Source organism: Cetobacterium sp. (genome assembly GCF_051653945.1).
Lineage (GTDB): Bacteria > Fusobacteriota > Fusobacteriia > Fusobacteriales > Fusobacteriaceae > Cetobacterium_A.
Genome location: NZ_JBOFXD010000032.1, coordinates 1 through 96,882 on the forward strand (window position 1 = coordinate 1; position 96,882 = coordinate 96,882).

The 96,882-nt window shown below is 29.7% G+C and carries 94 protein-coding genes, 1 other RNA gene and 1 riboswitch; of the genes, 27 read left to right on the top strand and 68 right to left on the bottom strand.

Going from position 1 to position 96,882, the window contains the following annotated elements; genetic code table 11:
* The first annotated feature begins 96 nt into the window (after positions 1 to 96).
* From trmB to ACRC8M_RS03090, 4 genes are read left to right on the top strand one after another with little or no spacing between them, the layout of a single operon-like run.
* Entirely contained in the window at positions 97 to 798 is a 702-nt protein-coding gene (gene trmB, locus ACRC8M_RS03075; protein WP_438527804.1) for a tRNA (guanosine(46)-N7)-methyltransferase TrmB, read from the top strand.
* A 25-nt stretch (positions 799 to 823) separates the two neighbouring features.
* Complete coding sequence (locus ACRC8M_RS03080) at positions 824 to 2,104, top strand: adenylosuccinate synthase (RefSeq protein WP_438527805.1); 1,281 nt, start codon at positions 824 to 826, stop codon at positions 2,102 to 2,104.
* Positions 2,105 to 2,152: 48 nt separating this feature from the next.
* Positions 2,153 to 3,184, top strand: a complete 1,032-nt coding sequence (locus ACRC8M_RS03085) for an asparaginase (protein WP_438527806.1) — start codon at positions 2,153 to 2,155, stop codon at positions 3,182 to 3,184.
* Positions 3,185 to 3,193: 9 nt separating this feature from the next.
* Entirely contained in the window at positions 3,194 to 3,406 is a 213-nt protein-coding gene (locus ACRC8M_RS03090) for a hypothetical protein (protein WP_438527807.1), read from the top strand.
* A 43-nt stretch (positions 3,407 to 3,449) separates the two neighbouring features.
* Here ACRC8M_RS03090 and tgt read toward each other — a convergent pair whose 3' ends face one another.
* From tgt to ACRC8M_RS03275, 37 genes are all read right to left on the bottom strand, one after another.
* Complete coding sequence (gene tgt / locus ACRC8M_RS03095) at positions 3,450 to 4,616, bottom strand: tRNA guanosine(34) transglycosylase Tgt (RefSeq protein WP_438527808.1); 1,167 nt, start codon at positions 4,614 to 4,616, stop codon at positions 3,450 to 3,452.
* Between the two features lie 9 nt (positions 4,617 to 4,625).
* Positions 4,626 to 6,806 carry a RelA/SpoT family protein gene (locus ACRC8M_RS03100; RefSeq protein WP_438527809.1) on the bottom strand — a complete coding sequence of 727 codons (2,181 nt, stop codon included), beginning with the start codon at positions 6,804 to 6,806 and terminating at the stop codon, positions 4,626 to 4,628.
* Between the two features lie 67 nt (positions 6,807 to 6,873).
* A complete protein-coding gene (locus ACRC8M_RS03105) occupies positions 6,874 to 7,386 on the bottom strand; it encodes an adenine phosphoribosyltransferase (RefSeq protein WP_023051872.1) in 513 nt (170 codons plus the stop codon).
* Between the two features lie 50 nt (positions 7,387 to 7,436).
* A complete protein-coding gene (locus ACRC8M_RS03110; protein ID WP_438527810.1) occupies positions 7,437 to 8,225 on the bottom strand; it encodes a tetratricopeptide repeat protein in 789 nt (262 codons plus the stop codon).
* Complete coding sequence (locus ACRC8M_RS03115) at positions 8,226 to 8,885, bottom strand: DUF502 domain-containing protein (protein ID WP_438527811.1); 660 nt, start codon at positions 8,883 to 8,885, stop codon at positions 8,226 to 8,228.
* A gap of 3 nt (positions 8,886 to 8,888) precedes the next feature.
* The gene (locus tag ACRC8M_RS03120) at positions 8,889 to 10,148 is read right to left on the bottom strand and encodes a hemolysin family protein (protein WP_438527812.1); all 1,260 of its coding nucleotides are present in this window, start codon (positions 10,146 to 10,148) and stop codon (positions 8,889 to 8,891) included.
* A gap of 135 nt (positions 10,149 to 10,283) precedes the next feature.
* Complete coding sequence (gene accB, locus ACRC8M_RS03125) at positions 10,284 to 10,742, bottom strand: acetyl-CoA carboxylase biotin carboxyl carrier protein (protein ID WP_438527813.1); 459 nt, start codon at positions 10,740 to 10,742, stop codon at positions 10,284 to 10,286.
* 9 nt (positions 10,743 to 10,751) lie between these two features.
* Positions 10,752 to 11,192 (bottom strand): ACT domain-containing protein, encoded by a 441-nt coding sequence (locus ACRC8M_RS03130; RefSeq protein ID WP_040406188.1) that lies wholly within the window; start codon positions 11,190 to 11,192, stop codon positions 10,752 to 10,754.
* 13 nt (positions 11,193 to 11,205) lie between these two features.
* A complete protein-coding gene (folD, locus tag ACRC8M_RS03135) occupies positions 11,206 to 12,060 on the bottom strand; it encodes a bifunctional methylenetetrahydrofolate dehydrogenase/methenyltetrahydrofolate cyclohydrolase FolD (protein ID WP_438527814.1) in 855 nt (284 codons plus the stop codon).
* 2 nt (positions 12,061 to 12,062) lie between these two features.
* A complete protein-coding gene (locus ACRC8M_RS03140) occupies positions 12,063 to 12,713 on the bottom strand; it encodes a redox-sensing transcriptional repressor Rex (RefSeq protein WP_438527815.1) in 651 nt (216 codons plus the stop codon).
* Between the two features lie 25 nt (positions 12,714 to 12,738).
* Positions 12,739 to 13,671: a methionyl-tRNA formyltransferase gene (fmt, locus tag ACRC8M_RS03145; protein WP_438527816.1), complete on the bottom strand. Its 933-nt coding sequence runs from the start codon at positions 13,669 to 13,671 to the stop codon at positions 12,739 to 12,741.
* A gap of 8 nt (positions 13,672 to 13,679) precedes the next feature.
* On the bottom strand, positions 13,680 to 14,111 hold the full coding sequence (gene aroQ / locus ACRC8M_RS03150; RefSeq protein ID WP_438527817.1) for a type II 3-dehydroquinate dehydratase: 432 nt from the start codon (positions 14,109 to 14,111) through the stop codon (positions 13,680 to 13,682).
* Entirely contained in the window at positions 14,108 to 14,569 is a 462-nt protein-coding gene (gene nrdR / locus ACRC8M_RS03155; RefSeq protein WP_023051862.1) for a transcriptional regulator NrdR, read from the bottom strand. Before nrdR ends, aroQ begins: the two co-directional genes overlap by 4 nt.
* Positions 14,570 to 14,578: 9 nt before the next feature.
* Positions 14,579 to 15,049, bottom strand: a complete 471-nt coding sequence (locus ACRC8M_RS03160) for a PTS sugar transporter subunit IIA (RefSeq protein WP_023051861.1) — start codon at positions 15,047 to 15,049, stop codon at positions 14,579 to 14,581.
* Entirely contained in the window at positions 15,043 to 15,744 is a 702-nt protein-coding gene (gene recO / locus ACRC8M_RS03165; RefSeq protein ID WP_438527818.1) for a DNA repair protein RecO, read from the bottom strand. Before recO ends, ACRC8M_RS03160 begins: the two co-directional genes overlap by 7 nt.
* A complete protein-coding gene (locus ACRC8M_RS03170) occupies positions 15,741 to 16,295 on the bottom strand; it encodes a LolA family protein (protein WP_438527819.1) in 555 nt (184 codons plus the stop codon). Before ACRC8M_RS03170 ends, recO begins: the two co-directional genes overlap by 4 nt.
* Positions 16,292 to 17,098 carry a rod shape-determining protein MreC gene (gene mreC / locus ACRC8M_RS03175; RefSeq protein ID WP_438527820.1) on the bottom strand — a complete coding sequence of 269 codons (807 nt, stop codon included), beginning with the start codon at positions 17,096 to 17,098 and terminating at the stop codon, positions 16,292 to 16,294. The genes ACRC8M_RS03170 and mreC overlap by 4 nt, the downstream gene beginning before the upstream one ends.
* A 2-nt stretch (positions 17,099 to 17,100) precedes the next feature.
* The gene (locus ACRC8M_RS03180; RefSeq protein WP_438527821.1) at positions 17,101 to 18,204 is read right to left on the bottom strand and encodes a M20/M25/M40 family metallo-hydrolase; all 1,104 of its coding nucleotides are present in this window, start codon (positions 18,202 to 18,204) and stop codon (positions 17,101 to 17,103) included.
* Positions 18,205 to 18,348: 144 nt separating this feature from the next.
* A complete protein-coding gene (locus tag ACRC8M_RS03185) occupies positions 18,349 to 20,103 on the bottom strand; it encodes an NADH-dependent [FeFe] hydrogenase, group A6 (protein ID WP_438527822.1) in 1,755 nt (584 codons plus the stop codon).
* A 12-nt stretch (positions 20,104 to 20,115) separates the two neighbouring features.
* A complete protein-coding gene (locus ACRC8M_RS03190; protein WP_438527823.1) occupies positions 20,116 to 21,903 on the bottom strand; it encodes an NADH-ubiquinone oxidoreductase-F iron-sulfur binding region domain-containing protein in 1,788 nt (595 codons plus the stop codon).
* Positions 21,904 to 21,943: 40 nt separating this feature from the next.
* On the bottom strand, positions 21,944 to 22,438 hold the full coding sequence (locus ACRC8M_RS03195) for an NADH-quinone oxidoreductase subunit NuoE family protein (RefSeq protein ID WP_023051854.1): 495 nt from the start codon (positions 22,436 to 22,438) through the stop codon (positions 21,944 to 21,946).
* Between the two features lie 146 nt (positions 22,439 to 22,584).
* On the bottom strand, positions 22,585 to 23,562 hold the full coding sequence (fba, locus tag ACRC8M_RS03200; RefSeq protein WP_438527824.1) for a class II fructose-1,6-bisphosphate aldolase: 978 nt from the start codon (positions 23,560 to 23,562) through the stop codon (positions 22,585 to 22,587).
* Between the two features lie 72 nt (positions 23,563 to 23,634).
* Positions 23,635 to 24,105, bottom strand: coding sequence for a hypothetical protein (locus ACRC8M_RS03205; RefSeq protein ID WP_438527825.1), 471 nt, complete (start codon positions 24,103 to 24,105; stop codon positions 23,635 to 23,637).
* Positions 24,092 to 25,363: a serine--tRNA ligase gene (serS, locus tag ACRC8M_RS03210; protein WP_438527826.1), complete on the bottom strand. Its 1,272-nt coding sequence runs from the start codon at positions 25,361 to 25,363 to the stop codon at positions 24,092 to 24,094. The genes ACRC8M_RS03205 and serS overlap by 14 nt, the downstream gene beginning before the upstream one ends.
* A gap of 31 nt (positions 25,364 to 25,394) precedes the next feature.
* Positions 25,395 to 25,982: a TIGR03936 family radical SAM-associated protein gene (locus ACRC8M_RS03215; protein WP_438527827.1), complete on the bottom strand. Its 588-nt coding sequence runs from the start codon at positions 25,980 to 25,982 to the stop codon at positions 25,395 to 25,397.
* Positions 25,983 to 26,113: 131 nt separating this feature from the next.
* A complete protein-coding gene (gene lpxD, locus ACRC8M_RS03220; protein WP_438527828.1) occupies positions 26,114 to 27,112 on the bottom strand; it encodes a UDP-3-O-(3-hydroxymyristoyl)glucosamine N-acyltransferase in 999 nt (332 codons plus the stop codon).
* 21 nt (positions 27,113 to 27,133) lie between these two features.
* Complete coding sequence (locus ACRC8M_RS03225; RefSeq protein WP_438527829.1) at positions 27,134 to 27,619, bottom strand: OmpH family outer membrane protein; 486 nt, start codon at positions 27,617 to 27,619, stop codon at positions 27,134 to 27,136.
* 25 nt (positions 27,620 to 27,644) lie between these two features.
* Complete coding sequence (locus ACRC8M_RS03230; RefSeq protein ID WP_438527830.1) at positions 27,645 to 29,714, bottom strand: BamA/OMP85 family outer membrane protein; 2,070 nt, start codon at positions 29,712 to 29,714, stop codon at positions 27,645 to 27,647.
* Positions 29,715 to 29,731: 17 nt separating this feature from the next.
* Positions 29,732 to 34,069 carry a hypothetical protein gene (locus ACRC8M_RS03235; RefSeq protein ID WP_438527831.1) on the bottom strand — a complete coding sequence of 1,446 codons (4,338 nt, stop codon included), beginning with the start codon at positions 34,067 to 34,069 and terminating at the stop codon, positions 29,732 to 29,734.
* A gap of 26 nt (positions 34,070 to 34,095) precedes the next feature.
* Positions 34,096 to 34,800 carry a 16S rRNA (guanine(527)-N(7))-methyltransferase RsmG gene (gene rsmG, locus ACRC8M_RS03240; protein WP_438527832.1) on the bottom strand — a complete coding sequence of 235 codons (705 nt, stop codon included), beginning with the start codon at positions 34,798 to 34,800 and terminating at the stop codon, positions 34,096 to 34,098.
* Positions 34,801 to 36,690, bottom strand: coding sequence for a tRNA uridine-5-carboxymethylaminomethyl(34) synthesis enzyme MnmG (gene mnmG, locus ACRC8M_RS03245; RefSeq protein ID WP_438527833.1), 1,890 nt, complete (start codon positions 36,688 to 36,690; stop codon positions 34,801 to 34,803).
* A gap of 15 nt (positions 36,691 to 36,705) precedes the next feature.
* Entirely contained in the window at positions 36,706 to 37,362 is a 657-nt protein-coding gene (locus ACRC8M_RS03250; RefSeq protein ID WP_438527834.1) for a potassium channel family protein, read from the bottom strand.
* A 16-nt stretch (positions 37,363 to 37,378) separates the two neighbouring features.
* The gene (locus tag ACRC8M_RS03255; RefSeq protein WP_438527835.1) at positions 37,379 to 38,725 is read right to left on the bottom strand and encodes a TrkH family potassium uptake protein; all 1,347 of its coding nucleotides are present in this window, start codon (positions 38,723 to 38,725) and stop codon (positions 37,379 to 37,381) included.
* 126 nt (positions 38,726 to 38,851) lie between these two features.
* Positions 38,852 to 39,652: an ankyrin repeat domain-containing protein gene (locus ACRC8M_RS03260; protein ID WP_438527836.1), complete on the bottom strand. Its 801-nt coding sequence runs from the start codon at positions 39,650 to 39,652 to the stop codon at positions 38,852 to 38,854.
* Between the two features lie 19 nt (positions 39,653 to 39,671).
* Positions 39,672 to 41,477: a translational GTPase TypA gene (typA, locus tag ACRC8M_RS03265; protein WP_438527837.1), complete on the bottom strand. Its 1,806-nt coding sequence runs from the start codon at positions 41,475 to 41,477 to the stop codon at positions 39,672 to 39,674.
* Positions 41,478 to 41,495: 18 nt separating this feature from the next.
* Entirely contained in the window at positions 41,496 to 42,353 is an 858-nt protein-coding gene (gene truB / locus ACRC8M_RS03270) for a tRNA pseudouridine(55) synthase TruB (protein ID WP_438527838.1), read from the bottom strand.
* 68 nt (positions 42,354 to 42,421) lie between these two features.
* On the bottom strand, positions 42,422 to 44,038 hold the full coding sequence (locus tag ACRC8M_RS03275; RefSeq protein ID WP_438527839.1) for a putative glycoside hydrolase: 1,617 nt from the start codon (positions 44,036 to 44,038) through the stop codon (positions 42,422 to 42,424).
* Between the two features lie 135 nt (positions 44,039 to 44,173).
* On the opposite strand from ACRC8M_RS03275, the gene ACRC8M_RS03280 reads away from it, so the two are divergent.
* From ACRC8M_RS03280 to ACRC8M_RS03295, 4 genes are read left to right on the top strand one after another with little or no spacing between them, the layout of a single operon-like run.
* Positions 44,174 to 46,951: a M16 family metallopeptidase gene (locus ACRC8M_RS03280; protein ID WP_438527840.1), complete on the top strand. Its 2,778-nt coding sequence runs from the start codon at positions 44,174 to 44,176 to the stop codon at positions 46,949 to 46,951.
* Between the two features lies 1 nt (position 46,952).
* Positions 46,953 to 47,282: a DUF1904 domain-containing protein gene (locus ACRC8M_RS03285; protein WP_438527841.1), complete on the top strand. Its 330-nt coding sequence runs from the start codon at positions 46,953 to 46,955 to the stop codon at positions 47,280 to 47,282.
* 5 nt (positions 47,283 to 47,287) lie between these two features.
* Entirely contained in the window at positions 47,288 to 47,806 is a 519-nt protein-coding gene (locus ACRC8M_RS03290; protein ID WP_438527842.1) for a shikimate kinase, read from the top strand.
* A gap of 12 nt (positions 47,807 to 47,818) precedes the next feature.
* Entirely contained in the window at positions 47,819 to 48,592 is a 774-nt protein-coding gene (locus tag ACRC8M_RS03295; protein ID WP_438527843.1) for an SDR family NAD(P)-dependent oxidoreductase, read from the top strand.
* A gap of 41 nt (positions 48,593 to 48,633) precedes the next feature.
* On the opposite strand, the gene ACRC8M_RS03300 is transcribed toward ACRC8M_RS03295, so the two are convergent.
* The 4 genes from ACRC8M_RS03300 to ACRC8M_RS03315 all read right to left on the bottom strand — a co-directional run bounded on the left by ACRC8M_RS03300 (position 48,634) and on the right by ACRC8M_RS03315 (position 53,128).
* Positions 48,634 to 49,395, bottom strand: coding sequence for a formate/nitrite transporter family protein (locus ACRC8M_RS03300; RefSeq protein WP_438527844.1), 762 nt, complete (start codon positions 49,393 to 49,395; stop codon positions 48,634 to 48,636).
* A 138-nt stretch (positions 49,396 to 49,533) separates the two neighbouring features.
* Positions 49,534 to 50,766, bottom strand: coding sequence for a branched-chain amino acid transport system II carrier protein (brnQ, locus tag ACRC8M_RS03305; protein ID WP_438527845.1), 1,233 nt, complete (start codon positions 50,764 to 50,766; stop codon positions 49,534 to 49,536).
* 128 nt (positions 50,767 to 50,894) lie between these two features.
* Complete coding sequence (locus ACRC8M_RS03310; RefSeq protein WP_438527846.1) at positions 50,895 to 51,749, bottom strand: WYL domain-containing protein; 855 nt, start codon at positions 51,747 to 51,749, stop codon at positions 50,895 to 50,897.
* 29 nt (positions 51,750 to 51,778) lie between these two features.
* Positions 51,779 to 53,128, bottom strand: a complete 1,350-nt coding sequence (locus tag ACRC8M_RS03315; protein ID WP_438527847.1) for an alanine/glycine:cation symporter family protein — start codon at positions 53,126 to 53,128, stop codon at positions 51,779 to 51,781.
* A 307-nt stretch (positions 53,129 to 53,435) separates the two neighbouring features.
* Here ACRC8M_RS03315 and brnQ (ACRC8M_RS03320) point away from each other — a divergent pair, with 307 nt between their 5' ends.
* Positions 53,436 to 54,695, top strand: coding sequence for a branched-chain amino acid transport system II carrier protein (gene brnQ / locus ACRC8M_RS03320; RefSeq protein WP_438527848.1), 1,260 nt, complete (start codon positions 53,436 to 53,438; stop codon positions 54,693 to 54,695).
* Between the two features lie 23 nt (positions 54,696 to 54,718).
* On the opposite strand, the gene ACRC8M_RS03325 is transcribed toward brnQ (ACRC8M_RS03320), so the two are convergent.
* The gene (locus ACRC8M_RS03325; RefSeq protein WP_438527849.1) at positions 54,719 to 56,005 is read right to left on the bottom strand and encodes an NCS2 family permease; all 1,287 of its coding nucleotides are present in this window, start codon (positions 56,003 to 56,005) and stop codon (positions 54,719 to 54,721) included.
* Between the two features lie 89 nt (positions 56,006 to 56,094).
* Positions 56,095 to 56,192: riboswitch (purine riboswitch) on the bottom strand.
* A 114-nt stretch (positions 56,193 to 56,306) separates the two neighbouring features.
* Between ACRC8M_RS03325 and ACRC8M_RS03330 the strand changes: the two genes are divergently transcribed.
* The 5 genes from ACRC8M_RS03330 to ACRC8M_RS03350 all read left to right on the top strand — a co-directional run bounded on the left by ACRC8M_RS03330 (position 56,307) and on the right by ACRC8M_RS03350 (position 60,647).
* Complete coding sequence (locus tag ACRC8M_RS03330) at positions 56,307 to 57,329, top strand: threonine aldolase family protein (protein WP_438527850.1); 1,023 nt, start codon at positions 56,307 to 56,309, stop codon at positions 57,327 to 57,329.
* Between the two features lie 148 nt (positions 57,330 to 57,477).
* A complete protein-coding gene (locus tag ACRC8M_RS03335) occupies positions 57,478 to 57,975 on the top strand; it encodes a PTS sugar transporter subunit IIA (protein WP_438527851.1) in 498 nt (165 codons plus the stop codon).
* A gap of 90 nt (positions 57,976 to 58,065) precedes the next feature.
* Positions 58,066 to 58,908, top strand: a complete 843-nt coding sequence (locus ACRC8M_RS03340) for a fumarate hydratase (RefSeq protein WP_023051823.1) — start codon at positions 58,066 to 58,068, stop codon at positions 58,906 to 58,908.
* Positions 58,905 to 59,447, top strand: a complete 543-nt coding sequence (locus ACRC8M_RS03345) for a Fe-S-containing hydro-lyase (RefSeq protein ID WP_438527852.1) — start codon at positions 58,905 to 58,907, stop codon at positions 59,445 to 59,447. Before ACRC8M_RS03340 ends, ACRC8M_RS03345 begins: the two co-directional genes overlap by 4 nt.
* 24 nt (positions 59,448 to 59,471) lie before the next feature.
* Positions 59,472 to 60,647 (top strand): NAD(P)-dependent malic enzyme, encoded by a 1,176-nt coding sequence (locus ACRC8M_RS03350; RefSeq protein WP_438527853.1) that lies wholly within the window; start codon positions 59,472 to 59,474, stop codon positions 60,645 to 60,647.
* Positions 60,648 to 60,678: 31 nt separating this feature from the next.
* Here ACRC8M_RS03350 and ACRC8M_RS03355 read toward each other — a convergent pair whose 3' ends face one another.
* The gene (locus ACRC8M_RS03355; RefSeq protein ID WP_438527854.1) at positions 60,679 to 61,989 is read right to left on the bottom strand and encodes a hemolysin family protein; all 1,311 of its coding nucleotides are present in this window, start codon (positions 61,987 to 61,989) and stop codon (positions 60,679 to 60,681) included.
* Complete coding sequence (gene dapF, locus ACRC8M_RS03360; RefSeq protein WP_438527855.1) at positions 61,980 to 62,813, bottom strand: diaminopimelate epimerase; 834 nt, start codon at positions 62,811 to 62,813, stop codon at positions 61,980 to 61,982. The genes ACRC8M_RS03355 and dapF overlap by 10 nt, the downstream gene beginning before the upstream one ends.
* A gap of 158 nt (positions 62,814 to 62,971) precedes the next feature.
* On the opposite strand from dapF, the gene ACRC8M_RS03365 reads away from it, so the two are divergent.
* From ACRC8M_RS03365 to ffs, 4 genes are all read left to right on the top strand, one after another.
* Positions 62,972 to 64,561: a chloride channel protein gene (locus ACRC8M_RS03365; RefSeq protein ID WP_438527856.1), complete on the top strand. Its 1,590-nt coding sequence runs from the start codon at positions 62,972 to 62,974 to the stop codon at positions 64,559 to 64,561.
* A 78-nt stretch (positions 64,562 to 64,639) separates the two neighbouring features.
* Entirely contained in the window at positions 64,640 to 65,365 is a 726-nt protein-coding gene (gene fabG, locus ACRC8M_RS03370; RefSeq protein ID WP_438527857.1) for a 3-oxoacyl-[acyl-carrier-protein] reductase, read from the top strand.
* A gap of 63 nt (positions 65,366 to 65,428) precedes the next feature.
* Entirely contained in the window at positions 65,429 to 66,694 is a 1,266-nt protein-coding gene (locus tag ACRC8M_RS03375; protein ID WP_438527858.1) for a hypothetical protein, read from the top strand.
* 58 nt (positions 66,695 to 66,752) lie between these two features.
* Positions 66,753 to 66,852: signal recognition particle sRNA small type (gene ffs / locus ACRC8M_RS03380), an RNA gene on the top strand.
* Positions 66,853 to 66,929: 77 nt separating this feature from the next.
* On the opposite strand, the gene efp is transcribed toward ffs, so the two are convergent.
* The 3 genes from efp to ACRC8M_RS03395 are packed head-to-tail and all read right to left on the bottom strand — an operon-like array spanning position 66,930 to position 69,624.
* On the bottom strand, positions 66,930 to 67,493 hold the full coding sequence (gene efp / locus ACRC8M_RS03385) for an elongation factor P (protein WP_256690964.1): 564 nt from the start codon (positions 67,491 to 67,493) through the stop codon (positions 66,930 to 66,932).
* Positions 67,494 to 67,504: 11 nt separating this feature from the next.
* Positions 67,505 to 68,668: an elongation factor P maturation arginine rhamnosyltransferase EarP gene (earP, locus tag ACRC8M_RS03390; RefSeq protein ID WP_438527859.1), complete on the bottom strand. Its 1,164-nt coding sequence runs from the start codon at positions 68,666 to 68,668 to the stop codon at positions 67,505 to 67,507.
* On the bottom strand, positions 68,668 to 69,624 hold the full coding sequence (locus ACRC8M_RS03395; RefSeq protein ID WP_438527860.1) for an NADH:flavin oxidoreductase: 957 nt from the start codon (positions 69,622 to 69,624) through the stop codon (positions 68,668 to 68,670). The genes earP and ACRC8M_RS03395 overlap by 1 nt, the downstream gene beginning before the upstream one ends.
* A 165-nt stretch (positions 69,625 to 69,789) precedes the next feature.
* On the opposite strand from ACRC8M_RS03395, the gene ACRC8M_RS03400 reads away from it, so the two are divergent.
* Genes ACRC8M_RS03400 through ACRC8M_RS03415 form a run of 4 tightly spaced genes read left to right on the top strand, consistent with a single transcriptional unit; the run spans position 69,790 to position 73,334 of the window.
* The gene (locus ACRC8M_RS03400) at positions 69,790 to 71,412 is read left to right on the top strand and encodes an ABC-F family ATP-binding cassette domain-containing protein (RefSeq protein WP_438527861.1); all 1,623 of its coding nucleotides are present in this window, start codon (positions 69,790 to 69,792) and stop codon (positions 71,410 to 71,412) included.
* Between the two features lie 59 nt (positions 71,413 to 71,471).
* Complete coding sequence (locus ACRC8M_RS03405) at positions 71,472 to 72,002, top strand: chromate transporter (RefSeq protein ID WP_438527862.1); 531 nt, start codon at positions 71,472 to 71,474, stop codon at positions 72,000 to 72,002.
* Positions 71,999 to 72,535, top strand: coding sequence for a chromate transporter (locus ACRC8M_RS03410; protein WP_438527863.1), 537 nt, complete (start codon positions 71,999 to 72,001; stop codon positions 72,533 to 72,535). Before ACRC8M_RS03405 ends, ACRC8M_RS03410 begins: the two co-directional genes overlap by 4 nt.
* A 31-nt stretch (positions 72,536 to 72,566) precedes the next feature.
* A complete protein-coding gene (locus ACRC8M_RS03415; protein ID WP_438527864.1) occupies positions 72,567 to 73,334 on the top strand; it encodes a TSUP family transporter in 768 nt (255 codons plus the stop codon).
* 45 nt (positions 73,335 to 73,379) lie between these two features.
* Here the strand turns inward: ACRC8M_RS03415 and ACRC8M_RS03420 are convergent, their stop codons facing one another.
* The 8 genes from ACRC8M_RS03420 to ACRC8M_RS03455 all read right to left on the bottom strand — a co-directional run bounded on the left by ACRC8M_RS03420 (position 73,380) and on the right by ACRC8M_RS03455 (position 80,456).
* Positions 73,380 to 74,687 (bottom strand): ATP-dependent nuclease, encoded by a 1,308-nt coding sequence (locus ACRC8M_RS03420; protein ID WP_438527865.1) that lies wholly within the window; start codon positions 74,685 to 74,687, stop codon positions 73,380 to 73,382.
* A gap of 14 nt (positions 74,688 to 74,701) precedes the next feature.
* On the bottom strand, positions 74,702 to 75,157 hold the full coding sequence (locus tag ACRC8M_RS03425; RefSeq protein ID WP_438527866.1) for a DUF2147 domain-containing protein: 456 nt from the start codon (positions 75,155 to 75,157) through the stop codon (positions 74,702 to 74,704).
* Between the two features lie 9 nt (positions 75,158 to 75,166).
* Positions 75,167 to 76,075 (bottom strand): hypothetical protein, encoded by a 909-nt coding sequence (locus ACRC8M_RS03430; protein WP_438527867.1) that lies wholly within the window; start codon positions 76,073 to 76,075, stop codon positions 75,167 to 75,169.
* A gap of 114 nt (positions 76,076 to 76,189) precedes the next feature.
* Positions 76,190 to 77,698, bottom strand: a complete 1,509-nt coding sequence (gene gltX / locus ACRC8M_RS03435; RefSeq protein ID WP_438527868.1) for a glutamate--tRNA ligase — start codon at positions 77,696 to 77,698, stop codon at positions 76,190 to 76,192.
* Between the two features lie 73 nt (positions 77,699 to 77,771).
* Positions 77,772 to 78,876, bottom strand: a protein-coding gene (prfB, locus tag ACRC8M_RS03440) for a peptide chain release factor 2 (protein ID WP_438527869.1) whose coding sequence is annotated in 2 segments (ribosomal slippage) — positions 77,772 to 78,803 and positions 78,805 to 78,876 — 1,104 coding nt in all. Because the reading frame shifts where the segments join, the coding sequence is not laid out codon by codon here.
* Between the two features lie 19 nt (positions 78,877 to 78,895).
* Positions 78,896 to 79,315, bottom strand: coding sequence for an NAD(P)H-dependent oxidoreductase subunit E (locus ACRC8M_RS03445; RefSeq protein ID WP_438527870.1), 420 nt, complete (start codon positions 79,313 to 79,315; stop codon positions 78,896 to 78,898).
* Between the two features lies 1 nt (position 79,316).
* On the bottom strand, positions 79,317 to 79,688 hold the full coding sequence (acpS, locus tag ACRC8M_RS03450) for a holo-ACP synthase (protein ID WP_438527889.1): 372 nt from the start codon (positions 79,686 to 79,688) through the stop codon (positions 79,317 to 79,319).
* A 9-nt stretch (positions 79,689 to 79,697) separates the two neighbouring features.
* A complete protein-coding gene (locus ACRC8M_RS03455; RefSeq protein WP_438527871.1) occupies positions 79,698 to 80,456 on the bottom strand; it encodes a TatD family hydrolase in 759 nt (252 codons plus the stop codon).
* Between the two features lie 193 nt (positions 80,457 to 80,649).
* Here ACRC8M_RS03455 and ACRC8M_RS03460 point away from each other — a divergent pair, with 193 nt between their 5' ends.
* The 5 genes from ACRC8M_RS03460 to ACRC8M_RS03480 are packed head-to-tail and all read left to right on the top strand — an operon-like array spanning position 80,650 to position 87,293.
* Positions 80,650 to 82,257 carry a putative manganese-dependent inorganic diphosphatase gene (locus ACRC8M_RS03460; RefSeq protein WP_438527872.1) on the top strand — a complete coding sequence of 536 codons (1,608 nt, stop codon included), beginning with the start codon at positions 80,650 to 80,652 and terminating at the stop codon, positions 82,255 to 82,257.
* A gap of 6 nt (positions 82,258 to 82,263) precedes the next feature.
* Positions 82,264 to 83,970, top strand: a complete 1,707-nt coding sequence (locus tag ACRC8M_RS03465; RefSeq protein ID WP_438527873.1) for a YgiQ family radical SAM protein — start codon at positions 82,264 to 82,266, stop codon at positions 83,968 to 83,970.
* A gap of 2 nt (positions 83,971 to 83,972) precedes the next feature.
* Positions 83,973 to 85,292 carry a ribosome biogenesis GTPase Der gene (gene der / locus ACRC8M_RS03470; protein ID WP_438527874.1) on the top strand — a complete coding sequence of 440 codons (1,320 nt, stop codon included), beginning with the start codon at positions 83,973 to 83,975 and terminating at the stop codon, positions 85,290 to 85,292.
* An 11-nt stretch (positions 85,293 to 85,303) separates the two neighbouring features.
* A complete protein-coding gene (locus ACRC8M_RS03475; protein ID WP_438527875.1) occupies positions 85,304 to 85,960 on the top strand; it encodes a response regulator transcription factor in 657 nt (218 codons plus the stop codon).
* A complete protein-coding gene (locus tag ACRC8M_RS03480; protein ID WP_438527876.1) occupies positions 85,941 to 87,293 on the top strand; it encodes a HAMP domain-containing sensor histidine kinase in 1,353 nt (450 codons plus the stop codon). The genes ACRC8M_RS03475 and ACRC8M_RS03480 overlap by 20 nt, the downstream gene beginning before the upstream one ends.
* Positions 87,294 to 87,317: 24 nt before the next feature.
* On the opposite strand, the gene ACRC8M_RS03485 is transcribed toward ACRC8M_RS03480, so the two are convergent.
* From ACRC8M_RS03485 to ACRC8M_RS03545, 13 genes are all read right to left on the bottom strand, one after another.
* Positions 87,318 to 87,725, bottom strand: coding sequence for a F0F1 ATP synthase subunit epsilon (locus ACRC8M_RS03485; RefSeq protein ID WP_438527877.1), 408 nt, complete (start codon positions 87,723 to 87,725; stop codon positions 87,318 to 87,320).
* A gap of 2 nt (positions 87,726 to 87,727) precedes the next feature.
* Positions 87,728 to 89,131 carry a F0F1 ATP synthase subunit beta gene (gene atpD / locus ACRC8M_RS03490; RefSeq protein WP_438527878.1) on the bottom strand — a complete coding sequence of 468 codons (1,404 nt, stop codon included), beginning with the start codon at positions 89,129 to 89,131 and terminating at the stop codon, positions 87,728 to 87,730.
* A 19-nt stretch (positions 89,132 to 89,150) separates the two neighbouring features.
* Positions 89,151 to 90,002, bottom strand: a complete 852-nt coding sequence (gene atpG, locus ACRC8M_RS03495; protein ID WP_438527879.1) for an ATP synthase F1 subunit gamma — start codon at positions 90,000 to 90,002, stop codon at positions 89,151 to 89,153.
* Positions 90,003 to 90,016: 14 nt separating this feature from the next.
* Complete coding sequence (gene atpA / locus ACRC8M_RS03500; protein WP_438527880.1) at positions 90,017 to 91,519, bottom strand: F0F1 ATP synthase subunit alpha; 1,503 nt, start codon at positions 91,517 to 91,519, stop codon at positions 90,017 to 90,019.
* 33 nt (positions 91,520 to 91,552) lie between these two features.
* Positions 91,553 to 92,074 carry an ATP synthase F1 subunit delta gene (atpH, locus tag ACRC8M_RS03505; RefSeq protein ID WP_438527881.1) on the bottom strand — a complete coding sequence of 174 codons (522 nt, stop codon included), beginning with the start codon at positions 92,072 to 92,074 and terminating at the stop codon, positions 91,553 to 91,555.
* Entirely contained in the window at positions 92,071 to 92,577 is a 507-nt protein-coding gene (atpF, locus tag ACRC8M_RS03510; RefSeq protein ID WP_051364176.1) for a F0F1 ATP synthase subunit B, read from the bottom strand. Before atpF ends, atpH begins: the two co-directional genes overlap by 4 nt.
* Positions 92,578 to 92,622: 45 nt before the next feature.
* Positions 92,623 to 92,892, bottom strand: coding sequence for an ATP synthase F0 subunit C (gene atpE / locus ACRC8M_RS03515; RefSeq protein WP_438527882.1), 270 nt, complete (start codon positions 92,890 to 92,892; stop codon positions 92,623 to 92,625).
* Between the two features lie 45 nt (positions 92,893 to 92,937).
* On the bottom strand, positions 92,938 to 93,750 hold the full coding sequence (gene atpB, locus ACRC8M_RS03520) for a F0F1 ATP synthase subunit A (RefSeq protein ID WP_438527883.1): 813 nt from the start codon (positions 93,748 to 93,750) through the stop codon (positions 92,938 to 92,940).
* 23 nt (positions 93,751 to 93,773) lie between these two features.
* Positions 93,774 to 94,148 carry an ATP synthase subunit I gene (locus tag ACRC8M_RS03525; protein ID WP_438527884.1) on the bottom strand — a complete coding sequence of 125 codons (375 nt, stop codon included), beginning with the start codon at positions 94,146 to 94,148 and terminating at the stop codon, positions 93,774 to 93,776.
* Between the two features lie 13 nt (positions 94,149 to 94,161).
* A complete protein-coding gene (locus tag ACRC8M_RS03530) occupies positions 94,162 to 94,371 on the bottom strand; it encodes an AtpZ/AtpI family protein (RefSeq protein WP_438527885.1) in 210 nt (69 codons plus the stop codon).
* Between the two features lie 24 nt (positions 94,372 to 94,395).
* A complete protein-coding gene (locus tag ACRC8M_RS03535) occupies positions 94,396 to 95,106 on the bottom strand; it encodes a class I SAM-dependent DNA methyltransferase (protein WP_438527886.1) in 711 nt (236 codons plus the stop codon).
* An 8-nt stretch (positions 95,107 to 95,114) separates the two neighbouring features.
* Positions 95,115 to 96,473 carry a phosphoglucosamine mutase gene (gene glmM / locus ACRC8M_RS03540; protein ID WP_438527887.1) on the bottom strand — a complete coding sequence of 453 codons (1,359 nt, stop codon included), beginning with the start codon at positions 96,471 to 96,473 and terminating at the stop codon, positions 95,115 to 95,117.
* Positions 96,470 to 96,882 (bottom strand): Gx transporter family protein (locus ACRC8M_RS03545; protein ID WP_438527888.1); only part of this gene is annotated, 413 nt, incomplete at its 5' end. The genes glmM and ACRC8M_RS03545, both read right to left, overlap by 4 nt.

The window sequence follows — 96,882 nt, forward strand, 5'->3', positions numbered from 1 at the left end:
CTTAGAAGCAAACCCTGTTTCTGAGGATAAAATAAAAGCATTTTTCAAAAGCAATCAAAATGCTGCTGAAAAAACAATTAAATTTATGGAGGAAGAATGAAAGAAAGATTAGAAGACACTCTATGGAAACACTTCTTCACAAATCCTAGAACTAATTATAATCCATACATGGTTAAATTAGTAGAATACCCTGATCACATTATCTATGATAGTGAAATTATGAATTCTTATAGAGGAAATTGGAACCAAAAAGCTTTTGGAAACAATAATCCTGTGTATCTTGAAATAGGATCTGGAAGTGGAAACTTTGCAGTTGGAATGGCTGCTAAATATCCTGAGAGAAATCACTTAGCTCTTGAAATAAGATTTAAAAGATTGGTTTTATCTGCAACTAAAGCTGTTAAAAGAAATCTTAATAATGTTGTTTTTTTAAGAAGACGTGGTGAAGATATTACAACGTTTATAGGAAATGAAGAGATTGAAGGACTTTATATTAATTTCCCTGATCCTTGGGAAGGAAATGAAAAAAATAGAATACTTCAACCTAAACTTTTTGAACTTCTTGATGTTATAATGAAAGTTGATGGAACATTATTCTTTAAAACAGATCATGACCAATACTATTCAGATGTTCTTGAATTTGCTAAAGACTTAAAAAATTATGAAGTAATTTATCACACACCTGATTTACATAACAGTCCTAAGGCTGCTGATAATATTAGAACAGAGTTTGAAGATTTATTTATATGTAAACATAACAAAAATATCAACTATATTGAAATAAAAAAAATCAAATAACGAAATAATACATGGAGGTATTTAAATGGCAGGATATGTTGTAGTTGGAACTCAATGGGGAGACGAAGGAAAAGGAAAGATAATTGACGTTCTTGGAGATAGAGCTGATTACGTTGTTAGATTCCAAGGTGGAAATAATGCTGGACACACAGTTGTTGTTAATGGAGAGAAGTTTATACTTCACCTATTACCATCTGGTATGTTACATGGACAAGGTAAATGTATCATCGGACCTGGAGTTGTTGTTGATCCTAAAGTTCTTTTAAAAGAGCTTGATACATTAGAAGCTAAAGGAGCTAAAGTTGATCACCTATTCATAAGTGATAGAGCTCATCTTATTATGCCTTACCACATTCAATTAGATATCTTAAAAGAGGAAAGAAGTGGAGATAACAAAATTGGAACTACAAAAAGAGGAATTGGACCTTGTTACTCTGATAAGTTCTCAAGAGTTGGAATTAGAGCTGTTGAATTATTAGATATGGAGCTATTTGCTAAAAAATTACAAATGAATTTAGAAGAAAAAAATGAACTTTTCACTAAAATTTATGATGCTCCAACTATGAAGTTTGAAGATATTTTTGAAGAGTACAAAGGATATGCTGAAAGATTAAAGCATAGAATTATTGATGCTACTCCTGAAATTAACAAAGCTTTAGATGATGATAAATTTGTTTTATTTGAAGGAGCTCAAGCTATGATGTTAGATATTAACTATGGAACATACCCATATGTTACTTCTTCATCTCCTACAAGTGGTGGAGTTACTACTGGTGTAGGAATTTCTCCTAGAAAAATTGATAAAATAATTGGAGTTATGAAAGCGTATACAACTAGAGTTGGAGAAGGACCTTTCGTTACTGAATTAAATAACGATTTAGGAGAAAAAATTAGACAGATTGGTGGAGAGTTTGGAGCTACAACTGGAAGACCAAGAAGATGTGGATGGCTAGACCTTGTTGTTGGTAAGTATGCTGTTGATATTAACGGATTAACTGACGTTGTAATAACAAAAATCGACGTTTTAAGTGGATTAGATTCTTTAAAAATCTGTACAGGATATGAAATAGATGGAAAAGTTTACACAACTGTACCTGCTGCTACAGAAAAATTAGCTTATGCTAAACCAATTTATGAAGAGTTACCTGGATGGACAGAGGATATCTCTAATATGAAAGATTACAACGAGTTACCTGAGAACTGTAAAAAATACCTTGCTAGAGTTGAAGAGTATTTAGGATGTCAAATAACTGTTGTTTCTGTTGGTCCTGACAGAAGTCAAAACATATTCTTAAAAGATATATAAGAAATTGATCCCCTAGTTTACTAGGGGATTAATTTTAGGAGGAGCTAAATGTTAGAAAAAATTCTTATCATAAATACTGGGGGCACTATTGGTATGGTCAACAGCGAGGAAAATAATCCTAATAGTCCTTTAAGACCTGCTAAAAATTGGTTTGAAGTAGCTAAAAATCATCCTATTTTAGAGAGATTTCCTGCTGATTACTGTCAAATTTCAACTTTAATTGATTCTTCAGATATGAATCCTGAAATTTGGATTGATATTGTTAGAATTATAGAAAAAAATTACTATGATTACAGAGGATTTGTAATTTTACATGGAACTGATACTATGGCTTTTACAGCTTCAGCTCTATCTTTTATGCTTAAAAATCTTGATAAACCTGTGGTTGTAACTGGATCTCAAGTTCCTTTAGTTACACCCAGAAGTGATGCACTTCAAAATTTAATTACATCCATTCAAATTGCAGGCAATAGGATTTACGGTGTTAAAAGTATACCTGAAGTTACAATTTGTTTTAGAGATGAGCTATTGAGAGGAAACCGAGCTAGAAAAATTGATGCTACAAATTATTTTGGGTTTGCTTCTCCAAATTATAGAGCTTTAGGAGAGATTGGATGTGAAATTAAAATTCATGACAAAAATATTTTAGATATGCCTAAAAATGAGTTTTATACAGATTCTTCTATCAACAGTAATATACTTATTGTTGAAATTTTTCCTGGAATGAATCCTCAATATATAAAAACACTTGTAGAATCTCATTCTGAAATAAAGGGAGTTATTTTAAAAACTTATGGAAATGGTAATGCTCCAACTACTGATAATTTTATTTCAACTTTAAAGTCTATTATTGATTCAGGAGTTGTTGTTGTTAATATTACCCAGTGTGCAACTGGTGCTGTTAAAATGGGATTATATGAAGCTAGTAGTGCATTAAAAAGCATTGGAGTAATTAGCGGTGGAGATATGACTCCAGAAGCAGCAATTACTAAGTTGATGTACTTATTAGGAAAAAATCTCTCTATTGAAGAGATTAAAATTTTTATGGAATCAGATTTATGTGGTGAAATAACTGTTTGAAGGAGTGCTATGAACAAAGAGCTTTGGAAAAATAATAAAAATGGTAAACTTTATGAAGTTTTGAATTACAATATATTAAATTGTACTAATGAACAAGATGGACAAAATATGTATCTATATAGAGTTTTTTCTGAACAAGTCTTAGATTCAGAAGGAAATGAGAGACTTTTTGTTAGATCTGAAGATGAATTTAAAATTAAATTTACAAAATACAGTTTATAATTAAAATAGAGAAGAGGCTGACCTTTTTAGTCAGCCTCCTTTTTTATTTATCAAATTTTATTGGTTTTATCCAATCACTGTTTTTTCCCATAGCATAATTATTTTCAAATTCGGCTTTAAACTCGTTAAATCTCTTCTCTTTTATAGCTGTTCTTGAATCTTTCATCAATTTTAATAGGAAATATAAATTATGATATGTTGCCAATCTTCCACCTAATATCTCTTGAGCTTTAAATAAGTGTCTTATATAACCTCTTGTGTAATTTCTACATACATAGCAATCACATCCCTCATCTAAAGGTCTAGTATCCTCAGAATATGACGCATTTTTTACAACAAGTCTTCCATATTTTGTAAATATCGTTCCATGTCTTCCAATTCTTGATGGCTGTACGCAATCCATCATATCTATCCCAGAAGCTACAGCCTCTAACATATCTAAAGGTTCTCCAACTCCCATCAAATATCTTGGCTTATCTTCAGGTAACTTCTCTACAATATAATCTAAAATTCTATACATATCCTGTCTAGGCTCTCCTACTGCTAAACCACCAACAGCATATCCAGAGAAATATTCATCCATTTCACTTAATTCAGATAAACTTTTATCTCTTAAATCCTCATAGATTCCACCTTGAACTATTGCAAATAGTCCTTGCTCATCAGGTCTTTTATGTGCTTCTACACATCTCTTTGCCCATCTTGTTGTTCTTTCAATAGATGGAATCAGATACTCTTTTGATGACATTCCTGGTGGACACTCGTCAAATAGCATAACAATATCTGAACCTAAATTATTTTGAATATTTATTGATTTCTCTGGAGAGATAAAGTGTTTAGACCCATCTAAGTGCGATCTAAAGTAAACTCCCTCTTCTTTTATATTTCTTAAATCTCCTAAACTAAATACTTGGAATCCACCACTATCTGTTAAAATAGGTTTTTTCCAGTTCATGAATTTATGTAGTCCTCCAAATTTAGCAACTAATTCATCTCCTGGTCTTAAATATAGGTGATATGTATTCCCTAAAATTATTTCTGATCCCATCTCTTCTAATTCTTCTGGAGTCATACCTTTTACTGTTGCTTGCGTTCCAACAGGCATAAACACTGGTGTTTCAATCTCTCCGTGAGGAGTTGTTATCTTTCCTATTCTAGCCTTTCCATCTTTATCATACAATTCATATGTTACTGGTAACTTTTTACTCATTTCTTTCTCCTATCTTTCTACTGACATTACATCTTTTATTTTTAATAGATGACTAACTAATTGTTTATATTCATCTTTGTTATTTAACTCAACTGTAACCTTTATAATGGCAATTGTATCCAATCCCTTTTTTATATTATGAGAGTTTAAAGATAAAACATTTATTTTATGATTTGAAATCATTGTAACAACATCCATAAGTATATTTTGTCTATCTATAGCTTTTATCGTAAATGCAAATGTATATTTACTTTTCTTTGAGGATGTCTCTAAAAGCCTCTCATCCCAATGAACATCTATAACCCTTGCAGGATCATGATTAACCATTGAAATATAGTTTGGACAATCTTTTCTATGAATAGCTATCCCTGTTAATTTTGTTACATACCCACCTATATCATCTCCAGGAAGAGGTGTACAACATCTTGCAAACCTTATAAGTGTATTTTCTGTTCCATCAATTACAATTCCTTGGTCATCTTTTTTAGCTGATTTTTTCTTTACAGGTTCTTTAATAAACTCCTCTAAATTGCTCTCTGTATAAGCTTTACTTTTTTCTTGTTCCAATCTTAATTTAGCTACAACTACATCAACTTTACTTTTTGTTTCTCCCATATGGAAATAGAAATCACTCATTGTTGGTATATTATGTTTCTCTAAATGTTTTTTTAAAGTTGGACTTTCTTCAAACTCTTTTAAAGTCATACCTAATTTGCCAACTTCTCTTTCAATCAGTTCTTTTCCAATTTTAATATTTTCATCAAACTTTTGATCTTTTAACCATTTCTTTATTTTACTTTTTGCACTTTGAGTAGCTACTATATCTAACCAATCATTTCCTGGTCCTCTGCCCGTTTTAGATGTTATAACTTCTACTCTATCCCCGTTATTTAATTTATAATCTAAAGGAACTATTTTTCCATTAACTTTCGCTCCTACACATTTTATTCCAATCTCTGTGTGAATATTAAAAGCAAAATCTATTGGTGTAGCACCTTGAGCCAATTCAACAACATCCCCTTTTGGAGAAAATACAAATACTGTTTCTTTTACAATATCCCCTGTTACTTCTCTAATAAACTCTTCAGTGTTTTCTGCTCCTTGATTTAACTCTACAATGTTTCTAAGCCATCCGTAAACTTGATCTTTTTTACTGATTTTTTTATTTTCTTTATAACTCCAATGAGCTGCAACTCCCTCTTCAGCTACTCTATCCATATCCTCTGTTCTAATTTGAATTTCAACAAATTTTCCTAAAGGTCCTACAATTGTTGTATGAATTGATTGATAGTTATTTGATTTAGGAACTGCAATATAATCTTTAAATCTTCCTGGAACGGGTCTATAATTACTATGAATAACTCCTAAAGCATTGTAACATTCTGCTTCAGTATCTAAAATTATTCTAATACCTATTAAATCATAAATACCGTCAAAATCTTTTCCTTTTTCAAACATTTTTTTATAGATACTATAAAAATGTTTAAATCTACCTTTTACCTTTGCATATATCTGTACTTCATTTAATAGACGAGTTATATTATTTACCATATCTTCTAAATATTTTTTTCTCTCGTCTTTTCTTTCATCAATTAATGTCTTAATCTCTTTATATTTTTCTGGCTCTAAGTAATGAAGAGACATATCTTCTAATTCCCATTTTATTTTAGCTATACCTAATCTATGAGCTAATGGAGCATAAATTGAAAGAGTTTCTTGAGCTATTCTTTTTTGTTTCTCTGGTGGCATAAATTTCAATGTTCTCATATTATGAAGCCTATCGGCTAATTTTATAATAATAACTCTTACATCTTTTGCCATAGCTATTATCATTTTTCTTATATTTTCATCCTGTTTTTTAGTACCATTAGGTAAATGATCTAATTTTGTAACACCGTCTACAAGATGGGCAACTTCATCACCAAAATTATATTTTATATCAGCAATAGTTATCAGTGTATCTTCAACTATATCATGAAGTATTCCTGCTATTATCCCCTCTGTATCCATTTTCATATCTATTAATATTTTTGTCACTTCTACAGGATGTATTATATAGCTGTCTCCTGATTTTCTGTATTGTCCTATATGGCATTCTTCTGCAAAAAAGAAAGCCATTCTAATCTTTTCTTTGTCCACTTTTAAACTGTGCTTATCTATTTCACTTTCTATTTCTTGCCAATATTTCATAATACACCTCTTTTTTAATAATCCTATACAAATAAGGCGACACAAGGTTGTGTCGCCTTAAAAGTTATTAATACTTCATTAAAGTTAATACTGGATAACCTTCTAATTTCTCTTTACCTTTTAAGTCTTCTAGTTCAATTAAAAATGCTAATCCTGCTACTACTCCACCTAACTCTTCTATCAATTTTACAGTAGCCTCTATAGTCCCTCCAGTTGCTAATAAATCATCAACTATTAACACTCTTTGTCCAGGTTTTACAGAATCTTTGTGCATACATAAAACATTTGAACCATACTCTAAATCATATGCATACTCAATTACTTCTCTTGGTAATTTTCCTGGTTTTCTAACTGGGGCAAATCCAACTCCTAATGCGTAAGACACTGGACATCCAAATATAAATCCTCTTGCCTCTGGACCTACAACTAAATCTATGTTGTGCTCTTTTGCAAACTCTACTACTTTATCTGTTGCATACTTATATGCTTCACCATTTCCCATTAGTGGAGTTATATCTCTAAATTTTATTCCTGGTTTTGGATAATCCTCTACTAATGCTACATATTTTTTTAAATCCATTTAATTCCTCCTAATATTACTCTTTAAAAATTTATCATAAATTATCTATACTAATTCAAAATTAAATTTAAAGCTTTTTTTTCTTTTACTTTATCTCCATTTTTATAGTATATGTTTATTAATTCCTCTACTATATCTTTATCAATTTCATTGTAAGCCAAATAATTTTTTAAAACTCTTTCTGAATAGTCATCCTTTTCTAATGATGAGCTATAGAAATTTGATAATTTTATTGTATTAATTTTATTATATCTAATTTTATCTTCAATTTTTAAATACGAATCTTTTTTCAAATTTTCTATTCTTTTTAAATTGTTTAAATAAGAATCAAAAAATAAACTGTTATTAAATATTTCATCATTTTCTACATACTCATAGTACTTTAAAGAGTTTAAATAATTCCCATTTAAAAATTCTATATATCCTAAAATAAAATAATCTTGGTCATTCATGAAATCTTTAGACACACTTTTTAAATACTTTGAACTTTTATTGTAATTTCTTTTTTCAAAATTTAAATAACCTAAATTTTTTAAAGTTAAATTATCTTTTGGATTAAGTGCTAAAGCACTATTTAAATCCTTTTCAGCTTGAATAGTATCTCCAAGTTGTCCTTCTATTATCGCTTTTTCTCTTAATGCCACACTATTTTTACTATTGATTTGTAATATCTCTTTATATGTTTCTAACGCTTCACTTTTTTTACCTAAAGAATATAAATTAGCTCCTTTAAGTAACAAATATTTCTCATTTTTTGTTTCAAGATTTTTTGTTGTCTTTACTACCTTATTATTGCTACAACCACTTAGCATAAAAACTAAAAAAAGATATTTCCACATTTAGTTCTCCTTTTTATTATTTGGTGGTAATATTACTCCTCCTGAAATTATAAGTTTTATTGCGTCGTCTACTTTTAAATCTAAAACTCTTACTTCTGATTTTTTTAAAACTATAAACATTCCTGAAGTAGGATTTGGTGATGTCGGTAAAAATACATTACACATCGCTTCCCCAGTTATTTCTTCAACAAGATGATTACTATCTGAAGTCATAAATCCTATACTATATATTCCACGTCTAGGATATTCAAACATTACAACTTTTTGATATGATTTTTGTCTATCTGCCGCAAATAAAGAGGTTATTTGAGTTATTGTGCTATAGATTTGGCTAAATAATGGGATTTTAACTAAAAGATTATTTACAAAAGATCCTATTTTTTTAAATAAAAATACTCTCATAGCTGTCCCTATAGCTATCAATAATAATATTAATGTAACAAAAGATAAAACGTTTATAAGTATCTGAGTGTACAGATGAAGGTTTTGCTCTTTTCCTAACCCAGTTTGCAAAACAAGTGTTCTTATTGCTACTGTTAAAAATGAATCTTGTAACAAATTTAAGAAAATTTGAAATATCCAGTTAAAAATATACACTGTAATAACTATAGGTAATATAGCAATTAATCCACTATAAAAACTGGCCTTTACTCTTTTCATTTTTTATTCTCCTCTTTGTATCTCTACCTTAGACACTCTCATCTTTTCAACTTCAACTACCACTAGCTTAACATCTTCAAAATCTACAACATCTCCTATTGCAGGAATTTTTCCAAGTTCGGACATAATTAATCCACCTAAGCTTTCATAATCCTCTGATATTGGTAAATCGATACTTAAATTTTTATTTATTGTCTCTATATCAAGCATTGCATCAACTTCATATCTATTATCATCAATCTCTTTTATACTTTCTTCCTCTTCATTATCAAACTCATCACGAATCTCTCCGACAATCTCTTCTAATAAATCTTCTATTGTTAAAACTCCTCCAATACCACCATATTCATCTAATACAATTGCAATGTGAACTTTTTTACTTTTAAATTCTTGTAAAATTTCTATAATAGATTTTGTCTCAGGAACATAGTAAGCTTCTCTTACTAACTCCTTAACTTGAGTATCTGTACTATGTGCTTTTAAATAATTTAAAACATCTTTAGTATATAAAACCCCTATAATATTATCAATAGTTTCTTCATAAACAGGTATTCTTGAGAATCCAGCTTCTATCATCTCTTCCCAAATATCATCTAAGGTTTTATTTCCTTCAACTGCAAACATCGAAGTTCTCGGCGTCATAATCTCTTTTGCATTAGTTTCACCTAATCCTACAATTGAGTGGATCATCTCTTTTTCTTCTTCCTCTATAATCCCTTCAGCTTCACCGACATTTACAAAAGATATTAAATCTTCCTCTGTAAACATTATATTTTCAGTTTTTACTTCAACACCTAAAATTCTACCAATTAATATCGATGTCCACATCAAGATTTTTACAATTGGTTTCATTAATATACCAAAATAATACATCGGACCAATTACTAGTTTTGAAAACCCTTTTGAATTATTTTTTGCCATTATTTTCGGTGTTATCTCTCCAAATATAAGAATTAAAACTGTCATAATACCTGTTACGATAGCTAAACTTCTAGGAGAATTTCCCATTATATTAATTGCTAAAACAGTTGCAATAGATGACCCTAAAATATTTACTATGTTATTTCCCAAAAGCATACCAGTTAAAATCTCATTTGGACTTTTTAACCACTTCTTCAATAAATGTGCTGTTTTCTTATTCGACTTCTCAATATCTTCTAAATCTGTTGTTTTAAAAGATGTTAATGCTGTTTCTGAGGCTGAAAAAAAACCAGATAGTAAAATCAATACAACTAATATAATAATATCACGATACGTGTCCAACTTTATAATACACCTTCCTTATTTTTTAAATTGAATGCTTATATATTCTACCATAATTCTCCATAAAAAACAACATACTGTGCTTTTTAAAACGCTACTTTAATAAAGAATAAAAAGGAAAGCTGTTAGCTTTCCTTATTTTACTAAAAATAATATATCTCCTTTTTTTACTACTTTTCCATTTTCTGCTCTCAAAGCAACAACAGTTCCTGCTACAGAAGATTTAACCTCGTTCATCATCTTCATAGCCTCCACTATACATACCGTATCTCCTACCTCTACTCTATCTCCAATTTTAACAAAGTCTTCTGAGTCAGGGGAAGGTGCTGAGTAGTATGTTCCAACCATTGGAGAAATTATCTCTTTTCCTTCTATAACTACTTCTTCCGAAGATTCTACCTCTTCAATTTCTATCTCTTTATTAGCTAAAGTAGGTTGTTCCACATACTTAATATTTGATGTCACTACCTCTTGTCTTAGTTCTTCTTTTTTCATAGTAAGCTTTGTTCCATTAATTTCTACACTAATTTCAGAAAGATTATGTTCCTCTATACTTTTAGCTAATTTCTTTACACTTTCTAAATCTAATTTCATTGTTCCTCCTTAATTACTCCCTATTACTCTTAATTCCTTTACAGAGTCTAAAGAACTTATTTTCTCTAACATCTCTTCAATTTTTCTAAGTAAATTTTCTGTTGTTTGTATCGATATTGTTACTCTACTCACACCATCTATTGCTATATTTTGAACAATTGTTAAAATATTCATCTGTTCCCCTGCAATAATATCTAAAACTCTTGCTAGAATTCCAGGTCTATCCATTAAAGATAAATGTATACTAAATACTTTTTCTTTTCCACCTTCGAAAAATGGTTTTATATAGTCTTTATATTTATAATATGTACTTCTACTTATTCCAACCCTCTTTATAGCTTCGTACTTTGAAATTCTTTCAGCTTGAACAATCTCATTTACCTTTATAACACTCTGAATTGAATTTGGTAGTATTCTCTTATCTACAATATAAAATTCTTTTTTATCCATTCTAAACTCTCCCCTATATTTTTTTTCCAATTTTAAATGCCTTTAACGTATTATTAAGTAACATGGCTATAGTCATGGGGCCTACTCCCCCTGGAACAGGTGTTATATATGATACTTTCTCTTTTACAGATTCAAAGTCCACATCCCCACAAATCTTATTATTTTCATCTCTGTTTATTCCAACATCTATTATAATAGCACCTGTCTTAATCATATCAGCTTTTAAGAAATTAGCTTTTCCTATAGCTACTATTACAACATCTGCATTTTTTGTTTTTTCTGCAAGATTTTTTGTTTTACTGTTGCAAACTGTTACTGTCGCTCCTTCATTTATTAAAAGTGCTGTCATTGGTTTTCCAACAATATTACTTCTTCCTATAACAACGATATCTTTTCCCTCTAAAGCTATCTCATACTCTTCAAATAATCTTAGTATACCTGCAGGAGTACATGAAATTAAGGCAGTTTCATCTCCTAAAACAACTTTTCCTAAATTTTCTGGCTTAAATCCATCTACATCTTTATTTATATCTATTGCTTCTATTACTTTTGGTGTATCTATATGATTAGGTAATGGTAATTGAACTAATATTCCATCAACTGTTTCATCACTATTTAATTCCTCTATTTTTTTTAAAAGCTCTTTTTCAGTTACATCTGCTGGCATAATAAAATTTTTTGATTCTATTCCAACTTCTGCACACTGTTTTATCTTAGAATTAACATAAATTTTAGATGCTAAGTTATCTCCTGCCTGTATTACTGCCAATCCTGGAACTATTCCTTTAACTTCTTTTATCTCAATTATCTCTCTTTTTATTAAATCTCTAACCTTTTGAGATACATATTTACCATCTAAAATTTTCATTACTATTCCGCCTTTTCCTTCCAGTAATTTAATTCTTGAAGCTTTCTATTCAAATCTATGTGCTCTATTACAACATCTTTTGGTACTTTTATTTCTAAGGAAGTCATATTTAATATAGCTTTTATTCCTGATTGGACAACTATATCTGTTACTTGCTGAGCTATAGATTTATTCTCTGTTATAATTGCCAAATCTATTTTTTTCTCAGATGCAATTTTTGGTATATCGCTCACACTACTTATTTTTATTCCCTTATACTCTTTCCCAATTCTACTTTTTGTAATATCAAAAATTCCCACAATATTAAATCTTGGTTTCTCTATGTCACCTTCTAGTAAAATAGCATTCCCTAACTTTCCAGCTCCAACAATAATTACATTATTTTGTTTATTTATTCCCAATATATCTTCAATCATTTCATAAAGACACTTTACATTATACCCTTTACCCCTTATACCTATACAAGAATCTAAATCCATTATAAAGTTTGAAAAATCTTTTCTAATTTGAGCAGCTGTTACTCCAAGTAAAACACCCATCTCTTCTGATGATATGTAATCATCTGGCGAAAATTTCTCCAAACATTTTAAATACATTGTTAACCTTTGTATAGTTTTTCTTGAAATTTTTTCTCTCTTTTCTGAAGTTTTCATTATTTAACATCTTCCCCCATTATTTTTATTTTAAAACCTCACCTATTTTAAATAGATTTCCATTTATACTATCTTTTCCCGATATATTCTTTTTATTTTCAGGCTTAATCTCAGTTAAAACTATGCTTCCTTCACTCACTTTTACAACAAATCCTTTTCCTTTAATCGAATCTACTATCTCACCATTTTCCCCTTCTTCATAAATTTTATCAAGTTTTTCAACTGCATAAACTTTTAAAATTTTATCATTGTGGTGTGTATACGCTGTTGGAAATGGATTCATTCCTCTTACAAAATTAAAAATTTCTTCCTCAGTTTTATTCCAATTAATTAAACAATCAGTTTTCTTATATGGCTTTACAAATGTTGCTAACTCATGATTTTGCTTTTCTCTATTTGCTATACCTTTTTCTATTAGGTCTACTGCTTCATTTAATTTTTCCGCTCCAATATCTTTTAATCTGTCATGAAGTGTTAAAAAAGTATCCTCTTCATAAATTGGAGTAGTTCCTTTTAAAATAATATCCCCTGCATCTAATTCTTCAGCAATATCCATAATAGTAACACCTGTCTCTTTTTCACCAGCTATTATTGCTGCATTAATTGGTGCTGCACCTCTAAATTTTGGAAGTAACGATGAATGTACATTTATTATTCCCAGTTTTGGAAAATCAATTATATTATTTGGTATTATTTTCCCATATGCTACTACAACAATTAAATCTGGATTTAACTCTTTTACCAACTCAAATGTCTCTTCTGTTCTCAATGAATTAGGTTGATAAACTGGTATATTATTTTCAATTCCATACTCTTTAACTGGTGTATACTTTATTTTCTTTCCTCTAGTGTTAGGTTTATCCACCTTTGTAAATATCCCAACTATATCATGCTTTTTTCTTAATATATCTAATGATGGAACTGCAAACTCTGGCGTTCCCATAAATAAAATTCTCATTTTGCCTCCTATTTCTTTAAATTACTTAAGTATTGAAGAGCCATTTTATACCCTTCAGAACCGAATCCAGTAATTTTTCCTATGCATATATCCGATATTACAGATTTATGTCTAAACTCCTCTCTAGAGTATACATTTGATAAATGAACCTCTATTGTTTTTAGATTAGTTGACAAAATTGCATCTCTTATTCCTATCCCATAATGTGTTAATGCCCCTGGATTTATTATTAAATAATCAACATTCTCGTAGCTTTCTTGTATCTTATCAATTATACATCCCTCATGGTTGGATTGGAAAAATTCTACCTCCACCCCATGATCCATAGCAAACTCTTTAATCTTGTTATTTATTAATTCTAAGGTTTCATTTCCATATATTTTAGGTTCTCTCTTTCCTAAAAAATTTAAATTCGGCCCATTTATTATTAAAACATTCATATCTTTTTATCCTTTTTTATATCTTCTACAACATCTATAAAAGATTTTATATCATCGAACTCTTTATATACAGATGCAAATCTAACATATGCTACTTCATCTAATACCTTTAATTTTTCTAGCACAAGCTCCCCTAGTTCCTGCGTTGTTATCTCATTTTTTAAAGTGTTTTGTATTACTTTTTCCACATCAGCAATAAATTTTTCTAAATCATCTCTACTTATGTTTCTTTTATTAGTTGCTCTTTCTAATCCTCTTAAAAGCTTATCTTTGTTGAATTTTTCTCTACTTTTATTTTTCTTTACAACATAAATCGGATTCTCTTCTATTCGTTCATAGGTAGTAAATCTCTTTTCACAACTATTACATACTCTTCTTCTTTTTATAGAGTTATTTTCAGAAAATGCTCTACTATCTATTACTTTTGTGTCTTCACTATTACAAAATGGACATCTCATACTCTCTCCCTATAAAGCTTCCTCTTTGTCTATACACTCCAATACTTCTTTCGCATTTTCACAATTTAAAAGCTTTTCTCTAAAATTTTCATCTCTTATTAATCTTGAAATTCTCGCCAGTACTTTTAAATAAATTTGACTATCTTTAAATGGTGATGCAAATACAAAAAATATTTTTACTTTTTCTTGATCTAAAGATTTAAAATCTACTCCCTCTTTACTTATTCCAAAAGCTATTGTTAAACTTTCCGCTGCATCAGTTTTAGCATGTGGTATTGCTACGCCTTTTCCTATTCCTGTACTTCCTAAATTCTCTCTTTCTAAAAGAGCTTTGTATATAACATCTTTTTTTTCTATTTTTTCTGATTTTCCTATTAAAGCAGACAGTTCTTTTAAAGCTTCATCTTTATTTTTAGCTTTTAGATTAAGTAATATTAGTTCTTCTGACATATAATCAGTTATTTTAACTATGTTTAACATGAGTAACCTCCAAATAAATGTTTCTTTAGACTTAATTTTGTATCTAAATGATAATTTATATATTTTTCATAAAGAATAATAGCATCAATTAGAGTATTTAATTCCACTCTTTTCTCATCCGATACTTTTTTCTCCACATTTGCTAACACTTCAAATAAATCTTTTTTTAAAGGTATAACTTTATCATCTCCAAAATCCGTTATAACTGACTCAGAAATACTAAAATATTTTTCACCCGATATATTTATTCTGTAACCTTCATTTTTTATAATCCAATTCATCATTTTCAAAACCATAATAAAATTATTATAGTTATCACTTTTTATAATAAAGTATAAAGCTTTTTCTATTCTTTGAAAAAACTCCTTTTTTCTCTCTCCTGGCAAGACTATCTCATTAATAATAGAGAGAATATAAGATACTATCTCCAATTTTTCTATTTCTTTTTTTAAATCATAAAAAAAATCTATTGAATCAATTGTATTTAGTATAAAATTATCACCTTTTTTATAAAATGTAAAACTTGATAGAGTTAATAAATCTACCGAACTTTGGTCTCTTTTTTTACTTTTTCTAATTCCTTTAACTAAAAGATCAATTTTCCCAAAATTTTCAGAAAAAACAGTTATAATTCTGTCTCCCTCTCCAAAATCTACTTTTTTTATTATTAATCCCTTAGTTTTTATAAATTTCATTTTTTTAGTTCCTTTCTTTTAAGGTCACTATTAACTTTTGTGTCTTTCAAGTCTAAATCAGCGACTTTACTTTCACTTTCAAATATCTCCATCTTAATTGGAAGCAAATACCCATCTACTTTTTTATACTCTTTTATTTTTATTCTATAGATATCTTTATATTTCAACTCTTTTACTTTTTCTAAATAATAGTTATCTTTAAAATTTTTATCATTTTGATCTTTATTTTTCAAATCTTTTATAATTGATAAAAAATTACTCACATCTTCACTATTATTTTCAGATACTTCATCAAATAACGGAATATAAACTAGAGATTTTTCATTTTCATATTGAAATATCTCTCCCTTATTTACATTTGGCGAGATTACTTCTTTTCTCAAATAATCTGGTGAAATATATTCAATTTTATATTCTTTTACCTTTTTCTCACCATTTAAATATACTGTTTCTTTTACTGTAGAATATATATCTTTTATATTAGAAATTCTATTCGGTGATGCAAAAATCGATGTTCCTATTAATAAAAACATAGCTACTTTTTTTATCATCTATCCACCTCTGTAAGAACTATTATTTCATTCATATCTATTATATTAAATGGTAACTTTACTAGATATTCTACATTGTTCTCATATTTTTTTCTTATTTCACATACTTCTCCGATATATAAACCTTTTGGATATATATCACTAATTCCAGAAGTATAAACTTTATCTCCTACAGATAATTGTGCCTCATGAAATGATACAGGTTCAAAAATAAGTTCATCACTTCTATTTCCCTTTACTATTCCAACTGTATCTCCTGTTGCGTTTGCACTAACTACAGAATCTTGAAAAGTTATCATTTGAACAACAGAGTAGTTTTTAAATACTTTTTCCACTTTTCCAATCAGAGATTCATTATATAAAACTGGCATATTTTTTTCTATCCCATCTGTTTCGCCAATATTTATAGCAAAACTTTCATACATCTCTCTAGTTTGTTGAAAACTTATCTTCCCAACTTTAAATTTAAATTTAAAGTGACCTTTCATATCTAAAAGTTCTCTTAACCTATCATTTTCCTCTAGTAATCTTTGATTTTTTTCTTCAATTAAAGATTTCTCTGCTAGTGTATGTTTTAATTTATTATTTTCATTTAATAACTCTTTATAATTTATAACACTCTCTGTGCTCTCTTTAGCCTTTTTCCCTAAAAAATATACACGAGATTGAAGAGGTAAAAAAAGTTCTTCAATCTCTGTCATTGTATACATAAATACGTCTTTAGCAAAGAAAACTACAACCATTAAAATTATAAATATATATATAATATTTAATACCTTATTTTTTTTCTTTCCTATTTTCATCTCTATCCTTTTATAATTTCAACTAATATTTTTGATAAATCTACTAAATCTTTTATCTCAATATACTCCTCTAAAGTGTGAACTTTTGTCATTCCTACAGCTAAGTTTACACTCGGAACACCTTTACTGTTATAAATATTTGTATCACTACCTCCACCTGAAGATGCAGTTTCACTTTTTATACCAACTTTTTCACAAGCAACTTTTACAATCTCCACAACCTCTTCACAATCCTCAAGTGCAAATCCAGGATACTCAACTTTAACATCATTTTCTAATTTTGCTCCAAAATCATCACAAACCTGTTGGAATATATTAAATGTTTCATCCAATAAAGATTGTAATTTTTCATTTGATAAGCTTCTAGCTTCATAATCTAACTCAACTGATGACATAACTATATTTGTAGCTTGTCCTCCTCTTACAACTCCTATATTTGAAGTTGTTTCAGCGTCAACTCTACCTAATTTTATTTTAGTTATTGCATGTGCTGCTGCTGTCAATGCATTTATTCCATTTTCTGGAGAAATACCCGCATGTGCTGGCTTTCCTACAACTCTTATTTTTCCTCTAGCTGCTGATGGAGCCTTTGTAATTATTTTCCCTGGTTTTCCACTTGAATCTAATATAAATCCAAAATCTACACCATAACTATCAATGTCAAAAGATTTTGATCCTAATAAACCTATCTCTTCTCCCATAGAAAAAACTACAATTATTTCTGGATGATCTAAATTATTTTCTTTTATTACTCTTAGCATCTCTATAATAGCTGCAATTCCACCTTTGTCATCTCCACCTAATATAGATGTTCCATCTGATTTTATTATACCATTCTCTATTACTGGAACAACTTTTTCACAAGGTACAACTGTATCCATATGAGAACTAAATAAAAACTTCTTCTTTCCTGCAGCTTTTAAAACTCCAACTATATTTCCACAGTTTCCACCATTTAATTCCCCTGCATTATCCTCTTTTACTTCTAGTCCTAACTCTTTTAAAACTTTTAATAAATAATCTCCCATAGCTCTTTCATTTTTTGACGGAGATGAAATTTTTACCATATCTAAAAAATTCTCTACTAATCTAGCTTCTTTTATCATTTGCCCTCCCACAGGTTATCTGTTTTTTGATATTCTTCTCTAGATTATATTACATTGTCATTCCTTTGTAAAGAGTTAAAGGTAACAAAAAATAACAGTAGTTAGGTACTACTGTTATTTTTTTCTAATATATTTATATTATTTTTAGTCTTTTTTTGAGTAATACTTTGTGTGTAATATTCTATGAGCCTCTGAACTTAGTGGATGCTCTAAATATTTTTCATATAGTGATTGTATATATGGATTTTCATGTGATTTTCTAAATGTTTTTCCATTATCTATACTTTGTAATCCTTCTGCTCTTTTTACAATTTTTTCAAAATTTCCATGGTGGTAAGGTTGTCCTCCCCCTCCAACACATCCTCCTTTACATGCCATTATCTCTATTGCATGGAAAAACTCTTCTCCTGCTTTAACTCTATCTAAAATATCCCTTGCTGCAGATAATCCATTTGCTATTCCAATTTTTACAACAGTATCTCCAACCTTAACTTCACTTATTTTAATACCTTCCATTCCTCTCATGGCTTTAAAATCCACATCTTCTAAAGTTTCATTTGTTACCCATTCGTATAATGTTCTTGTTGCTGCTTCTATAACTCCACCTGTTCTACCAAAAATAACTGCTGCTCCTGTTGAATAGCCTAGAGGATTATCAAAGTCTGATTCTTCTAGTTTACTTAAATCTATATTTGATTGTTTTAAAAGATGAGCTAACTCTCTTGTAGATATTGAATAATCTACATCTGGAACTCCATCAGTTGCAAACTCTGGCCTTGATGATTCATATTTCTTTGCTAAACAAGGCATTATTGAAACATTTATTATTTCATCTCTTTTAATTCCTCTTGCTGGCCCCCATATATTTTTTAATACAGCTCCAAACATCTGTTGTGGAGATTTTGCTGAAGATGGTATATCCAACATATCTGGATAATGGTGTTCTATAAAATTAACCCAAGCTGGACAACACGAAGTTAGAATTGGAAGTTTTACACTCTTATCCCCACTTAAATATTTTTCCAATCTTTGCTTAAATTCTGCTGCTTCCTCCATTATAGTTAAATCTGCTGCATAATCTGTATCAAACACATCATCAAAACCTAATTTTTTTAATGCTGTTACCAATTTTCCAGTTACATCAGTTCCTGGTTCATATCCAAACTCCTCGCCTATTGCAACTCTTACTGCAGGGGCTACCTGAACTGTAACTCTTTTTCTTGGATTTGCAATATCCTTTATAAGTCCCCATGTATAATCTTTTTCATACAGTGCTCCTACTGGACATACAGCTACACACTGCCCACAGAATGTACAATTAGTTTTATCTAAATCTGATTCAAAAGCTGTTGAAACAACTGATTTAAACCCTCTATTAACAGCTGACAAAACCTGACATTTTTGAATGTTATTACACATATTCTCACATCTTCTACACATAATACACTTATCTAAATCTCTAACTATAGATGGAGAAATCTCTCTTCTATATTCAAATATTTTCCCCTTAAATCTTATATCTCTTATTCCAAATTCCATTGCTAAAGTCTGTAGATCACATTTACCATTTTTAGCACATATTAAACAATCTGTTGGATGATTTGATAACATCAGTTCTAATACATTTCTTCTTTTTTCTAAAACTTCCATGGTATTAGTATTTATTATCATCCCTGGCGATACTGGTGTTGCACAAGCTGGAACTAAATTTTTTCTTCCCACAACTTCAACAACACATATTCTGCAAGAGGCACAATCATTTTTAAATCCAATCTCTGGAATATTCATATAACATAAGCTTGGTATTTTTATTCCAGCTGTTTTAGCTGCCTCTAATATTGTTGTTCCTGCTAAAGCTTCTATTTCTTTACCATCTATTATAACAATAACATTTTTCATAAACTACCTCCACTAAGCTATATCTATTGCACTAAACTTACAAGCGTTATAACAAGCACCGCACTTTATACATCTACTTTGATCTATAACATGTCTTTCTTTCACTTTTCCATCAATACATGCAACAGGACAAACCCTTGCACATGCTGTACATCCAACACATTTATCGTTTATTAAATATCTTCTTAAAGCTTGGCACTGTCCAGCTCTACATTTTTTATCATGTATATGCTCTAAATACTCGTCTAAAAATTGATTTATTGTAGATAAAACAGGATTTGGCGAAGTTTGACCCAGTCCACAAAGAGAAGTTGTTTTTATTGTTTGAGATAACTCTTTTAATAGTCCTATATCTTCCTCTTTTCCCTCTCCTTTAGTTATTCTATCTAATATTTCCCACAATCTAGTATTTCCTATTCTACAAGGTGCACATTTTCCACAAGATTCATCAACAGTAAACTCTAAATAGAATTTAGATACTGCAACCATACAGTCATCCTCATCCATTACTATCATTCCACCTGATCCCATCATAGACCCCTTAGCTAAAAGAGTATCAAAATCTATTGGTGTATCCAAATCCTTTTCAGTTAAACACCCACCTGATGGACCTCCTGTCTGAACAGCTTTAAATTTTTTATTATTTTTTATTCCACCACCAATTTCAAAAATAACCTCTCTTAAAGTTGTTCCCATAGGAACCTCAACTAATCCAACATTATTTATCTTTCCAGCTAAAGCAAACACCTTTGTTCCAGGTGAATTCTTCGTTCCAATACTTCTAAACCACTCTACCCCTTTTAAAATTATTTGAGCAATATTAGCTAATGTTTCCACATTATTTACTATTGTTGGTTTCCCCCAATATCCCGATTCAGCTGGATATGGTGGTTTCATTGTTGGTTCTCCTCTACCACCCTCCATAGAGTGAATCAATGCAGTTTCCTCTCCACATACAAATGCCCCTGCACCATATTTTATTTCAATATCAAATTGAAAATCTGTTCCAAATATTTTCTCTCCTAATATTCCATTTTTTCTAGCTATTTCAATTGCTTTTCTCAATCTTTGTATTGCTAGTGGATATTCAGCCCTTATGTAAACTAATCCTTTTGTAGCGCCTATCGCATACCCAGCAATAATCATCCCTTCTATAACACTATGTGGATCTCCCTCTAAAATAGATCTGTCCATAAAAGCCCCTGGATCTCCTTCGTCAGCATTACACACTACATATTTTTGATCTGATATATTTTTAGAGGCAAATTCCCATTTTAAACCTGTTGAGTATCCTCCGCCCCCTCTTCCTCTTAAACCTGAATCTTTAATTACTTTGACAACACTCTCTGGGGTCATTGTTGTTAATATTTTTTTTAAAGCGGCATAACCTTCAGCTGCCATATATTGTTCAATTGACTCTGGATCTATACTTCCACAATTTTTAAGAGCTATTCTTATCTGTTTCTTATAAAACTCCATATTTTCCCCTTCAAAAACTCTCTCACCATTTTTAGGGTCTATATACAATAACTCCACTATTCTTTTCTCACTAATTATGTCTTCTACTACTATTCTTTCTGCATCTTCTGGTTTTACTTCAATATAAAATGTATTTTCTGGCATTATTTTTACTATTGGTCCTTTTTCACAAAATCCAAAGCACCCTGTTTGTATAACTTCAACTTCATCTTTTAATCCATGCTCTTTAATTGAATTTCTTAAATTCTCTACAATTTGTTCCCCTTTTGCAGATAAACAACCAGTACCACCACAAATAAGTATTTTCTTTTTTTCCTTCATAATTAGCCTCCTAAAATACTTTTAATGTAATATCAATCCTCTATTTTGATGCTTCTTTCCTATATTTTTCTAATATCTTTTTCATATCTTTAACTTCTTCCTTTCCATAAACATCTTTTCCAATCAAAACTACTGGTGCTAGTCCACATGCCCCAACGCATCTTAAAGCATCTATAGAAAATAATCCATCCTCTGTTGTTTCTCCCACGTCAATTCCTAAATAGTTTTTAACACTATTTAAAACTTTTTCAGCCCCTCTAACATAACAAGCTGTTCCCATACAAACTGATATTGGATGTTTTCCTTTTGGTTTCATTGAAAAGAAATGATAGAAACTCACAACTCCATATACCTTTGCAATTGGAATATTCATCTCTTTTGCTATAAACTCCTGCACTTCTTGTGGTAAATATCCAAAAATTTCTTGCCCTTTATGAAGCACAGAGATCAATGCTCCATTTTTTTCTTCAATCTCACTTATATACTTCTTCAGTTCTTCAAACATCTCTTTTTTTAATTTATTATCACAAGCCATTTTTACCTCCTATTTTTTTATTTTCTCAAAGAATTTATTCTATTTTATTACTATATTTTTATTAAAAAATCAATAGTTAGAATAAGTTAAATTTTTAAATAATAAAAAAAACCTGTAGATTGTAACTACAGGTTTTAGTTGATTAATTATTTTGCTGCTTTATAAGCGTTCTCTGATCCGAAAACTTCTTTAATCTTTTCTTTATAGTATGATTTCATCTCTTCTTTTGCAACACCTAAATATTTTCTTGGGTCAAACTCTTCTGGTTGCTCAGCAAATACTCTTCTTACTCCTGCTGTAAATGCAAGTCTTCCATCTGTATCTACGTTTATTTTTGCAACACCTGATTTTGCTGCACCCATTAACTCAGTGCTAGGAATTCCGATAGCGTCTTTTAATACTCCACCATATTTTTTGATCTCTTCAACATATTTTTGAGGTACTGCTGATGATCCGTGTAATACGATTGGGAATCCAGGGATTCTTCTTTCGATTTCAGCTAATATTTCTAACTCTAACTTTGGATTTGTTCCAGGTTTGAATTTATGAGCTCCGTGTGAAGTTCCAATAGCAATAGCTAATGAATCTACTCCAGTTCTTGATACAAACTCTTCAACCTCATCTGGATTTGTAAATATGCTGTGCTCAGCAACAACGTCATCTTCTACTCCAGCAAGAACTCCTAACTCAGCCTCTACTGTAACATCAAATTTCTTTGCATATTCAACAACTTCTTTTGTGATTGTTATATTTTCTTCAAATGAATAGTGAGAACCATCGATCATTACTGATGAGAATCCTACATCTATACATGATTTTACTGCGTCTAAGCTTGGTCCGTGATCTAAGTGAAGTGCTACTGGAATATCTGATCCCATAGCTCTTGCTCTGTCTACAGCTGCTTTAGCTAAAAGTGGAGTAACCTCTTTTGTCATATACTTTAATGCTCCTGTTGAACATTGTAATATAACTGGTGATCCCATCTCAGCACAAGCTTCAACGATTGCAAGCATTTGCTCCATATTATTAAAGTTAAATGCTGGAACAGCATAGTGCTCTTTGTTAGCTTTTGCGAACATTTCTCTAGTATTAGATAATCCTAAATCTTTGTAATTATATGACATAATTTTCCTCCTAATATTTTATTCATCTATTAATATAACAAATTTTTACACTAAAATCAATTTTTGAAACTATTAGTTTTTTATCTTTATTTGACTTAAAATATATCTAAAAAACCACTTTATCTTTCTTTTACTTTTAAATATCTTAAAAACCTCAGGTATTAACTCTATTACATCCTCTATTACCCTCTGATATGAAGATAGACCTTTTGGCAATATATTTTGAGTATTTACTAACCAAGATAAAATAATTAAATTTATAATTCTTAAAAAACTTGAAGCAAAATTTAAAATTCCACCTTTTGTAACATATATACTGTATATTTTAAATAGAACTTCTCCCTCTTGGTGATAATATATCTGAGCCAAAAAAGTAGTTAAATATATAAATATAAGAAATTTTAATTTCTTTAAATGTTTTAAAAGTTCTTTATTAAATATAATATTCAATACAACTCCAATGAAAAGAAGAACTCCCAGTATTGTCATATTTTTAACAAATAAGTTTAAAATAAATAAAATTAAAAGACTACTTTTTAACAACAGTCATACCACCCATATATGGTACTAAAACTTCTGGTATTAAAAATGATCCATCCTCTTGTTGATAATTTTCCATAATTGCTACTAGAGTTCTACCTACTGCTAATCCTGATCCATTTAATGTATGACAGAATTCACTTTTAGAGTTTCCTTCTGGTCTATACTTTAGTCCCATTCTTCTAGCTTGGAAATCTCCACAGTTAGAACAAGACGAAATCTCTCTGAATTTATTTTGACCTGGTAACCATACTTCTAAATCATAAGTTTTTGTTGCTCCAAATCCCATATCTCCAGAGCATAATTGAATAACTCTATATGGTAATCCTAATCTTTGTAGTATTGTTTCTGCATTAGCAACCATTTTCTCTAGCTCATCATAAGATGTTTCAGGCGTTGCTAACTTTACCATTTCAACTTTATTAAATTGGTGTAATCTTATTAACCCTTTCATATCTCTTCCATAAGAACCAGCTTCTCTTCTAAAACAAGGAGAATACGCTGTATAATACTTAGGTAAGTCACTTTCATTTAATATCTCTTGTCTATGTATATTTGTTAATGTTATTTCCGATGTTGAAATTAGGAACATATCATCAGTTGTCTTATACATATCCTCTTCAAATTTTGGCAATTGTCCTGTTCCTTCACAGATATCTCTTTTTACAATAAACGGTGTTAAGTGCTCTGTATATCCATGCTCTGTTGTATGAGTATCAAGCATAAAACTGATTAAAGCTCTCTCTAATCTTGCTGCTGCTCCTCTATATACTACAAATCTTGAACCTCCTAATTTAGCCCCTCTTTCAAAATCTAAAATTTCAAGATTCTCTCCTATTTCCCAGTGCTCTTTTGGTTGGAAAGTAAACTCTTTAGGTGTTCCCCATCTTCTTATTTCAACATTGTCCTCTTCATCTTTTCCAATAGGAGTACTTGAGTGATACATATTTGGAAATGTCATTTGGAAGTATGTTACTTTCTCTTCTACACCTGCAAGTTGTGCATCTAACTCCTTTATTTCAGCAGATACTTTTCCCATTTCTGCTATAATTTCAGAAGCATCTTCTCCAGCTTTTTTTCTTCTAGCTACCTCTGCAGACTCTGTGTTTCTTTTATTTTTTAGCATTTCAACTTTGGATAAAATCTCTCTTCTCTCTGTATCTAATTTTACAAACTCTTGAAGATCAATATTACTTCCTCTGTTTACCAGCATCTCTTGTAACATATCAATGTTTTCACGAATAAATCTTAAATCTAGCATAGCTTTTCTCCTTCATAATTAATTATATATTTTAGATTTTATAACCTTTTTTTATTATCTGTACATCCTTTATATCTACTCCTGCTAAAATTAAAAAAGAGTTTGGTGAAGTATTAACCAATTCTAAGTTTATTGTATCTCCTACTCTTGAAAAATCTTTAACTCTTTCTCCTAAGTTTCTTTCAGATATTTTTCCTTTTTTCTCTTTTCTCTCAATTATCTCTTCTTGATTAAATAGATTTTCTAAAGTATCTATATCATCTTTAGAACCTGTTATTTCAAACATAGCATTTGTATATATATCTACAATACTTCTTTTATCTTCAATTGTTTCTACTTTAGTTACTTTAAATCCTGGAACTGCTGCAGAATTCATTCTCTCCATTACTTCTTCATTTGTCATCATCTCTGATAGCTCTATATCCATTAACTCATTAAAAGCTTCTGTTCCTAAAGACACTGGATTTCCTAAAGATATCTTTGGTCTAGGATGGAATCCTTGAGTATATTTCATAGGTATATGGGCTTTTTTTAATAATCTATCTGCAAATCTAAGCATATCTAAATGGGAGATAAATCTCATTTCATTATACTTGTCAAAAGTTATTCTTTTTTTCATTAAGCTACCTCATTTTTTTTATTTTAATATATTGTATCATGTTACACCTTTAAATTAAATACCTTTCTTCAAAAAAATAAAAAATCTAAAGCTGATTTAACCTCTTTAGATTTTTCTTTATTTTATTATTTTTAAAGTTTCTTTTCTAGCTCTTTTACTCTTTTTAATAGCTCTGGTAATTTCTTTTGGGCAGCTTTTACTTTTAAATCATCTTTCAAATTCATTAATGGATGTCCAGCTAAAACCTGATTATCATCAACATTTCCTATAATACCAGATTTTGCTCCTACCATTACATTGCTACCTATCTTGATGTGCCCTGCAACTCCAACTTGTCCACCTAAAGTTGTATTATCCCCAATTTCAGTACTTCCAGCTATTCCTACTTGAGATATAATTAAGCAATTTTGACCAATTATATCATTATGTGCAATTTGAACCAGATTATCTATTTTTGTATATTTTTTAATTACCGTATTTCCAATTGTTCCTCTATCTATTGTTGTATTAGCACCTATCTCCACAAAATCTTCAAGAATTACAGATCCTATCTGATCTATTTTTGTGTTATTTCCATTTATCTTTACAAACCCGAATCCATCTGATCCAATTACTGCTCCTGGTTGGATAACACACTCTTTTCCAAGTTTACAAAACTCTCTTATTGTTACGTTTGGATAAATTATTGTATTATCTCCTACTTCTACCCCTTCGCATATTGTTACATTTGGATAGATTATTACATTTTTTCCAAGTTTTACATCATGTCCTATATAAGCATTTATTCCTACAGTTGTTCCTTCACCTATTACAGCTGACTCTTCAACTAATTTTTCCATTTTTTTCAATTTTCTTTTAAAAAACGCTAACAACTTAGGCATTAAAATTCTTGGATTATCCTTTACTAGTAAATATGTTTTCCCATTTTCTGGTAATACCATTCCTGCTGGAACAATTACAACACTTGCTTTAGTTTCATTTAATTTTTTTAAAAATTTTTCATCTGATGCAAAAGTTACTTCTCCTTCTTCAGCTTGAAAAAAGGGAGATAACCCTGTAATGTTTACCTTGGCATCTCCCTTTACCTCACATTCAAGAAGGGCTATTAACTCATCTATTTTATAAGTCATTTTATCCCTCTCTATATTTTATTAATTTACTTTTTTACTTTTTTCCATAACATTTAACACTTTTGGAGTTATATTTTCTCCTCCAAATTTAATTGCACCCTGCTCAAGAACATAATCGTACTTATCTGATCTTGCCACATTTTGGATTGAGATATTTATTAATCTATCTATTTCTTGCATTTTTTTTGCTTCTTCATTTGAAAGTTTAGCTTGAGATTCTCTTACTAATTTTTGAAATGCTGCAACTTTTTCTTCAAAAGATTTTTTTTCAGCTTCAGTTACATCTTTCCCTTTTCCTTGTAACTCAACTTGAAGTTTTTGTAATTCAATCTCTTTCTTTTGTAACGTAGTTTCTAAAGTTTGCTTTTCTTTAGTTAAATTATCTCTAATAACTTTTGTTTGTGAGTACTTTGCAAATAACTCTTGACTATTTACATATCCTACTTTTAATGCGAAAGCAGATGTAGATACTGCTGCTAACATTGCCATTATTGCTATTTTCTTCATTGTGAATCCTCCATATATATATTTATTAGAATGATTGTCCCATATTGAAGTAGAATTTCATTCCACTCTCTTCTGAATTTCCTACTGGCCATCCAAAATCAAATCTTAAAGGTCCTACTGGTGTATTAACTCTTAATCCAACTCCCACTGTTGTTCCTATATCATCTAAGAATTTTGCATCTCTATTTTCTTTTAAGTATCCTGGGTCTTCCCCTTGGTAATCCCATGCTCTTCCTATATCAGAGAATAGAACAAAACCTAATACATCATTTAATTGAGTTCTGTTTTCTATTGTTGCAGTTATCTTTTGCGTTCCTTGATAGAATCCACCATCATATCCTCTAAGAGTACTTCCCCCTCCTACCCAGAATCTTTGAGATTCTGGAGTAGTTGTAGTCATAACTCCTCCAACTGCTCTATATGCAAATGTATTATTTTTAAATAATCCTCTATGGTATTTTCTTAACTCTAAAGTTGTATTGGCAAAAGTTCCAGAATCTATAGTGTCAGCATATCCTACTTCTACTTGATATTTTCCATACCAACCAGATGTTGGATTCCAGTAACTATTTCTTGTATCGTATGTTATCGATGGATAAATACTGAATAATCCGTAGCTTCTCTTATCTTCCCATTTACTTATTAATTCTGGATAGTTTGCTAATTCAGAATCATCTGCCTTTTCTGTTATATACTCAGCTTTAGTTCCCAATCCTAATCTTAAGTTTTTAGTTAATCCTTTTCCTATATTTAACTTAGCACCATACGTATCTGTTTCGTTGAAAAGTACACTGTCGCTATTTTCATATTCGTTTTTATATAAACTCCATCCCCAAGATATTCTATCAGTACCTTTTATCCAAGGATCTGAAAAGTTAATCGAGAAACTTGTATAATTTTCGTCTGATTTTTCAAAAGTTACTCCCAACTCTTGTCCTTTACCTTGCCAGTTCATATCCTTTACCGATAACATACCAAGTAATCCTATCTCTGATCCATAAGATACTGCTCCTTGTAAAGTCGCTGTTCTTTCCTCTTCCAATAGAAGAACTAAATCAACACCTTGATTTTCTCCTGGAGCTGGTTTTGTTTCATATTTTACATTTTTAAAATATCCAGTTCTCATTAAATTTGATACAGTTTCATTGTAATCATTTATGTTGAATACTTCGCCAGACTTTATTTCAATCTCTCTTTCAACTACATAATCTCTAGTTTTTAATAATGTATCAGTAGCTTTTCTTCTTTGACCTTTTTGCTTAGTTACCATTTTTGTAAAATTAACTTTATCCACTGCACCTTCATTAATTACTATTTCTAAGTCATTCCCACCAGTTAAATCTATGTCTTCTATTTCAGCTAAAACATAACCATCTTCATTATATTTTTTTAATATTTTGTCTCTAGCATCTCTTAGATTATTAAGATTTAAAACTTTTCCTGGTTCTATATTAATTAAGCTTTTTAACTCTTCTGTAGTGTATTTAGTATTTCCTTTAATTTGAACTCCATTTATAATTGGATTTTCAATAACAGAATATACAACAACTAATCCTTCTGGATATTGATATACATCAGGTATAACCTCTCTATACATACCTGTTTCTAAAAGTTCTCTTTGCCCTTTAATTATTTTATTTTTTGAAAAATATCCTCCAACTTTAATTGGTATTTTCTTTGCAACCTCATTAACTGGAACATTTACACTACCTATTATCTCTAAACTAGAAACAACTAATGTTGTATCCACTCTTTCTCTTTCTGAAGCTGGCAAAATACCTTGCTTTTCTAAAAGTTCCCTAGTATCTTTTTTCTCTTTTACATCTACTACTAATTTTATTCCTCCATCATAAACTTGAGGATAAATAGCTAATTCGTCTATATAATCACTTTTCTTTATGTTGTTATAGTCTTTTAATAATCCCTCTGTTGAGAATACTTGACCTTTCTTTAAACTCATCTTTTGTATTAAAACATCTTGAGGTATTTCGTTTAAGTTTTTAAACTCTACCCCTTTTACTAAATATTCTCCTTCTGCTCCAAATGAAACTATAGAAGCTACTAGTGATATTATTCCGATTAGGTGCTTTTTCATCCCAAATTGCCCTCCAATTATTTTTTATTAGAAAAAATATCTTTTATACTATTATATTTTCTTTCAAACTTAAAATCAACATAATAATTTAATTTTCCTTTTTTCTTTTCATCAATCATATTTGCATCGTTTAATTTTGCTACTCCTACTCCATAAGACCATCCTGATCTATATCTTCTCTCCACCTTAAAATCTAACTGATTTACAGAGTTAGAAAATTCATTACTTTGACTTTCACTATCAGCCCCACCTATATCATACTTCGTTCCATCTATTATTCCTAGCTTTAAAATCCAAAAATATTTATCTTTATATATTGGATTCTCTGCTTCCAAATATGCTCCAAATCCAAATACATTTGGATCTTGTGCTTTAGGATCCTCTGAATTAGCTAAAACCTCTTGATTAAAAACATCTGATACTATTCTAAATTTAGATATATGAAAAACATTTTTAATAGTTCTTGATATCGGCCTTAATAAAGTACTTGAAATTTGACTATCTATAATAGTCTTAAATAACAATGCCACTACGTTTTTGTCATTACCCTCTCCACTTCCGTCGAAAAGATTTTTCAAACTACTACTCTCACTTCCTTGATTAGTTACTATATTTAATCTTAAACTATTTAGCTCTCCTTGTAAAGATATTTCTACATTCCCATTAGCTGTTAGTGAGGATACATCAAATATTAAATTTGGATTAAAGTCTGAAATCAATCCATTTTTTTTATCTGCTAAAAGTAATGCTCTAGTGACCGTAAAGTCTTCACTTCCCAGTACAAAGCTTCCTTTTTGTACTTCCAGCTCACCAACTACACCAATCTTTTCATTTTTTCCAACAATATTAAATCTTCCTAGTAAAACACCTTGAACATCTTGAGCAAAAGTTGATATATCTGGTATGTTTATATTTATACCATCTCTTATCATAACTCCTATATTAAACTCGGGAGTTTCATTTAATCCACTCTTTATTTCAAAATCTTTTCCTAATCTTTTACTTTCGCCAATTATAGCTCTAGTCTTATCTATTATAAAATTTAAAATCGTTAAAATCAAGCCCTTATCTTCTTTTAGTATTCCTGTTATTTCACCATTATTTATAATAACATTTCCAGACACTTTATTTTCAGAATATACCAAATTTGTTGAAAGATCTATTTTAAAATAATCTTTTAATTGATATACCATATTTTTTAAAGTTATATTAAAAGCATAGTCTAAATTTTTATAGAACTCATCATCTGCTTTTATCTCTTCTAGAGATGGAAGTTTTAGATACCCTTTTCCTTTTATCTCTCCATCATTTAATTTTCCTTCTAAAGAGTTTACTGTTAGTCTTTCATTATCAATCTTTAAAATCATATTTAAGTTATTTAAATTTAATAGAGCTTTTGGTAGATTTGCGTTAAAATCAATTAAATCTATATATCCACTATTTTCTTTTAAGTTACTCGATAAATATACATCTATGTTAGCTGTTCCTTTAATCTCCCTTATATTATCCTTTGATAAAATTGCATTTAAAAAACTTAAATCTATATTTTTTGAAAAAATATTAAAATTATACTCTTGATTTGAAATTACATACTCCCCTTTTCCTTTTATCATATTATTTTCATAATAAGCTAAAATTTCATTAACTTTTAAAATATCTTTATCTCCTGTTAATTCCAAAGAGATATCATCAAAACTAAATCCTTTAATTTCGTATTCTCCATCATATAATTTTAAACTGTACTGTGGACTATCTAAATAACCCTCAATTTTACTTTCTATACCTATACTTCCACTCATATCTTTTACATCAATAACTCTCTGAAAATCTTTTAAATGTAATGTTTGTTTTGGAATATTATATTCTATTGTTTTTTCAATTAAATTGATACTCCCTTTTGAAAATAAAACTCTTTTGCCTTCTAAGCTAAATATATCTAAATTATCTATATATATAGTATTTTCTTTATCATTTTTTAAATATTTTAAAGTTGAGGTCAAACTTGGTAGTGCATCTCCATTTAAATACACTCTATCAATATTAACTCCTGCACTTGCTTCAATAACCCCGTCGTATATTTGTCCTTCAACTCTAGATAATACACGATATTTTAGTGCTTTAAAGTCATAGTATTTTGATAGATTATCTTCTAATATATTCAGTATAAATTTTCCAGATCTTTCTTTTAGATTATATTCTCCACTAGCTAAACTTTGATTTAATTTAAATTTCTCTGTTGATATCATATTATCCTTGTAAAAGATATCTCCACTCATTGATACCAAAGCTTTATTTGGCATTTCTAAATATGCTTCTTTTATTTGTGCATCAGCTTTAAACTCTTCAAAACTCCCTGAAATATTCCCATATACATTTTCTAAAAGTAAAACTATACTACTTTTTTCAAATTCACTACTTTTTAATCCTGTTATATGATAGTTCAAATCCAACTTTCTATCTAGGATATCAACTTCTCCTCGAATCTTAAATAATCCATTTCTTATATCAGATACTGTTAATTTTCCATTGTCAAATGTAGAATCAATTTTTATACCTTGAACTTTTACTTCTTTATATTTTCCCTCTCTTAGTTCCCCCTGAATATTAGCTTGAAGCCCATTATCATTGATCACTGAAAGATTTGCGTAGGCATCTAAAAGAATATCCTTATTTTCTACTTTTAAATCATTTACAACTCCTCGCAAAATAAATTTGTCTCTCTCTCCAGCTATCTCACCTATAAAATCTAATTTTGTATCTAAATTTAGGCTACTAACCAAAACTTTTTCACGAAGATTTTTTGTATGTACTTTAAATTTATATTTTAAATTTTCTTTATTTAACTCTCCAACAACTTGTAAAACCATCTGCCCATCTTTATTAATCATTGAAATCTCTTCAAAATTAATTATTTTATCTTTTTCTTGAGCTTTTAAAAATAGATCGTAATTATTAAGTAAATTACTTCCCGCCAAATCTAACAACTCTAGCGTTTGGGTTTTTAAGTTATAAGACATTACAAGCTTTTTATCCTGATATAAATTTAATAGCTCCTCTTTCTTTTTATATTCTCCATTTAAATTAATAAAATTTGAAATAACATCAAACTTTAAATCCTCTCCATTTAAATCTAAGGCTACTTTGTATGTTAAATCTCTCTTATACTCTAATCCTGAAGCTAATATATTTAAATCATTTCCAGATAAAGTCAATATCCCATCTTTAAATAAAACTTTACCATTTAAATTACTCATATTAACTCCTGAAGAGGCAAAAGGATATGCATTATATACAATTTCAGCTTTAAAACCTTGACTTTTTTCATAGGACAATTGGACATCAACATTTTTAAATTTTAAATTATCTAAAGGTAAATTTAAATCCCCTAATAATTTATAACTTTTAGCAATAGAATATGGCAAATCTTTAAATTTAAAATCAACTTTTACTCCTGATTTCTCTGAATAAAAAACATCAAAAGTTCCAGGATTTTTTTCCAATAAGTATGCAAAATTAACATCAATTTTATCTTTTCTAAAATCTATCTTACCATTTATATTCTCTACTTCACTACTTAACCCATCATATGTCACTGTTCCATTTTTGAGCTCAGCATCTCCTGTTAACCCACTTGTTGCAATAGTCAAATTCATATCAAACAATCCTGTAGCTCCGCTTATATCCCTATCATCATAACCATATTGAATAAGCTCTGGTTTAACTACAATATTTTTTAAAACTATATTCATATCTAAAGGTTCATTTAAATTATTAAATCTATACTCATATTTTTCATCTTGATGTTCACCTTTAAATTCTAAATCAATACCTGTCATTTTATTAAATGAAACATATCCATTTACACTATCTAGTTCCTGTTTTATCTCTCTTGAATATGTTGTATCTCTAAATAAAAGTTTACCATCTTTTACTGTTATTATATCTATTGGAACAGCCGTTCCTGCTTTAGATGTAGACTTTTCCTCACTTCCATTAGAAAAGGCATCTATAATATTAATATCCTCCCCTTTTCGCTCTATGTGAACCCATGGTTTTTCAACTCTAATCTCTTTTAGTCTAAAGTTTTTAAGTGATTCTTTTGAATATGTTATAACTACCTTAGGAGCCTTTACAATTACATCTTCTCCCTTTGATAATACTATATCTGTTATATCAATCTCTCCAAATTTTGGAAATTTAATCTCTTGAGAAGATATTGTTGGTCCAACTGCTATTTTCAATATAATCTCTACAAATTTTGGTAAATTATATTTAACTAACAATCCTCCACTCAAAAAAATAAAAATGGAAAGAGATATGATTATTAATTTTTTGTATTTTTCAAAAATTTTCATATCTCTTTCCTCCCTACTTAGTATATTTATAATGGTTTTTTTAAAGCCACTCCAGCTCTTCTTGGGTATTTTTTATCTGTTGATTTTTCTTTTAAAATCTCAACAACCAATCTCTCATCACCATAATTTGGTAACTTATATCTATGAATTTTCACGATTTTTGCACCTAAAGTTTCTAGTGCCTTTGTTGCTTCTCCCTCTTCCTCTGTCCCAGCCATTTTCTGAGCTAAGAAGTGGCCTTCAACCTTTATAAAAGGTATCATATACTCTAGAATAACATTTAACTTATTTACTCCTCTGCAAAGACCTATATCAAAACTTTCTCTATTCTCAGCATTTATATAATCCTCTGCCCTAGAGTTAACTACAGTTACATTTTCTAAATTTAATAACTCTTTTACATTTTGCAAAAATGTTGTCTTTTTTCCTACAGAGTCCATCAATACAAACTCTATCTGTGGATTAAATATTGCCAATACCATTCCTGGAAAACCAGCTCCTGTTCCAATATCTATAGCTTTTTTACCTTTTTTCTCATCTAATAGATTTTGTAAAAGAAGAGAGTCTAAAAAATGCTTTTCTATTGCATCTTTACTATCTCTAATAGCTGTTAAATTTGTATGTTTATTATACTCTACTAAATATTCCAAATACTTTATCAAATTATCAATTTTTTTATCTGTGTATTCTAATCCTATTTTTTTTATTCCTTCAACTAAATACTCTCTCATCTATTTATTTCCTTTCAATTTTAAATACATTAATAGAACTTGAATATCAGCTGGAGAAACTCCAGAAATTCTTGAAGCTTGTCCAATATTATATGGTCTTACTTGCTTCAATTTATCTTTTGCTTCTTTTGGCATATTTTCTAAAGAATCATAATCCATATCTTCTGGAAGTTTTTTATTTTCTAACCCTTTATGCTTTTCTATCATTTTTAAAGATTTTTGAATATATCCTGAATATTTAACTTGCACCTCAACTTGATACTCTGTATCTTCATCATAAGATCCTAAATCAAATTTTTCTATTAATTCAGAAATATATTTTATATCTAAATATGTTACTTCAGGTCTTCTCAATAGCTCTAATAAAGTTATTCCTGATTTCACTTCTGGTTCATTGGCTTTTATTAGAACTTCATTAACTCTTGGATTACTGCTTCCCACGTGTTGCTTCTCTAATTTTTCAATTATTTCAGCTACATCTTTCTCTTTCTTTTGAACTCTTGCATACTCCTCTTCAGAAACTAAACCAATATCATATCCTATTTTAGATAACCTTAAATCTGCATTATCTTCTCTTAGAACCAATCTGTATTCACTTCTTGCTGTAAACATTCTGTATGGCTCATTTGTTCCTTTTGAAACTAAGTCATCAATCAATGTCCCTATATACGAATCCGCTCTGTCTAAAATAATAGGTTCTTTTCCAAATACTTTTCTTGTAGCATTTATTCCTGCCACAAGTCCTTGAGATCCTGCTTCTTCATAACCTGAAGTTCCATTTATTTGCCCTGCTAAAAATAAATTTTCTATTTTTTTAGTTTCTAAACTATATTTTATCTCTTCTGGAATAATGTAATCATACTCAATTGCATAAGCATATCTCATTATTTTTGCATTCTCTAAACCTTCTATACCTTTTAACATCTTATATTGAACATCTGTTGGTAACGACGAAGAGAATCCACTGATATAAACCTCATTGGTATCATACCCCTCTTTCTCTAAGAAAAGATGATGTCTATCTTTATCTGGATATCTAAATACTTTATCCTCTATTGATGGACAATATCTAGGACCTGTTCCTTGAATTGTTCCATTGAATAGAGGTGATCTATCTTTATTTGAAATAATTGTGTCATGGACCTCTTGATTTGTAAATACCATATGACAAGGAATCTGTTTTCTAGATAAAACCTCCTCTGCAGTTGTTCTACTTGAAAACTTTAATACACCTTGATCTCCTGGTTGGATCTCTACTTTTGAATAATCTATTGTTCTAGCATCTATTCTTGGTGGAGTTCCTGTTTTAAATCTTCCTAATTTCAATCCCAATGTTTCTAATGATACTGGTAACTCCTCTGAAGATAGCTCTCCCATTCTTCCACCTTGGAATTGATTTTCTCCTATGTGAATTAAACCTCTCATGAATGTTCCAGTTGCTATTACCACAGCTTTTGCTCTATACTCTACGCCCTCTTTAATTTTAACTCCAACAGCTTTACCATTTTCAACGATAATCTCTGTTACCATCCCTTGTATAACATCTAAATTATCTGTATTTTCAAGAGTTTTTTTCATCTCTTTACTGTAGTTTACCTTGTCTGCTTGTGCTCTTAAAGATCTTACTGCTGGACCTTTCTTTGTATTTAATACTCTAATTTGGATAAATGTTTTATCTATATTTCTTCCCATTTCTCCACCTAAAGCATCTATTTCCTTCACTAAGTGAGATTTAGCAGGTCCTCCTAAAGATGGATTACAAGACATATATCCAATATTATCTAATAATATTGTAAAGATAGCTGTTTTAGCTCCCATTCTTGCTGCTGCTAATGCGGCTTCACATCCTGCATGTCCTGCACCTACAACTATAACATCAAAATTTTGCATTTTTACTCCTCTCTATTACTTTAAATTCTTTAATTCTGCTGCTGTTTTAGCATCTGTTATTACAAGAAGAATATCCCCTTGCTCAATTATCGTATCTGCCGATAAATTTGGAATAAAGTTTCTATTCCCTTTTTTTATTCCAACGATATTTACATTATATCTTTTTCTTATATCTAATTCTATAAGTGTTTTATTCCAAAAAATTTCTGGTGATTTTATCTCTGCTAATAAAAAGTCCTTCGAAAATCTAAAATGCTCAATCATATTTGGATCCATGGCAGCCATAGCAGCTCTTTTTCCCATATATTCTTCAGGATACACAACTTGATTTGCTCCTATTTTTTCTAAAACTTTTCCATGTCTTCTAGATACCGCTTTTACAATTATCTTTTTTACACCTAACTCTTTTAAATTTAGAGTTACCATTATACTCGGCTCTATTGCTCCTATACATACAAAAGCGACATCAAATCCCTCTAATCCTATATTTTTCAATTCCTTGTCATCTGTTGCATCTGCAACTACTGCATTTTCAACTATCCCATTATTTACAGCTTCTTGAATTATATCTTCAGACTCATCTATTGCCAAAACCTCTTCGTTAGCCTTATATAATGTTTCTGTAACACTTGATCCAAATCTTCCCATACCTATAACTACATATTGTTTCATAATTTCCCTCCATTAATTAACCTACTAAAATATTCTCTTTTGGGTATCTTAAGTTTTGTTTTACTTTCTTTTCTCCTAAAGCTAAAGCAAATGTCATTGGACCTAATCTTCCTATAAACATTGTTATTATTAATAATATCTTTGACATTACACTTAAATCTGCAGTTATCCCCATCGATAATCCAACAGTAGCAAAAGCTGATATTACCTCAAAAGTTACTTTTTCAAAACTCATATCTTCTATTGTCATAACCGCCATTATTATTATAGAAACATATATAATTGATATTATAAGTATAGCTAAAGCTCTATTCAATATATCCCAACTTATTCTTCGATTAAAAACATTTATGTTTTCTTTTCCTTGAACAACACCAATAACATAAAATATAATTACTCCAATTGTTGTTGTCTTTATTCCTCCACCTGTTGATCCAGGAGAAGCTCCAATAAACATTAAAATACAAAACATAAATATAGTTGCTGGTTTTAATGCTCCCATAGGAACTGTATTAAATCCTGCTGTTCTGGTTGTAACACTTTGAAAAAAAGAAGCCAAAACTTTATCAAACCAATTTAAACTTCCAATTGTTAAAGGGTTTTTATATTCCAATAAAAAGAATAAAATCATTCCAACAAATGTTAAAAACATTGAAACTAATATAGCCACTTTTGATGTTAAAGTAAATCTTTTTACATCTCTTCTAACTGCTACTAGTACTGAATTTATTACCGAGAATCCTATTCCACCTAATATTATTAAATATGCTACTGTCATATTCATCAATATACTTCCTGGATAATTTTCTAAGTTATTTGAAAACAGTGCAAATCCTGCATTACAAAAAGCTGATATAGAGTGAAATATTCCATAATATAAAGCTTTTGAAAAATCAAAAATTTTTAAAAATTCCAATGTTAAAAAAAATGCTCCTATTCCTTCTATTAAAAAAACAATTATTATTATTTTCTTTATAAAATCTATAACTTCTCCACTATTTTCAGCATTTCTTTCCTCTTTAATTAACTCTCTATCTTTATATCCAATTTTTTTTCCAATTAAAAGAAAAAATAGAGATGAAAAAGTCATTACACCTAAACCACCTAATTGAATAAAAACAAGTAGTATTATTTGACCTTCAAAAGATAAAACTTTACTTATATCAATAACTGATAATCCTGTTACACATATTGCAGATGTTATTGTAAAAAGTGCTGTTAAAAAACTTATCCTTTGACCATCCTGAAGAGAAAATGGCATATACAGTAATATTGACCCTAAAATTATTGCTGTTAAAAATCCAAGTATCAATTTCCTAGAAAAAGATAATCTATCTATAGGGCTTAAAAGTTTTCTTATCATTTATTTCCTCCTATGAAAAAATGCTTTTGCAATTATACATTATTTTTATCATTTTTTCAAGTTCACTAAATAGTTAACAAGGATAGAACTAATAAATTCTATCCTTGTCTTAACTTATATAATTTTCTATTTATATGAGGTATAATTAGGATTTACTCCTTTTTTTAATAAAATAGGAATTAAATCGTTATAACCTAATCTTTTAACTTTTAAGTATACTTCTCCTAATATATTTTCCCCATATATGTTTTTTTCTTTAGGATTATATTCGCCATCTAATAACTCTTTTAAAATTTCTTTTGAATTAGCATAATATATTGGATAGTTCCCTTTTTTATCTTTCAATAAATATTGACTACTATCTCTCTTTAATAATGCTTTTAAAATATCTCTATTTTCTATATTAACAGCCCAAAATATAGGATACCACTGACTAGAATCAAGAACTCTAGGTTCTGCTCCATTCTCTATTAACGCTATCGCCAAATTTTGCGGTCTTGTCTTTATATAAAAATTCAAAAGAAGTTCTCCATCACCAGTAAACACATTTATATCAACTTTATCATTTAAAAACATTTGTAAAGCATCCATACTATTTACATAAAAAATTGGTGGTCTTGCTGAAGTTATTAAATTAGTTCCTATATTCTTTTTTGCAGGTAAATCATCAGTTATATTTGCTCCATTTGATAACAAACTAGCTATAACTTGTAGAGAATCCTCTTTTAAGGCTAAGCTCAAAAGAGTTTCTCCACTTTTTAATTGTTGATCTATGTTAAAACCATTTTTTATTGCTCTATTTAAAATATACACATTATCTACAACCACTGCTGCTATAATCTCTTCCTCTGTATACTTTTTTGTATTTAAACCACTACAACCTCCAAAGATTGATAATAATATAATTACAAACAATAATTTTTTCATAGATATACCTCTTTAAATATTATTTAGAGTTTTTTCTTCTGTCGCCCTCTTTTAAGAATCTCTTTCTTATTCTAATATTAGTTGGCGTAATCTCTACTAACTCATCATCTGCTATATAGTCAAGAGCTTGCTCTAAAGTATATCTTCTAGGTGTAGCAAGCTTTATTGCATCGTCATTTCCTGATGCTCTCATGTTAGTTAACTTCTTAGCTTTACATACGTTTACAACTAAATCGTTATCTCTATTATGCTCTCCTACGATCATTCCTTCATAAACAGCTACTCCTGGATCAGTAAATAATACTCCTCTATCTTGTAATCCACCTAAAGCATAAGCTACAGTTGTTCCTTGCTCTAAAGAGATTAGAACTCCTTTAGCTCTTGTTGGAATTGGACCTTTATATAATTCGAAATCATAGAATGAATGATTTAATATTCCTGTTCCTTTTGTATCTGTTAAGAATTCATTTCTAAATCCAATTAATCCTCTTGCAGGTACTTTGAACTCTAATCTTGTATATCCATCAGTTCCAGGAGTCATTGTTATCATTTCTCCTTTTCTGATACCCATTTTTTCAATTACAACACCTACGAAAGCATCATCAACGTCAACCATTGCTAATTCGATTGGCTCACATTTCTCTCCATCAACATCTTTTAATAAAACTCTTGGTTTAGAAACTTGAATTTCAAATCCTTCTCTTCTCATATTCTCTAAAAGTATTGAAAGTTGAAGTTCTCCTCTTCCTTTTACTACGAAAGCGTCTGGACTTTCTGTAGCTTCTACTCTCATACTAACGTTTGTTTGAAGCTCTTTTTGAAGTCTATCCCAAATATTTCTAGATGTTACAAATTTACCTTCTTTTCCAGCAAATGGAGAATCATTTACCATGAATGTCATTGCTAAAGTTGGCTCATCTATATCGATTACTGGTAAAGCGATTGGCTCATTGAAATCAGCAATTGTCTCTCCAATATCAATATTGTCTAAACCTGCAACAGAGATTATATCTCCAGAGAAAGCTTCTTGAATTTCAACTCTTTTTAAACCTTCATATCCATAAAGAACTGAAACCTTTCCTCTAATTTGTTTTCCATCTCTTTTTATTAATATAACATCTTGGTTTCTTTTTAATGTACCGTTATAAAGTCTTCCAACAGCTAACTTTCCAACATAGTTGTCATACTCAATGTTTGTTATTAAGAATTGCGTAGGTTTGTCGTTATCTCCCTCTGCATCTTCAACGTGCTCTAATATTGTTTCAAATAATGGTTGCATATTATCGCTAACATCATTTAATTCTTTTTTAGCAAATCCAGCTTTTCCTGAAGCATATACAACTGGGAACTCTAATTGTAACTCATTAGCATTTAATTCGATAAATAAATCATAAACCATGTATAAAACCTCTTCTGGTCTTGCATTTGGTCTATCTACTTTATTTACTACAACTATTGGTCTATGTCCTTGCTCTAAAGCTTTCTTTAATACGTATTTTGTTTGTGGCATTGGTCCCTCAAACGCATCTACTAGTAAAACAACACAGTCAACCATCTTCATGATTCTTTGAACTTCTCCACCGAAGTCCGCGTGTCCTGGAGTATCTATAATATTAATTTTACAATCTCCGTATCTTACTGAAGCATTTTTAGAGAATATTGTTATTCCTCTTTCTTTTTCAATATCGTTAGAGTCCATTACTCTCTCAGCAACTTTTTCAAGTTCATGAGCTCCGAAAACTCCAGATTGTCTTAATAAACAGTCAACCAAAGTTGTTTTTCCATGGTCAACGTGTGCAATAATTGCAATGTTTTTAATCTTCATATTTCTTCCTCTCTATAATTAATAATATTTGTAACCTTTTAATAATCCCTTTGTAACTTCACCCAAACCTATAAAATTATTCTTAGAATAAACTCTATATTTTCCTTCATTTATTCTTTTTTTACATCTTTGTCCATTAACAAAAAGTTTTAAATCATTTTCATCGTCAATATCTACTTTAGGAAATTTAAAATAATCTTCTATTGAAACTAAGAAAGAAAAATCGTTCTCTGATACCATTTTTTCAACAGTTTCTAGTGTGAACGCTCTTGTTAAATCCTCTTCTCCAACTCTAGTTCTTCTTAAACCACTCATTGTTGCAAAAGTTCCTAATTTCTCACCTAAATCATAAATTAGACTTCTTATATATGTACCTTTTGAAACTGTACAATCAATTTTAGCCTTTACTCCATCAAAAGATATAGTTTCTAAATTTTTTATACTGACATCTCTAGCTTTTCTCTCAATCACTACACCTTCTCTTGCTAACTCATAAAGCTTCTTTCCATCCACTTTTATAGCAGAATACATTGGTGGTATTTGCTTTATATCCCCTTTAAATGTTTCTAATGTTTTTTCAAAATTTTCATAAGAAATATTAAATTTATCTACTTTATCTAAAACTTTTCCCTCTATATCATAAGTATCTGTTTTAAAACCAAGTTCTAAATCTGCAACATACTCTTTTTCATACCCCTCTATATCCTGTGCTAATTTTGTAGCTTTTCCTACACAAATAACTAGAATTCCAGTTGCTAAAGGATCTAAAGTTCCTGTATGTCCTATTCTTCTTTCTTTCAAATTTCTTCTTAAAACCCTTATAACATCAAAGGAAGTTATACCGATAGGTTTATCTATAACTATTATTCCTTCCAATCTTTTCTCCTTTAAATTAGTTCAAATGACATTATATCATACACTATACTTTTTTTAAACATTTATTTTTATTTCCCTGTAATCTTATAGTTATTACTTGGACTCCAAAGTAAATACTCTGTTACCCCTAAATCGTTCATTGCTTTAATTTGCTCTCTTATTTCCTTCTCGTTATAAGGAATATATCCTTTTACCCATTTTGCAGTAAAGGCTTGAATCCATGGTCTTATTACTGCTGGTGAATTAACATTCTCATTTCTATTTATAGAATCTTTTAATGAATAATATATTGTTTTATATGGTTGTGCATCTGGAACTGCTATTCCGTAAGCTCCATTCCCATAATGGCTTGGATACATCATCGGTGAAATATAATCAACAACTTGAGTTACCGCTTCCCAATGTTGCCCTAATCCCATATCATCACTAAATGTTCCTACTTGCCCATAAACATCAGCACTTGTATAAACACCTAAGGCATTCAATCTTTCTTTTGCATATTTTAAATATTTTTGAATAGTTTCTGGTTTTGATTCACTTTTAGTATTTCTATAGTTTAATTTTGCATCTAATTTCCCACCATTTGAAGCGGGGAATCTTACATAATCAAATTGAATCTCATTAAATCCTGCTTTTGCCGCTTCCTCTGCAACTGATAAATTATAATCCCAAAGATTTCTATCATGTGGTGATACCCAAATTATTCCATCACTATTTGTATAAGGTTTTCCTGTATCTCTTGAAATAATTACCTTATCGGGATTTGCTTTTGCATATGTTGGATCCTTAAAGGAAACAATTCTTGCTATCATATATATATTGTTTTCCTTCATTTTTCTCATAAACTCTTCTATATTTTTTATTGGATAATTTTTTGAAACTGGTACTCCAAATTTTTTAGGAGCCTCCATTTCAAAAGATAATACTCCATTATCATCCTTTACATCTATTACAAAAGCATTTATTTCTGTTGTATTTGCAAGGTTTATAAGTCTTTCCATTTTTTTAGAACTTCCAATTGTATAAATATTTAAGTATACTCCTTTTACATCTACTCTTGGATTATTACCATAATTATTAATTGGATAATCTGTTGTAAAATCTAAATTTTTCCATTCTTTTGGTAAAACTTCATTTAAACTATTTGCCAAATCTACTTTACTTATCCAACCACTCTTACTTTTTAAATCTTTTTTATACTGTACTTTTAATAAAGATTTTTTCTTATCATTTACAGTTATTTCTTTTTCGTCTATAATCTCAACTCTTGTACCTTTTCTCAAAGTATCTATTTTTTCTTTTTGTATCTCATCTCTATAAACAAATAATGTTTGGTTTTTAATATATTTCGAATTATTTACTATATTTTTCTCAATATTTTTTTGTTCTTTTTGCTCACTTATCAAAACTTCCTCTTTTATTTCAGGTGTTTTTTCTTCAGTTACACTTTTAAACTCTTCCTCTTTTTTATCCTCTTTTATAGTAGAATCTTTTTTTTTTAATTCTGTATCTGTATTTGTTTTATTCAAAGATAAAACATCTACCTTTATTTCATCACTTACCATCTCTACTTTTTTAGGCTCATCATTAAAAACAAATCTTTTAACCCCACAAGAAATTGTAAAAATAAAAATTGTTAATAGTATTAAAAATCTAAAGAATTTCTTTTTGTCCTTTACTCTCACGCTGTCCTCCATTTATTATTTATTCGTTATATTTTAACAATTTTATCTAAAAAAATCTACTAAATAATCCTTTTAATAAAACTTATAAAATGTTACTATTTAAATATCTTTAACTTATACAAGGAGGATTTATCCATGAAAAAAAGAATATTTCCGTTTACCATAATATTTTTTATTTTACAGCTTTTTATTTTTGCTAGTAACCAACCAAATCTACAAGTATCTAAAAATCTGATTTCTGGAACACTTGATAACGGGTTGCAGTACTATATATTTAAAAATAAAAAACCTGAAAATAGAGCTTCTTTAAATCTTGTTGTAAAAGCTGGTTCTCTTTACGAAGAAGAAGACCAACAAGGATTGGCACATTTTTTAGAACATATGGCTTTTAATGGTACCACAGAGTATAAAAAAAATGAGCTTGTTACATATCTCCAATCTTTAGGCTTAAGTTTTGGTGGAGATTTAAATGCGTATACTAGCTTTTCTGAGACAGTTTTTAAACTTCAAGTTCCTACCTCTAAATCTGATTTAGAAACTGGTTTTAATGTCCTTAAAGAGTGGGCATCAGAAGTAACTCTCGATCCAAAAGATGTTGAAAGTGAAAAAAATATAATTATTGAAGAGTGGCGATTAAGACAAGGAATTTCTCAAAGAGTTGGAGATTTACAAAAGAAAATTTTATATGGCGATTCTTGGTATTCTAAAAGATTTCCTATAGGTTTTCCTGAAACTATAAAAGGCGCAACTTCTAAAAAACTTAGAGATTATTACGATAAATGGTACCAACCAGAAAATATGGCTGTTATTGCTGTTGGAGATTTTAACCCTGAAGACATCAAACACCTTATTACTAGTAATTTTGCATCATTAAAAAATAAAACAAACATTATCAATACAAATTATGAAATATCTTTACCACTTGAGGATTCTGTTACTATTTTTACTGATCCTGAACTAACTACAACTAATTTTAATTTAATGTGGAAAGAACCTATATCTACTATTGATACTATGGCTTCATTTAAGAATAATTTAGAAAAAATCTTACTCAATTCTATTTTAAATACTAGATTTTCTATTTTATCTAAAGATAAAGATTCACCTTTTGTATATTCTTCTATTTATAATTTCCCCCTTAATAAAAATACTGGAATTTATGCAATTTCAGCTCTTATAAAAGATGAGGATATAAATAAATCTATAACAGATATAATTGACAATTTAAAAAATATTTCATTAAATGGGGTTTCATCTCAAGAGTTAGAAAATGAGAAAATAAATCTTTTAAATAATCTAAAGACTATTGTTAATAATAAAGAAAGTATCAAAAATGATGTCTACACAGATTCTATTGTCGATTATATTTTAAATAATAATATTTTTATAGAACCTGATGCTGAGTATGAATTAACTGAAAATGTTTTAAAAAATATAACTGTTGATGACTTAAAAAATATTGCTAGCAGTCTTACATTTTTAAATTACGATGTATTAATAACTTCTAGAGAAAATATGAAGGATAAACTGCCTAAAACAAATGAAATTAAATCTTTAATCGACTTACTTTTAACAAAAAATACAACCTCTATTAAAGAAAAGTCTTTTAAAACTGAACTACCAGAGTTAAATTTAGTACCTGGTGTTTCTAAAATTATTACAAAAGAAAAAGATTATACAAAACTACTTCTTTCAAACGGAATAGAAGTTCTTTATAAAGAAACTAACTTCGATAAAGATAAGATAACTTTTAAATTAACTAAATTACAAGGCAGCTCTAGTCTAGAATATCCAGAATATATTAACTCACTTTTCCTTCCAGAAATTCTTTCTACTTCTGGAGTAGGAGATATTAACTATAGCTCTTTAGAGTTATATTTCAAAGGGAAAAATTTTAGTGTTGAACCATTTATTGATGATTATACCCAAGGATTTACAATATCCACAAATAAAGAGAACCTTCCTGAAGCATTAAAGTTTTTTAGAACGCTTCTCTCTAATCCAAAATTTGATGAAAATATTATTGAATCAAATTTAAAAACAAATAGAGAGTTAATAAAAAATAGAGATTTTTCTCCTAAAGCTTTATTTAAAAAAACATATCTAGAAACTTTAAACAATAACCACCCAAGAAAAGTTCCTTTAGAAATAGATGATCTTTCTTATGTAAGAAAAGAATCTCTTTTAAATACATTTGAACATTTATTTAGTAATTTTAAAAATTATAAACTAGTTGTTACAGGTTCCATTGACGAACAAACTTTAATTAAAAATTTAGATTATTACTTCGCTAATCTTCCTGTAAACACTAATCAATTAGAATACAAAAACTTAAATGTAGTTTATCCTACTGAGTCTGTTAAAAAAACTATTATTAAAGGAATTGATAAAAAAGCTACAGTTATTTTAACTTTCCCTTATCAAAGTAATTTTTCATTAGAAAATAGAGTTTTATATGGAGCTTTTTCTAATTTACTAAATATACTCCTTATTGAAGATGTTAGAGAAAAAATTGGAGGTGTTTATTCTATTTCCTCATATTCTAACCTTGAAAAATTAAATTTTGGAGAAAATTATCTTCAAATTATGTTTAGTACAGATACAAAAAGAGTTGATGAAGTTATATCTAAAGTTAAAAATACTATTGCAAATATACAAAAAGGAACTTTTCCAGAAAATAAAATTTTAGATATTCAAAAGAACTATAAACTAAATTTTGAAACTGCATTAAATACCAATAGTTTTTGGAATAATTACCTGGAGAAAAAAAATTTAATATCTGACTATGAATTTTATACTCCTATGAGGTATAATAAGACAGTAAACTATAACTCTATTATAAATTTTTCTAATAGAGCACTAAACATAAAAAACTGTGTAGAAGTTATTCTTTTACCAGAAAAGGAGGAATAAAATGCCACATTTAAAATTTAGAGGTATTGATAAAAAAAGTTTAATTGAAAATAGTAAAGAATTAATTGATGGACTTACTTCAATTGTAGAATGTGATAGAACTTGGTTTACTATTGAGCATACTGAAACTGAGTATATTTTTGATGGAGCTATCGTTCCTGGTTACACTTTTGTTGATGTTGCTTGGTTTGATAGAGGACAAGAAACTAAAAATCTTGTTGCAGATTTCATCACAAAATTTTGTAAAAAACTAACAAACAATAACGACACTACTGTTATCTTCTATCCCCTTGAAGGTTCAAATTATTATGACAATGGGGAACATTTTTAATTTTTATGAAAGCTAATATAGCTCTTATAGGCTTTATGGGAAGTGGGAAAACTACTATTGGTAGAATTCTGGCCAGAAACCTTGATATGAAATTCATAGACATTGATCGTTGTATATCTATGAAAGAAAAACGAACTATTCCTGAAATATTTGAAGAGCATGGAGAAAAATATTTTAGAGATTTAGAAAGATCTATTATTGAAGAAGAATCTAAAGACAACAATATAGTTATCTCTACTGGTGGTGGAGCAATTATCGATAATGTTAATATTAAAAATCTAAAATCTACTTCTTTTGTAGTTTATTTAGATTGTGATGTTAATACCATTTACGAAAGAGTAAAAAGAAGTAAAACTAGACCACTTCTTACAAACTCAGAAGACATGCTACAAACAATACAAGAGTTGTACGATAAAAGACAACCACTGTATAAAATATCTTCTGATTTTTCAATTAAAATAGATTCAAACACAAATATTTATGATAGTGTTGAAAAAATAAAAAATGCTTATATATTAAGCTAAGGGGGTTTTTCTATGAACAATTTATACGGTAAGACTATTTTTATTACTGGAGCAACAAAAGGTATTGGAAGAAGTTGTGCTTTAGCCTATGCAGAAAAGGGTGCAAACCTAATTTTAACTGCTAGAAGTTCCGATTTACTTGATTCTTTAAAAGAAGAATTGATTAGAAAATATGGTATAAGAGTTCATACTTTGGTTATTGATGTGCGTAATAGTAAGGATGTTGAAGATAAAGTTAAATCTTTACCTGAGTCTTTTAAAAAAATCGACGTTTTAATCAATAACGCTGGATTAGCTTTAGGTCTAGACAAAGTTTATCTAGCTTCTCCTACAGATATCGACACTGTTATTGATACTAATATTAAGGGAATGCTTTATATTACAAGTGCTGTAGTTCCTTTAATGTTAAAAAATAACTCTGGACACGTTGTTAATATCGGTTCTATCGCTGGGGATGCTGCTTATGCAGGTGGAGCAATTTATTGTGCTTCTAAAGCTGCTGTTAAAACTTTTTCTGATGGTTTAAGAGTTGATTTAGTTGATTCAAACATTAGAGTTACTAATGTTAAACCTGGTTTAGTTGAAACAGAATTTAGTAAGGTTAGATTTAAAGGAGATATTGAAAAAGCTAATAATACATATAAAGGTATTGATGCTTTAACTCCAGATGATGTAGCAAATGTTGTAATTTATGCTACTGGCCTTCCTGAAAATATACAATTGACAGAGATTGCAATGACACCTAATCATCAAGCTGATGGAAGAACTGTTCATAGAAAAAAGTAAAAAAATTAAGGAGTAGAAATTAACTTTCTACTCCTTTTTAATTAATCATTCATGTATAACTTTTTATATATTAATGGTAAAAATAATGCTCCTGATAAAAAGTTTCCAATTGTAACAGCTAAAAAATGAACTGCCATTTCACTTGGTGAATATACTGTAGACATAAGTATTTTTCCTATACTCACATAATACATATTAGCAACTACGTGTTGGAATCCTCCTAATATGAACAACATTATTGGAAACCAAATAGCTAATATTTTTCCTGCTAAATCTTTTGCAGCTAAAGCAAACCAAACACCAATAGCAACTAATATGTTACATAAAAATCCACTTGCTACTGCTTCTGTAAATGTAAGATGAACTTTGTGTTCTGCAACTCCAACTACATATTTAGAAAATTCTGGTGATGAATAATTTCCTGCTAAGTAAGACATATACGCTATAAATATTGATCCTAAAAAATTCCCTATCCATACTGCACATAAATTTCTTGTATATGTTGTCTTTTCTACCTTTCCCTTAGTAAAAGCCAATAACCCTAGACAATCTCCTGTGAATAATGACCCTCCTACTAATACAACAAGCATCAATCCTGTTGGGAAAACAGCAGCTCCTACAAATTTTCCAGCTCCTCCACCTATAGTAAAGTTAGCTATTAAATTTCCTAAAGCTGAAAGAGCTATGTACACTCCTCCCATAAATCCTAGTAAAGTAGTTTTAGTAAATGAGTAATGCCCCTTATTCTCTCCTAAAAGAAGAACTTGCTCTGTTGTTTCTTTGTTTGTTAAATAAACCTTCACTTTTTCCCTCCTGATTTTTTTCATATAGTTTGGAATTATACACCCTTTATCCTTTTTTTTCAAGATAATATTAAAAAAACTCAATCAAAATATGATTGAGTTCTATTTTAATATATTAAGTATATACAAACAAGCTATTTAATTTTTTATAACTTTTCCAATTAAAAATGCAACTATTGCTGGAATAATCCATGCAAATCCTAAATTTGATAAAGGTATAAACGATAAATCTACTTTTAAAACCTCTAAAATACTTATAATTAAAGTAATTATCGTTGCAAAGGCAAAACAATTTTTATTTTCAACACCAAAAATATTTAAAATAATTAATACAATAGTAACTGGATAAAGAACCACTAAAACTGGAACAGCCAAACTTATAATGTAATCTAAACCTGCTACAGCTAATATTGCTGAAAATGCACACGTTAGAACAGCTACTTTTTTATACGATACATTAGTCAGCTTTGAAAACCAATCACTTACTAGTGCTGTTAGTCCTACAGAGGTTGTTAAGCATGCTGCAGCTACACAAATACCAAATGCCATTTTTCCTGAGCTTCCCAATGTTAATTCAGCTAACATTAATGCTGTTTGAGCTGTGGATAGATTTTGCATGCTACTAATTTGAGCTCCTAGATAAATTAAACTAAAATATATTAGTCCTAGTCCTAATGCTGCTATAAATCCTGCTCCAGTTAAAAATACTTTTTGTTCTTTAGAATCTGTAACACCTTTTCCTTCTAATCCCTTTACTATTATCACACCAAATAGAACTGAAGCTAATGCATCCATTGTTTGATAACCATTTATAAATCCGTATGAAAATTGACTTCCTTCAACTACGCTTGCCACAGGTTCTCCAATTGGATTTAAAATCCCAATTACTGTTATTAAAGCTAAAATTACTAATATAATCGGCGTTAGAAATTTTCCTAAAACATCTGTCACTTTAGACTCATTTAAAACTAAAAATAGTGTTGTCCCAAAAAATATAACAGAACAAGCTATTGCAGCTATTGCAGGATCTACTCCACCTATTAGTGGTAATACTCCCATTTCAAAAGTAGTTGATCCTGTTCTAGGAATTGCAAACAATGGTCCAATCACTAAAATCAATGTTGTTAAATATGCTGTATTAAATTTTTTAGAAATTTTACTTGCAAACTCATCTAAACCTCCACCTTTTGTAAATGCAAGAATTCCAAGTAGTGGTAATCCAACTCCAGTTATAAAAAAACCTATTCCTGCTATAAACCAACTTTGTCCAACTGCTACCCCAAGAGATGGCGGAAATAACAAGTTCCCCGCTCCAAAAAACATTGAAAATAATGCTAACCCTAAAACTAAAATCTCTTTCCTTTTATTCATTTTTCTCCTCCCCGTATAAAATAAATATTATTAAAAAGGCAACCTGTTTATAAAAGATTGCCTTTATTTTGATAATTAATTTTAATTTTTGTAAATAATAACACTTTTTTTTTACTTTTTCAAGTTTTTTAAATTTTTTCATCATCATAAATTTTATATGCTTGTAAAAAAGAACTTCTTAATTCATCTCTTAATTTTTGTGGTTCTATTATTGTGACCTCTTTTAGAAAAGAAGCAAAATAAAATTTCGCATTTTCTAAAGTCATTTCAAATTGATAAACATTTTCATCTTTTTTTATAAGTTTAGGTTTATAGTTAGTAAAACTTTTTAGCATACTCTCTCCTATTGGAGTGAAAATAGCTTTTATTAATAATCTCTCTCCTAAAAATGGATCGAAATTTTTTCTCATATTTTCGATATACTTCTTATCCCTAATTTGAATTTTTTCATTTAAAACACCTAAAATGACAACATCTTTTAATTTTATACTTCTATAAATTTTATTCTCATCATCGTAAGCAAATATAAAATTTTCATCTCCTTGATCCTCTCTTTTTATAAAATATGGAGATATTGTTAAATTATCCTCCATATAAAGTATTCTCATTTTTGATTTATTTTTTATAGCTTCTAAAACTACTTTATAAGTTTCTTGAAATATAAATATTTCTCGTTGATACTTAAATTGTGATGAATACACTTCAAAAAGATCTCTAAAAAACTCAGCTTCTATCTCTACGCCGTTAGCTTTTAATATATCATAATATATCCCTTTATTAGCCACATTCAAATCAAATTGTATAACTTTTTTTAAGGGCCTTCCTTGAGGTTCTATAAAATTTTCAATGTCAAACTTTTTAGTATATTTAAATTTATCTAAAATAAAATTACATAATTTATTATTATTTATTCCAAACTCTTCTGAATCTTTTTTTAAAAGTCTCCAAATATCTTCCGAAACTGTAACTCTTACTTTTTTCATATTTCAGTTCCCCCATAACTTTACATAATTTATGGGTTTATTTTAGCACATCCCTTTAATTTTTGCTCGTATTTTTCCAAATACATAATACTTTCGTTTATTAATGGAGCTATCGCCACGATATTGATTATAGTCATCAATCCTAATCCAAAATCTGCTAAAGACCACACAAAATAATTTTGCTCAATTCCTCCAACATAAACCATCCACACAACTATCAATTTATACCCTATATTTAGTTTAGGATTCTCACTGATAAATTGTAATGCATTTCTTCCATAAAAAGTAACTCCTAGTATTGTACTAAAAGAAAAGAAAAATAATATTATTACTGTAAATGGTATCCCTATCCAACCAATATGACTTTTTAAAGCTTCTTGGAATAATACCATACCATTTAATTCACTTAAACCAGAATCATTTGCTAATAGAATAACAAAAGCTGTAGCACTACAAATAACTAGTGTATCAACAAAAACACTTAACGATTGGACCATTCCTTGTTTAACAGGTTCATCTACATCTGCTAAGGCTGCTGCATAGTTTCCATTACCACTTCCCGCCTCATTAGAAAACAATCCCCTTCTTACCCCTTGTATAATTGCTCCACCTAAAGCTCCTCCTGCAAATTGATCTATTCCAAAAGCTGCCGAAAATATTTTTCCAAAGACCGTCGGAATTTCTGTTATATTAGTTAAAAGAACATATAGTACAACTGCTAAATATATAAAAGCCATCACAGGAACAATTTTATTTAATGCTATCACTATTCTATCTTTTCTTCCATTACCAAAAATTGTTATCGCAACTAATAATGCCAGTATTATTGAAATTATTGTTGAATTTACTTTATAAGCTCCAACCACCGATTCCGTTACAGAGTTTGCCATAACTTGAATAACTCCCATATAACATATCACTGAGGCTCCTGCATAAACTATTCCTAACCATCTCTTTTTTAATCTATTTTTTATAACCCACGGTGTTCCACCTTTATAATTTCCATTAGAATCTTTTTCTCTATAAACTACAGATAAAATCGATTCAACAAATGCTGTTGAAGCCCCTAGTAGTGCTACTATCCACATCCAAAACAATGCCCCTGGTCCTCCTACAGATATAGCTGCTACAACTCCAGCTATATTTCCTGCTCCAACTCTACAAGCTGTCCCTAAATAAAAAGCTTCTAAAGAACTTATTTTTTCTCCATTTATTTTTTCACCTTTCAGAGTTTTTATTATTTCTCCAAATAATCTAATTTGCATGAACTTAGTTTTATAACTTGCGTATAGTGCCATTCCAATCAACATTACCACAAGTACATTCTTTTCCCATAAAATTGTATTAGTTCCATCTATTATAGATTTTAACATTTCCATGATGACTCCTCCTTAATTAATGTTTAATATTTTCTAAAATAATCCTACCATTTATTCCCCTTCCTTAGTAGATAACAATTTTTTTATTTTTTTGTTCGTATTTTTGGAAAGTAAACCTATTATTTTTAAAGGGTTCTTGTACTTTATCATAAACTTTATTGTTCTATATACCATTTTTTTAGTACATCAATACCTTTTTTTCATTATTTTATCCTTGCTTTTTTTCTGATTTTTTGGTACAATTTTTCTAATTATTTAAACACACACTTTTTTTTATTACAACAATACTAATTTTTTGGAGGTTACAATGAATAAAAAGAAAGAAATTTTAATTTTAGGTTTCGCTCTATTCTCTATGTTTTTTGGAGCAGGAAACTTACTATTTCCACCTTCTGTTGGAGTAGCAGTGGGAAAAGATTGGTTTGAAGCTGGTCTAGGATTTTTTCTAACTGGAATTGGGCTACCACTACTTGGAATTCTTGCGTTCACAAAAGTTGGAAGTCTAGACGAATTTGCAAATAAAGTTTCAAATAAATTTAATACAATCTACTCTACTATATTAATACTGGTTATAGGTCCTCTGTTTGCTATACCTAGAACAGGATCAACTACTTTTGAAATGGGAGTTTTACCTTTATTCCCTAATTCAAACCCTACTATTATCGCAGTATTAACATCTATTATTTTCTTTGGAGTAACTCTATTCTTAGTTTTAAATGAATCAAGTATAACTGATATTCTAGGTAAGTTTTTAACACCTATTATCCTATTAATTCTTTCATTAATAACTATTTTAGGAGTAACTAGTGATTTAGGAACACCTGTTGACTCTATTATAATTGGAAATCCTTTCTCTTATGGATTTGTGAGTGGTTATCAAACAATGGACGCTTTAGCTTCTGTTCTATTTGGAGTTATAATTATTAGAGGACTTGAAGGAAAAGGAGTAACTGATACAAATGAACAAAAATCTTTTTTAAGTAATGCTGGATTTATTGCCGCTATTGGTCTTGGGTTTATCTATTTAAGTTTAATTTACCTAGGAGCACAAATTAGTAGTATAAAAGGTCTTACAACTGCTCAAACAACCTTAACTTTAGCAGAGATGACTCTTGGAAATATTGGAAAAATAGCTTTTGGAATTTGTGTAGCTGCAGCTTGTTTAACAACTTCTGTGGGATTAGTTGCTTTAGCTAGTGAGTGGTTTTCAAAACTATTTAAAATATCTTATAAAAAAATAGCTCTTGGGATTTGTATTTTCTCAACAGTACTTTCTGTTGCAGGATTAGATTATATAATTAGTTTATCTGTTCCTGTATTAGTAGTACTTTATCCTATTACTATTGTTCTTATTTTATTAAATATTTTTGGTGTTAAAAATCACTTTACTTTTAAATCTGCTGTCACAGTGACTTTAATAATCAGTATTGCTGAAATGTTAAAAGTAGATTTACGTTTTATTCCTCTTGCTAATCATGGTTTCCCTTGGGTTATCCCAGCTTTAATCGCTTTTGGAATATCTTTTATCTTTAAAACTGAAAAACTAACTTTAAAAAAGAGTGCATAAAAAAAAGGAGCTTAGCTCCTTTTTTATTTAAACATTAATTCTATAACTGAGAAAAATCCTATCGCCCACATTATTGGTTTTACATGTGTAACTTTCCCACCAAATAGACACACTAATATATAAGAAATAAATCCAAAAGAAATTCCAATTGATATACTATAAGTTAGTGGCATCATTATTATTATTAAGAAACATGGTATTGCAACTTCTATATTATGAAAATCTATATCTAATAAATTTTTAAACATATAAACTCCTACAAGTATAAGAGCTGGTGCTGTAGCAAATGCTGGTACAACTCCTATTATTGGAGAAAAGAATAATGAGATTGCAAATAATACTGCTGTTGTTAAAGCTGTTAATCCAGTTCTTCCACCAACTGCAATCCCTGAGGCTGATTCCACAAATGTTGTAGTAGTTGATGTACCTAAAAGAGAACCTATTACTGTTGCTATTGCATCAGCTTCCAATATTTTACTAACATTTTTTATCTTACCCTTTTCATCTATCATTTCAGCTTCATGAGCACAAGCCATTATCGTTCCTAAAGAATCAAATAAATCAACAAACATAAATGAAAAAATTGATCCTAAAAACATTGGCTTGATAGCTCCTAAAACATCAAGTTTTAAAGCTATTGGTGCTGGACTTGGAGGCATTGATATTATTTGCGATGGCAGCTGAACTGCACCAAAAATAATTCCTAAAACTGTCGTTGCCACAATCCCTATTAAAATTCCACCTTTAACTTTTTTCATCTCTAAGAATCCCATAATTGCAAAACCAACTAACCCTAAAACAACATTTAAGTTGAACTTCCCTAAAGCTACTACTGTTGCTGGATTACTTACAATCAATCCCATTCCTTGCATCCCTATAAATGCTATAAATAAACCTATTCCTGCTCCTACAGCTAATCTTATTTCAGCTGGTATAGCATCTATTATTTTCTCTCTCAATCCTGAAAATGTCAGAGCTAAAAAGATAACTCCAGAGATAAATACTACTCCTAAAGCTTCCTCCCATGTTGCTCCATTTCCTAAAACAAGTGTAAAAGTAAAAAATGCATTTAATCCCATTCCTGGTGCCATAGCTAATGGTGCATTTACCCAAAATGCCGTTATAGCTGTTCCTATTGCTGATGCTAAACATGTTACTGTTATTAATGCACCTTTATCCATTCCTGTCATTGATAATATTGATGGATTAACAAATATAATATATGCCATTGTTAAAAACGTTGTAACCCCTGCTATTATCTCCTGCTTTACTGTTGTTCCATGCTCTTTTAATTGAAATAATTTTTCCATATTCCCCTCCTAGATTTATTTTACTATTTTATAATAATTACCGACTAAAATAAAAAAGACCTGCAAAAACAGGTCAAAAAACTTAATAAAAATACTAAGTTGTGACCCATAGAAAGCTGTTTAAGGTAGCTTGTAGAAACTCTCCGCCGTATTCGGAGTATATATGGTTCAAATAAAATATAATCTTTACCTCAATATTAAAGATTTCTTCCAATTTTGTCAAGTTTTATTTATTTTTGCTTTTTGTAAAGAAAAAAACTATAATGTATTAAAATAAATATACTGGGAGGTAATATAATTTATGAAAAAATCTTTTGCTAGTGATAACTATAGTGGTGTTCATCAGAAAATTTTAGAAAAAATAGTTGAAGTTAACAATGGTCATGTTTCTGCTTACGGAGCAGATGAAATCACTCAAGAAGCTACTAAATGCTTCAAAGATATTTTTGGAGATGTAGAAGTATTTTTTGTATTTAATGGTACTGGAGCTAACGTATTAGCCCTAGAGGGAATGAAAAACAAAGCATCTGCTGTTATAACTCCCGAGAGTGCCCACATTGTACAAGATGAAACTGGAGCTCCCAGTAAGATAACTGGTATGCAACTTCTAACTGTTCCTAGTACAGATGGAAAACTTGATTTAGAATCAGCTAGAAAATGGTTAACTTTTAAAAATAACTTTCATAAGCCAAAAGCTGAAATTATTTCAATTAGTCAAACTACTGAATATGGAACTGTTTATACATTAGATGAGATTAAAGCTATCTCTAATTTTGCTAAAGAAAATAGTATGTTTTTACATATGGATGGAGCAAGAATTTCTAATGCTGCTGTCGCTTTGGGTTGTTCTTTTAAAGATATGACTGGAGATTTAGGAGTTGATGTCTTATCTTTTGGTGGGACTAAAAATGGCTTGATGTTTGGTGAAGCCCTGATATTTTTTAACAAAGAATTAGCTAAGGATTTTTCTTGGATAAGAAAACAAAATCTCCAATTATATTCAAAGATGAGATTTATGTCTGCCCAGTTTATTCCATATATTAAAAATAATATTTGGTTTGAATGTGCTAAAAATGCAAATGATATTGCTCAATATCTAAAATTAGAATTAGAAAAAATTGAAATAACTGTGACAAAAGAAGTTTTAGCTAATGCTGTTTTTGCCATTTTACCTAAAGAAATAATTTCTGAACTTCAAGAGTCTTTTTACTTCTATATATGGAATGAAAACATTGATGAAGTAAGACTTGTTACATCTTTTGACAGCACAAAAAAGGATGTTGATAATTTTATTAAAAAAATAAAAGAATTACTAGGAAAATAAATAAATCTTATGATATAATTTATTTATAGTACATAGATTTTTCTTTTATTCTTTGTATGCTTTTTTTTAAAAATATTATTGATTTAATGAACTAAATGTGAAATAATATTACATATATTTCGCATTTTATTTGAAAGGAGATTTGACTATGGGATTATTTGATTTCTTTAAAAAGAAAAAAGAGGATGAATGGTTTAATATCTATTCACCATTAAACGGAAAAGTTATTCCTTTAAGCGAAATACCAGATGACGCTTTTTCTCAAAAAATGATTGGGGATGGATGTGGAATTGATCCTGCTGAGGGAGTAATCTGCTCACCTGTTGCTGGTGAAATTGATATTTTCGCTACTAACCACGCTGTTAGTTTTGAAGTTCCTAACGGACTTGAGTTAATAGTTCACTTTGGAATTGACACAGTAAAACTAAACGGAGATGGATTCACTAGAATCGCTGAACCTGGATCAACTGTAGAGGTTAAAGATGAGCTTATTAAATATGATTTAGCTTACATTAAAGAAAATGCTAAATCAACAAAAACTCCTGTTATTATTGCTAACATGGACCAAGTTGAAGCGCTTGAAGTAGTTGCTTCTGGAGATGTTAAAATAGGAGACCTTTTAATGAGAGTTAAAATCAAAAAGTAGTTTTTTAAGAAGGTGCCTCTTTACTATTTAGGAAAGGATGGTACCTTTCTTTATTAATAAAAAGCATACACGGAAATTTAAGGAGGAAAAATGAAAGTACTAGATTTAGATTTAGTTACTAATGAAGTTGCTAGACTTTGTATTGAGGCTAACTACTTTATTGGCAGTGACGTTTTAAACAAAATTAAAGAATGCCAAAAAACAGAAACTAGTGAGTTGGGGAAGGTTATTTTAAGTCAAATTATTGAGAATGATGAGATTGCTGCAAAGGACAATGTTCCTATGTGCCAAGATACTGGACTTGTTGTGGTTTTCTTAGAAATTGGAACTGAAGTTAAAATCAATGGAGATATCTACTCAGCTGTTAATGCTGGAGTTGCTAAGGGATACAAAGATGGATATTTAAGAAAATCTGTTATTAGACACCCTCTAGATAGAGTTAATACACAAGATAACACTCCTGCTGTTATCCATACTAAACTTGTACCTGGTTCTGATAAAGTTAAAATTATTGTGGCCCCTAAAGGTGGAGGGTCTGAGAATATGAGTACATTAAAAATGTTCAAACCTGCTGATGGAGTAGAGGGTATTAAAAAGTTTGTTGTTGATAGTATTAAAAATGCTGGTGGAAACCCTTGTCCTCCTATAGTAGTTGGTGTTGGAATCGGTGGAAACTTCGAAAGATGTGCTGAATTAGCTAAAGAAGCTCTTCTAAGAGAGATTGAAGATGTTAATCCTGATCCAATTGCTGCTGCTTTAGAAGCTGAACTTTTAAAATTAATAAATGATACTAATGTTGGTCCTCAAGGTCTTGGTGGAAAAACTACCGCTCTTGCTGTTAAAGTTGAAACTCAAGCATGTCACTTTGCATCTTTACCAGTTGCTGTTAACTTAAATTGCCATGCTGCTAGACACAAGGAGGTAACATTATGATTAAATTAACTACTCCATTAAGAGATGAAGATATTAAAAAACTAAAATCTGGTGATGCTGTTTCTATAACTGGTGTTATCTACACTGCTAGAGATGCTGCACACGCTAGATTAGTTAAACTTTTAGAAGAGGGTAAAGAATTACCTTTTGATGTAAAAGGACAAATTATTTATTATGCTGGTCCTTCTCCTGCTAAACCTGGGCAACCTATTGGAAGTTGTGGTCCTACTACTAGTTATAGAATGGATTCTTACTCTCCTGCTATCTTAGACCAGGGTTTAAAAGGAATGATTGGAAAAGGGGCAAGAGATCAAAAAGTTAAAGATTCTATCCTTAAAAATGGAGCTATCTATTTTGCAGCTGTGGGTGGAGCTGCTGCTTTAATTGCTAAGTCTGTAAAAAGCAGTGAAATTATTGCTTATGAGGATTTAGGTGCTGAAGCAATTAGAAGACTGGAAGTTATTGATTTCCCAGCAATTGTTATCAATGATTGTGAAGGAAATGATTTATACGAAATAGCTAGAAATAGCTCAAAATAAATTTAATTAAAGGGGTAATATATTATGTCTACAGTTTTTGAAAAATCTTTAAAGCTACACGAGACTCATTCAGGAAAAATTGAAGTTGTGTCAAAAGTTGCTGTTACAAATAAAGAGGAGTTAAGTTTAGCTTATTCTCCTGGAGTTGCTGCTCCTTGTTTGGCAATAAAAGAAAATGTTGAGAATGTATATAAATATACATCTAAAGGAAATATGGTTGCTGTTGTTACTGACGGTTCTGCTGTACTAGGTTTAGGAAACATTGGTCCTGAAGCTGCTCTCCCTGTTATGGAAGGAAAAGCTATTCTTTTTAAGCAATTTGCAGATGTTGACGCTTTTCCTATCTGCTTAGATACACAAGATACTGAAGAGATTATTAAGGCTGTTAAATTAATCGCACCTGGATTTGGTGGTATAAATTTAGAAGATATTTCTGCTCCTAGATGTGTAGAAATTGAAACAAGATTAAAAAATGAACTTGATATTCCTGTTTTTCATGATGATCAACACGGTACAGCTATTGTTGTTGTAGCTGCTCTTATCAATTCATTTAAATTAGTTAACAAATCTTTTGAATCTGCTAAATTTATTGTTAGTGGTGCAGGAGCTGCTGGTAGTTCAATCATCAAACTTCTTATCAAAATGGGAGCAAAAAATATTGTTGTTAATGATATTGATGGTATTATCAATAGAGATGATAAAGCTAACTATAATTTCTTAAAGTCAGAAATTGCTGATATTACAAATCCTGAAAATATTAAAGGTGGACTTAAAGAAGCTGTTGTTGGAAGAGATGTTTTTATAGGAGTTTCTGCTGCCAATATTTTGTCAGTTGATATGGTTAAAACTATGAACAAAGATGCTATTGTTTTTGCTATGGCTAATCCTAATCCTGAAATTATGCCTGAAGATGCTATTGCAGGAGGGGCAAAAATTGTAGGGACTGGTAGATCTGACTATCCAAACCAAGTTAATAATGTTTTAGCTTTTCCTGGAATATTCAGAGGAGCTCTAGATGCAAAAGCAAAAAAAATAACTGAAGAGATGAAAGTTGCTGCAGCTGTTGGAATTGCCAAATTAATTCAGGACGATGAAATAACACCTGAGTATGTTATCCCTAATGCCTTTGACCCAAGAGTAGCTACTGTTGTTGCTGAAGAGGTTAAAAGAATTGCTAAAGAACAAAACATTACAAGATAGTAAAAAAAGGTAGCTTATAGAGCTACCTTTTTTATTTATTCTCATTATTTTCTGTGTCATTCCCAGATTTTTTTTCTTCTTTTATTACTAAAAGTTGGTCTATTTTAAAGTTATCTACATCCACTACTTCAAAACTATAGCCATTAAACTCTATATGTGCACCTTTTTTAGGAATACTTTTCAACATATACATTATAAATCCAGCTATTGTTTCATAGCTATCCTCTTCTGGAAAAGCTTCTATTTCTAAAACTTTTTTTACGTCCTCCGTCGCTGTAACTCCATCTATTAACCAAGAGCCATCTCCCCTTTTTATTATGTACTCCTCTTGCATTGGATAAACTACATCTCCCATTAAAGTAGATACAACATCATTTAAAGTTATAACTCCTACAACATGAGCATACTCATTTAATATTACAGCAAAATCTTCTCTAGCTTCATTAAATCTATCTAACATCTCCGAAAGAGTAAGCGTATTAGGAATAATCAAGATATTTCTATTTGTTATCTCTTTTATATTCTGTAATCCACTTAATTCACCTTTTAAAATTCTAGGTAAGATATCTTTCGAACCAACATATCCATATATTGAATCTATATCACTTTCACAAACTAAAAATTTGGAGTGCGGATACTCTGCTATCTTTTGTTTTATACTTTCCTCTGTTTCCTCTAAGGTAAAATATACTATCTCATCTCTTGTTGTCATTGCTGATGATACCCATCTCTGCTCTAATTCAAATACATTTTCAATCAAGTGATGCTCTTTTGTATGGACTACCCCTGCTTCTGCTCCTGCATCTACCAATGCAAAAATATCATCATGAGTTATCAACTCATTTCTTGAATTTGGTGTATTGAAAACTTTAAAAACTAAATTGGCTACTCCACTAAATATAAACACAATTGGTGTTAAAATCTTTATTGTTAAAGTCATTGGATTCACTAAAGTAAGTGCTATTTTTTCTGGATAAACCATTGCTAGCCTTTTTGGTATTAAATCTGCAAATTCAATAAAACAACCTGTTACAAATATAAACGACATTAAAAATGCTATTGTTGGATTCTCTATATATTTATTTATAATTGGTGATAGTATTCCATCTCCAATTATACCTGCTAATATAGCTACAATATTTAATCCAATCTGTACAGTTGTAAAAAAATTTCCTGGATTACTCTGAAGATCAATTACTTTTTTTGCATTTTCATTTCCTTCATCTACTAACAACTGTAATTTAATTTTTCTTGATCCAGCCAAAGATATCTCTGCCATAGAGAAAAATGCACTTATCAAAATTAAAAAAAGAATAAACATTAATTTTTCTGCTATTCCCATACTATCTCTCCTTTAAATGTGGTTTCTGCTACTCCTACCATAAATACTTCATCCCCTTGTAATTTAATTTTTAGTACTCCACCCTCTGTTTCTACAACTACTTCATTATCAACTAATCCTAATAAATTAGAAATATAAACTCCCGAACACGATCCTGTTCCACAAGCTAATGTTCTTCCTGCTCCTCTTTCCCATGTTTTTATTTTTATTCTATCTTTATCTAAAATTTGAATAAAATTCACATTTATATTTTTAGGGAATAGTTCATTTTTTTCAATCTTTGCTCCCAGAGTGTTTACATCAATACTCTCTAAATCTTCGCTTATTATTACTGCATGTGGAACTCCAATTAATACAGCTGAAAAAACTACATCTTCTCCATCAATATTTATTTTTTCATTTATAACTTTATTTTTTTCTATTAATACTGGAATCTCTTTTGAGTCTAATCTTGCTTTACCCATAGATATCATTATTGATTCTACTTTATTTTTATCATCTATAGTTAAATAAGCTATTTTTATTCCATCACCTGTCTCTATTTTTATTTCGCTCTTTTTTACAATTTCCTCTTCATAAATAAATTTAGAGAAACATCTAATTCCATTTCCACACATCTCACCTTTTGAACCATCTGAATTATAGTAAACCATCTTTATATCTGCTTTTTGACTCTCCTCAGCAATCATTATACCATCTCCTCCAACTCCGTAACGTCTATTACAAAGTTTTTTGGCCATCTTTGAATAATTTTCATATTTATTTTTTACTCCATTAAACAGTAAAAAATCATTACCAGCTCCTTGCATTTTATTAAATTTCAAATTAATCACCTCATTAGCATAACTTTCTATCACATTATATTTTACCCTATCCTTTCATTTAACGCAACCCCCTTCACTTTTGTTTGATTCAACTTTACTTTTCATAGGTTTTATGTTAATATTCCCAAGTAATACAATATGTCATCAAGGAGATTTTTATGAGCAGAAAAAGAGAAATCAAAAATCATGTCGAACTTCTCCAAAAAGGAAATAGGGGTCTGTATGGTCTATCTCTTCTTGTAGGTGTTATTACTGGAATTATCGTATCTGTATATAGGTATGGTTTACAAGTTGCTGGTAATCTTAGAGAACACTATATTAGTAGGGAACTTCTTACGAATCCCTCTAAACTTCTTTTAATATGGGGAATTTTTATCTTTATAGGTCTTTTTGTAGATTATTTATCTAGAAAATTTCCTACAACAGGTGGAAGCGGTATTCCACAAGTTAAAGCTTTAATTTTAAGAAAACTAGATTATATCTTTTGGGTAAAAGAACTTTTAGTTAAGTTCTTTGGCGGTTTACTTGGTATTGGAGCTGGACTATCACTAGGTAGAGAGGGTCCTTCTGTACAATTGGGATCGTATATTGGATATGGATTTACCAAACTTTTCAAAAAAAATTATAGTGATGAAAAATATCTTGTGACAGCTGGGTCAAGTGCTGGTTTAGCAGGAGCCTTTGGAGCACCGCTAGCAGGAGTTATATTCAGTATTGAGGAACTTCATCGTTTCTTTTCTTCAAAACTTATTATATGTACATTCTTAGCAAGTATTTCTTCAAATTTTGTGGCTAGAAGAATATTTGGAATGGATCCATCTTTTAATTTAAATATTAAATATCCTACAGATATTAATCCATATTTACAATTTTTATTTTTTATAGTTTTTGGAATTGTCATTGCATTTTTCGGAAAACTTTTTACAGTTACGCTAATTAAAACACAAGATATTTTTAAAGGAATTAAACTTCCTAGAGCTATAAAAATATCATCTGTTATGACATTATCATTTATTATATGTTTTGTTATGCCTGATATAACTGGCGGTGGACATCACTTAGTTGAAGAATTACCACACCTTAATCAAACAATACTATTTCTTTTGTTAGTTTTTGTTGCTAAGCTATTGTTCACAACAATATCATATGCAACTGGATTTCAAGGGGGTATATTCTTACCAATGCTTGTTTTAGGTGCTATCCTTGGAAAAATTTACGCACTAATGCTTATAACAACTTTTAATCTTCACAGTGATTTTGTTATTCATTATATGATTTTAGGAATGGCTGGATTTTTTGTTGCTGTTGTTAGAGCTCCTATTACTGGAGTTATCTTAATTTTAGAAATGACTGGTAGCTTTGACCATCTTTTAGCAATTGCAACAGTTTCTATAGTAGCATACTATATTACAGATATTCTAAAATTAGAACCTATTTATGAGATTTTATATGAAAGAATGCCTAAGAAAAAAATTAAAGATGATTTAGAAGAGGATCGTCATGAGCATCATGAAAAAACTCTAATTTGTATCCCCGTTTCTGCAGAATCTGAATTCGATGGGAAATTAATAAAAGACATTGTTTGGCCTAAAAATACTCTTGTTGTTGCTATCAGGAGAGGAGAAACTGAGTATATTCCTAAAGGGAGTAGTAAAATTCTTGCTGGTGACGTTTTAGTTCTTTTACTTCCAGAAAAACAAGCTGATAAATTAAATGAAACTCTATTCAAAATAGGAACATCTCACTAATTTTTTCAGGAAATTATTGACATTTTTTTAAAATGATTATACTATTAAATGACACATGTATTTTATAGGAGGATCTATATGAATAGAATAGAAGGAAAAATTGCTTTAGTTACTGGAAGTGCTAGAGGAATTGGAAGAACTATAGTTGAGAAGTTAGCTTCTGAAGGTGCTGAATTAGTTATATCATGTGATATGGGTGAAGCTACTTTTGAACAAGCTAATGTTAGACATGAAATTTTAAATGTAACTGATAGAGATGCAATTAAAGAATTAGTAAAAAAAATAAAAGATGAATTTGGTAGAATTGATATTCTTGTTAACAATGCTGGTATTACTAAAGACGCACCATTTGTAAGAATGAGTGAAGATGCTTGGGATGCTGTAATTAATGTTAACTTAAAAGGAGTTTTCAATATGACTCAAGCTGTTGCTCCTTTAATGACTAAAAACAAAAAAGGATCAATTGTTACTATATCATCTGTTGTAGGTTTATATGGAAATATTGGTCAAGCTAACTACGCTGCTACTAAAGGTGGAGTTATTGCAATGACTAAAACTTGGTCTAAAGAATTAGCTAGAAAAGGGGCTCAAGTTAGAGCTAACTGTGTTGCTCCTGGATTTATTTCTACTCCAATGACTGACGTTTTACCAGAAGATGTTATCAATGGAATGCTTGAAAGAACAACTTTAGGAAAATTAGGAATGCCTGAAGATATTGCTAACGCTGTATTATTTTTAGCAAGTGATGAGTCTTCATATATTACTGGACAAACAATTGAAGTTAGTGGTGGATTAGCACTATAATCAAAACAAATTATTTAAAGGCAGGAAATTTATTTCTTGCCTTTAATATTTTAGGAGGATTTTATGAAAAACAAAATGCTAGTTTTTATATCTAGTATTTTAATATTTTTAACTATACTTTTTTTTGGAAAAAATATATATTTTAAAAATATTATCACAAAACAACTTTCCACTTCTTTTAAACAAGAAGTAACTATTAAAAAGGCTAATTTTAGTTTTTTTAATAACTCTTTTGAATTAAAAAATTTATCCCTAATTGAATATAACATTTCAATTGAAAAGGTTGAATGTGAAATGGATTTCAAAGCATTTTTTAAATCTAAAAATAACTTTACTATCAATAATCTAAATCTTATTGGAATTAGCTTTAATAATAATCTAATATCGCCACCCTCTACTGATATAAATAATTCAAATGAAAAAACCATCGAATTTCTTAAAGAAATTGATGATAAAATACAATTTGATAAAAATTTATCTAAGTTCTTTAGCTCTAGTTTTAATAAAGATAATTTTTCTAAAACTCTATCTAATAATTTAATAAATTTTTTAATTCAAAACACTGATTATATTGATGTAATTATACAAAAAGAGATCAATATACAATTTAAAGAACAAGTTAATAATTTTTCTAAAAAAACAAAGGATATTCTATTAAAAATAAAAAATAATAATAGTTTAAAAAATAATAAAAACATTTTTATCGAAAATATCTCTTTTTCTGGAACAATTTCAAAAATAGATTTTAATGGTTCTTTTAAAGATTTTAATACTGATTTATCTAAAAATATATCTTTGCCTTTGAATATATTCTTATCACACGAAAATGGAAACGGTAAAGTTTATGGAGATATTAATACAAATACTTTAGTTGCTAATATCTACGTTAGTCTTTCTAATTTTGGTGTTCATTCTTTCTATAAAGTAAACAACTATATTTCAAATGGTATTTTATCTAGTGAACAATTAATATCTATTTCTGGAGAAACTCTTAAAATTGATGGAACAACTATTATTGATAATATTGAATTAAATAAAGACTTTATTTTAAGCTCTCCTAAATTAGATGATATTAAAAAAAATATTCTTGAAGAACTTATAAAATTAACTGAAAGTAACTATCATACTCTGTCTATTACTAATCATTTTTCTAATAATGTTGATATTGTTACAATCAAAACTTCAATTCCAAATGAAGTTAAGAGAACTTTAATAAATAACCGAGAACTTTTTAATACTTTTTTAGAAAATCAATTAAAAAACAAATATGAAAATAATCTTAAAGAAAAAAAGAATAGAATCAAAAACTTCTTTAAAAATATTTTCTAATTTTTTTACTTGTATTTTTATTTATTTAATGATATAATTACATATGTCACAAGTGTGGTGACAGGAGCCTTATGGCGTATTATTATCGAACCGTGTCAGATCTGGAAGGAAGCAGCACTAAGGTATTTAATGCGGGTATAAGATTACTCCTGTTATCCCTTGTGGCATTTTTATTTTTTGAAATTTTTCTATTAAACAAAAAAGGTTGAAGATATAATCTTCAACCTTATTTTTATTACTTTTTAATTCTCTCTACATATTCGTTAGATCTTGTATCAATCTTGATCCACTCATCTTGCTCAACGAATAAAGGTACTTGAATTTCAAATCCAGTATTTATTTTAGCTGGTTTCATTACTTTTCCAGAAGTATCTCCTCTTAATCCAGGCTCAGTATAAGTTACTTGTCTCTCAACGAAAGTTGGTAACTCAACAGCAACTGGAGTTGATTCGTAGTAAACTACCTCTAATTCCATTGACTCTTCTAAATAGTTTAAAGCGTCTCCTAAATCCTCATCTTTTAACTCGATTTGATCCCAAGTCTCAGGATTTGAGAATACATAGAAATCTCCATCGTTATATGAGTAAACAGCTTTAACTTTATCAAGTCTGATATCGTCCATTTTATCGTCAGCTTTATATATAGCATCTGATATATTTCCGTTTAATAAGTTTTTCATTTTGTACTTCATTACAGCAGCGTTTCTTCCTGATTTGTTATACTCTGCTTTTAAAATTACGTAAGGATCGTTTCCAATCTTTACTGTACTTCCAGCTCTTAATTCTTGAGCAGTTTTCATAATTGAACCTCCTAATATTTTAAAATAAATTCATTTAATTTATCTATAAGATTACATTTTAATTCAATGTACTCTGAATAGCTTTGAGAAAGTTTTGAAATATTTTCAAACTCTTTAAAAAAATCATCAAATTTTTCACTTCCCAATTCTAAAGAGTTACTATCTCTTAAATTATAATCTCTTAATAGCTTTGTGTGAATATCTAATTCTTTATTTAATCCTAAACTTTTTAAAGTTTCATCATATCTTTTTATAAAACCATCAATCTTGTCCATGTGAGCCATTTCATCTTGTAAATATATATGCCATACAAATGGTTTTCCCGTTAGTAAAGCTCTTACAAAAGAATCCTCTCCTCTAACAAAATTATAATCTGCTAAATTTATTAGTTCTTCATATTCCTCTTGTTCTAAAAATGGCATAAATTTAATTAAAATATTTTTATATTTATAAATTCCTTCACTTGAATAAGTGAGATTTAAATTTTCAATTATCTTATTTATACTCATTTGGGCTTTTTCACCAAGTATTAACAAGCAATTTTCCTTACCATTTTCTAATAAGACATCTATTAATGGTAAAAAGTTTTTTTCATAACTAAATATAGTTCCTAAAAAATAACTTTCATCTATTTCAGGTATATATTTCTCTAAATAAAACTTTTTATTTTCTAAAACACTTTTTTTTCTATTTAAAAATAACTTATCCACTATTACTCCGCCACTTTTTTCTGTAAATCCTGGCATAAAGAAAAATTTCTTTAATTTTTCAGCTCCAAGAGGCGACTCCATAAGGTGTATCCCTTCTATCCAGTCTTCCCCAGACAAATACTCCAGATTTATTAATAGTGATGATTCCAGCTTAGCTTTTTCCAAATACGTCTCTAAAATGTTACATCCAAAGGCCTCTATTATAACATTTGCAGGAGAAAATGTACATATATTTTTAGCTAAATATTCATTTGTCATATAAATAATTCCATCTATCTCTTGATAGTCTGTATCTTTTGCTTTTTTATTCATATTTACAAATTCATTTACTCTATTTAAAATAACTCTTATTTTAACATTACCATTATAAAAAGTTTTTAACTCTTTTGCAAGTCTGTATACTACTCCAATGTCTCCAAAATTATCGATAATTTCACAAAATATATCTAAACTTTTTATAACCATTATTTCACCATTTTTCCTGTTCTTTTATAATACTCTTTTTTAGCAAACTCTACCCAATTAGGTCTTGCTATCATTCCTCTACCTATTGCTACAAGATCTAACATTCCACTTTCTATCAATGCACTAGCCTGCTCTTCACTTTTAATATTTCTTACACCTATTACTGGAATACTCACATGCTTTTTTATTTCAACTCCTAAATAAACCACCCAATCAAATGGAAAGTTTTCGGGAATATCTATTTTTATTTCTTGTTTTTTTTCTGGATTTGGAACTCCTGAAGATACGTGTATTAAATCAATTCCTATAGTTTCTAAATATTTTGCTATTGCTATTCCATCTTCTAATTCAGGTTCATTTCCACCCATTCTATAACCTAGTATAAAGTTATCATCAAATAAATCCTTTGTTCTTTCAACTAAAGTTTTTGTAAAATACATTCTTTTTTCAAAAGACCCTCCATATTTATCCTCTCTAATATTCCACAATCTAGAGTTTAATTGAGATATCAAGTATGTATGAGCTCCATGTATTTCGACTCCATCAAATCCAGCTTTTTTAGCTCTTTTAAATGCTTCTACAAATTGATCTAAAATTTTATCTAAAACTTCTTCTGAAACTCTTGCCACTGCATCTTTAAATCCTGCATGATGAATTTGAATTAGCATTGGAACGTCATATTTTTTACCGATATCTGCTACTTTTGACAATCCCTCAATAAAAGAGTCATCCCATATTCCTATCTGATTATCTCTTAATTTTCCATCCTCTGCTACACAACTAGCTTCAACAATAATTAATCCTGTTCCACCTTCTGCCACGTCTTTATACCACTCTAAAAGACCCTCAGTTACATATCCATCTTTTCCTACCATAGAAAACCTAACTAGTGGTGGTAAAACAACTCTATTTTTTAACCTCTTATTTTTTATATCCAAAGGAGTAAATAAATTCACCTTTTTCCTCTCTTTCTTATACAAATTTTATAGAATATTCTAACATAATTTTTAAAAAAAAGAAAATATATTATATTTCCTATTCTTAAAATTCATGATATAATATTTAAGATATGTGTTCAAAATTTAAATTTATATTATAAATATTTAGGAGGAAGTTTTTAAATGATAGCAACTAGTAATCTAAGTATGAGATTTTCTGGTAGAAAGCTTTTCGAGGATGTAAACGTTAAATTTACCCCTGGAAACTGTTATGGACTTATTGGAGCTAACGGTGCTGGAAAATCAACATTTGTAAAAATACTTTCAGGGGATTTAGATCCTACTGAGGGAGAAGTAATCTTTGATAAAAATAAAAGAATGGCTGTTCTTAAACAGGATCACTTTGCTCATGATGATGAGTCAGTTATAAACGTTGTTTTAATGGGACATACAAAGCTTTGGAAAATAATCGAAGAGAGAAATGAAATTTATGCTAAAACTGAATTCTCTGATGAAGATGGTATGAGAGCTGCTGAACTTGAAGGAGAGTTTGCTGAATTAAATGGATGGGAAGCTGAAACTGAAGCTGAGATGCTTTTAACAGGTCTTGGAATAACAGCTGACTTACACTATAAACTCATGAGAGAATTAAGTGAGCCTGATAAAGTTAAAGTTTTACTAGCTCAAGCTTTATTTGGAAATCCTGATGTTCTATTACTTGACGAGCCTACAAACGGACTTGATATCCAAGCTATAGCTTGGCTTGAGGAGTTTTTAATGAATTTAGAAGATACTACTGTTATTGTTGTATCTCACGATAGACACTTCTTAAACAAAGTTTGTACTCACATAGCTGATATCGACTATGGAAAAGTTAAGATGTATGTTGGAAACTACGACTTCTGGTATGAGTCTAACCAATTAATGCAAACATTAATAAATAACAAAAATAAAAAATTAGATCAAAAGAGACAGGAACTTCAAGAGTTCATTGCTAGATTCAGTGCTAACGCATCTAAATCAAAACAAGCAACTTCTAGAAAGAAACAACTTGAGAAATTACAACTTGAAGATATGCAAATATCTAATAGAAAGTATCCATTTGTTGAATTCAAACCTGAAAGAGATGCTGGAAACAATCTTCTTAAAGTTGAAAATCTTACAAAAGTTATCGACGGAGTTAAGATTTTAGATAACGTATCGTTTACAATAAATACAAATGATAAAGTTGTATTCATTTCTCAAAACGATATTGTTAAAACAACTTTATTCTCTATATTATCTGGTGAAATAGAAGCAGATAGTGGAACTTATACATGGGGAGTTACAACTACTCAAGCATATATGCCTAAAGATAACTCTGCATTCTTTGAGAACTGTGATCTAGATTTAATTGATTGGTTAAGACAATATTCTCCTGATCAGCATGACGCTTTTGTTAGAGGATTCTTAGGAAGAATGTTATTCTCTGGAGAAGAAGCTACTAAAAAGGCTAAAGTTCTTTCTGGAGGAGAAAAAGTTAGATGTATGTTATCAAGAATGATGCTTACTAATGCAAATGTTTTAATCTTTGATAACCCTACTGACCACTTAGACCTTGAGTCAATCACATCTCTTAACAAAGCTTTAACTAATTTTAAAGGAACTATATTATTTGGAGCTCATGACCATGAGTTTATCCAAACTGTAGCTAATAGAATAATTGAAATAACTCCAAGTGGAATTATTGATAAATTAATGGAATATGACGATTATATCGCTGATGAAGAGTTACAAGCTAAAATTAAAGATATGTACAACGTATAATTAACAAATATAAAAAGCAGAGGTCTTCCTCTGCTTTTATTTCAATTAAGGGGGCTTTTATGTTAGAACTTTTTCTTACTTTTTTTAAGATTGGAATGTTTACCTTTGGAGGTGGATATGCCATGATTCCACTTATAGAACAAGAGATTATTTATGGAAAAAAGTGGATTGATAAAGATGAACTTCTTGAAATAATCTCTATTTCACAAATGACACCTGGTCCTATTGCTATTAATGCAGCTACTTTTATTGGAAAAAAACGTATGGGTGTTTTAGGTTCTATTGCTGCTACTTTAGGAGTTGTTGGTCCTTCTCTTTTAGTTATAATTATAATCTCTGCATTTTTTGCTAAAAGTTTTTTAAATCCTACAATGCAAAAATTATTTATTGGTCTAAGAGCAGGAATTGCAGCACTTATTTTATCCTCTGTTATTAAACTTTCCAAAAATACTTTAGTTGATAAATTAAGTTACTCTATATTTTTTATATCTCTATTAAGTCTAGTTCTGTTTAATGTATCACCTATATTCTTAATTCTATTTTTTGGAATTGGTTGTATTATATTTTTTACTATTAAGGGGGACAGATGATATACTTCACGCTTTTTTATGAATTTTTTAAAATAGGACTTTTCTCTTTTGGAGGAGGTTTGGCAATGCTTCCTCTTATGCAAGAAGTAGTTTTTAGACAAAATTGGCTAACAGAACAACAATTTTTAGATATTATTGCAATATCTCAAGTCACACCTGGTCCTATTGCCATTAATACAGCAACTTTTGTTGGACATCAGGTTGCTGGAGTTCCAGGAGCTTTTGTAGCTACTTTTAGTTCTGCATTACCCTCTTTTATCGTTATCCTAATTGTCGCTAGCATTTTTTATAAAATAAAAGACAATCCTAAAAAAGACCTATTTTTTAAAGGAGTAAAACCAGTTACCCTAGCTCTTATATCTTTTGCTGGAATAATTATCGCTAAACCAACTTTTTTTGTAAGCAATTACTCTCAAGGAATCAAAGCAACTTTTATTTTTCTTATTGTTTTTTTAGGAACTAAGTATTTTTCTAAAATTAATCCTATAATTATTTTATTATTAACATCCTTACTAGGTATTTTTATTTTTTAAATATATCTAATTTAACATCTTAGGAGGCCTCATGTTTTTTATTTATTTTATTACTGCCATTTGTGCTACAACTTTAGGATCTTTAGCTGGACTTGGTGGGGGAGTAATTATTAAGCCTGTTCTTGATGCTTTAGGACATTATAATCTTGCTACAGTAGGAGTCCTATCTTCTGTTACAGTTTTTTCTATGGCACTTGTAGCTACTATCAAGCAATTTAAATCTGGATTTAAAGCTGACTTTGATACAATTATTTTAGCTATTGGATCTATTCTAGGTGGAGGTATTGGAAAAAAAGCTTTTGATATCTTTTTAACTCTTTTTAAAAATGAAAGTTTTGGAAAAGGAATTCAGGCTTTAATTTTAATAGCACTTTTAAGTTTAGTTTTGTTTAAAGATTATCTCCCAAAATATAAAATTAAAAATATTTTTATTATATTTTTAGTTGGACTTTTTCTCGGTGGAATCGCATCATTTCTTGGTATTGGAGGTGGACCAATCAATGTAGCCATTTTAGTCATGCTCTTTGCTTTTCCTACTAGAAACGCTGCTATTAGCTCTGTATTTATAATTTTGTTATCTCAATTTTCAAAATTGTTTTTAATAGCTGTTGGAAATGGATTTTCTACTTATAATCTAGAAATGTTACCTTTAATGGTTACAGGTGGTATTCTTGGAGGACTTATTGGAGCAAAACTTAATCATCGATTATCAAATGAATATATTGAAAAAATATTCAATACTTCCATTATTTTTATAATATTATTAAATATTTTTAATGTTTATAAAGCTTTTAATTGATACTCTATAAAACAGATGAAGATAGAGCTAAAAAAATCTCTATCTTCATTTATAAATTTTTTTTATTTTTTCTTCTAATTTCAAAGGGATTTTATATTCATCTTCACTTATTTTTTGAAGAGTATAGTATGGTTTATTTTTATAATTTTTTCTTTCCCTTTCCTCTTGATAAACCTCTTCCTCAATATCATTTTCAAACTCTATATAATCACCTATATATTTATTTATAAGTCCTTTTATTTTTTTATTTTTCATATTGGAATTTTCTATTTCAGTCTGATTTCTCCACTTATGATTATCCTTATCATAAACTGCAATATATGGTATCCTATACGCATTTAAAATTTTTATAAATTGTGGGATAATACTTTTGCTTCCGCACTCTACTATTGAATAACTGTAGTTATAAACTCCCAATTTTTTAGCTAAGTAAGATAATGCTATCTTATCTGTTTGCCCTTCAACTAATATTACTTTTTTGGCAAAAAACATCTCTCCTCTATCAGGATTTATCCAATAGTTCATATTGAAATTTTTTATTTCATCACCATTTAAAAGTTTTCCAGTATATTGATAAACTTTTATGTCATTTTTTATTTTTTTTATCAAACAAATTGATTTATACTGCTTTAACCCTACAAAATAACTTGAATGAGTTTCCATAACTATTTGAACCCCTATTTCTGATAATTTAATTAATAAAGAATACATCTCTCTGCTTCTTTGAGGGCTTAAATGCAATTCAGGTTCTTCAAATATTAAAAAAAGATTATCTAGTCTTCCATTTAAATTATTTTTATAGTATTCAACATCCTCTAAAATATTTTTAAAAAAACTAAATAGTACCTTTCTTTGTAAACTTTGAGATAAAAAATTATCTTTTAAATATTGTATTTTACTTTCAAGTTCTCTTACAATTTTACTTTCATTATTTTCTAAAATAAATATATCTCTTATTTGACATAAGGCGTCATAGACTCCTACATCTTTAGATGTAATTATTATTCCATTTATTGCCAAAAGTTTATTTTTAACCTCATCCTCTGTTAATTCTTTTTCTTTTCCACGATTGAAAATAAAATATCTATTCTCTTCTCCCAATTTTTTTAATAATTTAAAAGTACAAAAACCAAAGCTTTTTTCAAAATATTTTATTTTTATTTCTATATCCATATTCTCATTCTTAAAATCACTACTTTGAATCTCATATTTCCCTAAAATTGCTGACAAACTTTTTAAAATACTAGTCTTTCCCTTATTAGATTCACCAATTAATATCAATAATTTTTCAAATTCAATATTCAAATAGGTAATATTCTGCCAATTTTTTATGCTTAATCTTTTTATCTCCATTTTTTCACCTACTTTTATTTTGGTAATTGCACCCTTTTAACTTTCATAGAATATCCTAAGACTCCCCAAGGATCAATTGATCCTTTTAAACTTAACGTATTATCATCAATCACTTTAGCTGAACCATAATATTTTTTTCCATTCCAAGAATCATATATCCAACCATCTGTTAATGAAGTTGCTTGTTTATTTAACTTCAATCCTCCAACAACTTGCAAACCTATAACTTTCCTATTTCTTAAACTTGAATTAGGATTTTTTCTATCGATCTGCTCTATCCCCTCCATAGGATCACCTTTTGGATACGTTAAATCTTTTAACCACCTTACGTATCCTACGTACTCCTTATCTACTTTCTCAATCTCAATTATCACTTTTCCATCTGGCATCTCCCAGTATCCAACATATAAATCTTTAGAAAAAAGTTGACTAACTATTATTAAAAATAAAATTATAAAATATTTTTTCACCCTTCCTCCTTAATCTAAAATAGAGACATACTCTTTTAAACCTCTCAATTCAAAAAGTTTTTTCAAAACTTTTTTAGCCTCTTTCTTATTAATTGGAAACTCATTATCTTCTAAAATTTTAAACCCATTATATGCATTTTCCGATATTTTTTTTAAATATTCTTCTCTTACAACTTTTTCATCTTTCTCACTATAAAGTAATGCTGATCTTAAAAGATTTATTTTTCCACTCTGTTCATCTTCTTCTATATCAAAAAAATCATCCAATGCTTGTAAAGCCATCCCTATCTCAAATATTCCATTTGAATACTCTTTTAACTTTTTATTCTCTTCAATTACCAGTGGTGCTTCTAAACTTATCTTTAATAGCTCCCCCCCTATTCCACTGTGTATTTTTTCTAAAATATATTTCTCAGTTGGATATTCTAAATACTGAGATTTATCTCTTAAACTTTCACTCATAGCAATAAGATATATTTTATCAAATATTTTTTTTACCGCTATATCTTTTCCCTCACTTAATTCTAAACATTCTTTTGTTAAAAAATTTTGACAAGTCAACATTATTAAACTATTTGATACCATCTTATTTTTTAAACTTTTTATAAAAATTAAACCTTTATCTTCATTATCTATAATATTATCTGTAGATGTTACTATCTGTCTTAAATATGTTATTATTTTACTATAACTTACAATATGTTTTTTTGAAATTTTACTCTCTAAAAGAATCGATATTATTAATAGTGTAAAAAAATTCTTTTTAAATGACTCCTTAAAATTTATATTTTTAAAATCTATTTCTAGCTCTTTTGTAAACTTAAAATTTTTCAAATCATTTTCAATCTCATTTTGTGCTTTTCCTAGAATTTTAAAGGCATTCATTAATAATTTGCCAAGTAAAATATGATTTTTCATAATGCCCTCCTATGTTTTCAGTATTTACAAATACTATAATACTAATTACTTTTTATTTGTATTTTTCTTTTATTTTTTGTTAAAAAAAGTGGAGTTAAAAAACTCCACTATTCATTAAATGTTATATAATTTTTTCATTCTCTCTATTCTAGCTAAAGTTCTATCTCTACCAATGATAGAAACTAGGTTGTAAAGATCTGCTCCTTTTGGAAGTCCAGTTAGTACTGCTCTTAAAGGCATGTATACTTTTCCTGGTCCCTCTCCAACTTCGTCTAAAGTTTCTTTTAATAACTCTTTAGCTCTATCAATAGAAATAGCTTCATCACATGCTGCTATTTTCTCTTGGAATAAGTTTATTGATTTCTTTCCAGTTTCATCTTGAATAACTGTATAAAGTCTTTCAATTCCTTTTACTTCTTTTTTATCTGTTTCCTCAGTTACAACTGGTAAAGTGTACTCATCTTTAAAGTAAACTTCTGATTGATCCACTATTTCCTTTATTGTTTGAGCTCCCTCTCTTAAAATATCAACTACTCTAGATAAAGTGTCAAACTCTTTCTCTGTTAACTCTTCACCAATTAATCCTGCATTTCTAAAGAATGGAACAGCTAACTCTGTTAACTCTTTTAAATCTTTCATTCTCATATGTTGATTATTTACCCAACCTAATTTAACTAAGTCAAATACAGGTCCTCCTAAAGATACCTTATCTATGTCAAAGTTATCTTTAAACTCTTGAAGTGTAAATATCTCTTTATTTTCTCCAAACGAATATCCCATTAATCCTAAGAAGTTTACGATACCCTCTTTTAAATATCCCTCTTCTTTATACCAATTTAATGATACTGGATTTTTTCTCTTAGATATCTTTGTTCTGTCTGAGTTTCTAAGAAGTGGCATATGTATAAATTCTGGCTCTTGCCATCCAAATGCTTTATATAATTGAATATGTTTTGGTGTAGATGCAATCCACTCTTCAGCTCTAATTACATGAGTAATATTCATTAAGTAATCATCTACAACATTTGCTAAGTGATAAGTTGGGAATCCATCGCCTTTTAATAAAACTTGATCATCAATTTTATTATTTTCAAAAACGATATCTCCTCTTAATCTATCTTTTATTATTGTTTCTCCCTCATAAGGCATTTTAAGTCTAATTACATACTCTTCACCAGCTGCTAATTTCGCTTCAATTTCCTCTTTAGAAAGAGATCTACAATGACCATCATATCCAGGAGCTTTTCCCATAGCCTTTTGTCTTTCTCTTAACTTCTCTAATCTATCTTGAGTGCAGAAGCAGTAATATGCTTCTCCATTTTCAACTAATTTATGTGCGTATTCTCCATATAAGTGAAATCTCTCTGATTGTCTATAAGGCCCTACTGGTCCTCCAACATCTGGACCTTCTGCATAATCTAATCCTAGCCATTTTAAAGCATCAAATATCATCTGCTCTGAACCATCTGTGTATCTATTTTGGTCAGTATCCTCTATTCTTAATATAAAGTCTCCACCATTTTTATAAGCAAAAGCTAAGTTGAATAACGCAATGTACGCTGTTCCTACGTGTGGATCTCCTGTTGGAGAAGGTGCGATTCTTGTTCTTACTCTTCTTTCCATTATAATCTCTCCCTTTTTTGCAATTTGTACCCTATATTATAATCTATATAGATAATAATTTCAAGATTACTTACTAGTTTTTATTTTTTGACCATCTCAAATACCCATTTATAAAGTCATCAATATCTCCATCCATAACAGCTCTTATGTTTCCTGACTCCACTCCTGTTCTATGATCCTTTACCATTGTATAAGGTTGGAATACATATGATCTAATTTGATTTCCCCAACCTATATCACTTTGTTCTCCTTGAATTTTTTTCAGCTCTTCCTCTTTTTTCTTCATCTCAATCTCTAAAAGTTTCGATTTTAAAAGTTTCATAGCTGTTTCTCTATTACTTAGCTGAGATCTTTCTCTTTGACAAGTTACAACTACTCCTGTTGGAATGTGAGTTATTCTAACTGCTGAGTCAGTCATATTTACGTGTTGACCTCCAGCTCCTGAAGCTCTGTATGTATCTATTCTTAAATCTCCCGAATCTATTGTTATCTCCACTGTATCATCAACTTCTGGCATTATATCAACAGATGCAAATGATGTATGTCTCTTTTTATTGGCATCAAAAGGAGATATTCTTACAAGTCTATGAACTCCTTTTTCCCCTTTTAAATATCCATATGCTCTCGTTCCTTCAACTAAAAGAGTAATTGATTTTATTCCTACAGAATCTCCTGCCATATAATCCATCTCTGTAACTTTAAACCCTCTAGTGTTAAACCATCTCATATACATTCTATAAAGCATATCAGCCCAGTCACAAGCTTCTGTTCCTCCTGCTCCTGAGTGAATTGTAACTATAGCATTATTACTATCATACTCTCCATCTAAAAGCATCTTAGTGTCAAAGTTATCAATCATATGCATAAGTTTACTATGTTTTTCCTCTAACTCATCAGCGAAATCCTCTTCTCCCATAGAGACAAAGTCTATTAAAACTTCCTCATCAAAAAACATATTCTCTATAGCCTCAAACTCTTTTACAACATCTTTTTCTTCATTCATCTCTTTTATTATTTTTCCACTAGTAAGTTTATCATTCCAAAACCCATCCTCTAGTGTTTTTTTCTCTAAAGTGGCAATTTTTTCTCTTCTACCATCTAAGTCAAAGAGACCCCCTTATAGCATCTATTTGATTTTTAAACTGGTTATATTCTCTTTTTAATTCTAAAATATCCATTAAAAACTCCTCCTAATATTTACTTTAAATTTAATAATAACTTTTCTAACTCCTCTAGTGTTTTGTATGAATAGTATTTCTCATTTATTTTTAAAGCCCTTCCTTTTCCGCATCTACCCAAACAGTGTCTTTCATCTATTGGAAAATCAACTTTTGATTTTAACTCTATCAATTTCTCTTTCAACCCAGGCTGATTACAGTTTCTTCCTGTACAAATTTGAACATAATTTTTTGTTCTTGCATTTTGTAACTTAGGATAAAACTTTATTGTACTCTCAAGTGAGAAAAGAAAAATATCCATTTTCTTAGCTATATGATTTAAAACTTCATCTGATAAATACCCTAACTCATCTACAGCAAACGATAAAACTTTGTAATCATTTTTTTTATCCTCTAAGTTTTCTATATACTCATCTAACTCTTTATAAAACTCTTTCATATTACCTCTCTCCTTCAATTATTATAGCAACAGCTGTTGCATACTCTTTACAATGAGATATTGATATATCTACTACGAACTTGTCATTTTTATCTTCTAAATTCCCCTTTAAAGTTACCTCAGGCTTTCCTAAAGAGTTATTCAAAATCTCTATATCCACAAGATTAAACCCCCTCACTCCAGTTCCTAAAGCTTTAGATATAGCTTCTTTAGCCGAAAATCTTCCTGCATAACTTTCAACTTTATTTCCCTTTTCTTCTATTTGAGCTATCTCTTTTGATGTAAAAACTCTCTCTTTAAAACCATTTTTTTCGATAGCTTTTGATATTCTTTCTATTTCTACAATATCATTTCCTATTCCTACAAATTTCATAGCCATATTCTAACCTATTCTATATAGCTTTTTAGCATTTTCTGTAGTTATTTTTGTAACATCTTCAACGCTAATCTCTTTTATTTCAGCTATTTTCTTTGCTACATACTCAACATAAATAGGTTCATTTCTTTTTCCTCTAAAAGGTTCTGGAGTTAAATATGGACAATCAGTTTCAATAACTATTCTATCCAACGGAATATCTTTTACAACTTCAACTGCTTTTTTGCTATTTTTAAAAGTTAAAGTTCCTCCAATTCCTAAGTAAAATCTATCAACTAATTGTTTTGCTGTTTCTAAAGATCCTGGATAACAGTGAATAACTCCAGTTATGTTTGGATACTCTTTTAAAATATTAACAGTATCTTCCATAGCATCTCTTGTATGAATAACAACTGGTTTATTTAATCTTTCTGCAAGTTCTAGTTGTCTTTTGAATCTCTCTTGTTGAACCTCTTTAGGTTCTGTCATCCAATGATAATCTAATCCTATTTCACCAATAGCTACAACCTTTGGATTTTTTCCTAAAAGTTCAAGTTCTTTTTCAACCTCTTCACTATACTCAGCTATATCAATTGGATGAACTCCTATTACAGCGTATATAAAATCGTATTCTTTGGCTAACTCTAAGCTTTTTTTAGAACTAGCTAAGTCATATCCTATATTTACACAAAACTCTAAATTTTCTTTTATTCTTTCTATTACTTCTAATCTATCTTCATCGAATTTTTCATTGTCTAAATGACAATGTGTATCCACTAATTTCATAACTTCACCTCTTTTGAATTTTCAAAAAACTTTTAATATATTTTATCACAATAACAATATATTTTCCAGATTCTACTACACTCTATTTTATATTTATGTTTTTTTATAAGAAAAGTAAAGATTTTGTTGTTCTATTTTCAAAAAAATGATAAAATAATAAATAGACTTATAAAGAAAAAGGAGAGTATTTTACATGGAACCAATTTTAATTTTTGGACATAGAAATCCAGATACAGATTCAATCTGTTCAGCTATTTCATTAGCTAGACTAAAAGAATTAAAAGGAGAATCTGCTCAAGCTTGTAGATTAGGAAACATTAGTAAGGAAACTGAATTTGTTTTAAAAAGCTTTAATATAGATGCACCAAAACTACTTTCAACAGTAAGTGCTCAAATATCAGATTTAACTCGTGTTGAGAAGAGAACTGTTAATCATAAAGATTCATTGAAAAGAGCTTTAGAAATAATGACAGAAGAAAACTTCTCTAGTTTACCTGTTGTAAATAGTAAAAATCATTTAAGAGGAATGATTCATGTTTCAGATATCGCTAATGCTTACTTAAACATTGATTATTCTGAATTATTCTCAAAATATTATACAACTTATGAAAATTTAAAAGATGTTTTAGAAGGAGAAGTTATCAGTGGAGAATATCCATGTGGTAAAATAGAAGCAAGTTTAAAAGGTGTAAGTGAATATAGAAACATCGTAGCTGGTGATATTGTGATTACTACAACCCTACTTGACTCTATCGATGATTTAATTGATTTAGGTGTTAATATGATTATTCTTTGTTGTGATAAAGATGACGTTATTTTACCTAGAGATTCTAAAACTCCTATTTTAAGAGTTAATAAATCTTTATTTAAAACAATACCATTAATATCTCAATCAGTTTCAATTTTATCAATAATGAATCATGAAAAATTCTACTCATTCTCTACAGATGATTATTTAATTGATATTAAAGATATTATGAAAGAATCTACACAAACAAACTTCCCAGTTGTTGATAAAAATGGAGAAGTTTATGGTACTATAAGAACAAAAAACTTAATAAACTTTACTAGAAAAAATGTTGTTTTAGTTGATCATAATGAAGCTGCCCAATCAGTTGCTGGTTTAAAAGATGCTAAAATAATACAAGTTGTTGATCACCACAAGTTCGGAAACTTTGAAACGAACGAACCTGTTAAAATAAATGCTGAAACTGTTGGATGTACTTGTACAATTATTTATGGTTTATATAAAGAAGCTGGTATTGTACCACCAAAAGAGATTGCTGGCTTAATGTTAAGTGCTATTCTATCGGATACACTACTATTTAAATCGCCTACTTGTACAGAAAAAGATATACAAGTTGTAAAAGAACTAGCTGTTATATCTGGTATAGAAAACTATGAGGCTTTCGGTATGAATATGCTTATTGCAGGTACATCTCTTTCTGATAAAACTCCTGAAGAGATTTTAACTATGGATCAAAAAGAGTTCTCTATGAATGGTGTAAAGTTAGCTATTTCTCAAGTTAATACTGTTGATGTTAAAGGTGTATTAGATCAACAAGCCTCTCTTGAAAAAGCAATGGCTGAAACAAATGCTAAAAATGATTATCAATTATCTGTACTAGTTATTACAGATATCGTTAAAGCTGGATCTATGCTACTTGTTGTTGGTGAACCAACGCTTGTTGAAAGAGGATTCCATACAACTTTAACTAATAATACTGCATGGGTTGATGGTGTTGTATCTAGAAAGAAACAAGTTGTTCCTTTCTTAATGGCTGCTTCTCAAGGAGTGTGATTTTAAATGTTTCTACCTACTACAATGGAAGAGGTTAAAAAATTAGGTTGGGACTCTTTAGATATAATACTTGTATCTGGGGATACCTATTTAGATACCTCTTATAATGGTACTGCTATTATTGGTAAATGGCTAGTTAAGAATGGTTTTAAAGTAGGAGTAATCGCTCAACCAGATATTAATTCTGATAAGGATATAACTAGATTAGGAACTCCCAATTTATATTGGGCAGTTTCCGCTGGTTGTGTAGATTCAATGGTTGCCAACTATACTGCTGTTAAAAAAAGAAGAAAAAGTGACGACTTTACTCCAGGTGGAATTAATAATAAAAGACCTGATAGAGCTACTATTCAGTATACTAACCTAATTCGTCGTTTCTTTAAAAATAGTCCTGTTCCCATTGTGTTAGGGGGAATAGAGGCTAGTCTTAGAAGAGTTGTTCACTATGACTACTGGAGCAACTCATTAAGACGTCCTATTATTTTTGATGCTAAAGCTGATATTCTTTCATATGGTATGGGAGAAAAGTCTATGCTTGAATTAGCTAATGCATTAAAAAATAGAACAGACTGGAAAAATATTAGAGGTATAGGATACATTTCTAAAGAACCTAAAGAGGAATATTTAGCTCTTCCTAGTTTTGAGGAGTGTGTTGAAAAGAAAGAAAACTTTGTAAAAGCTTTCGAACTTTTCTATCATAATTGTGATCCTATAACTGCTAAGGGAATTTATCAAAAAAATGCTGATAGATACTTTATTCAAAATCCTCCTTGTGAAAATTTTACTTCTCAAGAGATGGATGATATTTATGGATTAGATTTTGAAAGAGATGTTCATCCTTATTATAAAAAAGATGGACACGTTAAAGCTCTAGACACTATAAAACACTCTGTTACTACACATAGAGGATGTTACGGAGAGTGTAACTTCTGTGCAATTGCTGTTCATCAAGGACGAACAGTTATTTCTAGAAGTGAAGACTCTATAGTTAAAGAGGTTACAAATATAGCTAATTCAAAAGGATTTAAAGGAAATATATCTGATGTAGGTGGTCCTACAGCTAATATGTATGGTCTTGAATGTACTAAGAAATTAAATCATGGAGCTTGTTCTCATAAGAGATGTCTTTACCCTGAAACTTGCCCAGCTTTAAAACTTGATCATTCTAGACAAATCTCTCTTCTGAAAAAGCTGAAGTCAATAGACAAAATTAAAAAAATATTTATTGCATCTGGAATTAGATATGATATGATTTTAGATGATAATAAATCTGGTGATAGATATCTTGAAGAACTTATCAAAGACCATATTTCAGGACAGATGAAAATTGCTCCTGAGCACACAGAGGATAAAATTCTTTCTCTTATGGGAAAACAGGGAAAAAGTATTTTAAAAGAGTTTAAAAATCGTTTTTATGAGTTGAATAAAAAACATGATAAAAAACAATTTTTAACTTATTATTTAATTGCTGCTCACCCAGGGTGTAACGAAAAAGATATGTTAGATTTAAAAAGATTCGCATCCTCTGAACTAAAAATAAGTCCAGAGCAGGTACAAATTTTTACTCCTACTCCATCAACTTATTCTACACTTATGTATTATACTGAAATGAATCCACTTAACAATAAAAAAATATTTGTTGAAAAGGATAACGGTAAAAAGCAAAAACAAAAAGATATTATCACTCAAACAAATAAAACTAGGAGGTATTAAAATTGAAACCTATTGTTGCAATCGTTGGAAGACCAAATGTTGGAAAATCAACACTATTTAATAAATTGGTTGGAGATAGAGTAGCTATCGTTGATGACCAACCAGGAGTTACAAGAGATAGACTATATAGAGAAACTGAATGGGGTGGAAAAGAGTTTGTTCTAGTTGATACTGGAGGACTTGAACCTAGAAATAATGATTTTATGATGACTAAAATAAAACAACAAGCTGAAGTTGCTATGAACGAAGCGGATGTTATTTTATTTGTTGTAGATGGAAAAAATGGTTTAAATCCATTAGATGAAGAGGTTGCTTACCTTTTAAGAAAGAAGAAAAAGCCAGTTATCCTTTGTGTTAATAAAATTGACAATTTCCAAGCTCAACAAGATGATGTTTATGATTTCTGGGGATTAGGATTTGAACATTTAATCGCTATCTCAGGAGAACATAAAGTTAACCTTGGAGATATGCTAGATTTAGTAGTAGATATTATTGACCAAACAGTTGAAGAATACGAAGAGGAACCTGGACTTAAACTAGCTATCATTGGTAGACCAAATGCTGGTAAATCATCTCTTGTTAATAGATTATCTGGAGAGGAAAGAACTATCGTTAGTGAAATAGCTGGTACAACTAGAGATGCTATCGATACGGCTATAGAGTTTGATGGTAATAGATATATCCTTATAGATACTGCTGGTATCAGAAGAAAATCTAAGGTTGAAGAAAGTTTAGAGTATTATTCTGTTTTAAGAGCTATCAAAACTATTAAAAGAGCAGATGTTTGTATTTGGATGATTGATGGAAGCGAAGGATTAACAGAGCAAGACAAGAGAATTGCTGGTATTGCCTATGAAGAGAAAAAACCAATTATTATTGTTATAAATAAATGGGATACTATTCCAAATAAGAAAAATGATACAATGAAAAAGATGAGAGAGGAACTTTACGCTGAATTACCATTCTTATCTTATGCCCCAATTGAATTTGTCTCAGCTTTAACAGGACAAAGAACAACTAAGTTATTAGAGCATGCAGAAGCTGTATTTGCTGAATATAATAAGAGAATTTCAACTGGATTATTAAATACTGTTATCAGTGATGCTATCATCATGAATAATCCACCTACAAGAAAAGGTAGAGTAGTTAAGATTAACTATGCTACACAAATCTCTACTGCACCACCTAGATTTATACTTTTCTGTAACTACCCTGAGCTAGTTCACTTCTCTTATGGTAGATATATCGAAAATAAATTAAGAGAGGCTTTTGGATTTGAAGGTACTCCTATTGATGTTTTTTTTGATCATAAAAATAGCTAAGGATCTAAATTATGAAGAAAGTTCTTATTGTAGAAGATGAAAAATCTCTTGCCACAGTTATTTCAGACTCTTTAAAAAATGAGGGTTTTGAAACTGTTATAGCTAACAGAGGAGATGAAGCAATAGATTATTTCTATAAAGAAAAACCTGATCTTGTATTATTAGATATAAATCTTCCTGGTATGAATGGATGGGAGATTTGTAAAAAGTTGAAGTCACTATCTCAAATACCGATAATTATGGTTACTGCTAGAGATAGTGAGTTTGATGAAATTAAAGGACTTGAATTAGGAGCTGATGACTATATAACAAAGCCATTTACTCCTAAGCTTCTTATCATTAAGTTAAAAAAAATATTTAAACTTAGTAATGATACATTTTTTAAAATCGGAGACATCACTTTTGACTTCAATACGTTTAAACTTGACACTCCTGAAGAAAGCAATATTCTTCCTCGAAGAGAGGCACAACTTTTAGATTTTTTTTTAAGAAATCAAAATATAATTTTTTCTCGTGATACTTTACTTAATGAAGTTTGGGGATTCGAGTTTTTTGGTGATGAAAGAGCAGTAGATACTATTGTCAAACGATTAAGAAAAAAACTTGGAAGTTGTGATAATTATATTAAAAGTGTAAGAGGAGTTGGTTATGTCTTTAAAACAGATTAATTTTCCAATAAAGCTGAACTTCTTTAAAAAACTATTCCTATTAACAATAGGGATAGTTTTTTTAACTATAATTACTAATTTTATTTTTAACTCTTTTTTCTTAGATAAGTTTTATATATATAGAAAGAAACAAAATATTCTTGAGATTAGAAATAGTATTATTAAATTAATCGATGATAGAGATAGGCTTGAAAATTATATATATTTTGCTGAAGATAATTTTGGAGTTAAAATCGATTTAAATTTTATGCAAAATAATCGTTCACATATGAATAATAATAAAAAAATCTATAACTCCTTAAAACTAAATGAATCTATATTTAAAATTGGTGAAGTTGATGGAACATCTGGAGTTATGTTTATTCGTTACTATGAAAAGTTAAATAATGGCTATATGTTGAGTATTCGAAGCTCTATGGCTGTTATTGCAAAACATATTCACGATATTTTTATTTTTAATATTTTTACTGCTTTTTTCTCTTTATTTGTAAGTGGTATTCTTGTATCTATATTTTCTAAAAAAATAAATAGAAATATAACATACTTAAAAAACAGTGCTAAAAAAATTGCAAAGTTAGAGTATCCAGATAATATCAAATTATCTAGCGGTGATGAGCTTGAAGAACTTGCCCAAAGTTTAAATGAAATGTCTAAAGAGTTATCTTTTGCTATTGAAAATTTAAAACTTTTTGTTTCCAATGCATCTCATGAGCTGAAAACACCTATTTCAGTTCTTTGTCTATACTCTCAAGCATTAGCTAGAGATAATGTTCCTAGTGACAGAAAAAAAGAATATTATAAAACGATGCTTGAAAAATCTTTAGAAATGAGAACTTTAACAGAAAGTTTATTAACCCTTTCTAAAATAAACTCTCCTGATTATAAATTAACAACACAACAAATAAATTTAGAAAATATGATTAGAAATTCATTAGAGCAATATGATTATATTGAATTTGAAAAAAATATTAATGTTATTACTAATTTTTCAAATATAGAAGTTAATGGCGATTATAATTTATTAAAAATTGCCGTAAATAATCTTGTTCAAAATATGTTAAAATATGCTCCAGATGACTCAGATGTAGAAATACTTTTAGAAAATAATACTCTTATTTTTAAAAATATTATTACTACTGAAATTAACAAAAAAATTACTGATTTATTTGAACCTTTTCAAAGAGGAGAAAATGCTTTAGATAAAAATGCTGAAGGAAGCGGTCTTGGATTATCTTTAGTTAAAAAAATTCTAGAGTTACATCGACTTAACTTCGATTTAAAAATTGAAAATAACTATTTTATATTTAAAATTTCAATAAAAAAACCCGATTAGAAATTCTAATCGGGTTTCACTTTTTTATAACATTTTTTCTGCTAATTTAACTTTAGTCAATGCTTGAGTTAATGTCTTTTGAACATTAGCGATATCAATATCCTCAGCTCTTTTCTCTAATTTTTCCTTAGCAATTTGAGCTTCTTTTCTTGCAGCTTCTAAATCTATATCTTTAACATCCATAGCTTCATCTGCTAAAATTGTTACAACGTTATCAGATATTTCTACAAATCCACCTGAAACATAGTAAAACTTTTCCTGCCCATTATTTTTAACTTTCATTTCTCCAGTAGCTAATCCAGCAACAAATGGTGAATGGTTAGGTAATATACCCATATCTCCCTCTGTTGTTCTTAGCATAACAAAGTTTACCTCTTCAGATAATATCTTTGCTAATGGAGTTACTAGCTCTAGCTTAAAAGAGTTTGCCATAATTACTCAGCTCCCTTCATAAGGTCTCTTCCCTTAGCTATTGCCTCCTCAATTGTTCCAACATAAAGGAATGCTTGTTCAGGAAGAGCATCGTGCTTACCTTCGATAATCTCTTTGAAAGCTCTTATTGTCTCTTTTACTGGAACATATTTCCCTTCCATTCCTGTAAATTGCTCAGCAACTGAGAATGGTTGTGAGAAGAATCTCTCGATTTTTCTTGCTCTAGAAACTGTTTGTTTATCTTCGTCAGATAACTCATCCATTCCTAAGATTGCAATGATATCTTGAAGTTCTTTATATCTTTGTAATATCTCTTGAACCTGTCTAGCAACTGTATAGTGCTCGTTTCCAACTATTGCTGGATCTAACGCTTTTGAAGTTGAATCTAGAGGGTCAACTGCTGGATATATTCCTAGAGATGCAATTCTTCTTGAAAGAACTGTTGTAGCATCTAAGTGAGCGAATGTAGTCGCTGGTGCTGGGTCAGTAAGGTCATCCGCTGGTACGTAAACAGCTTGAACTGATGTTATTGATCCTGACTTAGTTGATGTAATTCTCTCTTGTAATTTACCCATTTCTGAAGCTAGTGTTGGCTGGTATCCAACTGCTGAAGGTATTCTTCCTAGTAGGGCAGAAACTTCCGCTCCAGCTTGAGTAAATCTGAATATGTTATCTATGAATAGAAGAACGTCTTGTCCCTCTTTATCTCTGAAGTTTTCCGCTACTGTTAGTCCAGTAAGAGCAACTCTCAATCTTGCTCCAGGCGGCTCATTCATCTGTCCATATACTAGAGATGTTTTATCAATAACTCCTGATTCTCTCATCTCATCATATAAGTCTCTTCCTTCTCTTGTTCTTTCTCCAACACCCGCGAATACAGATAGTCCTCCGTGTCCTTTTGCAATGTTGTTGATAAGCTCCATTATAAGAACTGTTTTTCCTACTCCAGCTCCTCCAAATAGACCTATTTTTCCACCTTTAATGTATGGTGCAAGAAGGTCAATTACCTTAATTCCAGTTTCAAATATTTCTACTTCTGTTCCTTGCTCATCAAAGTCAGGAGCTTCTCTATGTATAGGTAAATACTCCTCTGTTGTTACTGGTCCAGCTTCGTCAACTGGCTCTCCTAAAACATTTAGAATTCTTCCTAAAACAGCTTTTCCTACTGGTACTGTTATAGCTGATCCTGTATCTATTACTTCCATTCCTCTTTGTAGACCCTCAGTAGCGTCCATTGCTACTGTTCTTACAACGTTATTTCCTAGGTGTTGCTGAACCTCAAGAACTAACTCTCTTCCGTCTTCACCTTTTACTTTTAAAGCGTTGTAAATTCCAGGCAATCTATCATTGAACATAACGTCTACAACAGGACCTATTATTTGGGTAAGGGTACCTTTGTTTTCCACTATTGCCTCCTCATTATTCTTAATTTAACGCCGCTGCTCCACCAACAATTTCAGATATCTCTTGAGTTATCGATGCTTGTCTTCTTCTATTATATTCTAAAGTTAATCCCTTTATCATATCTTCAGCGTTATCCGTTGCACTTTTCATTGCATTTTTTCTTGCAGAATGCTCACTTGCAGTATTATCTAGTAAAGCTTTATATAACTCTATATTTAAATACTTCGGTAGTAGAGATGATAAAATCTCTTCTGGAGACGGCTCAAATATATAAGCTTTATTCTCACTTCCCTCAGCTCTTTCTATAGGAATCATTTTACTTACTGTTAGATCACTTACTAAAGCTGATATAAACTTGTTATATATTACGTACACTTCATCAAAAATGTTGTTATAGTAATATTCAACAATGTTTTCACTAATCTCTTTTGCTTTGTCAAACATAGTTTCAGGAATTAGTTGTATATACTCAGCCTTTACATCGTAATTTCTCTTTGCACAGTATTCTTTAGCTTTCTTTCCAACTGCAATTACAGAGACCTGTTTCCCACTATTTTCAGCAATCAATCTTTCTAGTGCTTTTAATGTATTACTATTGAAACTTCCTGCTAGTCCTCTATCAGAACACATAACAACAACTCCAACTTTCTTTACATCATCTCTACCATCAAAAAGTGGATGTTTTTCACTTTTTACACCAGCTGCAATATTTTGCAATATTTTAGCTATACTTTCTGAATATGGTTTTGATTGAGCTACTATTGTTGAAAACTTTTTAAATTTTGTAGTCGAAACAATTTCCATGGCCTTTGTAATTTGGTGAGTAGACTGAACACTTTTTATTCTATTTTTTATCTCTCTAGTTCCAGCCATTTGCCCACCTCTCTTTAATTAAAATTCTTTTTAAATGCTACTACAGCTTCTACAATTTTAGCTTCAAGATCTTTATCTAAGCTTTTCTTCTCTACGATATCATCTAAAATAGTTGTTGTATTTCTCATTTCAGTAATTAATTCTCTTTCGAATCTTCTTACATCTGCAATAGCGATATCATCTAGGAATCCATTGATTACAGTATAGAATGATACAACTTGCTCTTCAACTGGGTAAGGACTATATTGTGGTTGCTTTAAAACTTCCATAATTCTATGCCCTCTCTCTAATTGAGCTTTTGTAGCTTTATCTAAATCTGATCCAAACTGTGCAAATGTTAATAGCTCAGTATATTGAGCTAATTCTAGCTTAACTTTAGCAGCAACTTGTTTCATAGCCTTAATTTGTGCAGATCCTCCAACTCTTGATACAGATATTCCAGCATTGATTGCTGGTCTAAATCCAGAGTTAAATAGTTGTGCATCAAGGAATATCTGTCCATCTGTTATCGAAATAACATTTGTAGGGATATACGCTGATACGTCTCCTGCTTGAGTTTCGATTATTGGTAGAGCAGTTATTGATCCTCCACCTAATTCATCTGATAACTTTGCAGCTCTCTCAAGTAATCTTGAGTGAAGATAGAATACATCTCCTGGATAAGCTTCTCTTCCAGGTGGTCTTTTTAATAGTAGAGACATTTCTCTATATGCTACCGCATGTTTTGAAAGATCATCATAAACTATTAAAACTGCTTCACCTTTATCCATGAAGTACTCTCCCATAGCTACTCCTGAATATGGTGCTAAATATTGTAAAGGAGCTGATTCAGAAGCTGTTGCTGCAACAACTATAGTATATTCCATAGCTCCTGCATCTTCTAATCTTTTAACGATCTGAGCAACTGTTGATCTTTTTTGACCTATTGCAACGTAGATACATTTTACTCCTGTATTTTTTTGGTTTAAGATTGCGTCAATAGCAACTGCTGTTTTACCAGTTTGTCTATCTCCGATAATTAGCTCTCTTTGTCCTCTACCAATAGGTACCATTCCATCTATTGATTTGATTCCTGTTTGTAAAGGCTCAGATACTGGCTTTCTTGAGATAATACCAGAAGCTTTTCTTTCTATCTCCATGTATTTCTCAAGCTTTATTTCACCTTTTCCATCTATTGGCTCTCCTAAAGCGTTGACTACTCTTCCTAATAAAGATTCTCCAGCTGGAACTGAGGCAATTCTTCCTGTAGCCTTAACCTCATCTCCCTCTTTAATCTTTGTATAGTCTCCTAGTATAACTGCTCCAACGTTATCTTCTTCTAGGTTTAGAACCATTCCTGTTATTCCGTTAGGAAACTCTAAAAGCTCTCCCGCTTTCGCACTGCTTAATCCGTAGATTCTAGCGATACCGTCTCCTACTTCTAATACAGAACCTGAAGTTTTGACATCAAGACTCTTTTTGTAATTCTCGATCTCAGTTTTGATTATATTACTTACTTCTTCTGGTCTGATTTTCAACTGATTACACCTCCTAATTTTACAAGTAGTTTTTTATTTTTGTGTTAGAGTTTCTAATTGTCTACGGATACTTCCGTCTGTTACCTCATCACCTATTTTGATAATTCCTCCACCTATTAGAGATTTATCCACATTAACTACTAGCTTTATCTTTTTACCTGTTTTATTTTCAAGATTTTTAGAAAGTTTCTCTTTTTGCTCATCGCTTAAAGCAACTGCAAATGTAGCTTCCACATCTAAAATTTGATTTTTTGCATAATCTAACTTAACATACTCTGCTACAATCTCTCTAATTTGTGCAATTCTTCCTTTTTCTAAAATATAGAAAAGAATTTCTACTCCTTCATTAGAATCTGAGAAAATTTTCTTTAAAGTTTCTTTTTTCTCACTCTCTTTAATTAGAGGATGAGTTACAAAATTTCTAAAATCAATATCTGTTTTATAAAGCTCCATAGTCGCATTTAATACATCATATATTGATTTAACTTCATTTTTTTGCACAGCAACTTCATATATTGCTTCTGCATATCTTTTACCAATCTGGTTTCCTATCATTTTACTCCCCCTACCTCATCTATAAATTTGTCAGCTAGGGCAGCTTCTAAATCAGAGTTTAAATTCTCTTTTATTATCTTCTCAGCTAATGTTACTGCTAATTGGTTCATTTCAACCTCTAGCTCTTTCTTAGCTGCATGTTTCATCTTTTGAATTTCTAGCTCTGCTGATTTAAGCATTTTGTCTCTTTGAACAGTTGCTTCAGAAATGATAATCTCTTTTCTTTCATCCGCTTTTTTCTCTGCTAATTGAACTATTTTTGTAGCTTCATCTTTAGCATCTTTTAATATTTTTTGAGCTTCTTTATTTTTTAATGCAGCATCCTCATTGTTCTTTTGAGCTTCTGAGAATTCAGCTGCAATCTTCTCTTTTCTTGTATCCATTAACTTCATTAATGGAGCTTTAAAGTATTTATTAAATATAAACACTAAAATGAAGAAGTTTATTATTTGCCAAAACATGTTAATATCTATCGATACTGCAGGCATATTTGTTGGTGCCAAGTCTTCTACCTCCTTCCTAAAAGTATTTGATGTATTTTATAAAAATTATCCTAACATTCCTACGAATGGATTAGCATATAATAAGATTAGTGCAATTACTAGTGAATAGATTCCTGTTGACTCTGATACCGCTTGTCCAAGTACCATTGTAGAGATGATATCTCCCTTAGCTTCTGGTTGTCTAGCTACTGCTTCTACTGCTTTACCAGCTGCATATCCTTGTCCAATTCCTGGTCCTACTCCTGCGATCATTCCACATCCTGCTCCTATTGCTGATGCTGCTAATACTATAGTTTTTGCTAACATTAAATCCATAATCATTTACCTCCTAGTTATTTTAAAATTTAATCTTGTTAGTTTTTATTTATCATCGGGACACTCTGCATCCCCTAATGAACCTTGAATATATACCATACTTAGCATTAAGAATACAAAACTTTGTACTACTCCACTAAATATATCAAAATAAAGATGTAACGGTGCTGGAATAACCATTGGTGCCGCTTTATAAATAAGCCCCATTATTACCATTCCCGCAAACATATTTCCAAACAAACGTATAGAAATATTTGTTGGTTTTGCTAACTCCCCTACTAAATTGATAGGTAACATAAACGGCATAGGCTCTAGTAGTCCTTTGAAATATCCTAGTATACCATGTGATTTGATGCTAGTTCCTAAGAATGTAGCTGTTGTTAACATTGCTAATCCAACTGTTGTATTAAGATCTGCTGTCGGTGCTCTAAATGCAGGTGCTATAGCAAACACTCCATCTTCGAAGCTTCCCCAAGGAATTGGTGCAAACATAAGTAAGTTACATCCTAGTATAAATATAAATAGTGTAGCTAGGTATGAGAAATACTTTGCTGTCCATCCTCCTAACATTTGATGAATAATACCATGTAAAAAATCATAAACTGATTCAGCAGCAACTTGTGCTCTTCCTGGAATCATCTCCAATTTTTTTGTTCCCATTTTAAATAAAAGTGTCAACACTAATATTACAAACCATGTACTTATTACGGTTATTGTAACTGGTAATCCAAACTTTCCATCAGCATACTCCATAGAAAATGGAATTTGATGTAAAAAGTGTGGTAATGGTACGTAAAACATTACTGCAGGTCCTTCTACTAATGGTGGGGTAATAAACTCTATTGGTCCTATTCTCATAAGTTTCGCCTCCTTTCGATAGTTTATTTTAAATACTTAGATTTAAACTTTTTTATATTGTTAAATAAAGTTACAGCTAAAATATTAGTCTTAATATTTAGTAATCCTATAACTCCACTAACTAACATTGGAAAACCATAAAATTTTGTAGCCAGTGCTAGAAATATCCCGTATAAAAAATATCTTTTCAAATATCCTATTACTCCAACTTTAAATGGTGAGTTGGAAGCTAAACTTGCTTTTGCATCAAGACATATCATATAAAATCCAACTACTGATAAAATTGCTCCTGAAAACATACCTATATAAATGTATTTGTTTCCTGATAACACTCCGTATATTAAAACTACTAGTGCAGTTATAATTCCACGTTTTATTAGTTTTTTTAACTCATCCATATATCACTCAACCTTATTTTTTCATTATCAATTTATAAGCGTTATAAAATGCACTGAATACACCTACTATAACGAAAAAAATAAATAATGGTGTGCTTTTAAAAAAATATTTTTCTATTAACTTGTATATGAAAATAAAAACTCCTATATTTCCAACTATTACAAGTCCTAAAAATCCAAGTAGTGAAAAATAATGTATAAAATCTTTATTAAAAAACACCATAAATTTCCACTTCCTTCAGTAAAATTATTTTTTTACCATGTAAAAAAATCTTTCCCCCGCTATTCTATCATTTTTACCAATACTTAACAAGTTTAAATTGTTTTTTTCAATAATTTTTCTAATTTCGAACTCTTCAAATATTCTCTTTTCATATAGTTCTTTTAATTTTTCATAATGTCCTGCTCTATTTTTAACAAAGTATACTGCCTCAACAATATCCAGCTCTTCCTCTCTAAAATGTTCCCAAATAATAGTCATATCTTTCCTATCATCATAGTATACTCCACCTGGAAACATTTTATCCATAAACTCTCTATTTATAACATCAAAAATATAAATTCCACCTGGATTTAAATTGGCATAAATAGAGCTCATTAAATCATCTAAATCATCTAGTGATGTTAAATGATTCACTGTATCGAAAAGTGACACTATTATGTCATAGCTTTCACCTGTGCTAAACTCTCTCATATCTCCTAAAAATAATTTAACATTTTTATTTTTTAATTTTTTATTAGCTATTGTTAACATATCTGCTGATAAATCTAGTCCTGAACAATCAAAATCATTTTTTAATCTAAGAAGTGTTTCTCCTGTTCCACATCCCAAATCTAATAATTTTTTACCTTCAACTCCAGATTCTTTAATCTTATTTTTTATTAAATCAGCCCACTGGTCATAATCACAATTTTGCATAAACTTATCATAAACTTTTGAAAAATTTTTATAATACATTTTCTCTCCTAAACTAACTCTTTTTCAACAACTGCAGCAATCTCTTTAGCTACTCTATCCACTGTTGCCATCTCTTTTCCTTCAACCATTACTCTTACTATTGGCTCTGTTCCAGATGTTCTTACTAATACTCTTCCTAAACCTGCCATCTCTAACTCTTTTTCTTCTATAAACTTAACTATCACTTCATTTTTATTCCATAGATTTTTTTTACTATTATCCACTCTAACATTTATTAATAGTTGTGGCCAATCTACTATCTCTCCAACTAATTCATCTAGAGATTTTCCTGAATCTCTTATAGCTTCTACCAGTTTAACAGATGTTAATACCCCATCTCCTGTAGTTCCAAAGTCTGATAGTATTATATGCCCTGACTGCTCTCCACCTATATTTACATTAAGTTCTTTCATTTTTTCAAGAACATATCTATCTCCAACGTTAGCTCTTATTAAATGGATCCCTTTATTTGATAAATAACTTTCAAATCCCATATTACTCATAACAGTTGTTACAACTTGATTATTCTGTAATTCTCCTCTATCTTTCATTCCTAGAGCTAATACAGCAATAATCTTATCACCATCAATTATGTTTCCATTTTTATCTACGGCAATTAATCTGTCAGCATCTCCATCATAAGCTAGTCCTAAATCCGCTTCATATCCCATAACAACTTTAGATAATATCTCTGGATGTGTTGATCCACATCTAACATTTATATTTTTACCGTTTGGAGCATCATTTATTATAACTATCTCTGCTCCTAAAGCTAAAAATACCTCTTTTGCTACTCTATAAGCTGATCCATTGGCTGCATCTAAAATGATTTTCATACCTGAGAAATCACCTTTTACTGTTGAAATAACATGATCTCTATATAAGTAATATTCATCCTCTGCATAAGTAAATCTTCCAACTTCATCTCCAGCAATAGGGTCTTTAGTTATTTCTTCCACATTATCCATCAACTTCTCTATTTCTAACTCAACTTCATCTGGTAATTTATATCCATCTTCCCAAAATATTTTTATTCCATTATCTTTGGCTGGATTATGAGAAGCAGATATCATTATTCCAGCTTTTGCTGTACTTTTTCCAGTTAAGTATGCAACTCCTGGAGTTGGAATAACTCCAACAAAATCTATATTTATTCCCATTGAGTTTAGCCCTGCCGTCAATGCTGATCTTAACATATATCCTGATCTTCTTGTGTCAGATCCCATTATCACTCTAATCCTTTTTTTATCTGGATGTTCCTTTTTTAAAGTGTATCCTAATGCATACCCCAATTTTAATGCTAACTCTACTGTTAACTCCCTGTTAGCTTCTCCTCTTATTCCATCTGTTCCAAAATATTTTCTCATTTTAATACTCTCTCCCTTCTAAGTTGTAATTTTTCACATATATACCCTGTTATCACTCCTGAAATACATCCCATAAATAGAAATCCCCAAATAAATATGAAAATTGATTTGCTCATAATGCTAATACTTCTAAAAAGTAAAAAATAAACAACTATAAGTTGTGTCAAATTATGTACAAAAGCTCCTGCTATGCAAATAGCAATCAGCGATAGATTCTCTCTATATCTAAATAATAAAATGGTCAAGAGGGTACTAGACCCTCCTGAAATTAAACTTATTATAAAGCTAGGTGAAAAAAGTGTTCCTAACATCATCCCTTGAATAAAAATTCTAAGTAATAAAATTTCTATCGCCATTTTTTCATCAAATTTTTCTAAAGCTATTATTGTTGCAATATTTGCTAACCCTA

Coding starts and splice junctions, on each gene's coding strand:
- ACRC8M_RS03350 (WP_438527853.1), top strand. CDS start 59,472: ATGTCTACAGTTTTTGAAAAATCTTTAAAGCTACACGAGACTCATTCA.
- mnmG (WP_438527833.1), bottom strand. CDS start 36,690: ATGCAAAATTTTGATGTTATAGTTGTAGGTGCAGGACATGCAGGATGT.
- serS (WP_438527826.1), bottom strand. CDS start 25,363: ATGCTAGATTTAAGATTTATTCGTGAAAACATTGATATGTTACAAGAG.
- ACRC8M_RS03525 (WP_438527884.1), bottom strand. CDS start 94,148: ATGGATGAGTTAAAAAAACTAATAAAACGTGGAATTATAACTGCACTA.
- ACRC8M_RS03430 (WP_438527867.1), bottom strand. CDS start 76,075: ATGAAAAATCATATTTTACTTGGCAAATTATTAATGAATGCCTTTAAA.
- ACRC8M_RS03225 (WP_438527829.1), bottom strand. CDS start 27,619: ATGAAGAAAATAGCAATAATGGCAATGTTAGCAGCAGTATCTACATCT.
- ACRC8M_RS03215 (WP_438527827.1), bottom strand. CDS start 25,982: ATGAAAAAAAGAATAACTTTTGACAAGTATAATGAAATGAGATTTATC.
- atpB (WP_438527883.1), bottom strand. CDS start 93,750: ATGAGAATAGGACCAATAGAGTTTATTACCCCACCATTAGTAGAAGGA.
- ACRC8M_RS03190 (WP_438527823.1), bottom strand. CDS start 21,903: ATGAAGGAAAAAAAGAAAATACTTATTTGTGGTGGTACTGGTTGTTTA.
- atpH (WP_438527881.1), bottom strand. CDS start 92,074: ATGATAGGAAACCAGATTGGTAAAAGATATGCAGAAGCAATATATGAA.
- atpG (WP_438527879.1), bottom strand. CDS start 90,002: ATGGCTGGAACTAGAGAGATAAAAAATAGAATAAAAAGTGTTCAGTCT.
- earP (WP_438527859.1), bottom strand. CDS start 68,668: ATGGTTATAAAAAGTTTAGATATATTTTGTGAAATTATCGATAATTTT.
- ACRC8M_RS03130 (WP_040406188.1), bottom strand. CDS start 11,192: ATGGATAAAAAAGAATTTTATATTGTAGATAAGAGAATACTACCAAAT.
- ACRC8M_RS03255 (WP_438527835.1), bottom strand. CDS start 38,725: ATGATAAGAAAACTTTTAAGCCCTATAGATAGATTATCTTTTTCTAGG.
- brnQ (WP_438527845.1), bottom strand. CDS start 50,766: ATGAATAAAAGGAAAGAGATTTTAGTTTTAGGGTTAGCATTATTTTCA.
- rsmG (WP_438527832.1), bottom strand. CDS start 34,800: ATGAGAGAGTATTTAGTTGAAGGAATAAAAAAAATAGGATTAGAATAC.
- atpE (WP_438527882.1), bottom strand. CDS start 92,892: ATGGATTTAATGTTAGCAAAAACTATAGTATTAGCAGCATCAGCAATA.
- ACRC8M_RS03365 (WP_438527856.1), top strand. CDS start 62,972: ATGAGCAGAAAAAGAGAAATCAAAAATCATGTCGAACTTCTCCAAAAA.
- recO (WP_438527818.1), bottom strand. CDS start 15,744: ATGAAATTTATAAAAACTAAGGGATTAATAATAAAAAAAGTAGATTTT.
- ACRC8M_RS03340 (WP_023051823.1), top strand. CDS start 58,066: ATGAAAGTACTAGATTTAGATTTAGTTACTAATGAAGTTGCTAGACTT.
- ACRC8M_RS03325 (WP_438527849.1), bottom strand. CDS start 56,005: ATGGAAAAATTATTTCAATTAAAAGAGCATGGAACAACAGTAAAGCAG.
- ACRC8M_RS03160 (WP_023051861.1), bottom strand. CDS start 15,049: ATGTTAAACATAGTTAAAATAACTGATTATATGTCAGAAGAACTAATA.
- ACRC8M_RS03335 (WP_438527851.1), top strand. CDS start 57,478: ATGGGATTATTTGATTTCTTTAAAAAGAAAAAAGAGGATGAATGGTTT.
- ACRC8M_RS03195 (WP_023051854.1), bottom strand. CDS start 22,438: ATGGCTTGTGATAATAAATTAAAAAAAGAGATGTTTGAAGAACTGAAG.
- ACRC8M_RS03295 (WP_438527843.1), top strand. CDS start 47,819: ATGAACAATTTATACGGTAAGACTATTTTTATTACTGGAGCAACAAAA.
- accB (WP_438527813.1), bottom strand. CDS start 10,742: ATGAAATTAGATTTAGAAAGTGTAAAGAAATTAGCTAAAAGTATAGAG.
- fabG (WP_438527857.1), top strand. CDS start 64,640: ATGAATAGAATAGAAGGAAAAATTGCTTTAGTTACTGGAAGTGCTAGA.
- ACRC8M_RS03290 (WP_438527842.1), top strand. CDS start 47,288: ATGAAAGCTAATATAGCTCTTATAGGCTTTATGGGAAGTGGGAAAACT.
- glmM (WP_438527887.1), bottom strand. CDS start 96,473: ATGAGAAAATATTTTGGAACAGATGGAATAAGAGGAGAAGCTAACAGG.
- acpS (WP_438527889.1), bottom strand. CDS start 79,688: ATGAAATTTGTAGGAATAGGAAATGATATTGTAGAAATAGAAAGAATA.
- ACRC8M_RS03085 (WP_438527806.1), top strand. CDS start 2,153: ATGTTAGAAAAAATTCTTATCATAAATACTGGGGGCACTATTGGTATG.
- nrdR (WP_023051862.1), bottom strand. CDS start 14,569: ATGAGATGTCCATTTTGTAATAGTGAAGACACAAAAGTAATAGATAGT.
- folD (WP_438527814.1), bottom strand. CDS start 12,060: ATGAAAATTTTAGATGGTAAATATGTATCTCAAAAGGTTAGAGATTTA.
- ACRC8M_RS03280 (WP_438527840.1), top strand. CDS start 44,174: ATGAAAAAAAGAATATTTCCGTTTACCATAATATTTTTTATTTTACAG.
- ACRC8M_RS03185 (WP_438527822.1), bottom strand. CDS start 20,103: ATGAAAAATGTTATTGTTATAATAGATGGTAAAGAAATAGAAGCTTTA.
- typA (WP_438527837.1), bottom strand. CDS start 41,477: ATGAAGATTAAAAACATTGCAATTATTGCACACGTTGACCATGGAAAA.
- lpxD (WP_438527828.1), bottom strand. CDS start 27,112: ATGACTTATAAAATAGATGAGTTAATAGCCCTTCTTGAATGTGAGGTA.
- ACRC8M_RS03285 (WP_438527841.1), top strand. CDS start 46,953: ATGCCACATTTAAAATTTAGAGGTATTGATAAAAAAAGTTTAATTGAA.
- ACRC8M_RS03475 (WP_438527875.1), top strand. CDS start 85,304: ATGAAGAAAGTTCTTATTGTAGAAGATGAAAAATCTCTTGCCACAGTT.
- ACRC8M_RS03410 (WP_438527863.1), top strand. CDS start 71,999: ATGATATACTTCACGCTTTTTTATGAATTTTTTAAAATAGGACTTTTC.
- ACRC8M_RS03535 (WP_438527886.1), bottom strand. CDS start 95,106: ATGTATTATAAAAATTTTTCAAAAGTTTATGATAAGTTTATGCAAAAT.
- ACRC8M_RS03415 (WP_438527864.1), top strand. CDS start 72,567: ATGTTTTTTATTTATTTTATTACTGCCATTTGTGCTACAACTTTAGGA.
- ACRC8M_RS03260 (WP_438527836.1), bottom strand. CDS start 39,652: ATGAAAAAATTATTGTTTGTAATTATATTATTATCAATCTTTGGAGGT.
- ACRC8M_RS03235 (WP_438527831.1), bottom strand. CDS start 34,069: ATGAAAATTTTTGAAAAATACAAAAAATTAATAATCATATCTCTTTCC.
- fba (WP_438527824.1), bottom strand. CDS start 23,562: ATGTCATATAATTACAAAGATTTAGGATTATCTAATACTAGAGAAATG.
- ACRC8M_RS03115 (WP_438527811.1), bottom strand. CDS start 8,885: ATGAAAAGAGTAAAGGCCAGTTTTTATAGTGGATTAATTGCTATATTA.
- ACRC8M_RS03170 (WP_438527819.1), bottom strand. CDS start 16,295: ATGATAAAAAAAGTAGCTATGTTTTTATTAATAGGAACATCGATTTTT.
- tgt (WP_438527808.1), bottom strand. CDS start 4,616: ATGAGTAAAAAGTTACCAGTAACATATGAATTGTATGATAAAGATGGA.
- ACRC8M_RS03330 (WP_438527850.1), top strand. CDS start 56,307: ATGAAAAAATCTTTTGCTAGTGATAACTATAGTGGTGTTCATCAGAAA.
- ACRC8M_RS03345 (WP_438527852.1), top strand. CDS start 58,905: ATGATTAAATTAACTACTCCATTAAGAGATGAAGATATTAAAAAACTA.
- ACRC8M_RS03230 (WP_438527830.1), bottom strand. CDS start 29,714: ATGAAAAAGCACCTAATCGGAATAATATCACTAGTAGCTTCTATAGTT.
- ACRC8M_RS03485 (WP_438527877.1), bottom strand. CDS start 87,725: ATGGCAAACTCTTTTAAGCTAGAGCTAGTAACTCCATTAGCAAAGATA.
- ACRC8M_RS03480 (WP_438527876.1), top strand. CDS start 85,941: ATGTCTTTAAAACAGATTAATTTTCCAATAAAGCTGAACTTCTTTAAA.
- trmB (WP_438527804.1), top strand. CDS start 97: ATGAAAGAAAGATTAGAAGACACTCTATGGAAACACTTCTTCACAAAT.
- ACRC8M_RS03355 (WP_438527854.1), bottom strand. CDS start 61,989: ATGGGAATAGCAGAAAAATTAATGTTTATTCTTTTTTTAATTTTGATA.
- mreC (WP_438527820.1), bottom strand. CDS start 17,098: ATGAAAATAGGAAAGAAAAAAAATAAGGTATTAAATATTATATATATA.
- ACRC8M_RS03100 (WP_438527809.1), bottom strand. CDS start 6,806: ATGAAATATTGGCAAGAAATAGAAAGTGAAATAGATAAGCACAGTTTA.
- ACRC8M_RS03400 (WP_438527861.1), top strand. CDS start 69,790: ATGATAGCAACTAGTAATCTAAGTATGAGATTTTCTGGTAGAAAGCTT.
- ACRC8M_RS03180 (WP_438527821.1), bottom strand. CDS start 18,204: ATGATAAAAGAAGCTAGATTAGTAGAGAATTTTTTAGATATGGTAAAA.
- ACRC8M_RS03375 (WP_438527858.1), top strand. CDS start 65,429: ATGAAAAACAAAATGCTAGTTTTTATATCTAGTATTTTAATATTTTTA.
- ACRC8M_RS03460 (WP_438527872.1), top strand. CDS start 80,650: ATGGAACCAATTTTAATTTTTGGACATAGAAATCCAGATACAGATTCA.
- ACRC8M_RS03315 (WP_438527847.1), bottom strand. CDS start 53,128: ATGGAAATGTTAAAATCTATAATAGATGGAACTAATACAATTTTATGG.
- gltX (WP_438527868.1), bottom strand. CDS start 77,698: ATGGAAAGAAGAGTAAGAACAAGAATCGCACCTTCTCCAACAGGAGAT.
- brnQ (WP_438527848.1), top strand. CDS start 53,436: ATGAATAAAAAGAAAGAAATTTTAATTTTAGGTTTCGCTCTATTCTCT.
- ACRC8M_RS03110 (WP_438527810.1), bottom strand. CDS start 8,225: ATGTGGAAATATCTTTTTTTAGTTTTTATGCTAAGTGGTTGTAGCAAT.
- ACRC8M_RS03250 (WP_438527834.1), bottom strand. CDS start 37,362: ATGAAACAATATGTAGTTATAGGTATGGGAAGATTTGGATCAAGTGTT.
- ACRC8M_RS03405 (WP_438527862.1), top strand. CDS start 71,472: ATGTTAGAACTTTTTCTTACTTTTTTTAAGATTGGAATGTTTACCTTT.
- ACRC8M_RS03420 (WP_438527865.1), bottom strand. CDS start 74,687: ATGGAGATAAAAAGATTAAGCATAAAAAATTGGCAGAATATTACCTAT.
- ACRC8M_RS03310 (WP_438527846.1), bottom strand. CDS start 51,749: ATGAAAAAAGTAAGAGTTACAGTTTCGGAAGATATTTGGAGACTTTTA.
- ACRC8M_RS03105 (WP_023051872.1), bottom strand. CDS start 7,386: ATGGATTTAAAAAAATATGTAGCATTAGTAGAGGATTATCCAAAACCA.
- efp (WP_256690964.1), bottom strand. CDS start 67,493: ATGAAAACTGCTCAAGAATTAAGAGCTGGAAGTACAGTAAAGATTGGA.
- ACRC8M_RS03140 (WP_438527815.1), bottom strand. CDS start 12,713: ATGAAAACTTCAGAAAAGAGAGAAAAAATTTCAAGAAAAACTATACAA.
- aroQ (WP_438527817.1), bottom strand. CDS start 14,111: ATGAATGTTTTAATAATAAATGGGCCGAATTTAAATTTTTTAGGAAAG.
- ACRC8M_RS03455 (WP_438527871.1), bottom strand. CDS start 80,456: ATGAAATTAGTGGATACACATTGTCATTTAGACAATGAAAAATTCGAT.
- ACRC8M_RS03090 (WP_438527807.1), top strand. CDS start 3,194: ATGAACAAAGAGCTTTGGAAAAATAATAAAAATGGTAAACTTTATGAA.
- ACRC8M_RS03080 (WP_438527805.1), top strand. CDS start 824: ATGGCAGGATATGTTGTAGTTGGAACTCAATGGGGAGACGAAGGAAAA.
- ACRC8M_RS03445 (WP_438527870.1), bottom strand. CDS start 79,315: ATGAAAGAGTTTTATAAAGAGTTAGATGAGTATATAGAAAACTTAGAG.
- ACRC8M_RS03465 (WP_438527873.1), top strand. CDS start 82,264: ATGTTTCTACCTACTACAATGGAAGAGGTTAAAAAATTAGGTTGGGAC.
- ACRC8M_RS03530 (WP_438527885.1), bottom strand. CDS start 94,371: ATGGTGTTTTTTAATAAAGATTTTATACATTATTTTTCACTACTTGGA.
- fmt (WP_438527816.1), bottom strand. CDS start 13,671: ATGAGAATTTTATTTATGGGAACGCCAGAGTTTGCAGTTCCATCATTA.